The sequence below is a fragment of the Pseudomonas sp. CFBP 8758 genome (genome assembly GCF_014841725.1).
Taxonomy (GTDB): domain Bacteria; phylum Pseudomonadota; class Gammaproteobacteria; order Pseudomonadales; family Pseudomonadaceae; genus Aquipseudomonas; species Aquipseudomonas baltica.
Genome location: NZ_JACYUK010000003.1, coordinates 346,030 through 458,774, shown reverse-complemented (window position 1 = coordinate 458,774; position 112,745 = coordinate 346,030). Strand labels below are relative to the sequence as shown.

The 112,745-nt window shown below is 63.9% G+C and carries 107 protein-coding genes and 1 pseudogene (2 of these 108 only partly in view); 76 read left to right on the top strand and 32 right to left on the bottom strand.

The features are described 5' to 3' along the window. Positions 1 to 222, top strand: partial view of a DUF1543 domain-containing protein gene (locus tag IFT75_RS08960; RefSeq protein WP_192054387.1) — the end only. 273 nt of this gene lie to the left of the window's left edge; 222 of the gene's 495 nt are visible here — the last part of the coding sequence; its start codon lies off the left edge, out of view; its stop codon occupies positions 220 to 222. Between the two features lie 115 nt (positions 223 to 337). Here the strand turns inward: IFT75_RS08960 and IFT75_RS08955 are convergent, their stop codons facing one another. The 4 genes from IFT75_RS08955 to IFT75_RS08940 all read right to left on the bottom strand — a co-directional run bounded on the left by IFT75_RS08955 (position 338) and on the right by IFT75_RS08940 (position 5,042). Further along, positions 338 to 655: an isochorismate lyase gene (locus IFT75_RS08955; protein WP_197975687.1), complete on the bottom strand. Its 318-nt coding sequence runs from the start codon at positions 653 to 655 to the stop codon at positions 338 to 340. A gap of 58 nt (positions 656 to 713) precedes the next feature. Further along, complete coding sequence (locus IFT75_RS08950) at positions 714 to 1,940, bottom strand: histidine decarboxylase (RefSeq protein ID WP_192054385.1); 1,227 nt, start codon at positions 1,938 to 1,940, stop codon at positions 714 to 716. 62 nt (positions 1,941 to 2,002) lie between these two features. Next, positions 2,003 to 3,838 carry a (2,3-dihydroxybenzoyl)adenylate synthase gene (locus IFT75_RS08945; protein ID WP_192054384.1) on the bottom strand — a complete coding sequence of 612 codons (1,836 nt, stop codon included), beginning with the start codon at positions 3,836 to 3,838 and terminating at the stop codon, positions 2,003 to 2,005. Between the two features lie 28 nt (positions 3,839 to 3,866). Further along, entirely contained in the window at positions 3,867 to 5,042 is a 1,176-nt protein-coding gene (locus IFT75_RS08940) for an isochorismate synthase (protein ID WP_192054382.1), read from the bottom strand. Positions 5,043 to 5,159: 117 nt separating this feature from the next. Between IFT75_RS08940 and IFT75_RS08935 the strand changes: the two genes are divergently transcribed. Together IFT75_RS08935 and basC are read left to right on the top strand one after the other, a co-directional pair. Further along, on the top strand, positions 5,160 to 9,518 hold the full coding sequence (locus IFT75_RS08935; protein ID WP_192054380.1) for an amino acid adenylation domain-containing protein: 4,359 nt from the start codon (positions 5,160 to 5,162) through the stop codon (positions 9,516 to 9,518). A gap of 61 nt (positions 9,519 to 9,579) precedes the next feature. Next, the gene (gene basC / locus IFT75_RS08930) at positions 9,580 to 10,899 is read left to right on the top strand and encodes a putative histamine N-monooxygenase (protein ID WP_185793572.1); all 1,320 of its coding nucleotides are present in this window, start codon (positions 9,580 to 9,582) and stop codon (positions 10,897 to 10,899) included. 437 nt (positions 10,900 to 11,336) lie between these two features. Here basC and IFT75_RS08925 read toward each other — a convergent pair whose 3' ends face one another. Next, a complete protein-coding gene (locus IFT75_RS08925; protein ID WP_192054378.1) occupies positions 11,337 to 13,505 on the bottom strand; it encodes a condensation domain-containing protein in 2,169 nt (722 codons plus the stop codon). Between the two features lie 182 nt (positions 13,506 to 13,687). Between IFT75_RS08925 and IFT75_RS08920 the strand changes: the two genes are divergently transcribed. The 14 genes from IFT75_RS08920 to IFT75_RS08855 all read left to right on the top strand — a co-directional run bounded on the left by IFT75_RS08920 (position 13,688) and on the right by IFT75_RS08855 (position 32,664). Continuing rightward, a complete protein-coding gene (locus tag IFT75_RS08920; RefSeq protein WP_192054377.1) occupies positions 13,688 to 14,209 on the top strand; it encodes a sigma-70 family RNA polymerase sigma factor in 522 nt (173 codons plus the stop codon). Positions 14,210 to 14,314: 105 nt separating this feature from the next. Beyond that, positions 14,315 to 16,117 carry an ABC transporter ATP-binding protein gene (locus tag IFT75_RS08915; RefSeq protein WP_192054375.1) on the top strand — a complete coding sequence of 601 codons (1,803 nt, stop codon included), beginning with the start codon at positions 14,315 to 14,317 and terminating at the stop codon, positions 16,115 to 16,117. After that, positions 16,111 to 17,883 carry an ABC transporter ATP-binding protein gene (locus IFT75_RS08910; protein WP_192054373.1) on the top strand — a complete coding sequence of 591 codons (1,773 nt, stop codon included), beginning with the start codon at positions 16,111 to 16,113 and terminating at the stop codon, positions 17,881 to 17,883. Before IFT75_RS08915 ends, IFT75_RS08910 begins: the two co-directional genes overlap by 7 nt. Next, complete coding sequence (locus tag IFT75_RS08905; RefSeq protein WP_192054371.1) at positions 17,880 to 18,824, top strand: iron chelate uptake ABC transporter family permease subunit; 945 nt, start codon at positions 17,880 to 17,882, stop codon at positions 18,822 to 18,824. The genes IFT75_RS08910 and IFT75_RS08905 overlap by 4 nt, the downstream gene beginning before the upstream one ends. Continuing rightward, positions 18,821 to 19,771 (top strand): iron chelate uptake ABC transporter family permease subunit, encoded by a 951-nt coding sequence (locus IFT75_RS08900; RefSeq protein ID WP_192054369.1) that lies wholly within the window; start codon positions 18,821 to 18,823, stop codon positions 19,769 to 19,771. Before IFT75_RS08905 ends, IFT75_RS08900 begins: the two co-directional genes overlap by 4 nt. Then, the gene (locus IFT75_RS08895) at positions 19,768 to 20,550 is read left to right on the top strand and encodes an iron ABC transporter ATP-binding protein (RefSeq protein ID WP_192054366.1); all 783 of its coding nucleotides are present in this window, start codon (positions 19,768 to 19,770) and stop codon (positions 20,548 to 20,550) included. Before IFT75_RS08900 ends, IFT75_RS08895 begins: the two co-directional genes overlap by 4 nt. Further along, positions 20,547 to 21,539, top strand: coding sequence for a siderophore ABC transporter substrate-binding protein (locus tag IFT75_RS08890; RefSeq protein WP_192054364.1), 993 nt, complete (start codon positions 20,547 to 20,549; stop codon positions 21,537 to 21,539). The genes IFT75_RS08895 and IFT75_RS08890 overlap by 4 nt, the downstream gene beginning before the upstream one ends. 149 nt (positions 21,540 to 21,688) lie before the next feature. Beyond that, on the top strand, positions 21,689 to 23,932 hold the full coding sequence (locus IFT75_RS08885) for a TonB-dependent receptor (RefSeq protein WP_244652725.1): 2,244 nt from the start codon (positions 21,689 to 21,691) through the stop codon (positions 23,930 to 23,932). Between the two features lie 211 nt (positions 23,933 to 24,143). Next, positions 24,144 to 24,758: a TetR/AcrR family transcriptional regulator gene (locus IFT75_RS08880; RefSeq protein ID WP_192054362.1), complete on the top strand. Its 615-nt coding sequence runs from the start codon at positions 24,144 to 24,146 to the stop codon at positions 24,756 to 24,758. Positions 24,759 to 24,830: 72 nt separating this feature from the next. Beyond that, entirely contained in the window at positions 24,831 to 25,937 is a 1,107-nt protein-coding gene (locus IFT75_RS08875; protein ID WP_192054360.1) for an efflux RND transporter periplasmic adaptor subunit, read from the top strand. Further along, a complete protein-coding gene (locus IFT75_RS08870) occupies positions 25,934 to 29,035 on the top strand; it encodes an efflux RND transporter permease subunit (RefSeq protein WP_192054358.1) in 3,102 nt (1,033 codons plus the stop codon). Before IFT75_RS08875 ends, IFT75_RS08870 begins: the two co-directional genes overlap by 4 nt. Further along, positions 29,032 to 30,321 (top strand): beta-ketoacyl-ACP synthase II, encoded by a 1,290-nt coding sequence (fabF, locus tag IFT75_RS08865; RefSeq protein WP_192054356.1) that lies wholly within the window; start codon positions 29,032 to 29,034, stop codon positions 30,319 to 30,321. Before IFT75_RS08870 ends, fabF begins: the two co-directional genes overlap by 4 nt. A 703-nt stretch (positions 30,322 to 31,024) precedes the next feature. Beyond that, positions 31,025 to 32,251: an MFS transporter gene (locus IFT75_RS08860; protein ID WP_122478575.1), complete on the top strand. Its 1,227-nt coding sequence runs from the start codon at positions 31,025 to 31,027 to the stop codon at positions 32,249 to 32,251. Between the two features lie 149 nt (positions 32,252 to 32,400). After that, entirely contained in the window at positions 32,401 to 32,664 is a 264-nt protein-coding gene (locus IFT75_RS08855) for a hypothetical protein (RefSeq protein ID WP_163007615.1), read from the top strand. A 105-nt stretch (positions 32,665 to 32,769) separates the two neighbouring features. Here IFT75_RS08855 and IFT75_RS08850 read toward each other — a convergent pair whose 3' ends face one another. Then, entirely contained in the window at positions 32,770 to 33,723 is a 954-nt protein-coding gene (locus tag IFT75_RS08850) for a FecR family protein (RefSeq protein WP_185793585.1), read from the bottom strand. Between the two features lie 48 nt (positions 33,724 to 33,771). Continuing rightward, the gene (locus tag IFT75_RS08845) at positions 33,772 to 34,320 is read right to left on the bottom strand and encodes a sigma-70 family RNA polymerase sigma factor (protein WP_244652724.1); all 549 of its coding nucleotides are present in this window, start codon (positions 34,318 to 34,320) and stop codon (positions 33,772 to 33,774) included. A gap of 154 nt (positions 34,321 to 34,474) precedes the next feature. Between IFT75_RS08845 and IFT75_RS08840 the strand changes: the two genes are divergently transcribed. The 15 genes from IFT75_RS08840 (at position 34,475) to abaF (ending at position 51,132) form a co-directional block, all read left to right on the top strand. After that, a complete protein-coding gene (locus IFT75_RS08840; RefSeq protein ID WP_244652723.1) occupies positions 34,475 to 36,931 on the top strand; it encodes a TonB-dependent siderophore receptor in 2,457 nt (818 codons plus the stop codon). Next, positions 36,924 to 38,537 (top strand): PepSY-associated TM helix domain-containing protein, encoded by a 1,614-nt coding sequence (locus IFT75_RS08835; RefSeq protein WP_342214374.1) that lies wholly within the window; start codon positions 36,924 to 36,926, stop codon positions 38,535 to 38,537. Before IFT75_RS08840 ends, IFT75_RS08835 begins: the two co-directional genes overlap by 8 nt. 74 nt (positions 38,538 to 38,611) lie before the next feature. Further along, a complete protein-coding gene (locus IFT75_RS08830) occupies positions 38,612 to 39,283 on the top strand; it encodes a GntR family transcriptional regulator (protein WP_122478581.1) in 672 nt (223 codons plus the stop codon). Positions 39,284 to 39,392: 109 nt separating this feature from the next. Further along, positions 39,393 to 40,337 (top strand): 4-hydroxyproline epimerase, encoded by a 945-nt coding sequence (locus IFT75_RS08825; protein WP_192054354.1) that lies wholly within the window; start codon positions 39,393 to 39,395, stop codon positions 40,335 to 40,337. Continuing rightward, the gene (locus tag IFT75_RS08820; protein ID WP_192054352.1) at positions 40,334 to 41,449 is read left to right on the top strand and encodes an FAD-dependent oxidoreductase; all 1,116 of its coding nucleotides are present in this window, start codon (positions 40,334 to 40,336) and stop codon (positions 41,447 to 41,449) included. The genes IFT75_RS08825 and IFT75_RS08820 overlap by 4 nt, the downstream gene beginning before the upstream one ends. Continuing rightward, positions 41,442 to 41,678: a (2Fe-2S)-binding protein gene (locus IFT75_RS08815; protein WP_185793589.1), complete on the top strand. Its 237-nt coding sequence runs from the start codon at positions 41,442 to 41,444 to the stop codon at positions 41,676 to 41,678. Before IFT75_RS08820 ends, IFT75_RS08815 begins: the two co-directional genes overlap by 8 nt. Further along, entirely contained in the window at positions 41,675 to 42,931 is a 1,257-nt protein-coding gene (locus tag IFT75_RS08810) for an NAD(P)/FAD-dependent oxidoreductase (protein WP_192054350.1), read from the top strand. Before IFT75_RS08815 ends, IFT75_RS08810 begins: the two co-directional genes overlap by 4 nt. Positions 42,932 to 43,018: 87 nt before the next feature. Next, entirely contained in the window at positions 43,019 to 43,768 is a 750-nt protein-coding gene (locus IFT75_RS08805) for an AraC family transcriptional regulator (protein WP_192054348.1), read from the top strand. Between the two features lie 226 nt (positions 43,769 to 43,994). Next, entirely contained in the window at positions 43,995 to 44,813 is an 819-nt protein-coding gene (locus IFT75_RS08800) for an ABC transporter substrate-binding protein (RefSeq protein ID WP_122478592.1), read from the top strand. Positions 44,814 to 44,823: 10 nt separating this feature from the next. Next, positions 44,824 to 46,593: a cis-3-hydroxy-L-proline dehydratase gene (gene lhpI, locus IFT75_RS08795; RefSeq protein ID WP_192054346.1), complete on the top strand. Its 1,770-nt coding sequence runs from the start codon at positions 44,824 to 44,826 to the stop codon at positions 46,591 to 46,593. After that, positions 46,586 to 47,266, top strand: coding sequence for an amino acid ABC transporter permease (locus IFT75_RS08790; RefSeq protein ID WP_122712866.1), 681 nt, complete (start codon positions 46,586 to 46,588; stop codon positions 47,264 to 47,266). The genes lhpI and IFT75_RS08790 overlap by 8 nt, the downstream gene beginning before the upstream one ends. Positions 47,267 to 47,276: 10 nt before the next feature. Beyond that, positions 47,277 to 47,927 carry an amino acid ABC transporter permease gene (locus IFT75_RS08785; protein ID WP_122478598.1) on the top strand — a complete coding sequence of 217 codons (651 nt, stop codon included), beginning with the start codon at positions 47,277 to 47,279 and terminating at the stop codon, positions 47,925 to 47,927. Continuing rightward, on the top strand, positions 47,920 to 48,642 hold the full coding sequence (locus IFT75_RS08780; RefSeq protein WP_122478600.1) for an amino acid ABC transporter ATP-binding protein: 723 nt from the start codon (positions 47,920 to 47,922) through the stop codon (positions 48,640 to 48,642). The genes IFT75_RS08785 and IFT75_RS08780 overlap by 8 nt, the downstream gene beginning before the upstream one ends. Positions 48,643 to 48,769: 127 nt before the next feature. After that, a complete protein-coding gene (locus tag IFT75_RS08775; RefSeq protein WP_192054344.1) occupies positions 48,770 to 49,687 on the top strand; it encodes a dihydrodipicolinate synthase family protein in 918 nt (305 codons plus the stop codon). Positions 49,688 to 49,755: 68 nt separating this feature from the next. Then, positions 49,756 to 51,132, top strand: coding sequence for a fosfomycin efflux MFS transporter AbaF (abaF, locus tag IFT75_RS08770; protein ID WP_192054342.1), 1,377 nt, complete (start codon positions 49,756 to 49,758; stop codon positions 51,130 to 51,132). Positions 51,133 to 51,166: 34 nt separating this feature from the next. Here the strand turns inward: abaF and IFT75_RS08765 are convergent, their stop codons facing one another. Continuing rightward, the gene (locus IFT75_RS08765; protein WP_122478606.1) at positions 51,167 to 51,640 is read right to left on the bottom strand and encodes a nuclear transport factor 2 family protein; all 474 of its coding nucleotides are present in this window, start codon (positions 51,638 to 51,640) and stop codon (positions 51,167 to 51,169) included. Positions 51,641 to 51,650: 10 nt separating this feature from the next. After that, complete coding sequence (cynS, locus tag IFT75_RS08760) at positions 51,651 to 52,118, bottom strand: cyanase (RefSeq protein WP_122478607.1); 468 nt, start codon at positions 52,116 to 52,118, stop codon at positions 51,651 to 51,653. Positions 52,119 to 52,403: 285 nt separating this feature from the next. Between cynS and tspO the strand changes: the two genes are divergently transcribed. Next, the gene (gene tspO / locus IFT75_RS08755) at positions 52,404 to 52,844 is read left to right on the top strand and encodes a tryptophan-rich sensory protein TspO (protein WP_122712873.1); all 441 of its coding nucleotides are present in this window, start codon (positions 52,404 to 52,406) and stop codon (positions 52,842 to 52,844) included. A gap of 33 nt (positions 52,845 to 52,877) precedes the next feature. Here the strand turns inward: tspO and IFT75_RS21630 are convergent, their stop codons facing one another. The 3 genes and pseudogenes from IFT75_RS21630 to IFT75_RS08745 form a co-directional block, all read right to left on the bottom strand. Beyond that, a complete protein-coding gene (locus IFT75_RS21630; protein ID WP_446730937.1) occupies positions 52,878 to 53,666 on the bottom strand; it encodes a methyl-accepting chemotaxis protein in 789 nt (262 codons plus the stop codon). 66 nt (positions 53,667 to 53,732) lie between these two features. Continuing rightward, positions 53,733 to 54,503, bottom strand: a pseudogene (locus IFT75_RS21625) (MCP four helix bundle domain-containing protein); the annotation flags it as partial. 140 nt (positions 54,504 to 54,643) lie between these two features. Then, positions 54,644 to 55,279: a LysE family translocator gene (locus tag IFT75_RS08745; RefSeq protein WP_122478612.1), complete on the bottom strand. Its 636-nt coding sequence runs from the start codon at positions 55,277 to 55,279 to the stop codon at positions 54,644 to 54,646. A gap of 109 nt (positions 55,280 to 55,388) precedes the next feature. On the opposite strand from IFT75_RS08745, the gene IFT75_RS08740 reads away from it, so the two are divergent. Continuing rightward, positions 55,389 to 56,279, top strand: a complete 891-nt coding sequence (locus IFT75_RS08740) for a dihydrodipicolinate synthase family protein (protein WP_192054338.1) — start codon at positions 55,389 to 55,391, stop codon at positions 56,277 to 56,279. A gap of 28 nt (positions 56,280 to 56,307) precedes the next feature. Here the strand turns inward: IFT75_RS08740 and IFT75_RS08735 are convergent, their stop codons facing one another. Both IFT75_RS08735 and IFT75_RS08730 read right to left on the bottom strand, forming a co-directional pair. Then, positions 56,308 to 57,009, bottom strand: coding sequence for a response regulator transcription factor (locus IFT75_RS08735; protein ID WP_192054336.1), 702 nt, complete (start codon positions 57,007 to 57,009; stop codon positions 56,308 to 56,310). A 48-nt stretch (positions 57,010 to 57,057) separates the two neighbouring features. Continuing rightward, a complete protein-coding gene (locus IFT75_RS08730; protein WP_192054334.1) occupies positions 57,058 to 58,725 on the bottom strand; it encodes a phosphoethanolamine transferase in 1,668 nt (555 codons plus the stop codon). Positions 58,726 to 59,073: 348 nt separating this feature from the next. Between IFT75_RS08730 and IFT75_RS08725 the strand changes: the two genes are divergently transcribed. The 7 genes from IFT75_RS08725 (at position 59,074) to IFT75_RS08695 (ending at position 63,800) form a co-directional block, all read left to right on the top strand. After that, positions 59,074 to 59,826, top strand: coding sequence for a phosphatase PAP2 family protein (locus IFT75_RS08725; RefSeq protein WP_192054332.1), 753 nt, complete (start codon positions 59,074 to 59,076; stop codon positions 59,824 to 59,826). Beyond that, positions 59,823 to 60,197, top strand: coding sequence for a hypothetical protein (locus IFT75_RS08720; RefSeq protein ID WP_244646846.1), 375 nt, complete (start codon positions 59,823 to 59,825; stop codon positions 60,195 to 60,197). Before IFT75_RS08725 ends, IFT75_RS08720 begins: the two co-directional genes overlap by 4 nt. Before the next feature lie 141 nt (positions 60,198 to 60,338). Beyond that, on the top strand, positions 60,339 to 60,797 hold the full coding sequence (locus IFT75_RS08715) for a thiol-disulfide oxidoreductase DCC family protein (protein ID WP_185793600.1): 459 nt from the start codon (positions 60,339 to 60,341) through the stop codon (positions 60,795 to 60,797). Positions 60,798 to 60,942: 145 nt separating this feature from the next. Further along, positions 60,943 to 61,275 (top strand): type II toxin-antitoxin system HigB family toxin, encoded by a 333-nt coding sequence (locus IFT75_RS08710; RefSeq protein WP_192054330.1) that lies wholly within the window; start codon positions 60,943 to 60,945, stop codon positions 61,273 to 61,275. Continuing rightward, positions 61,272 to 61,751, top strand: coding sequence for a helix-turn-helix domain-containing protein (locus IFT75_RS08705; RefSeq protein ID WP_122478625.1), 480 nt, complete (start codon positions 61,272 to 61,274; stop codon positions 61,749 to 61,751). Before IFT75_RS08710 ends, IFT75_RS08705 begins: the two co-directional genes overlap by 4 nt. 173 nt (positions 61,752 to 61,924) lie before the next feature. Then, on the top strand, positions 61,925 to 63,109 hold the full coding sequence (locus tag IFT75_RS08700; RefSeq protein WP_122478626.1) for a DUF2252 domain-containing protein: 1,185 nt from the start codon (positions 61,925 to 61,927) through the stop codon (positions 63,107 to 63,109). A 67-nt stretch (positions 63,110 to 63,176) separates the two neighbouring features. Further along, on the top strand, positions 63,177 to 63,800 hold the full coding sequence (locus IFT75_RS08695; protein WP_122712882.1) for an FMN-dependent NADH-azoreductase: 624 nt from the start codon (positions 63,177 to 63,179) through the stop codon (positions 63,798 to 63,800). Between the two features lie 80 nt (positions 63,801 to 63,880). On the opposite strand, the gene IFT75_RS08690 is transcribed toward IFT75_RS08695, so the two are convergent. After that, positions 63,881 to 65,905 (bottom strand): methyl-accepting chemotaxis protein, encoded by a 2,025-nt coding sequence (locus IFT75_RS08690; RefSeq protein ID WP_192054328.1) that lies wholly within the window; start codon positions 65,903 to 65,905, stop codon positions 63,881 to 63,883. Positions 65,906 to 66,262: 357 nt separating this feature from the next. Here IFT75_RS08690 and IFT75_RS08685 point away from each other — a divergent pair, with 357 nt between their 5' ends. Then, a complete protein-coding gene (locus IFT75_RS08685) occupies positions 66,263 to 67,231 on the top strand; it encodes a TIGR03571 family LLM class oxidoreductase (RefSeq protein WP_192054326.1) in 969 nt (322 codons plus the stop codon). A 20-nt stretch (positions 67,232 to 67,251) separates the two neighbouring features. Here the strand turns inward: IFT75_RS08685 and IFT75_RS08680 are convergent, their stop codons facing one another. Beyond that, positions 67,252 to 68,313 carry a diguanylate cyclase gene (locus tag IFT75_RS08680; RefSeq protein WP_192054324.1) on the bottom strand — a complete coding sequence of 354 codons (1,062 nt, stop codon included), beginning with the start codon at positions 68,311 to 68,313 and terminating at the stop codon, positions 67,252 to 67,254. Between the two features lie 183 nt (positions 68,314 to 68,496). Next, entirely contained in the window at positions 68,497 to 68,991 is a 495-nt protein-coding gene (locus IFT75_RS08675; RefSeq protein ID WP_446731060.1) for a (R)-mandelonitrile lyase, read from the bottom strand. A gap of 102 nt (positions 68,992 to 69,093) precedes the next feature. On the opposite strand from IFT75_RS08675, the gene IFT75_RS08670 reads away from it, so the two are divergent. The 5 genes from IFT75_RS08670 to IFT75_RS08650 all read left to right on the top strand — a co-directional run bounded on the left by IFT75_RS08670 (position 69,094) and on the right by IFT75_RS08650 (position 73,940). Continuing rightward, positions 69,094 to 69,990, top strand: a complete 897-nt coding sequence (locus IFT75_RS08670; protein WP_192054320.1) for a LysR family transcriptional regulator — start codon at positions 69,094 to 69,096, stop codon at positions 69,988 to 69,990. A 164-nt stretch (positions 69,991 to 70,154) separates the two neighbouring features. Further along, positions 70,155 to 71,270, top strand: a complete 1,116-nt coding sequence (locus tag IFT75_RS08665; RefSeq protein WP_192054318.1) for an SMP-30/gluconolactonase/LRE family protein — start codon at positions 70,155 to 70,157, stop codon at positions 71,268 to 71,270. Positions 71,271 to 71,377: 107 nt separating this feature from the next. Then, positions 71,378 to 72,340 (top strand): DMT family transporter, encoded by a 963-nt coding sequence (locus tag IFT75_RS08660; protein ID WP_192054316.1) that lies wholly within the window; start codon positions 71,378 to 71,380, stop codon positions 72,338 to 72,340. Between the two features lie 90 nt (positions 72,341 to 72,430). Continuing rightward, positions 72,431 to 73,555 carry an alkene reductase gene (locus IFT75_RS08655; RefSeq protein ID WP_192054314.1) on the top strand — a complete coding sequence of 375 codons (1,125 nt, stop codon included), beginning with the start codon at positions 72,431 to 72,433 and terminating at the stop codon, positions 73,553 to 73,555. A gap of 55 nt (positions 73,556 to 73,610) precedes the next feature. Further along, positions 73,611 to 73,940, top strand: a complete 330-nt coding sequence (locus IFT75_RS08650) for an ArsR/SmtB family transcription factor (protein WP_192054312.1) — start codon at positions 73,611 to 73,613, stop codon at positions 73,938 to 73,940. Positions 73,941 to 73,953: 13 nt separating this feature from the next. On the opposite strand, the gene IFT75_RS08645 is transcribed toward IFT75_RS08650, so the two are convergent. Further along, on the bottom strand, positions 73,954 to 74,367 hold the full coding sequence (locus IFT75_RS08645) for a winged helix-turn-helix transcriptional regulator (RefSeq protein WP_122796772.1): 414 nt from the start codon (positions 74,365 to 74,367) through the stop codon (positions 73,954 to 73,956). Between the two features lie 85 nt (positions 74,368 to 74,452). Here IFT75_RS08645 and IFT75_RS08640 point away from each other — a divergent pair, with 85 nt between their 5' ends. Further along, positions 74,453 to 75,307, top strand: a complete 855-nt coding sequence (locus IFT75_RS08640) for an SDR family oxidoreductase (protein WP_192054310.1) — start codon at positions 74,453 to 74,455, stop codon at positions 75,305 to 75,307. Between the two features lie 64 nt (positions 75,308 to 75,371). Here the strand turns inward: IFT75_RS08640 and IFT75_RS08635 are convergent, their stop codons facing one another. Then, on the bottom strand, positions 75,372 to 76,577 hold the full coding sequence (locus IFT75_RS08635) for an MFS transporter (RefSeq protein WP_192054308.1): 1,206 nt from the start codon (positions 76,575 to 76,577) through the stop codon (positions 75,372 to 75,374). A 113-nt stretch (positions 76,578 to 76,690) separates the two neighbouring features. Here IFT75_RS08635 and IFT75_RS08630 point away from each other — a divergent pair, with 113 nt between their 5' ends. Next, positions 76,691 to 77,359 (top strand): TetR/AcrR family transcriptional regulator, encoded by a 669-nt coding sequence (locus IFT75_RS08630; RefSeq protein WP_122796775.1) that lies wholly within the window; start codon positions 76,691 to 76,693, stop codon positions 77,357 to 77,359. Between the two features lie 176 nt (positions 77,360 to 77,535). Continuing rightward, a complete protein-coding gene (locus tag IFT75_RS08625) occupies positions 77,536 to 77,955 on the top strand; it encodes an organic hydroperoxide resistance protein (protein WP_192054306.1) in 420 nt (139 codons plus the stop codon). Positions 77,956 to 78,002: 47 nt separating this feature from the next. Here the strand turns inward: IFT75_RS08625 and IFT75_RS08620 are convergent, their stop codons facing one another. The 3 genes from IFT75_RS08620 to IFT75_RS21405 all read right to left on the bottom strand — a co-directional run bounded on the left by IFT75_RS08620 (position 78,003) and on the right by IFT75_RS21405 (position 80,888). After that, the gene (locus IFT75_RS08620) at positions 78,003 to 79,697 is read right to left on the bottom strand and encodes a GMC family oxidoreductase (RefSeq protein WP_192054304.1); all 1,695 of its coding nucleotides are present in this window, start codon (positions 79,695 to 79,697) and stop codon (positions 78,003 to 78,005) included. Positions 79,698 to 79,937: 240 nt separating this feature from the next. Next, positions 79,938 to 80,510, bottom strand: coding sequence for a helix-turn-helix domain-containing protein (locus IFT75_RS21410; RefSeq protein ID WP_244652722.1), 573 nt, complete (start codon positions 80,508 to 80,510; stop codon positions 79,938 to 79,940). Between the two features lie 24 nt (positions 80,511 to 80,534). Continuing rightward, positions 80,535 to 80,888, bottom strand: coding sequence for a hypothetical protein (locus IFT75_RS21405; protein WP_244652721.1), 354 nt, complete (start codon positions 80,886 to 80,888; stop codon positions 80,535 to 80,537). 270 nt (positions 80,889 to 81,158) lie between these two features. On the opposite strand from IFT75_RS21405, the gene gcvA reads away from it, so the two are divergent. Further along, complete coding sequence (gene gcvA / locus IFT75_RS08610) at positions 81,159 to 82,076, top strand: transcriptional regulator GcvA (RefSeq protein WP_192054302.1); 918 nt, start codon at positions 81,159 to 81,161, stop codon at positions 82,074 to 82,076. Between the two features lie 68 nt (positions 82,077 to 82,144). Beyond that, a complete protein-coding gene (locus IFT75_RS08605) occupies positions 82,145 to 82,972 on the top strand; it encodes an EamA family transporter (RefSeq protein ID WP_192054300.1) in 828 nt (275 codons plus the stop codon). On the opposite strand, the gene IFT75_RS08600 is transcribed toward IFT75_RS08605, so the two are convergent. Then, positions 82,962 to 83,900 carry a LysR family transcriptional regulator gene (locus tag IFT75_RS08600; RefSeq protein ID WP_192054504.1) on the bottom strand — a complete coding sequence of 313 codons (939 nt, stop codon included), beginning with the start codon at positions 83,898 to 83,900 and terminating at the stop codon, positions 82,962 to 82,964. The genes IFT75_RS08605 and IFT75_RS08600 overlap by 11 nt on opposite strands. 142 nt (positions 83,901 to 84,042) lie before the next feature. On the opposite strand from IFT75_RS08600, the gene IFT75_RS08595 reads away from it, so the two are divergent. Both IFT75_RS08595 and IFT75_RS08590 read left to right on the top strand, forming a co-directional pair. Beyond that, the gene (locus IFT75_RS08595; protein WP_192054298.1) at positions 84,043 to 84,441 is read left to right on the top strand and encodes a RidA family protein; all 399 of its coding nucleotides are present in this window, start codon (positions 84,043 to 84,045) and stop codon (positions 84,439 to 84,441) included. A gap of 156 nt (positions 84,442 to 84,597) precedes the next feature. Beyond that, positions 84,598 to 85,479, top strand: a complete 882-nt coding sequence (locus IFT75_RS08590; protein WP_192054296.1) for a serine hydrolase domain-containing protein — start codon at positions 84,598 to 84,600, stop codon at positions 85,477 to 85,479. A 37-nt stretch (positions 85,480 to 85,516) separates the two neighbouring features. Here the strand turns inward: IFT75_RS08590 and IFT75_RS08585 are convergent, their stop codons facing one another. The 4 genes from IFT75_RS08585 to IFT75_RS08570 form a co-directional block, all read right to left on the bottom strand. Then, positions 85,517 to 87,025 carry a tripartite tricarboxylate transporter permease gene (locus IFT75_RS08585; protein ID WP_192054294.1) on the bottom strand — a complete coding sequence of 503 codons (1,509 nt, stop codon included), beginning with the start codon at positions 87,023 to 87,025 and terminating at the stop codon, positions 85,517 to 85,519. Further along, positions 87,025 to 87,486 (bottom strand): tripartite tricarboxylate transporter TctB family protein, encoded by a 462-nt coding sequence (locus IFT75_RS08580; protein WP_192054292.1) that lies wholly within the window; start codon positions 87,484 to 87,486, stop codon positions 87,025 to 87,027. The genes IFT75_RS08585 and IFT75_RS08580 overlap by 1 nt, the downstream gene beginning before the upstream one ends. After that, a complete protein-coding gene (locus IFT75_RS08575) occupies positions 87,474 to 88,427 on the bottom strand; it encodes a tripartite tricarboxylate transporter substrate binding protein (protein WP_192047365.1) in 954 nt (317 codons plus the stop codon). Before IFT75_RS08575 ends, IFT75_RS08580 begins: the two co-directional genes overlap by 13 nt. A 174-nt stretch (positions 88,428 to 88,601) precedes the next feature. Then, positions 88,602 to 89,285 carry an RraA family protein gene (locus IFT75_RS08570; protein ID WP_185793632.1) on the bottom strand — a complete coding sequence of 228 codons (684 nt, stop codon included), beginning with the start codon at positions 89,283 to 89,285 and terminating at the stop codon, positions 88,602 to 88,604. A 236-nt stretch (positions 89,286 to 89,521) separates the two neighbouring features. On the opposite strand from IFT75_RS08570, the gene IFT75_RS08565 reads away from it, so the two are divergent. Further along, positions 89,522 to 90,499, top strand: coding sequence for a hydroxyacid dehydrogenase (locus tag IFT75_RS08565; protein WP_192054290.1), 978 nt, complete (start codon positions 89,522 to 89,524; stop codon positions 90,497 to 90,499). A 44-nt stretch (positions 90,500 to 90,543) separates the two neighbouring features. Here the strand turns inward: IFT75_RS08565 and IFT75_RS08560 are convergent, their stop codons facing one another. Further along, the gene (locus IFT75_RS08560) at positions 90,544 to 91,275 is read right to left on the bottom strand and encodes an IclR family transcriptional regulator (protein WP_185793634.1); all 732 of its coding nucleotides are present in this window, start codon (positions 91,273 to 91,275) and stop codon (positions 90,544 to 90,546) included. 249 nt (positions 91,276 to 91,524) lie between these two features. Here IFT75_RS08560 and IFT75_RS08555 point away from each other — a divergent pair, with 249 nt between their 5' ends. The 7 genes from IFT75_RS08555 (at position 91,525) to IFT75_RS08525 (ending at position 97,343) form a co-directional block, all read left to right on the top strand. Beyond that, complete coding sequence (locus IFT75_RS08555) at positions 91,525 to 91,689, top strand: hypothetical protein (RefSeq protein WP_167335519.1); 165 nt, start codon at positions 91,525 to 91,527, stop codon at positions 91,687 to 91,689. Positions 91,690 to 91,747: 58 nt separating this feature from the next. Next, positions 91,748 to 92,650 carry a SctD/MshK family protein gene (locus IFT75_RS08550; protein WP_192054288.1) on the top strand — a complete coding sequence of 301 codons (903 nt, stop codon included), beginning with the start codon at positions 91,748 to 91,750 and terminating at the stop codon, positions 92,648 to 92,650. Positions 92,651 to 92,678: 28 nt separating this feature from the next. Then, positions 92,679 to 93,056: a hypothetical protein gene (locus tag IFT75_RS08545; RefSeq protein ID WP_192054286.1), complete on the top strand. Its 378-nt coding sequence runs from the start codon at positions 92,679 to 92,681 to the stop codon at positions 93,054 to 93,056. Continuing rightward, positions 93,046 to 93,438: a tetratricopeptide repeat protein gene (locus tag IFT75_RS08540; protein ID WP_244652720.1), complete on the top strand. Its 393-nt coding sequence runs from the start codon at positions 93,046 to 93,048 to the stop codon at positions 93,436 to 93,438. The genes IFT75_RS08545 and IFT75_RS08540 overlap by 11 nt, the downstream gene beginning before the upstream one ends. Beyond that, a complete protein-coding gene (gene sctV, locus IFT75_RS08535) occupies positions 93,435 to 95,570 on the top strand; it encodes a type III secretion system export apparatus subunit SctV (RefSeq protein ID WP_192054284.1) in 2,136 nt (711 codons plus the stop codon). Before IFT75_RS08540 ends, sctV begins: the two co-directional genes overlap by 4 nt. Before the next feature lie 101 nt (positions 95,571 to 95,671). Next, positions 95,672 to 96,916 (top strand): type II and III secretion system protein family protein, encoded by a 1,245-nt coding sequence (locus IFT75_RS08530; protein ID WP_192054501.1) that lies wholly within the window; start codon positions 95,672 to 95,674, stop codon positions 96,914 to 96,916. Positions 96,917 to 97,043: 127 nt separating this feature from the next. Next, on the top strand, positions 97,044 to 97,343 hold the full coding sequence (locus IFT75_RS08525) for a hypothetical protein (RefSeq protein ID WP_192054282.1): 300 nt from the start codon (positions 97,044 to 97,046) through the stop codon (positions 97,341 to 97,343). A gap of 3 nt (positions 97,344 to 97,346) precedes the next feature. On the opposite strand, the gene IFT75_RS08520 is transcribed toward IFT75_RS08525, so the two are convergent. Further along, positions 97,347 to 98,147, bottom strand: coding sequence for a tetratricopeptide repeat protein (locus tag IFT75_RS08520; RefSeq protein WP_192054280.1), 801 nt, complete (start codon positions 98,145 to 98,147; stop codon positions 97,347 to 97,349). A gap of 188 nt (positions 98,148 to 98,335) precedes the next feature. Here IFT75_RS08520 and IFT75_RS08515 point away from each other — a divergent pair, with 188 nt between their 5' ends. From IFT75_RS08515 to IFT75_RS08450, 14 genes are all read left to right on the top strand, one after another. Then, positions 98,336 to 98,989, top strand: a complete 654-nt coding sequence (locus IFT75_RS08515) for a hypothetical protein (protein WP_192054278.1) — start codon at positions 98,336 to 98,338, stop codon at positions 98,987 to 98,989. Positions 98,990 to 99,029: 40 nt separating this feature from the next. Then, on the top strand, positions 99,030 to 99,239 hold the full coding sequence (locus IFT75_RS08510; protein ID WP_122796789.1) for a hypothetical protein: 210 nt from the start codon (positions 99,030 to 99,032) through the stop codon (positions 99,237 to 99,239). A gap of 44 nt (positions 99,240 to 99,283) precedes the next feature. Further along, on the top strand, positions 99,284 to 99,691 hold the full coding sequence (locus IFT75_RS08505) for a hypothetical protein (protein ID WP_244646851.1): 408 nt from the start codon (positions 99,284 to 99,286) through the stop codon (positions 99,689 to 99,691). 104 nt (positions 99,692 to 99,795) lie between these two features. Continuing rightward, complete coding sequence (gene sctJ, locus IFT75_RS08500; RefSeq protein ID WP_244652732.1) at positions 99,796 to 100,515, top strand: type III secretion system inner membrane ring lipoprotein SctJ; 720 nt, start codon at positions 99,796 to 99,798, stop codon at positions 100,513 to 100,515. Next, entirely contained in the window at positions 100,512 to 101,186 is a 675-nt protein-coding gene (locus IFT75_RS08495) for a type III secretion protein (protein ID WP_192054274.1), read from the top strand. Before sctJ ends, IFT75_RS08495 begins: the two co-directional genes overlap by 4 nt. Next, the gene (locus IFT75_RS08490; protein WP_192054272.1) at positions 101,179 to 101,793 is read left to right on the top strand and encodes a FliH/SctL family protein; all 615 of its coding nucleotides are present in this window, start codon (positions 101,179 to 101,181) and stop codon (positions 101,791 to 101,793) included. The genes IFT75_RS08495 and IFT75_RS08490 overlap by 8 nt, the downstream gene beginning before the upstream one ends. Further along, positions 101,790 to 103,121, top strand: a complete 1,332-nt coding sequence (locus tag IFT75_RS08485; protein ID WP_446731059.1) for a FliI/YscN family ATPase — start codon at positions 101,790 to 101,792, stop codon at positions 103,119 to 103,121. The genes IFT75_RS08490 and IFT75_RS08485 overlap by 4 nt, the downstream gene beginning before the upstream one ends. After that, complete coding sequence (locus IFT75_RS08480; protein WP_192054270.1) at positions 103,118 to 103,597, top strand: hypothetical protein; 480 nt, start codon at positions 103,118 to 103,120, stop codon at positions 103,595 to 103,597. Before IFT75_RS08485 ends, IFT75_RS08480 begins: the two co-directional genes overlap by 4 nt. Beyond that, the gene (gene sctQ, locus IFT75_RS08475) at positions 103,590 to 104,645 is read left to right on the top strand and encodes a type III secretion system cytoplasmic ring protein SctQ (RefSeq protein WP_192054268.1); all 1,056 of its coding nucleotides are present in this window, start codon (positions 103,590 to 103,592) and stop codon (positions 104,643 to 104,645) included. Before IFT75_RS08480 ends, sctQ begins: the two co-directional genes overlap by 8 nt. Further along, on the top strand, positions 104,638 to 105,294 hold the full coding sequence (gene sctR, locus IFT75_RS08470; RefSeq protein ID WP_122796795.1) for a type III secretion system export apparatus subunit SctR: 657 nt from the start codon (positions 104,638 to 104,640) through the stop codon (positions 105,292 to 105,294). Before sctQ ends, sctR begins: the two co-directional genes overlap by 8 nt. Positions 105,295 to 105,328: 34 nt before the next feature. Beyond that, positions 105,329 to 105,598, top strand: a complete 270-nt coding sequence (locus tag IFT75_RS08465) for an EscS/YscS/HrcS family type III secretion system export apparatus protein (RefSeq protein ID WP_122741901.1) — start codon at positions 105,329 to 105,331, stop codon at positions 105,596 to 105,598. Positions 105,599 to 105,607: 9 nt separating this feature from the next. Beyond that, positions 105,608 to 106,438 (top strand): type III secretion system export apparatus subunit SctT, encoded by an 831-nt coding sequence (gene sctT, locus IFT75_RS08460; protein ID WP_192054266.1) that lies wholly within the window; start codon positions 105,608 to 105,610, stop codon positions 106,436 to 106,438. Further along, on the top strand, positions 106,435 to 107,481 hold the full coding sequence (locus IFT75_RS08455; RefSeq protein WP_192054264.1) for an EscU/YscU/HrcU family type III secretion system export apparatus switch protein: 1,047 nt from the start codon (positions 106,435 to 106,437) through the stop codon (positions 107,479 to 107,481). Before sctT ends, IFT75_RS08455 begins: the two co-directional genes overlap by 4 nt. 99 nt (positions 107,482 to 107,580) lie before the next feature. Further along, the gene (locus IFT75_RS08450; protein WP_192054262.1) at positions 107,581 to 110,217 is read left to right on the top strand and encodes a hypothetical protein; all 2,637 of its coding nucleotides are present in this window, start codon (positions 107,581 to 107,583) and stop codon (positions 110,215 to 110,217) included. Positions 110,218 to 110,532: 315 nt separating this feature from the next. On the opposite strand, the gene IFT75_RS08445 is transcribed toward IFT75_RS08450, so the two are convergent. From IFT75_RS08445 to IFT75_RS08435, 3 genes are all read right to left on the bottom strand, one after another. Beyond that, positions 110,533 to 111,468 carry a hydroxymethylglutaryl-CoA lyase gene (locus tag IFT75_RS08445; protein ID WP_192054260.1) on the bottom strand — a complete coding sequence of 312 codons (936 nt, stop codon included), beginning with the start codon at positions 111,466 to 111,468 and terminating at the stop codon, positions 110,533 to 110,535. Continuing rightward, positions 111,465 to 112,655: a CaiB/BaiF CoA transferase family protein gene (locus tag IFT75_RS08440; protein WP_192054258.1), complete on the bottom strand. Its 1,191-nt coding sequence runs from the start codon at positions 112,653 to 112,655 to the stop codon at positions 111,465 to 111,467. Before IFT75_RS08440 ends, IFT75_RS08445 begins: the two co-directional genes overlap by 4 nt. A gap of 68 nt (positions 112,656 to 112,723) precedes the next feature. Beyond that, positions 112,724 to 112,745 carry the final stretch of an ABC transporter ATP-binding protein gene (locus tag IFT75_RS08435; protein WP_192054256.1) on the bottom strand. It continues 1,838 nt past the right edge of the window, so the window shows 22 of its 1,860 coding nt (coding positions 1,839–1,860); the start codon falls outside the window, past its right edge; its stop codon occupies positions 112,724 to 112,726.

Below are 112,745 nucleotides of genomic sequence, written 5' to 3'. Positions count from 1 at the left end.
GAAGCACACCACTACCTGCTGGTGGTGGCGCACACGGCGCGCGATGCCAAGAGCTGCGCCCGTCGCCAGTGCCTCGAACACTGGCGCCAGCCTCACACCGACGCCGTCTTGGACGTGGACGATTGCGTGCCGATCGACCAGGTCGGCGGTCGTTACGTGCACCTGGTCGAGGGGCCCCACCAAGGCATTCAACAGCGCAACGAATACATCGTGCTGCCATAGAACATCAGGCGGACCGCAGCGCCTTCTTCGCGGGCAGAGCCCGCTCCCACAGAACATCGAACCCCGCCCCCCTTGTGGGAGCGGGCTCTGCCCGCGAAGAGGGCGCCGCGGTGGATCAGGCGCTGGACGCTCGGGTCGTGCGCCAGTGGGCGATCTGCTGCTGGATGTTCCAGTGGATGATCCGTTCGAACAGTGCCTCGGTGAACGCCGGGTCGAAGCTTGCCAAAGCGGCCCATTCCAGGCGCTGTTCGAGCATGGCAGCAACTCGCTCGGGTGCCGGAATCGATTGCTCGCTGGGTTTGAACTGCGCTGCGGCCTTGACGTACTGCAAACGCTGCACCAGGGCGTCGAAGATCTGCCGGTCGTGCCAGTCGATGCCGCAACGGATGTCTTCCAGGTTGGCACAGTCCTGGGGTGTGGGTGGCTGATTCAAGATGGTCTCCCTCGTTCTTCAGGTGGAATGGGCAACGTGTCACGCCATGAGCCGGTCATCACCGCCCGTCGAGCCTGGCTCCGCCGCCCCAGGACGTGCTGCGTGGCGGCAGTTGGGTGTTCGCGTGCCAGCTTCGCTGCAAGGTGGCGCGCCAGGCCTCCGGACGCGCCTCGGCGATCACCTCGTCGATCAGCGCATCGATGACCCGGGTGTCGCTGTGATGCGGCGTGGTGATCAGGTGCGCGGTATCACCCGAGGTGGCCAGGCCGTACTTGCGGGCAATGCCCGGCGAGGGGCAGGGAAACACCACAGTGATGGAGTTCGGGTTGCGCCACGCGTCGATTCCGCCGGCACGCAACCGATTGACCGCGTATTGGGCGCTCTTCAGGCTGTGCGCGACCCGGCGGCGCCACTGGGCTGGCGAATGGGTGCGCAGCGCCGCCCACATGATCATCGGCGTGTGGCCGTTGCGCGAACCGCTGATGGTCTTGTCGCTCGCCGAAATGTAGTCCACCTCCACCGAGATGCGCTCGACGTTCCTGCGTTTGGCCACGACGATGCCGCAGGGAATCGGCGAGCCGATCATCTTGTGCCCGGATACGCAGATCGAATCGATACCAGCGGCAAAGGTGAACGGCTGCGGCGTATCCACGAACGGCAGAATCATCCCGCTCAGCGCGGCATCGGCGTGCAGGTAGTAGTCGCGCCGCGCAATACCGGCCTGTTGCAGACGCGCCTGGATGATGGCGATATCGTCGACGGCGCCGCGCATGGTCGTGCCGATGTTGGCGAAGATGATCGGGTGCCTTTCCCCGTCCGCTGCGATCTTCGCCAGCAAGTCGTCATAGTCGATCTCACCATTGGGCAGCGCGTCCACGGCGCGGCATTTGATGCGCAGCAGCTTGACGATCTTGGCCACCGAATAGTGGGTGTCCCGCGAATAGTACAAGGTGCCATCGGGAAACAGCTCCCGTGCCAGGTAGCAACCGAACATGTTGCCCTCGGTGCCGCCGTTGGTGACATAGCCCCAGCTGTCCTCGCGGCGAATGTCGAACAGGTCGGCGAAGTACGCCATGACGTCTTTTTCGAAGTCGAAGGAGTTGAGCACGTAGTTGCTGTGTTCGCCCCAGTCGCCGCAATTGTTGATGGAAAAGCGCAGGAAGCGCTCCAGCGTGCTGTAGTCGAAATCGGCATTTTCCGGGTAGCCAATATTGAAGAATTGATGCTCCAGGCAGTGTCGCCAGAAATCATCGAGTCGAGCGGTGTCGGCAGTAGACAATGTCATCGTGGATCCTTTCTGGAATGACCAGGCGAGCCGCACTGCGCCGGCACGGCTCGCCGTTTGAATCAGGCAGCTTTCTGACGGCTCTCGACCAGTGCCCACCAGTTGGCCAGGGTCGGTTCGGTGGCCAGTTCCTCGAAGCTCACGGCCACGCCGCGCTCCTTGAGCTCGGCCGCCAGGCGCATCACCTGGAGGGAATCCAGCCCGTAGAAAATCAGATTCTCCTGAGGGTCGAGGGCGTCACCGTCCTCGATCAGTTGCAGCAGACGTGTCTGCAGCCAGCTGCGGTTGTCTTCCACCGCCAGCAGCTGGCGCAGCCGCTTCTTGTCGATCTTGCCCACGGCCGTCAACGGCATGCTCGGGATCATCCGAATGCGATCGGGCAACTTGTATTCGGCGATGCCCAGCGCCAGCAGGTGACGGCGCAGCGCGGGCGCCTTGAGCGTCGGATCGCGGCTGACCACGAACGCGCAGCTCTTCTCGCCCAGGGCCTGGTCCGGCATTGCCACCAGCCCGGCATGGGTCACGTCCGGGTGCAGCACGATGAGGTTTTCGATCTCTTCGGAAGCGATCTTCTCGCCACCACGATTGACCTGATCCTTGATACGGCCGACCACGCGCAGATCACCGCTGGGCAGGCGCTGCACCAGGTCGCCGGAATAGTAATAGCCCTGTTCGTCGAACGCCTGGGCGTTCTGCTCCGGGCTGTTGTAATAGCCGCAGAAGGTATACGGGCCTCGGGTGGCGAGCATTCCCGTCTCGCCGGTGGGCACCTCGGCGCCCTGCTCGTCGACGATCCGGATTTCATCGCCGAGGCTGACCGGACGCCCCTGGGTGGTGAACACCTGCTCGTCGCTGTCGTCCAGCCGGGTGTAGTTGATCAACCCTTCGGCCATGCCGAATACCTGCTGCAACTGGCAGCCCAGCACCGCCGGCACCTGGCGCGCCAACGAGTCGGCGAACACCGCGCCGCCCACTTGCAGGTAGCGCAGCGATTGCAGCTGCGGGCGGTGCTGAGGCGCGGCCTGCAGCCACAGGGCCACGGCACTGGGCACCAGGGCCACGGTGTTGACCGTGTGCCGCTGGATGAGCGCGAAGCACGCGGCCGGCTCGGGGTTGTCGGCCATGATCACGCAGCCACCGGCGTGAAACACGCCCAGCGCGCCTGGCGAGCTGAGCAGGAAATTGTGCGCGGCCGGCAGGGCACACAGAAAGCGTGTCTGTGTCGTAAGGGAGCAGACTTCGGCGCAGGCGCGCGCGTTGTAGTGGTAGTCGTTGTGGGTACGCGGGATCAATTTGGGCGTGCCGGTGCTGCCCCCGGACAACTGGAACAGGGCCACTTCATCGGCGGCTGTGGGCGCGTAGGCGACCTGCTCGGTGGCCGGCGTCTCGAGCCATTGGGCGAGGCTGTGCTGGTTACGCGAATCGCCCAGAAACAGAGCGACCCGAGGCTGGGCCGTCGCTTGTTCGAACAGGCTTTCATAGCTGTCATCGCGAAACACTTCGTGCTCGCGCGAGGCGATCAACAATTGCGGCGACAGCTGCTTGACGTACGCCCCCAGCTCCAGCTTGCGGTGGCTGAACAACGCGTTGAGCGGCACGATGCCGGCCTTGAACAAGGCAAACAATACAATGTAGAACTCGGCAATGTTGGGCAGCTGGACCAGCGCCGCATCGCCGCGGCCCAGGCCGCGCGCAGCCAGGCGCGAGGCCAGGTTGGACGAAAGGCGGTCAAGCTCGGCGTAGGTGAAGCTGCGCTCGCCACAGATGATTGCCGGTGCGTCGGGTTGTGCCTTGCAGCGCTCTTCGAGGATCCGCGTCAGTGGCCGGTCGAGCCAGTAGCCGAGGTCGCGGTAGGCCTGGGCACGGTCCTGTGGCCAGCGGGTGAATTCGATAGTCATGGTTTCACTCGTCATGAGGAAGGGGAAATCACGCGTGCAGTCCGCACGCCTGGAGCATGGTGCGCAGCTTGGTCTGGACCTCGGCCCATTCCGCCGCCGGTTGCGAGGCTTCGACGATGCCGGCGCCGGCGAACAGCCTGACCCGCGGGCCTGAAACCGTGCCGCAGCGAATGGTCACGACCCATTCGCCGTTGCCCTGGGCGTCGCACCAGCCGACCATTCCGGTGAACAGGCCGCGCTCGGTGGGTTCGACGAAACGAATCAGACGCCGCGCCAATTCGGTGGGGAAACCGCACACGGCAGGCGTGGGATGCAGGCGACAGGCCAGTTGCAGGGCCGACACCGAGGGGTCGGCAAGGGTGCCTTCGATGCGCGTCGACAGGTGCCAGAGGGTCGGGGTGCTGATCAGCGAAGGCCGCGGCGGTACGTCCAGCCGGGTGCACAGCTCGCTGACCCGCGCGGCGATGTCTGCGGTGACGAAGCCATGCTCGTAGTGGTCCTTGTCCGATTCGGACAACCACTGGGCATTGCGTCGATCGGCGTCGGCATCGGTCAGTCGCTTGGCCGAACCGGCCAGCGGATTGGAAACGAACGAGGCGCCGTGCTTGCGCACCAGCAACTCGGGGCTCACGCCCAGCAGGGTGGCGCCGTCGGCCATGGGCACGCGAAAGTGATAACCGCTCGGGTTCTGCACCCGCAGGTTATGGGCCAGGGCATTCACGTCGATGGCCTGGCTGAACACCAGTTCGCGCTGCACCGACAGCACCGCCTTGCGCACGTCGCTGTAGCCGAAGTTGGCCACGGCGTGCTCGACCGAGCGCATGAACGCGTGCTGGTCGGGCAGGTTGCGCTGCTCCAGCAACGACGGCATGGGGCTCGGCGTACCCGCCCCGCCCGGCTCCAAGTCGTGCCACTGCGCCTGCTCCGGAACGTAGAGGCACGACGCTTCGGACGGGTCGAAGGGAATCGCACCGACCACCATCGGCACGGCCTGCCCGGCCTTTCGCGCCTGCTCGAAAGCGCGCTGGATGGCTTGCTGGAAGCGACCCTGCGCGTCCTGCCCGCCCACCGCCGGAGTCTCGATGCGCTGTGCCAGCCCGCGGGCACGCAACTCGCGCTGACCCGACATGAACGAAAAATTGTCATCTTGCACAACGTGTTGCACGTCTTGCGGCGCAGTCGCCCTGACGATGGCTGATCTCATCTGAGGTGTCGCCTCCCTGCCCTGGAATGTAAGTTTTAATTGCGAATGTGAATGATTATTGTTTCTAATGGTGACGACATAAACGGAACGTTGTCAATCATGTGAGACGAGTGAGCCATGCGAGAGTTAACTTCGATGCAAGCCGCCTGCTGGATCGGGCGTACTGCTCATGCGGCCTTGGGGAGCGTGTCAGCTCACCTGTACGCCGAGTTCGATGGCGCTGGAATCGACCTCGAACGCCTGCGCTCGGCGCTGCAAGATGCCTGTAGCCGTCACCCCATGCTGCGCCTGCGGGTCAGCCCCGAGGGCTTGCAACACACCCCGCCAACGGCGCGCGGGCCGGCGCTTGAAGTCGACGACTTGAGCGATCTGCCGGCCGTGCAATTGCAACAGGCGCTACAGCGCAAACGCGAAGCCTGGACCCATCAGCAGCTGGATCTGGTAGACGTCGGCGGGCTGCGCGTGGGCGTCAGCCTGCTGCCCGAGAATCGCTTCCGCCTGCACGTCGACAGCGACATGATCGCCATCGACCCGTCCAGTTTTCCCACGCTGATGGAAGACCTGGCCGTCGGTTACGAAGCACCCGAGCAGCCGGCTTCGACGCCGCCGACGTTTTTCCAGTGGCTGGACACCTTGCGGGCAGACCCTGCGGTGAAGGCTGCCCGCGACCGCGATCGCCACTGGTGGCGCCAGCGCCTGGACCACATCGCGCCCGCCCCAACCCTGCCCCTGCTCGAATCAAGCGCAGCGCAGCCGCACAGCCAGCGCCTGCATACCTGGCTCGACGCCGGGCACTACCAGGCCCTGCAGAAGCTGGCGCGGGAGCGCCGACTGACCCTGTCCAGCCTGATGCTGGGGCTGTTCGCGTCGGTGCTGGGCGAGCGCACCGGCGATCCACGCTTTCGCCTCAATGTCCCCAGCTTCTGGCGCGCGCCGGTGCAGCCCCAGGTGCAGGGCATCATCGGCGAATTCGCCAACGTGCTGATCGTCGACGTGGAGATGGCCGACGCCAGCAGTCCCGCGACTCTGTGCCGACAGCTGGGTGACAGCCTGATCCAGGCCCTGGAGCACTGCGCCTATTCCGGCGTCGACCTGATGCGCGACCTGTCGCGGCATACGGGCTCGGCGCAACTGGCGCCGGTGGTCTTCACCGCTGCGTTGGAGCGCAGCAAGGGCGAGCTGTTCTCCGAACGTGTGCGGCGGGCGTTCGGCCCGATGAACTGGGTGATCTCCCAAGGTCCGCAGGTGGCCCTGGACGTTCAGGTCGCTCACATCGACGAAGGGCTTTCGATCAACTGGGATATCCGTGTCGATGCCCTGCCGCTGGCCTGGGTGTCCCCTCTGTTCGAGCGCTTCGTCGCGCGGGTGCAAGCGGTTGCCGCCGATCCGACCCGCCTGGATCAACCCCTGTCGTCGCCGCCGGCCCGACGCCCGTTGAACGCTTTGCAGCAGGCCTACCTGCTGGGGCGCGGCGCGCACATGCCGCTGGGCGGCGTGGCCATGCAGGAATTTCGCGAATACCGCGGGCACATCGACACAGCCGTGCTGCGTGCCCGCCTGGCCGACATGGTCCGGCGCCACCCGAGCCTGCGTACCCACATCGATGCCCAGCGCTGCGTGCAGTACGTCAGCGATGTGGCCGAGCCCCATCTGGATGAAATCGACCTGCGCCACTTGCCCCTGAGCGATGGCCTGCGCGAGGTGGAAGAGCGCCGCGAAGCTTACGCACATGCCGTGTTCGGCCTGCACGCGGCGCCGTGGAACGTCACGCTGTTCGAACTGGCGCAGGACCAGCACGTCGTGTTCGTGCGCATGGACGCCCTGATTGTGGACGGCCACTCCATCGCAGCGTTGCTGGTGGAGTTGTTCACCGGCACGCCCGAGCAGCCCTCGGCAGCAGCGGCCCCGCTGCCAGCACCGGCCGCGAACGAGCAACGCAAGGCAGACATGGCCTACTGGCGCGAGAAGCTTGCGGCGGTCAGCGGGCCGCCCTGCCTGCCGTGGAAACGACCGCTTGCCCAGGCTGGTCCGTCTCGCTACCAACGGCAGAGTCTGCAGGTGCCCCAATCGCGCTTTGCAGCGCTGAGCCGACGGGCCGCACAACAGCGCCTGTTCAAGAATTCCGCACTGATGGCGGTGGTTCTGGAAGTGCTCTCGCACTGGCTCGACGAGGGCGATCTGTGCGTCGCCCTGCCGGTCGCGCCAACCCGCAGCGCCGACCTGGCCAACCACTCGAGCTTTATCGCCATCAACTGGATTGCCGATCGGCGCCCGTTCACCGAACGTGCCAAGGCGCTGCAGGTGGATGTGCTGGAGGGACTGCAGCACCTGGCGTATTCCGGGGTCGACCTGACTCGTTTGCTGTTCGAGCGCCACGGCCCGGGGCCGGTGTTGCCGGTGGTGATCACCAGCGGCCTGTCGTGGCCGGTGACGCCAGCCGACAGCGCCATGGGCCTGCACGGCGGGCTGACCCAGACGCCGCAGGTGGCCATGGACATTCGCCTGTCGACCGACGCCCAAGGCTCGCTGCGGGTCGATATCGACTATGCCCACGAGGTCATGGATTCGGCGCAAGTCAGCGACATTCTGCGCATGCTGGACGACGCCATCAGCCAGATCGCCGCCCACGACAGCTTCACCCTGGAAACGGCGCCGCTGCTCGACACCGCCCACTATCGCCGCAACAGCCCCGAGCGCGATGCCTGCCAGGCACCTTTCCTGGCCCACATCGCCGAGCAGGTTTTCGATGCCGACAACACCCGCACTGCACTCATCTGCGGATCCCGGCGGCTGAGCTACGCCGAACTGGGCAACGGCGTGGCGCGGGTGATCGCCGCCTTGCAGGCCCGAGGCCTCACGCGCGGTCACGTGGTCGCGATCTGTCTGCCCCGCAGCCCGGAGCACACGATGCTGACGCTGGCCTGCGCGCTGACAGGTGTGATCTGGGTGCCCATCGATGCTCAAGCACCCGAGCAACGCCGCCGCTACCTGCTGGACAACTGCCAACCTGATCTGGTCGTACTGGCCGATCTCGAACCCATCGAACAGCCAATGGCCATCATGGCCGAGCTGCTCGCCAAGCACGCGCCCTTCCCCGTGTCGTTGCCCGATTTTTCCCTGAGTGAAGCGCCCGCCTATTATCTGTACACCTCGGGGACCACGGGCCAACCCAAATGCGTGGTGCTGAACAACCGCGCGACCGCCAACGTCATCGGCAGCACGCTGGCGCGGTGGCAAGTCAGCCAGAACGACGTGCTCATGTCAGTGACGCCGCTGCACCACGACATGTCGCTGTTCGACGTCTTCGGCAGCCTCAGCGCCGGAGCCACGCTGGTGCTGCCGGCGGTGAACGAGGACAAGGACGCGGTGCGTTGGAACCAGTTGATCGCCGAGCATCGGGTCAGCCTCTGGTGTTCGGTACCAGCGATCGTGGAAATGCTCCTGGCCGGTCGCGGCGAGCATGACCTGCGCAGCCTGCGCCTGATCGCCCAGGGTGGCGACTACATCAAGCCGGTGGTGATCGCCCAGTTGCGCGAATGCCTGCCGCACGCCCGCCTGATCTCCCTGGGCGGGCCCACCGAAACCACCATCTGGAGCATCTGGCACGAGATCGGCAACGACGACCGCACGCTGATTCCCTACGGCGAGCCGTTGCCGGGCAACCGTTATCTGCTGCTCGATGACCACGGCCGGCATTGCCCGCCGGGCGTTGTGGGGCGTATCCACACCGCGGGCGTGAACCTGGCGCTCGGTTATCTGGAAGGCGGCGAATACACGCAGACCGATTTCATCACGGTCGGCGATGAACAGGGCCACCCGATCAGGGCCTTTCGCAGCGGCGACCGCGGACGCTACCGGAGCGATGGCACCCTGCTCTTCGACAGCCGGGTCAACGGCTATGTGAAAGTGCGCGGCGTGCGCGTCTCGCTGCCCGATGTCGAGAAGGTCCTGAGCAACCATCCTGCGCTGTGCCAGGTGCTGGTAGTGGATTACCAGGACTCCAGCCAGGGCGAAACCAACCTCGGCGTGCTGTACGTGAGCGCTGCCGGCATGCCGCCAGTCAGCGTCGTCCAAGTGCGCAATTACGCCCGCGAACACCTGCAGCCTTCGCACCTGCCAACGCGCCTGCTGGCCGTCAACCAGCTGCCGCTGTCGCAGAACGGCAAGGTCGACCGCCGGCAGGCACGCGCGCTGCTCGCCGTACCGGCCACCGAGTCGTCGCCGGCTGCCGACACGCTGGCGCTGTCCGTGCTGCAGGTCTACCTGAGCGTGTTGGGCCGCCCGGCGCAGCATGCCGACGACGTTACCACCCACTTCATCAGCCTGGGCTTGCGACCACAGCACCTGAAAGCCATTGCGGCCGGGCTACGCGAGCGTTTCGCAGTGACGTTGTCGCCCGGCCAGCTACTGCAGTGCCGCAATGCCCACGACGTGCAGCGCCTGCTCGCCAAGAGCGCAGCCACGTTGACCGACTGAATCGAATGCGGCGCCCTGCAACGGCGTCGCGCCCACCCGACAATGCTCATGGAGAGACGGGATGACGGATGTAACGACGATAGACATTGCAGGCATAGGCATCGGCCCGTTCAATCTGGGCCTGGCCGCGCTGCTCGATGGCCACCCCGAGGTGAGTCATCTGTTCCTGGAACGCAAGAGCGAGTTTCGCTGGCACGAAGGCCTGCTCCTTCCCGGCACCACCTTGCAGGTGCCCTTTCTGGCGGACCTGGTGACCATGGCCGATCCAACCCACCCTTTGAGCTACCTCAATTACCTGCATCACCACGATCGGCTGCACGCGTTCTATTACTACGACAACTTCCAGGTACCTCGGCTGGAATACGACCACTACTGCCGCTGGGCAGCCCAGCGCCTGGGTGCCTGCCGTTTCGACGAGGAAGTCTGCGAGGTGACCCATGACGCCGACACCCAGCGTTTCCTGATCCAGAGCCAGTCGATCTCGGGGTTCAAGCGTCAATACCGCAGCCGACACCTGGCCGTAGGCATCGGCACCCAGCCCCTGCTGCCCCAGTGGGCACAGGTCAGGAGCACTGCGCCGATCATGCACTCGGCGCAATTCGGCAAACGTCAGGCGGAACTGGCCGAGTGCCGGCAGGTTACCGTCATCGGTTCCGGGCAAAGCGCAGCGGAATGTGTACTGGCACTGTTCAGCGAACTGACGCCGGCGCGGGTCGCGGCAGGCGCCTCGATCCGCTGGATCACGCGCTCGCCGGGCTTTCATCCGATGGAGTACTCAAAGCTGGGCCAGGAATGCTTCACCCCTGCCTATATGGACTACTTCCATAGTCTGGCGCCCGAGCGACGGCGCGAAGTGGTTGCCGGGCAAGGGTTGCTGTACAAGGGCATCAGTTTTTCGACCATCGGCGCCTTGTACGACCTGATCTACGAGCGCTCCATCGGCGGGCGTGACCCAGGGCTGACCTTGCTGTCGAACTGCGAGGTGCAGCGTGTGGAGGATGTTCACGGCGCACTGCGTATCGCCTACCGGCACCGTGAACTGGACCAGACCGGCACGCTCGAAGCGGACGCCATCGTTGCGGCGACCGGTTACCGGCACACCTGGCCGCAGTGGTTCGAACGGCTCAAGGACACACTGCTGGACACCGACAGCTATGGTGACTGCGTGGTGCAGGCGGATTTCACCGCGCGCCGCCGTGACGACGGCGCCGGCAAGATCTTCATCCAGAACGCGGAAATCTTTCAGCACGGCGTCGGCTCACCCGACCTGGGCATCGCCCCGACGCGCAACGCCACCATCGTCAACCAACTGCTGGGGCGCGCCCGCTACCGACTGCCAAAACGCTCGTCGTTCCAGCGCTACGGCATGCATCAGGACTGAACCGCGCCATCGCGCCCCTCCGTAGGAGCGGTCCGTGGCCGCGAAAAGGACACCGCGGTCAGCCTGACACACCGCAGTGAACCCTTCGCGGCCGATGACCGCTCCTACAGGGAGTCGCGCTACATCCGTAGGAGCGGTCCGTGGCCCCGAAAAGGACACCGCGGTCAGCCTGACACACCGCGGTGAACCCTTCGCGGCCGATGACCGCTCCCACAGGGAATCGCACTACATCCGTAGGAACGGTCAGTGGCCGCGAAAAGGACACCGCGGTCCGCCTGACACACCGGAGTGAACCCTTCGCGGCCGGTGACCGCTCCCACAGGGAATCGCACAACATCCGTAGGAGCGGTCAGTGGCCGCGAAAAGGACACCGCGGTTAGCCTGATACACCGCGGTGAACCCTTCGCGGCCGATGACCGCTCCTACAAGGGACGGCGCTAGACGCTCAACTGCCCCACTGATGCTTTTGCTCCTTCCCTGTCAGTGAACGCGGTCAACACCTGCTCGATCGCGCGGCTGACCCGGTCCATCTGCATGGCGCTGTAGCGCGCGGTTTGATAGGTGACGACCAGTCGCAACGAGCGCTGGCCCTCAAACATGTTTTCCATGATTTCGAACTGCATGCCGAACATCGACTGGCTCTTTTCCGGGTCGACCTGCCGGTAGCGGATCGCTTCGCCGTCGGCCCCACGCAGCGCGCCATTCAAGGCGTTGCTGGCGTGAATCTGGATGTAGACGTCGAACAGCAGGCCGTCCGCAGGCGTCATTCCCAACGCCTGCTGGATCTGCTCCAGCGGCACGTCGGCGTAGGCCATGGAATCATTGATCAGGCTGCTGACTGCCTCGACCATAGACCCCAGTGCCTGCTGCGCATCGAAGCGCACGCGATGGGCGACCATGGTGGTGAAGTAGCCGACCGTGTTGTAGTAGGCCGGATCGGTGCGCCCGGAAGCCGAGGTACCGATCACCAGTTCCTCGAGGCCGCCGACCTTGTGCAAGGCCAAGGCAATGGCGGTGTACAGCACGCCGAACAGGGAAGCATTGTTGTGCCTGGCAAACCGCTGCAGGCCATCGGTCAGCGCCTGGCTCGGGGTGATCTCGAACCATTGTGCCTGGATGCCGGGTTCGCTCGCACGCGCGCCAGCCGCACCGGCTTGGTCAGGCAACTGCAGGCCGCGCGTGGCATCGCCCAGCATGTCGGTCCAGTAGGCCAGGTGCCGTGGGTCGATGCCGGCGATGCGAGCGCGCGTGGCGTACTCGTGAAAGGCCGGCGCCGGCTCGTGCCAGAACGGCACCCGGTCGGCGGCGCGCGCGGCGTAGGCCTGGCTCAGGTCCTGCATCAGCACGTTGAGCGACCACTCGTCGATGGCCATGTGGTGGACGAGTAGCGAAAGCGTTTGCCCCGCCTGTTGCCCGTCACGCAGGAAGCGCACGCGCATCGGCAGCTCGCGGGACAGGTCGAAAACATGCCCCGCTTCGCTGGCCAGGCTGGCGCCCTCGCTGTGCTGGCTGGACCAGAACCAGCGGTACTGGCTCAGCCGCTCCAGGGGTACCTGCCGCTGGTAGGGTTCGCCTTCATCGAAATGAAAGGTCGTGCGCAGGCTGGCATGGCGCTCGACCAGATCGTGGAAGGCCTGCTCGAAAACGGCCTCGTCGACCGGTTCGCGAAACGCCACGGCGAACGGCAGGTTGAAGATCGTGCCGAAATCGAAGGCGGCGTACGCACGCCCGAGCGACGCCTGCGCCGGTGCGAAAGGGGCGGTTCGCACAGGTGTCGACGAGGCCACTGCAGCGGCCAATGCACGCTGTTCGCGGCGACGTGCCCGTTGTGCCAGCGCGCCCGCCGTGGACGCGCTGAAGAAGTCGTTGAAGTCCACCTCCACGCCGTGGCTGTCTGCAAGTTTGCCGATGATTCGCGTCGCCAGCAGGGAATGGCCACCAAATTCGAAGAAGTCGTCTTCCAGCGTCATGCCCGGCTCCGCCAGCGTGTTGCGGAACTCGCCGAGGATCAGCGCGGCCATGGCGTCGGCATCGGTCGACACCTGGGGGTCGGCCGATGGCGAGGCCAGCGGTGGGCTGTCGGTGGCCTGGCGCATCAGCCACGGCAGGTGCGGCACGCCCACGGGACGACCGTCGTAGGCATCCATGACCAGTCGATACAGGTCGTCTTCGCGACAGGTCTGGTCCAGCACCTCATGCAGCACGAACCCGAGGATCACGCCCTGCCCGGTCTGGATCACCAGGGCAGCGAGCGGCGCCTGGGTTTCGGCGTCCCAGGGCGACGCCTGACGGGCCAGCAGCAGGTCGCCTGCCTGCGCCTGAGTATCGACGTGCAGCACGGCGACACAGGCTTGCCAATCCTCGGCCGTGACCTTGCGCAACTCGCCTTCATCGTCGAACAGATAACGGGCATTGAGCGCCGGCAGTGCATCGATCACTGCCCTCAGGGCGGACTCCAGGCGCTGGGTATCGAATGCGCAGCCCAGCGACCAGGCGCAGAAATGCTTGCGGATCTGCTCGGGATACTGCTGCTGGAGCAGCCACGCCTGCTCTTCATGGGGCGTGAGCGGCGTCTGCAATACGTTGTCAGGACGGGTTTCCATCATGGAAATAAGCACCTTGGTTGGCAGGAAAAACAAGGCCGCGGCCGATGCATGAACGCGGCAGGACGGCGAGGAAGAGCGGTGCGTTTGCACTCGCGAAACAAACACCGTATCGTGCAAATGATAATCATACTTATTAGCATTCGTCAAAATCGCAGCGTCGACATGGGGTGGGGAAAGGCATCGTGGACAACGGATCGTTCGCGCTCAGACAACAAGTGGAGCGGCTCTACAAAGATCATCACGGCTGGCTCAGCGGCCTTTTGCGACGCAAGCTGGGCAACTCGACGGACGCCGCGGACCTGGCGCACGACATCTACCTCAACCTCATCCGCAAGGGCGCCGTGCCAGCGCCCGAGCACTGTCGCTGCTACCTCACGCAGATCGCCAAGGGCATGCTCATCGACCTCTACCGTCGTCGCAGCCTGGAAGCCGGGCACCTGGAACGCCTGAGGCAACAGGACGTGCCACTGGGGCCATCCGAAGAGAGTCGCGCCCTGGCGTTCGAAGCACTGACCCAGGTCGACGCCGTCATCAACCAGCAGCCGGCCAAGGCCCGCCAGGCCCTGCTCCTGCATCGCCTGAGCGGAATGGGCCATCGCGAAATCGCCAGTCAGATCAATGTGTCGGTGTCGTCCGTGGAGAAGTACATCGCCAGCGCCATGCGCGCCTGCCAGCCCTTCGCCAGCGATCGCTGCAGCCATTGAGGAATATTCGCCGTCGCTCGTAATACACGGTAAGCACCGTGCATCCACGACCTGTGCCGAGCCTGCACACCTTGCCGAGGGCCCTGCCCTCTTTACGGAGATTCAATGAGCGCCGCACCCGCTACCGACCACCCTGTCGCCGAAGGCGCGATATCCCAGCTGCTCAGGCCCATTCGTGGCCGCTTGATCGTGGCGGCCATCCTCGCCGGCCTGGGTACCGCCCTGACCTTGCTGCCACTGGCCGCAATCGCCTACCTCGCCGGCCTGGCGCTGGACCCTGCCGACGGCGGGGTCTGGGCGCTGGAGTCGACTGCGCACGTGTGGCCCGTCATCGCCGGCAGCCTGGCCTGCCTGATGCTGGGCATGATCCTGCTCTCGCTGGGCGAAATGCTCGCCCATCTGCTCGACAACCAGATCACTTCACACCTGCGCCTGGCCATTACCCGCAGGCTGGGCAAGGTACCGTTGGGCTGGTTCACCGCGCGGGCCTCGGGCGAGGTCAAGCAGGCAATGCAGGATGACGTCGATACCCTGCACAGCCTGACCGCGCACTTCTACACCACGGTCGGTCGCTCGCTGGGGGCGGTGTCGTTCGCCACGGTGTACCTGTTCGCCACGGACTGGCGCATGGCAGTCATCTCGCTGCTGCCCTTTCCGCTGTTTTTCCTGTTCGTTTCCAGGGCAACCCGGGCAAGCAGCGCCAACATGCAGGCGTTCGGCGCCGGGATGGCGCGCATCAACAACGCCGTGGTGGAATTCGTCAACGGCATCACCGTGGTCAAGTCCTTCGGTATCGAGGGCAAGGCCCAGGCCAACTACCGTGAGGCCGTGGACGGCTTCGCGCTGGCGTTCGAGGATTTCGCCCGCCCCCTGGTCAGTGCCATGGCCAATGCCCATGCGCTGATCACCCCGGTGGTGGTGCTCGGCATCGTGCTGGCGTTCGGCACGCTGTTCACCTGGCTGGGCTGGATCGAAGCCATCGACCTGCTGCCCTTCGTCCTGGTGGCGCCCAGCCTGTGCGCGCCCTTGCTGCTGCTCAGCTACATCACCCATGACCTGCACAACGCAACGGGCGCGGCCCTGCGCATTCAGCAATTGCTGGCCACCCCGGAACTGGCCAGCCCAACGGCTGCAGCCATCGACCTGCCGGCACGAACCGAACTGCAGGTGCAGAACCTGAGCTACAGCTACGACGGCGAAACGCCGGCGTTGAGCAACATCGATCTAACCCTCAGGCCCGGCACGGTCACGGCCGTGGTGGGGCCGTCCGGCGCTGGCAAGTCGACCCTGGCGCGCCTGTTGTTGCGCTTCTTCGACCCGGATACCGGGCGCATTACCCTGGGTGGCGTCGACCTGCGCCAGATCGACAGCACGCAGTTGTATCGGCATATCGGCTTCGTACTGCAGGACGTGCGCCTGATCCACGCCAGCCTGCGCGACAACATCGCCCTGGGCCGCGCCTCGGCCAGCCTCGACGAGATCGAGCAGGCAGCGCGCCTGGCCAACGTGCACGAGCGGATCATCGCCCTGCCCCGTGGCTACGATTCGGTGGTGGGCGAAGACGCGCAACTGTCCGGAGGCGAACTGCAGCGAGTCAGCATTGCCCGCGCCATGCTGCTCGACCCGGCCGTGCTGGTCCTCGACGAAGCCACCGCCGCCGCCGACGCCGAGAACGAGGTGCACATCCAGCAGGCCCTTTCACGCTTCGCCCAGGGCCGCACCGTGCTGGTGATCGCCCACCGTCTGGATACGGTGATGCACGCCGACCACATCATCCTGATCGACCACGGCAGCATTCAGGAGCAAGGCACCCACGCGCAATTGCTCGCCACTGGCGGCCGGTACGCCCGGCTGTGGCAAGCGGGCGACTACCCGAACACCGAGCTTGCGGAGCACGGCCCATGCTGAACACTTTCCTGCGGCTGCTGGGCAACGACGCCGACGTGCTCTATCGCTACCTGGGGCTGACCCTGCTGTACGGGCTGCTCAACGGGCTGACCATCGTCGCCGTGATACCCGTGCTCACCGGGTTGCTGGGCCACGACATCACGGCCGCCACGCGCGGGCTGGTCCCGATGCTGGTCGGCGCAGGGTTGTGCTGGGCGCTGCGTCGGGTGGTCGAGAAAGCCGGCGTACGCTTCGGCATGGCCGTGCTGCAAACCGGCCGCCATCGCTTGAGCGAGCACGTCGCGCGACTGCCGGTCGGCTGGTTCGACCCAGACAACACCGCTCGTCTGAGCCATGTCTCGACCCAGGGCATGATGGCCTTGGCACAACTGCCCGCCCACGTCCTGACGCCCCTGATCACCAGCGTCATCACCCCGCTGGCAGTAGTGGCCGGGCTGTTCTGGTTGAATCTGCAGATGGCCCTGATCGCCTCGGTGACCCTGCCGCTGTTGCTTGCCGTGTTCACCCTGACGGCCCGGATGGGGCAACGCAGCGACGCCCGATTCCATGCCAGCAGCGCCCGAGCCAGTCGGCGCATGGTGGAGTTCGCCCAGGCCCAGTCGGTCCTGCGCGCATTCAACGGCGAAGACGGTGGCGCACGGTTTGTGCAGCAGGCGATTGCCGGCCAGCAGCAGTCGGCCCGGCGCCTGATTCACGTCTCGGCCATGTCGGTGGTACTCAACAGCTGGGCCGTCCAGGCCAGCTTCGCAGCACTGCTGGCAGCTGCCGGGTGGGCGTTGCACTCGTCTGCCGGCAGCGCGACACCCGCTTCGATGGCAGCGCTGGTGGTGGCGCTGGTGCTGGCCAGTCGGTTCATCGACCCGCTGCTGGAGGTCGCCAGCTACAGCGAAGTGTTGCGCGGCGCGCGCGGACAACTGGCCGTGGTCGATGAGCTGTTCGCCGTGCAGCCGCTGCCGATGCCGATGCCGCAGACAGCGGCGGAGCCTGCCGACAACAGCGTGGCGTTCGACGACGTGAGCTTCGGCTACACCGCCGACCAGGCGCCGATCCTGCAGGGGATCAACCTGCACATCGCGGCGGGAAGCATGACCGCCGTGGTCGGCGCCTCAGGATCGGGCAAGACCACTCTGGTGCGATTGATCGCGCGCTTCTTCGACGTTGGCCAGGGCAGCGTACAGATCGGCGGTGTGGACGTTCGGCAGCTGTCCAGCGCCTGGCTGGCGGCGCAGACCAGTCAGATATTCCAGGACGCCTACCTGTTCCAGGGCAGCATCGCCGCCAACATCGGCGTCGGCAGGGCCGATGCCAGTCGCGAGCAGATCCTGCAGGCTGCCGAGCAGGCCGGCGTGCTGGAGATCGTCGCACGTTTGCCGCACGGGCTCGACACCCAGGTCGGCGAAGGCGGCGCACGGCTTTCCGGCGGCGAGCGCCAGCGCATCGCGATTGCCCGGGCACTGCTCAAGGATGCGCCGATCCTGCTGATCGACGAAGCCACCTCGGCCCTCGATGCCGAAAACCAGGCAGCCATCGCGCGAACCCTGGCCCGGTTGCGCGGCAAGCGCACGCTGGTGGTGATCGCGCACCAGCTGTCGACGGTGGAAATGGCCGACCAGATCGTGGTGCTGGAGAGTGGGCGCATCGCCGAACGGGGCAGCCATGCCCAGCTCAGCCGCCAGGCCGGGCCCTACGCGCGCTTCCTGGCGCAGCGACGCGCCGCCAAGGGTTGGCGGCTGGCCGCGGCAGCGGCGGACGAGGACGCTACGTGAGGGCGGCGAGCTGGCCGGTTGCATTCCTGCTGCTGTGCGGGCTGTCCTTGACGCTGGGGGTCAAGGAGGTGTCCTGGAGCGAGCTGTGGAATTTCTCCGGCGATGCCTGGCTGACCCTCACCGCCAGCCGTCTGCCGCGCCTCGCGGCACTGGTGTTGACCGGTGCCGGGCTGGCCATGTGCGGGGTGATCCTGCAGCAGATCGTGCGCAACCGCTTCGTCGAGCCGGCCACCTGCGGTGGCCTGGATGCGGCCAAGCTGGGAATCCTGGTCGCGCTGACCATCGCCCCGGCCTCGAGCAGCACGGTCAGAATGCTGTTCGCCCTGGGCTTCTGCTTTCTTGCCAGCGTGCTCTTCGTGGCGATCATTCGCCGCATCCAGTTCAAGAGCGTGGTGCTGGTACCCGTGGTTGGCCTGATGTACGGCAGCGTGCTCAGCGCACTCGCCGAATTCCACGCCTATCGCCACAACCTTCTGCAGAGCATGCAGGGCTGGATGCTCGGCGACTTCTCCAAGATCGTGCAGGGCAACTACGAAATCATCTATCTGATCCTGCCGATCGTGCTGCTCACCTACCTGTTCGCCCAGCGCTTCACCATTCTGGGCATGGGCGAAGGCATGGCCAGCAGCCTGGGGGTGAACTACGCCGCCAACGCCGCCGTGGGCCTGATGATGGTGGCCGTGTGCGTATCGGCGACGGTGATCACCGTGGGGGCGATACCCTTCGTGGGCCTGGTGGTGCCCAACCTGGTGGCGCTCTACCACGGCGAAAACCTGCAGCGCACGCTGCCCATCGTGGCGCTGTGCGGGGCGGCGCTGCTGCTGGTCTGCGACATCATCGGGCGCCTGCTGATCTACCCCTTCGAGGTGCCGATCGGCTTGACCGCAGGCAGCATCGGCGGCGTGGTGTTCCTGATCGTGCTCCTGAGAAAGTACACATGAGCCCGAACGCGACCCGCTACGGACTCTGGCTCTCGGTACTGACGTTGGCCGTGGCTTTCGTGCTGCTGGGCTCGGGAATGGATTTCGCCTACGTGATCCCGCGACGCCTGATTCGTCTGGCCGCCATGGTCATCGCCGGTGTCTGCATCGGCTACTCCTCGGTGATGTTCCAGACGATCGTCGGCAACCGCATCCTGACTCCAGCGGTCATGGGTTACGAGTCCATCTACCTGCTGTTCCAGGCCCTGTTGATCCTCTGCCTGGGCACGCACAGCCTGGTACTGCTCGGCCGGGGCGGCAACGCGCTGCTGTCGATCGTGCTGATGCTCGGCTATTCGTGGCTGATCCACCATTGGCTGTTCCGCGATGGGCGCGGCAACGTCTACCTGCTGTTGCTGCTGGGGCTGGTGTTGAGCATGGTGATGGCTACCTTCACCCAGTTCATCCAGTTGAAGATCAGCCCAGGCGAGTTCTCGATCCTGCAGGGCTTCAGCTATGCCTCGTTCAACCGGGCCCGGCTGGACCAGGTAATCTACGGCGGCGTGCTGGTCGTCGGCGCATGCCTGCTGGTGCACCGTACCTTGCCGGTACTCGATGTACTGGCGCTGGGCCGCGACCAGGCCGTCTCGCTGGGCGTCGACTACGCGCCCAGCGTGCGCCTGCAACTGGCGCTGATCGCCGTGCTGGTGGCCGTGTCCACCAGCCTGGTCGGCCCCACCGCCTTCATGGGGGTGATCGTCGCCAACATCAGCTACGCCCTGGCCCGCACCGCGCGCCACCACGCCACCCTGCCGACCGCCTGCGGTGTTGCCATCGGCGTGTTCATCGTTGCCCAGTACCTGGTCGAGCAGCTGTTCAACTACAACACCTCCGTCAGCATTCTCATCAACCTAGTGTGTGGCGTGTACTTCCTCACGCTGATGATCCGCACCCGAGGCAGCCCATGATCGCCCTCAGCCACGTCCACAAATCCTACGGCAGCACCCCGGTGCTGAACGACGTCAGCGTGCGGTTTCCGTCCGGCAAGGTGACCTCGTTGATAGGTCCCAACGGCGCCGGCAAGACTACCCTGCTGATGCTCATTGCCCGCCTGCAGAAGCCGTCGCAGGGCACCTTGACCCTGAACGGCCGCGACAGCGCCCGCATTGCCGTGCGCGATTACGCAAGGCAAGTCGCTACCCTGCGCCAGACCCAGGCATTCAGCCTGCGCCTGACGGTCGAAGAACTGGTCGCCTTCGGTCGCTTCCCCTACAGCCATGGCAACCTCACCGACGCCGACCACGCGGCAATCGACCAGGCCATCGGTTTTCTGTCCCTGCAAGCACTGCGCAGCTGCTACATCGACGAACTGAGCGGTGGACAACGGCAGCTGGCGTTCCTGGCCATGACCATCGCCCAGCAGACCGACTATCTGCTGCTGGACGAGCCGCTCAACAACCTCGACATGAAACACGCCGTGATGATCATGGGCGCCCTGCGCAGGCTGTGCGACGAACAGGGGCGCACGGTAATCCTGGTCGTGCACGACATCAATTTTGCCGCCAATTATTCCGACCACATCGTTGCCATCAAGAACGGCACCGTGCACAGCCAGGGCCCGGTCGCGCAGGTGGTCAACGAAGCGTGCCTGCGCGATCTCTACGAACTGGATTTCGAAATCCTGCGCAGCGAACGCGGGTTCGTCTGCAACTATTTCAACCCCTCGACATCAAGGCAACCGATATGAACACCCCACACCACAAGGTCGCCGGTGGCCTGCTGGCATTGGCCATCAGCACGCTCTACGGCTGCGACCAACCCACGGCCGGGGTCACCCCACCCGCCGCCGTGCAAGCCGCGCCTGCCACCACCGCCTACACGCCGATCACCGTGAAGCATGCCTTGGGTACGACCACTATCGACAAGCTGCCGCAACGTGTCGTGGCCTTCGACATGAGCGAGCTGGACAGCCTCGACCAACTCGGCGCGCCGGTGGTGGGCATCGCCAAAGACTATGTCGCCGACTTTCTGCTCAAGTACCGCGATGACCCGAACATCGCCGATGTCGGTACCACCATCGACCCCAACCTCGAGCGCCTGCACGCGCTCAAGCCCGATCTGATCCTGATCTCGCCGTTGCAGGCGCGCAGCTATGACGAGCTCAGCCAGATCGCACCGACGGTCTACGACGACATCGACCTGACCAACAAACAGGGCAATTTCATCGAAACCGCAAAGCGTCACCTGACCCTGCTTGGCCGCATCCTGAACAAACCGGCATTGGCCGAGGAAAAGGTCGCGCTGATGGATGCCAAGGTCGAGCAGACGCGCAAGGTCACCAAGGGGCGTCCCGAGAAAGCGCTGATCGTGCTGCACAACAATGGCGCCTTCACCTCATACGGCGTGAAATCGCGCTACGGCTTCATTTTCGACACTTTGGGCGTGAAGCCCGCCAGCAGCGACATCGAAGCCGGACTGCACGGCCAGCCGATCTCCAACGAGTTCATTCAGCAGGCCGACCCGGACATCCTCTATGTCATCGACCGCACCGCCGTCATGGAACGACGCCCGGCGCTGAACCTGGACAGCCTGGACAACCCTCTGCTGCGCAAGACCAAGGCATGGACCCAGGGCCGGGTGATCTTCGTCGAAGCCCGCACCTGGTACCTGTGCACCGCCAGCGTGACGTGTCTTTCACGCATGGCTGATGAGGTGATGGAGGGCTACGCACACTGATCCGAAGCGGCAAATGTGGCTGCTTGGCAACGGTCGGTCACGGCGACGAGAATTATTATCGAATGTTAATCATTTCCATTGAGGACATTTCGTTTTGTTTCGGAACCCTAGTGAGCCTTCAATCATTACCGAACCGAAAGGAATCCAGCATGTTGCCACACCGTCACCCGCGACCCGCGAATCCAGCCTCGACAGCACCGACATTTGCCCTGAGCCGTACCTGCACCGCCGTGCACATGGCTTTGCTGTTTGGCCTGAGCGGCGTTGCGATGGGCGCCCTCGCCGAGACGCAGGAGCAGGCTGAGAAAGCTCGCACAGCGCCCGACAAAGGCAGCCTGGTGCTGTCCGAGACCACAATCGAAGGCACCCAGGACACGCTTGGCACCCTGATGCCCGAGTACGCCGGCGGACAAGTGGCAACCGGTGGGCGGGTCGGCCTGCTCGGCAACAAAGACATCATGGAGACGCCCTTCAGCACCATCAGCTACACCGACAAATACATTCGGGACAGGCAGGCCAAGGACATCACCGACGTGATCGCCGCCACCGACCCGTCCGTGTTCAACAACGGTATCAAGGGCACCTACGGCGAGAACTATTCGATCCGCGGTTTCGGCGTGAGCGTCAGCGACATGACCGTCGACGGCCTTTACGGCATGGCACCCTTCTACCGGGCATCGCCGGAAATGTACGAGCGTATCGAAGTGCTCAAGGGTCCCTCGGCGCTGCTCAATGGCATGCCACCGGGCGGCTCGGTGGGCGGGATCGTCAACCTGATTCCAAAACGCGCTGGCGATACCCCGCTGACGCGTCTGACCGGCACCTACCAATCGGATGCGCAGTTCGGTGGGCATCTGGACATCGGTCGACGCTTCGGCGAAGGCAACCAGTTCGGTGTGCGTTTCAACGGTGTCTACCGTGACGGCGACACCGCCACCGATGACCAGTCGTCGCGCAACGTGCTGTCGTCGCTGGCGCTGGACTGGCGCGGCGAGCGCGCCCGGCTGTCCGTCGACCTCTTCGACGCCGACGATCGTGTCAACGGTCAGAACCGCGGCATTGGCCTGGCTGCCGGCGTCGGCATTCCCAAGCCGCCGAAAGCGGGAACGCTGCTCAACCCTGACTGGGCCTACGTCGAAACCAAGGACAAAGGCGTCATCCTGCGCGGCGAGTACGACCTCAGCGACGCCGTGATGGCCTACGGTGCGGTGGGCACCAGCAAAACCCATTACCAGTACAGCGGAGCCATATCCTCGGCCGTGATCAATGCGGCGGGTGATTTCAGAACGACCATGGGGCTGCTGAAAACCGAAATCGAGAAAACCTCGGCCGAGGTCGGCCTGCGTGGTCATTTCGATACGTTCGGCATCAATCACCAGTGGTCGGTGAACGCTACCCAATACAGTGACAAGGAAAAAAACTTCGGTCTTCGTGCGGTCCCCAATTCAATCGTGACCACCAACATCTACCACCCTGTCTGGGGAGCAAAATCGCCCGAGTCCTGGCCGCCGGTTTCGCACACCGAAAACGACCTGAAGAGCTACGGCATAGCCGACACCCTGTCGATGTTCGACAATCGCCTACAGGTCACTGCGGGTGTGCGCCGTCAGGAAGTGGTCACCGATACGTTCAGCGTCGTCACCGGCGCGCGCAACCGACCCAATTATGATACCCATGCCACCTCCCCTGCAGGCGCCATCCTGTTCAAGCTCACCGACAACCTGTCGCTGTATGCCAACTACATCGAGGGCCTGAGCAAGGGTGCCTCGGCGCCTGCGAGCGCCGCCAACGCCGGTGATGTGTTCGCGCCGTTCAAGTCCAAGCAGAAGGAAGTCGGCCTCAAGCTCGACCTGGGCACCTTCACCCACACCCTGGCGGTGTTCGAGATCAAGCGCCCGAACGCCTACACCGACCCGGCCACCAATATCTATTCGTTCGGCGGTGAACAGCGCAACCGCGGCGTGGAGTGGGGTTTCTTCGGCTCGCCGATGATGGATGTGCGGCTGATGGGCGGTGTTGCCTACGTCGACCCGGAAGTGACCAAGAGCGCCGGTGGCGCCACGGACGGCAAGAAGGCCACCGGTTATCCCAAACTGCAGGGCAAGCTCGGCATGGAATGGGACACGCCCCTGCTTGAAGGCCTGACGCTGACCGCCAATGCCACGGCGGTCTCCGAGCAATACATCAACGCCGACAACAGCCTGTCCGTCCCCGGCTACACCCTTTTCGATGCCGGTGCGCGTTACACCACGCACGTCTCCAACAAACCCGTGACCTTGCGTGCCAACGTGCGCAACCTGACCGACAAGGATTACTGGGGCATGCCGCTCACTCAGAGCCTGGGCCTGGGCGCTCCGCGCACTTATGAGCTGTCGGCCAGCGTAGACTTCTAGAACCAGCCCGGCCCGTCGGCACTCGCTTCCCTTGGCCAGGTCAACGTACCGGCCCAGGGCCTTTTCGCGGCCACCGGCCGCTTCTACGAGGGCGCTGCTCGTTGGGTGGGAGCGCCCGTTCGCAGGCTCGACGCATCGCAAATGAACTTGTGACCAGACGCGGTTACAGTCACTCTCTGTAGATCCCCGTCTACCGAGCCCTACCACCGCCATGACCCGCCAGCCCCCCGCTTTCCCCTCACGGGGCCCATCCGATCACAGCGTTCGCGATCAGATCGTCGAGGCCGCCATGGCCCACTTCGGCCATTACGGCTATGACAAGACCACGGTATCGGACCTTGCCAAGGCCATCGGCTTTTCCAAGGCCTACATCTACAAGTTCTTCGAATCCAAGCAGGCGATCGGCGAAATGATCTGCGCCAGCCGGCTGGCCATGATCATGGCCGTGGTCGATCGGGCCATGGGCGAAGCCAGCAGCCCGTCCGACAAGCTGACGCGTCTGTTCAAGGCCGTGGTGGAAGCCGGCAGCGAGCTGTTTTTCCATGATCGCAAGCTCTACGACATCGCCGCTGTCGCGGCGCGGGACAACTGGCCCTCGGCGGCGGCACACGGCCAACGCCTGCGTGGGCTGATCGAGCAGATCCTGCGCGAAGGCAGAGAAACCGGCGAGTTCGAACATCAGACACCTTTGGACGAAGCGAGCCATGGGATCTTTCTGGTGATGCGGCCCTACATCAGTCCAGTGCAGCTGCAATACAACCTCGAGAGCGCCTCGCTCGCCGCCGCGCAACTGCCCGCCTTGATACTGAGGAGCCTGGCACCCTGATATGTGACCATTGACTGATTTGGTCACTAGTATCAGAATCGGATTTCTTCTACCGCTTGCGTAAGGAATCCCATGTCTCGGCTTCGCGCTCCTGTGCTTGGCATTTGCCTGCTGCCTGTGCTTCTGACCGCCTGCGACGGCCAGCCCAGCACTGTCGACCCGCGCACGCAGCCACCTTTGGTGAGGGTGATCGAGGCTGGCCATGCAACGGATGTCGACCGCGCGTTTACCGGTGTGGTGGCAGCGCGCGTGCAAAGCGACCTGGGCTTTCGAGTGGGGGGCAAGGTCGTGGAGCGTTTCGTCGATGCTGGCCAGTCGGTCAGCCGCGGACAGCGGTTGATGCGACTCGACCCCGCCGACCTGGCACTGCAGTCCAACGCCCGCGAGCAAGCCGTGGCCGCCGCCCAGGCGCTGGCCACGCAGACTGCGAACGATGAGCGGCGCAATCGCCAACTGGTTGCCAGCGGCGCCATTTCCGCTGCCAACTACGACCGCTTCAAGTCAGCGGCCGACACTGCCCGAGCCGATCTGGTAGCACTGCAGGCGCAGGCAGCGGTGGGCCGCAACGAAGCGGGCTACGCTACCCTGACGGCGGATTCCGACGGTGTGGTCGTGGCCACCCTGGCCGAACCAGGCCAGGTCGTGAGCGCCGGACAACCTGTGGTGAAGCTGGCCAAGGCAGGCCTGCGAGAAGCGGTCGTGCAACTGCCCGAAACCCTGCGGCCGGCGCCGGGCAGCACCGCCCAGGCCAGGCTGTTCGGCAGTTCCGGCAACAGCGTCAGCGCCACGCTGCGACAGCTGGCCGACGCTGCCGACCCGCTGACCCGCACCTTCGAAGCGCGCTATGTGCTGAACGGCGAACAGGCCAATGCGCCGCTGGGCTCGACCGTGACCCTTGCCATTGCCCCGACGCCTTCGCTAGCCGACGCCCTGAGCGTGCCCATGGCCGCCATTCACGATCCAGGCAACGGGCCAGGTGTGTGGATCGTCGCGGGCACGCCGGCGGTGATCGCATGGCGGGCAATCCAGGTCGTCGGCCTGGGAGATGACACAGCCACGGTGCGCGGCGTGCTTCCAGGTGAGCGGTTGGTTGCCCTGGGCCCGCACCTGCTTCATGAGGGCGAGGAAGTGCTGCTGGCGCCGCAGGACCTGCGCGTCCAGGCCGGGGCTCAGCCATGAGCGGCAGTCGCTTCAACCTGTCCGCCCTCGCCGTGCGCGAGCGGTCGGTGACGCTGTTCCTGATTTTCCTGATCGCCATCGTCGGCACCCTGTCGTTCTTCAAGCTGGGCCGCGCCGAGGATCCGCCGTTCACGGTAAAGCAGATGACCGTGGTCACGGCCTGGCCCGGCGCGACCGCGCAGCAGATGCAGAACCTGGTGGCCGAGCCTCTGGAGAAGCGTCTGCAGGAGTTGAAATGGTACGAGCGCAGCGAAACCTACACCCGACCGGGCCTGGCCTTCACCCTCCTGTTTCTGCAGGACAAGACCCCGCCTGCTCAGGTCGAGGACGAGTTCTACCAGGCACGCAAAAAGCTCAGCGATGCGGCCAGTAGCCTGCCGGCCGGGGTGGTCGGACCCATGGTCAACGATGAGTTCGCCGACGTCACCTTCGCCCTGTTCGCGCTCAAGGCGCAAGGCGAGCCGCAACGCCTGCTGGTGCGTGAAGCCGAATCACTGCGTCAGCGCCTGCTGCACGTACCCGGGGTGAAGAAGGTCAATATCATTGGCGAGCAGTCCGAGCGGATCTTCGTGTCCTTTTCCCATGAGCGCCTGGCGACGCTGGGCGTTTCGCCGCAGGATATCTTCGCCAGCCTGAACGGACAGAACAGGCTGACCGCCGCAGGCGCCATGGAAACCCAAGGCCCTCAAGTCGTGGTACGACTCGACGGTGCCTTCGGCACGTTGGACGCCATTCGCGACACGCCTGTCATCGCCGGCCAGCGCACGCTCAAGCTGGGCGATGTGGCCACGGTTGCGCGCGGCTACGAAGACCCGGCCACGTTCATGGTGCGCCATCAGGGTGAACCGGCGCTGCTTCTCGGCGTGGTCATGCGTGATGGCTGGAACGGTCTGGAGCTGGGCAAGGCGCTGGCCGGCGAGACGGCGCGGATCAGCTCCGGGATGCCACTGGGCATGACCTTCGCGCAGGTCACCGATCAGTCGGTGAACATCGGTTCGGCAGTGAACGAGTTCATGATCAAGTTCTTCGTCGCGCTGCTGGTGGTCATGGTGGTGTGCTTCGTGAGCATGGGCTGGCGCGTCGGCGTGGTGGTTGCGGCGGCGGTGCCGCTGACCCTGGCGATCGTCTTCGTGGTCATGGAAGCCACCGGCAAGCATTTCGACCGCATCACCCTGGGCTCGCTGATCCTGGCACTGGGGCTGCTGGTGGACGACGCAATCATCGCCATCGAGATGATGGTGGTGAAAATGGAGGAAGGCTACGACCGCATCGAGGCGTCAGCCTATGCCTGGAGCCACACCGCGGCGCCCATGCTGGCCGGCACCCTGGTGACCGCCGTCGGCTTCATGCCCAACGGCTTCGCCCAGTCCACGGCCGGCGAGTACACCAGCAACATGTTCTGGATCGTCGGCATCGCGCTGATCGCATCCTGGGTAGTGGCAGTGGTGTTCACCCCCTATCTGGGGGTGAAGCTGCTGCCGGCGATCAAGGCCGTCGAAGGCGGTCATGGGGCGATCTACGACACCCCTCACTACAACCGTTTTCGCCGGTTTCTGAATCAGGTCATTCGCTGGAAATGGCCGGTGGCAGGCTTGGTGCTCCTGTCTTTCGCCCTGGCGATCGTGGGCATGGCACAGGTCAAGAAGCAGTTCTTCCCCACCTCGGATCGGCCGGAAGTACTGATCGAAGTGCAGATGCCCTATGGCACGGCCATCGAGCAGACCAGCGCAGCCACCGCCAAGATCGAGGCCTGGCTGCGCCAGCAGGACGCGGCAAAGGTCGTGACTGCCTACATCGGCCAGGGCCCGCCGCGGTTCTATCTGGCGATGGCGCCCGAACTGCCGGACCCTTCGTTCGCCAAGATCGTCGTGCTGGCCGACAGCCCGGCGGCGCGCGAGGCCCTCAAGCTGAAGATCCGCGAGGCCGTGGCTCGGGGTCTGGCCCCCGAAGCGCGGGTGCGGGTGACCCAGCTGGTGTTCGGGCCCTACTCGCCCTACCCGGTGGCCTACCGCGTCATGGGGCCGGATCCGCAAGTGCTGCGTGAAATCGCCGGCAGGGTGCAGACGGTCATGCAGGGCAGCACGATGATGCGCACCGTCAACCTCGACTGGGGGCCGCGGGTGCCCTCCCTGCATTTCGTCCTGGACCAGGATCGCCTGCAGGCTATGGGCCTGAGTTCCGCTGCGGTTGCCGAGCAGCTGCAGTTCCTGTTGTCCGGGATACCGATCACTGCCGTGCGCGAGGACATTCGTTCGGTACAGGTGGTCGGCCGGGCAGCCGGGGGGATCCGCCTCGACCCGGCGAAAATCGGCGGCTTCACCCTCGTCGGCGGCAATGGCCAGCGCATCCCGCTGTCGCAGATAGGCGCTGTCGAGGTCCGCATGGAAGATCCGCTTCTGCGCCGCCGCGATCGGGTGCCTACCTTGACCGTACGCGGCGACATCGCGGAACACCTGCAGCCGCCGGATGTCTCCAGCCAACTGACGAAAGCCCTGCAACCGATCATCGCCACGCTTCCCGACGGCTACCGCATCGAACAGGCAGGCTCCATCGAAGAATCGGCCAAGGCCACCGCGGCACTGGCGCCGCTGTTTCCGATCATGATCGCCATCACCCTGCTGATCATCATCCTGCAGACCCGCTCGATGTCAGCCATGACCATGGTGTTCCTCACCGCCCCATTGGGGCTGATCGGCGTGGTGCCTACACTGCTGCTGTTCAACCAGCCGTTCGGCATCAATGCCCTGGTCGGCCTGATCGCGCTGTCTGGCATTCTGATGCGCAACACGCTGATTCTGATCGGGCAGATCGACCTCAATGAGAAGAACGGCCTGGAGCCTTTCCACGCCGTGGTCGAAGCCACCGTGCAGCGCGCCCGGCCGGTGCTGCTGACGGCGCTGGCGGCGATCCTGGCGTTCATTCCACTGACCCATTCGGTGTTCTGGGGCACCTTGGCCTACACCCTCATAGGGGGCACGTTCGGCGGGACGGTCATGACCCTGATATTCCTCCCCGCGATGTATTCAATCTGGTACCGCATTCGTCCGGATACCCGTTCAACACGTCATCCAATGACAGGCTTGGAGAAACACCCATGAACAATCGACAGGGTCAGAAACGCATCGTCGTCACCGGTACCGGGCTGGTGACGCCGCTGGGATGCGGCGTCTACGAGGTCTGGCGGCGGCTGTTGGCGGGTGCGTCGGGCATCAGCCCTCTGCCTGCGCACATCGGTGAAGGTACCGGGGTCGCCGTGGCCGGGCAGGTTCCCACGCTGGAGGCCGACCCGGTGGCGGGCTACGATGCGCAGGCGCTGATACCGGCCAAGGAGCGCAAGAAGATGGACCGCTTCATCGAGTTCGCCCTGGTCGCCGCGCATGAGGCGCTGTCCCAGGCCAGATGGCACCCCACCAGCGAAGCCCAGCAGCAGCGCACGGCAACCGTCATCGGCTCGGGCGTCGGCGGCTTCGGCGCGCTCGCCGGGGCCGTGCGCACGACCGACGAGCGCGGACCGCGACGGTTGTCACCGTTCACCGCGCCATCGTTCCTGGCCAACATGGCGGCCGGGCACGTGTCCATCAGCAATGGATTCAAAGGCCCCCTGGGTGCTCCGGTCACCGCGTGCGCCGCGGGCGTGCAGGCGATCGGCGATGCCGCACGACTGATCCGCAGCGGTGAAGCCGACATTGCCATCTGTGGCGGAACCGAGGCGGCCATCGACCGCGTCACCCTGGGCTGTTTCGCGGCCGCGCGTGCGCTGTCCACGGGTTTCAACGACCGGCCGAGCGAGGCATCGCGGCCGTTCGACCAGGATCGCGACGGGTTCGTGATGTCCGAGGGTGCGGGCCTGCTGGTGATCGAATCGCTCGAACACGCGTTGGCCCGAGGCGCAACGCCGCTGGCGGAACTGGTTGGGTATGGCACCAGTGCCGACGCCTACCACCTGACGGCCGGCCCGGAAGATGGCAGCGGAGCCCGCCGGGCCATGGAACAGGCCCTGCGCCAGGGCGGCATCGACGCCCAGGATGTGCAGCACATCAATGCCCACGCGACGTCCACGCCAGTCGGCGACAAGGGTGAGCTGGCGGCCATTCGCGCCTTGTTCGGCACTCGGGCCGGCCTTGCCATCACCTCGACCAAGTCGGCCACCGGCCACCTGCTGGGCGCCGCTGGTGGGATCGAGGCCATCTTTACCGTGTTGGCCTTGCGCGATCAAATTGCACCGCCGACGCTGAACCTGCACACGCCGGACGAGGCGGCAGCCGGGCTCGATCTGGTCGGTCCGACTGCACGCAAGACAGCGATAACCTACGCCCTGTCCAACGGCTTCGGCTTCGGCGGCGTCAACGCCAGTGCATTGTTCCGGCGCTGGGAGGGCCGCTAGCCGTCTGCCTACCCAATCCCCTGTGGGAGCGGGCTCTGCCCGCGAAAAGGACGCCGCGGTGAATCAGGCAGACCGCAGTGCGTCCTTCGCGGCCGATGACCGCTCCTACGGGGGAAGAAATACGTCAACCCATCGTAGGAGCGGTCCGTGGCCGCGAAAAGGACGCTGCGGTGAATCAGGCAGACCGCAGTGCGCCCTTCGCGGCCGATGACCGCTCCTACGGGGGAAGAAATACGCCAACCCATCGTAGGAGCGGTCCGTGGCCGCGAAAAGGCGCTGCGGTGAATCAGGCAGACCGCAGTGCACCCTTCGCGGCCGATGACCGCTCCTACGGGGGGAGAAATACGCCAAGCCATCGTAGGAGCGGTCCGTGGCCGCGAAAAGGACGCTGCGGTGAATCAGGCAGACCGCAGTGCGCCCTTCGCGGTCGATGACCGCTCCTACAGGGGAAGAAATACACCAACCCATCGTAGGAGCGGTCCGTGGCCGCGAAAAGGCGCTGCGGTGAATCAGGCAGACCGCGGTGCGTCCTTCGCGGGCAGAGACCCGCTCCCACAAGGGCGAGCGGCGCATTGATCTCACTGATGATCACTATCAAGCGCCGCGCCTCCCAGGCTGCGGCAACCCTCCCCTATAATCGCCGCCAATTCCCCCGCTCTTCACGCCTGCCCGCAGGCGCCACGCCCCTTTGGAACCGATGCCCATGCCCACCCCTCACTCGGCCGCCCCCGGCCTTTCCGAACGTACCCCGCAAAGCGTCAAGCAACAGTGGCTGGCGATCCTCTCGGTCGCCGTCGGCGCCTTCGCTCTGGTGACCAGCGAATTTCTGCCCGTGGGTGTGCTCAACGATGTTGCCAGCGACCTGGGCATCAGTGCCGGTCGCGCCGGCCTGATGGTCACCCTGCCAGGGATCATGGCTGCGCTTGCTGCGCCCTTGCTGTCGGTGGGCATCGGTGCGATGGACCGTCGCTACCTGCTGACCGGCCTGACGCTGATCATGATCATCGCCAACACCATCGTGGCCTTCGCCAGCGATTTCAACGTCCTGCTGATCGGCCGCGTGTTGCTGGGCGTCAGCATCGGCGGCTTCTGGGCCACGGCCATCGCCTTGAGCGGTCGACTGGCGCCCAAGGGCGTCGGCGTGGCCAAGGCAACGTCGATCATCATGATGGGCGTGACCCTGGCCACGGTACTGGGCGTGCCCGTAGGCACCTGGCTCAGTGGCCTGATGGGCTGGCGCATGACCTTCCTGGTCACCGCGCTGGTGGGCGTGCCGGTACTGCTGGCGCAGATCTTCCTGCTGCCGCCGCTGTATCCGGACCGGGCCATTCGGGTCAGGGACCTGCCTGCACTGTTCACCAATGCACAGGCGCGGGTCGGCTTGATCGCCGTATTGCTGATCGGCCTGGCGCACTTCGCCGCGTACACCTACGTGGCACCGTTCTTCAAGCAGAGCGCCGGCTTCGATGGGTCCACCATCGGCTCGCTGTTGCTGCTCTACGGCATGGCCGGCGTGCTGGGCAATGTATTCGCCGGCTTCGCCGCCAACCGCAGCGTGCGCAATACGTTGTTGCTGGTGGCCCTGATGATCGGCACCAGCACCGCCCTGTTCCCCCATTTCGCCACTGGTATCACCGGGGCCGCCATGCTGATAGCCCTCTGGGGCTTCGCTTTCGGGGCTTTCCCGGCCTGCGCCAGCATCTGGATGTTCGTGGTCGCGCCCAAGGATGTGGAGCGCGGGATGCCCCTGTTCGTTGCGCTGTTTCAGGTGATCATTGCCCTGGGGTCGTTCTTCGGCGGGCAGATCGTCGATCGGTTGGGCAGCTCGGTGCTGTTGAGCCTGGCCACGGCACTGGTTGGCGCGGGGTTCGCCACGGTGTTGGTGTTGGGCCGCAATGTCAGCAACAACGTGGTGGCTCAACCCGCCTGAGCCCGACTGCGCCGAACGTTGCCGGCAGGTCGTCGGCGCAGCAGCGCGCTTCGCAAAAAAAGTTGAACTGCTTTTCCAGCCGTTCGCCTAATGATCAGCTTGTGAATATTCCCACAGGCACTGTGTCAATATCGGCACTTTCTCCAGAGGTGGTCAACGTGGCTAAAGACGAGAAGAAAACCAAAAGCGATGCTTCGAAAGCCAGCAAGGAAATGAAGGACAAAAAGTCGTCACCGGAAAAGAAATCCGCCGCAGCCTCAGCGCTTTCGAAGTCCTCCGACAAGGACAAGAAAGACAAGAAGAAAGACGCCGAGCCGAAGAAAACTGCCAAGAAAGCCGACAGCAAGCCTGAAAAGGCCAAGAAGTCTGACAAGGTCGAAAAAGCAGAAAAGCCTGCGAAGAAGAAAAAATGATATCCGTTGTCTGCTAGGGCCTTGCGCCCTAGCGTCCCACCCCTCGATAGCCCTGTTCCCCCGCCAAACCTCTTTTGCCTCGACGGCCAAGGCTTTATGCCAGGCTCATGCGCGCGTCTGATTCACCACCACTACGGTCAGCCAGGGCATTCGATAGATCTTCACCGGCTGGGTGCGGGCGAGCATTTCGAGCATGCCGGGAATGTCGTCGAGGTTGAACACGCCACTCACTGCCGTGGTCGGCAGGCTGCCCGCGATCACCAGCGAGCCAGGCAGATAGCGTTCAATGTCCGCGAACACCTCGGCCAACGGCTGGCGGTTGAAGATCAACTTGCCGCGCTGCCAGGCCGACGCGCTGCCCAGGTCCAGAGCGCCGGTCGGCGACGGCGCCGTTCCCGCAACGTATTCAAGACGCTGGGCGGCCCTCAGGGGAACCACCGCCCCGCCAGACGAAACCTTCACTTCACCCTCCGTCACCCCGACACGCACCTGTTCACCCTGCCGATCGACATCGAAGCGGGTGCCCACGGCCTGTACGCTGCCGCCCGACGCCTGCACCACGAAAGGACGCGAGGCGTCCTTGCTCACCTGGAACAGCGCTTCGCCCTTGATCAGGCTGATCTCGCGCCGCGACGAGGAATAGCGAACCGATAAAGCCGAGCCGCTGTTCAACCACACCTGGCTGCCATCTTCGAGGGTCAGCGCCCGTCGCTCGCCGACCGCCGTGGCATAGTCGGCGAAATACACCTTGGCCGGCTCGCTCAACCCGGTCAGGGCCAGGGCGCCCACCCCGGCTGCCAGCGCCGCCCAGCGCAGCGGCCTGCGCGTGACCTTGGTGGGCACAACGAAGCGCTGCGCGGCGCAAGTCTGGGGAAGTGCCTGCCAGATCCGCTCGGCCAGGCGTGCCGCTGCCTCGTGGTCCGCGCTCTGTCCGCGCCAGCGGGCAAAGGCGCTGCGATCCGCCTCGCTGGCGCGGCCCGATGTCAGGTGCACCCACTGCTCGATGGCCTGGTCCTCCAGGTCGACGGCAGAAGCACTCGGATGGGTGGGCTCGGTCATGATAATGGGCTCGCGGTCGTTGCCGCATAGACGTCAGTACCGTGCATTCTAAGGGCACTCCGACTGACGAAGCCAATCGCGACAATGACGCATGGCGTGCACCATGTACTTGCCTACCGAGCTTTCCGACACCCCGAGGCGTGTGGCGATCTCTGCGTGAGTAAGGCCTTCGAGGCGACTGAGCAGCAACGCCAGACGGGCATTGCTGGGCAGGCGCTGCAGGGCCTTGTCGAGTTGCTCGATGGCTTCGGCGGCAAGAAAGGAGCGTTCCGGCGAGGCCATGGGATCACAAGGTTCCTCGTCGGGTTCATCGACCTGCAGCGCGCAATAGCGCCGTTCCTGGCGCAGGCGGTCGATGGCCAGGTTGCCGGCCACGCGGAAGACGAAAGCGCGGGGCTCGAGGATCTGCGCCGTGTCGGCCAGGCCAGCCAGGCGCACGTAGGTGTCCTGCGCCACGTCGGCAGCCTTTTCCACATTCCCCAAGCGCCGTGCCAGAAAGGCCAACAGGTCGGCATAGTGCTCCTGAAAGACCATCAGCAAATGGTTGGAGTTGGGTGACACGGACATGCGCACGGCCCAGGCGATCGAGGCGCGCATCCTATCCCACTTGAGAACGGTTATCATCAGATTGGCAGATGATAATGAAAATATTTTCAATCTGGATGGCAAGGTCGGGTCACCTCGTTCGTCGTTGGAGTGAGAAGCATGATTCTCGGGCATTCCGCCTCCATTGGCTTACGGACGTTTACAGATGCAGGCACGTTTCCCTTCGTTCACTCCCGCTACCGGTCGCACCCTGAGCCTGGCATTGATGCTGGCCATGACGGCGGGCCTGCCACTGCTTGCGCCTTCGGCACAGGGGGCAGAAGCGACCACCGTCCTGAACCTGCAATCGGCAGAACAGTCGCTGGATCAGGCGCTGACCCGACTGGCAGACCAGGCCAACGTGCGCCTGATCTTCAACTCCTCGGATGTGGCCAACCTGCGCGCACCGGCCTTGAAAGGCCGATACACCCTCGACCAGGCCCTGCAGACGCTGCTGCGCGGCAGCGGCTTCGGCTGGCAGATGCTCGATGCACGCACCCTGGTGCTGCAGAAGCTGCCCGCGCGCGACGATCCCGCCATGGCTCTGGGCGCCACCACCGTCAATGCCATGAACGATCTGGGCAGCAGCACCGACGGCACGGGCTCGTATACCACTGGTAGCAGCAGCACCGCCGCGAAACTCAACCTGAGCCTCAAGGACACCCCGCAGACCGTCAGCGTGGTGACCCGGCAACTGATGGACGACAAGAAGCTCACCAGTCTGGACAAGGTGCTGGAACAAACCCCGGGCATCACGTTCCAGTACCGAAACTTCGGCGGGCATGTGTACACCTCCCGCGGTTTCTCGCTGCTGGCGGAAAGCTTTCTGGTGGACGGTGTGCCTGGCCAGGGCTATCAGATCACCGGGTGGATGAAGCCCGACACTGCCATCTACGACCGGGTCGAAGTGCTGCGCGGCGCGGCGGGCCTGCTGGTGGGCGCAGGCGAGCCGGGCGGCGCGGTGAACCTGGTGCGCAAGCGACCGACCGCCGAACCGCGACTGACGGTACAGGCCAGCGCCGGTTCCTGGGACCGCTACCGCATGGAGCTGGACGCCAGCGGCAAGCTCAACGAAACCGGCACCGTGCGCGGCCGACTGGTCACGGCCTACGAAGACAACGGTTCCTACCTCGATGAACGCAACACCCGCACGCCGCTGGTGTATGGCATCGTCGAAGCCGATATCGACCCGGACACCACCGTGAGCCTGAGCCTGCGCCACCAGGAAAACGTCATTAACGGCTATTCGATCTACGGCCTGCCGCGCTACAGCAACGGCAACGCTCTGGACATCTCCCGCTCCACTTCGCTGGTGCAGGATTGGAACCGTCACCAGAGCGAGATGAGCGAAGCATTCGCGGAAATCGAGCACCGCTTCAACGAGCGCTGGTCGAGCACCACCTCGGTGACCGTTTCCGAAGGCAGCTTCGATCAACAGATTGCCTATGCGCGACGGACCATCAGCCCGGTGACCAATACCGGTTCGGTGTTTCAGGCCGCACTGTTTCGCCAGGACAAGGTCACCAGCACCGGGGTGGACAGCCATGTCAGCGGCAATTTCGATGCCTTCGGCCTGACCCATGACGTCACCGTGGGCGGCACCTGGTCGCGCCAGGAGGCCAACACCCAGCAAGCCACCGCCAGCCTGGGCAACCGGCCACTGAACATTTTCAATGTCGACCACCATGCCATCGCCAAGCCTGCCAGGCCGGCATGGAGCACCGATATCGACATGACCGAGGAGCGGGCGGGCCTGTACGCCAACTCGCGGCTGCGCCTGAGCGAACCGCTGAGCCTGGTACTGGGTGGTCGCACCAGCTGGTACGACTACACCTACGACATCAAGCGCGGCGCCGCCCTGCCCTACGAATCCAAGGTGACACGCAAGGTCACCCCCTACGCCGGCGTGATCTACGACATCAGCGACGACTGGGCGTGGTATGCCAGCTATGCGGAAATCTTCAATGCCCAAGGCAACTACGTCGATACCAGCGGTACGCCGCTTTCACCCTCCGAAGGCGACAACTACGAAACCGGCATCAAGGGCGCGCTGTTCGATGACCGCCTGAACCTGTCGATGGCGCTGTTCTACATCAAGCAGACCAACGTCGCTCTGGTCGACCTGGCCAATACCAACTGCACCAGCAACGACTCCGAGGGCACCTGCTACGTCAACGGCACCATCAAGCGCAGCAAGGGCGTCGACCTGGAAGCCAGCGGCGAGATCCTGCCGGGCTGGCAGGTGTTCGGTGGCTACACCTTCAACCTGCTGCGCAACAATACCGAAGACGTCGAGGTGGCCTACGAGACGCCCAAGCACATGCTGCGCCTGCAGACCAGCTACAACCCGCCCGGTGCCTGGGACCGGCTGACCGTCGGGGGTGGCGTGTCGGCGCAGTCCTACTACAAGGCCTCGTCGACCACCGGGCTGGACTTTGGCAGTCAGGGGTATGCGATCTGGGATGCGCGCGTGGCCTGGAAGCTGGACGAGCACTGGAAGGTGCAGCTCAACGCCGAGAACCTGTTCGACAAGCGTTACTACACCACTGCGGTAGCGGTCGACCGCTCGAACGTGTTCGGCGAGCCACGCAGCTACATGCTGACCCTGCGAGGCGATTTCTGATCGCGTCGACCTCGGGATCAGGGCGCTGAACGGCTCCCTGCGCCGCTCCCTGGGCTGGCTGCACACCTGGTGCGGCCTGGTCTGCGGCTGGCTGCTGTGCGTGATCTTCCTGACCGGCTCGTTGAGCGTGTTCCGCGAACCCATCACCCGCTGGATGGAGGCGCAGCCGATCGCCCCGGTCGACGCCGGGGAGCCGCTGGATCAAAGCTCTGCTGCCTGGCAAGCGCAGCGCTACCTGGCTGCACACGGCGCCGGTGCGCGGCTGTGGCGGGTGCAGCTGCCGACCTCTGCGGGCGAGGCCGTGCACCTGCTGTGGCGCGACGCAAGCGGCACCCGGCAGATCGCTCTCGACCCTGCGAGCGGTACACCGGTGATGTCGCAAGCACTGCGCAAGACCGAAGGCGGCCGGCATTTCATGTCGTTCCACTACATGCTGCAACTGCCGGTGCTGGGCTTCTGGATCGTCGGCGCGCTGACCGTCGGTTTTCTGGTTGCACTGGTATCGGGGGTCGTGATTCACCGACGCATCTTCGCCGACTTCTTCATCTTCCGACCCGGCCGCGGGCCGCGTGCCTGGCTCGATGCACACAACGCCGCGGCCGTGCTGACCTTGCCGTTCCAGTTGATGATCGCCTACACAGGCCTGTGCATCTTCGCCAGCAGCTACATGCCGTGGCCGGTGTACGCCGTGTACGGCTCGAATGACGGTGCCCATGCACGCTTCAGCGCCGACCTGGCGCCACAGGCTCCGGCTGTGCGCAACACTGCGCCGCTCGACACTCGGGCTCCTGCGTGGGAGCACCTGCTTGGACAGGCCCGCGGACTGACCGGGCAGCCCGCGCAGATGCTGTTGGTGGACAAGCCCGGTAGCGCGAGCGCCAGCGTACGCGTCATCGGTCGTGCCGACCCCGGTCAGCCGTCGTCCCATCTGTTCACGCCCCAGGCCAGCGTGCTGTTCGACGCGGCCAGCGGCGACGTGCTGCAAGTCAGGCTGCCTGACCCGGACAGCGTGTCCATGGGCGCACGCATCGAAGGCGTGATGCGTTCCCTGCATTTTGCCGATTTCGGCAGTTGGGCATTGAGATGGGTGTACTTCGCCAGCGGCCTGCTGGGCACGCTGATGATGGTCGCAGGCACGCTGCTGTTCTCGATCAAGCGGCGGATCAAGGGGCAGCACGAATTCGGTGCTGCGACCCAACGCTTCTATCACTGTGTCGAAGCGCTCAACGTGGCGTGCAGTGCGGGCATTGGCGTGGCGTGCTGTGCCTACCTCTATGCCAACCGGCTGCTGCCACTGCAGATGCAGGATCGGGCCAACTGGGAAATACGCTGTTTCCTGCTGATCTGGCTGGCGACCCTGCTGCACGCATTGTGTCGGCCGCGCAACCGCGCATGGGCCGAACAGCTCGGCTTGGGGGCGCTGCTGTGCCTGTGCCTGCCGCTGCTCAATCACTGGACCACGGGGCAGAACCTGTGGCGCTACGCTGTCGCCGGCGACTGGCAGCGCGCAAGCGTGGAAGCGGTAGCGCTGGGTTGCGGCGCGCTGCTGGCAGGGGTGCTGATGAAGCTGCGACGGCGTCATCAGCGGCAGCGCCTGATGTCTTAGCCGGATCAAAGCCGGTTCAGCCCGCCTAAAAACTGTATACCATATGCGCTCAATCCCTCGAATGACCCAGCACCGTGGCCCAGACCAAACTCAACGCGCCGGACCTCGGCAATTCTCCCTCGACCTCGGAGATCATCACCCGGCACCTGCGCGACGCGATCGTTGCCGGGCATTTTGCCGAGGACGAACCGATCCGTCAGGACGACATCGCCCGCCAGTTCAATGTCAGCAAGATCCCTGTTCGCGAAGCGCTCAAGCGCCTCGAAGCCGAGGGTCTGGTCATGTTCCAGCGCAATCGCGGGGCGATGGTCACGCGCCTGTCGGAGTCGGAGCTGGCGCAGATGTTCGAAGTGCGCATGCTGCTCGAAGACAAGGTGCTGCGCCTGGCCATTCCGAACATGACCGAGGCCACTTTTACCCGCGCCGAGAGCATCTGCCGCGAGTTCATCGGTGAAACCGACGTGGGCCGCTGGGCCGAGCTGAACTGGGCGCTGCACGCCTGCCTCTACGAGCCCGCGCAACGGCCGTTCCTGGTGGGGATGATTCGTTCGGTCAACGACAAGCTGGAGCGTTACCTGCGCATGCAGATGAGCCTGTCGGCCGGCAAGGATCGCGCCGACCACGAACACCGGGAGATTCTCCAGGCCTGCCGCGAGCGCAACGTGGAGCTGGCCGTGCGCCTGCTCGACGAACACATCGCCGGCGTCTGCCAGACCCTGTTCGAGCATCTGCCAAGCGCCCGCTGAACCTTGGCACTGTGCCGAATTCGTCATTGTCACGGGCTAAATAGCTCAAGCCGCAGTGGGCTATCTGGGCCATTCTAAGGGTCACTTAACCGACCCGACGAGTGGCCCCATGACCCGCATCCAAGTGATCGACTCGCACACCGGTGGTGAACCCACCCGCCTGGTGATCGACGGTTTTCCCGAGCTGGGCACCGGCAGCATGGCCGAGCGCAAGCAATTGCTCGCCGAGCGGCATGATGCCTGGCGCGCCGCCTGCGTACTGGAGCCGCGGGGCAGCGATGTGCTGGTAGGCGCACTGCTGTGCACGCCGGTAGACCCGAACGCCTGCGCCGGGGTGATCTTCTTCAACAACACCGGCTACCTGGGCATGTGTGGCCACGGCACCATCGGCTTGATCGCCTCGCTGGCCCACCTGGGCCGAATCGGGCCGGGCGTGCACGCCGTCGAGACGCCGGTCGGCACCGTCCAGGCCACGCTGCACGAGGACGGTTCGGTGAGCGTGCGCAATGTGCCGGCCTATCGTTACCGCAAGGACGTCGCCCTGCAGGTGCCGGGCATCGGTTCGGTCACCGGCGACATCGCCTGGGGCGGCAACTGGTTTTTCCTGGTCGCCGAGCATGGCCTGGCGGTCAGCGGCGACAACCTCGACGCCCTGACGGCCTACACCGTCGCCGTGCAGCACGCGCTGGAGGATCAAGGCATACGCGGCGAGGACGGCGGGCTGATCGACCACATCGAGTTGTTCGCCGACGACCAACGGGCCGACAGCCGCAACTTCGTGCTGTGCCCCGGCAAAGCCTACGATCGCTCGCCTTGCGGAACCGGGACCAGCGCCAAGCTGGCGTGCCTGGCCGCCGACGGCAAACTGCAGCCCGGGCAGATCTGGCGTCAGGCCAGCGTCATCGGCAGCGAGTTCGAGGGTTCATATGAAGCCATGGAACACGGCAGCGACGGGCCCGTTGTGCCGACCATTCGCGGCCGGGCCTACATCAGCGCCGAAGCCACACTGATCCTGCAGGCCGACGATCCCTTCGCCTGGGGTATCCGCTTGTGAACCCCACGGCCGTGGCCGACGCCATCGTCATCGGCGCAGGCATCGTCGGCGCTGCCTGCGCCCAGGCCCTGGCCAAGCGCGGGCTGAGCGTACGGGTGCTGGACGCCGGCACGCCGGGTGCCACGGCTGCCGGCATGGGCCACCTGCTGGTGCTGGACGACAACGCGGCGGAACTGGCCTTGAGCCAATATTCGCTGCAGCGCTGGCGCGACATCGCCGGGTCGCTGCCCAACGGTTGCGCCTACCGCAGCAACGGCACCCTGTGGCTGGCCGCCAACGATGAGGAAATGGCCGTTGCCGAGCACAAGTTCGAGGTGTTGCGCGAGCATGGCGAGGCCTGCGAAATCCTCGCTGGCAACGCCCTGCGCGAGCGCGAACCGTTGCTTCGCGAAGGGCTGGAGGGTGGTCTGTTGATCAAGGGGGACGGCATTGTGTATGCGCCGGCGGCCGCCCAGTGGATGCTTGATCATCCGTTGATCCGCCAGCAACGCGCCACGGTCACCGAGGTAGACGGCAACCGTGTGCGTCTGGCCGACGGCCAATGGCTCAGTGCTGGCATGGTGCTGTTAGCCAACGGCATCCAGGCCACCGAGCTGTGCCCCGAGCTGCCGATCCAGGCCAAGAAAGGCCATCTGGCGATCACCGACCGCTACCCCGCGCAGATCACTCACACGCTGGTGGAACTGGGCTATGTCACCAGCGCCCACAACGCCAGTGGGCCGTCCACGGCCTGCAACATCCAGCCGCGCCCGACCGGACAACTGTTCATCGGCGCCTCACGGCAATTCAACACCACGGATCCCGAGGTCGAGGGCTGGATGCTCGCCAAGATGCTCAGGCGCGCGGCAGAGTACGTGCCTGCGCTGAACACGCTGAACGTGATTCGTGCCTGGACCGGTTTTCGCGCCGCCAGCCCGGATGGCTTGCCCCTGGTGGGCGAGCATCCCCAGCGTCCGGGCCTGTGGCTGGCAGTGGGTCATGAAGGCCTGGGGGTGACCACCGCGCCGGCGACCGCCGATTTGCTGGTGGCGCAACTGTTCGACGAATCACTGCCGCTGGCGGCAACGCCTTACCTGCCGCAACGTTTTCTCGGAGGGTCCAGCCATGCTTGAGTTGACGGTCGATGGACGCACGCTGCTGGTGGCGGTCGGCACCAGCGTCGCTGCGGCACTGGCGATGGCCGGTGATGGCTGCACGCGCACCTCGGTCAGCGGCCAACGGCGCGCGCCGCTATGCGGCATGGGTATCTGCCAGGAATGCCGTGTGACCATCGACGGCGCGCGGCGCCTGGCGTGCCAGACGTCCTGCCGCGACGGCATGCAGGTACGGAGCCTGCCATGATCGAGCACGTCGATATTCTCATCATCGGTGCCGGGCCGGCGGGCATCCATGCGGCGCTGGCAGCGGCACCCAGCGGCCTGCGCATCGTGTTGCTGGACGACAATCCGTTGCCCGGCGGGCAGATCTGGCGCGATGGCCCGCAGGCCTCGCTGCCCACCCAGGCCACACGGCTGCGCGAGCGCCTGCAGGCGTGTGCCAACGTGCAGATCCAGGGTTCCACTCGAGTGATCGCCCGGCCGGCGCCCCATCAGTTACTGGTGGAGAACGACCAGCGCGGCTGGATCATCGGCTATGCAAAGCTGATTCTGTGCACCGGTGCCCGCGAGTTGCTGCTGCCCTTCCCCGGCTGGACGCTGCCTGGCGTGACCGGTGCCGGTGGCCTGCAAGCGTTGATCAAGGGCGGCCTGCCCGTTGCGGGCGAACGCGTGGTGGTTGCCGGCAGCGGCCCGCTGCTGCTGGCCAGCGCGCACAGTGCAGCGAAGAACGGCGCACGGATCCTGCGCATCGCCGAGCAGGCCAGCACCCGCGCCGTGGCAGGATTTGCCACGCAGCTGCCACGCTGGCCACATAAATGGCTGCAGTCGTTGCAACTGTTTTCGCCCGCCTATCGCACCCGCAGCCATGTGCTGGCCGCTCTGGGTGACGACCGCCTGGAAGGCGTACGACTGATGCAACAGGGCCGAATCAGGGAACTGCCCTGTGACCGGCTGGCCTGCGGCTTCGGCCTGGTGCCCAACACGCAGCTGGGCGAGGCCTTGGGCTGTGCGCTGCAGGACCGGGCCATAGCCGTCGATGCCTGGCAGGCGAGCAGCCTGGCGGACCACTTTGCCGCAGGCGAATGCACCGGCTTCGGCGGCAGCGAGCTGGCTTCGGTGGAAGGCAGCATCGCCGGACACGCCGCCGCTGGCGACCAGGCGGCGGCGCAGCGGCTTTGGCCGCAGCGGGCCCGTTGGCAAGGCTTCGCCGCCGTGCTGAACCGGGCATTTGCCCTCGATCCTGCGCTCGCTGCCCTGTGCGCGCCGGACACCCTGATCTGCCGCTGCGAAGACGTGCCGTTTGCAGCGCTTGCCGCCCATTGCGATTGGCGCGAGGCCAAACTCGCCACCCGCTGCGGCATGGGCGCTTGCCAGGGGCGGGTATGCGGCGCCGCCGCCGCGCACCTGTTCGGCTGGCAACCCTCGGCACCGCGACCGCCCTTCAGCCCGGCACGGATCGAGACCCTGCTGCGCCTCGACGGCCAACCGCCCTCCTGAACCCCGCCCTGCTAAACACAGTGTCCGGGCTTTGCGCAGCAGCCCGGCAGCACTATCCTGCACGAGTCACTTCCGGACCTCGACCCCATGCTCGCCGCATTCCTCAGCGCCAGCACGTGCCAACTACCGAACCTGCTGGGCAGCCTGCAACCCCTGGCCCCCTTGCTCGACGCCTTGGCCGACGTGGTGTTTTTCATCAAGGACGACGCCGCCCGCTATGCCTTCGTCAATGCCACCCTGGCCAAGCGTTGCGGCTTCAAGGCCAGTGAGCAACTGCTGGGCTTGACCTCCGAGCAAGTGTTCCCGGCACGCTTTGGCACGCTGTACACCGAACAGGACCGCAAGGTCCTTGGCAGCGGCCGCGAATTGGCCAATCAGCTGGAGCTGCACCTCTATTATGGCAACCAGCCCGTGTGGTGCCTGACCCACAAGATCGCCTTGCACGATGAACAGGGTCGGATCATCGGCCTGGCCGGCATTTCCCGCGACCTGCAGTTGCCTCAGTCGAGCCACCCGGCCTTCGCGAAACTGGCGGCGGTCGACGCGCACATCCGCACCCATTTTCATCGTCCGATCAGCCTCGCGGAGCTGACCGCCATTGCCGGGCTGTCGGTTGCCCAACTGGAGCGTCACTGCAAGCGGATCTTCCACCTGACCCCGCGCCAGCTGATTCACAAGGCCCGCCTCGAGGAGGCCTCACGTCTGCTGCGCGACGAAGACCTGCCCATCACCGATGTCGCCCTGCGCTGTGGCTACACCGACCACAGTGCGTTCAGCCGGCAGTTCCGCGCGCTGACGCACCTTTCGCCAAGCCTGTACCGCGAAAGCCATCGCTGATGTTCCGTTAGCGGGCAATCATTGGGGCGGTGCTCCCTTATGTAACACCCCACGGCGTCATACCCGACTCTTCCACCCTCGCCGATCCATGATGAATACGCCCTGATTCAGAGGCTTACGACGACAGCGCGAGCACGAACGAAAACAGGCACGTCTGTTGCATTTGAAATATCGTATACGAAATTCTCAATGGCAGTTCCAGTGCTCACCCAACTCCGAGGCCTCCATGAAAACTCCCGCCTTCGCCGTAGCCCTAACCGCTGTGCTCAGTACTACTTTCATGGCGACCGCCCAGGCCGACAAGCTGGACGACATCATTGGTTCCGGCAAGCTGCGCTGTGCGGTGACCCTGGACTTCCCGCCCATGGGCATGCGCGACAGCGCCAACAAGCCTGCGGGGTTCGACGTCGACTACTGCAACGACCTGGCGAAGGTGCTGGGCGTCGATGCCGAAGTCATCGAGACGCCGTTTCCAGACCGGATTCCGGCACTCATCTCGGGCCGTGCCGACGTGATCGTGGCCTCCACCTCCGACACCCTGGAACGGGCCAAGACCGTCGGCCTCAGCGTGCCCTACTTCGCCTTCCAGATGGTCGTGCTGACCCGCGACGACACCGGCGTCAACAGCTTCGACGACCTCAAGGGCAAGGCAGTGGGCAACACCAGCGGCACCTACGAGGCCATCGCGCTGGAAAAGGACGTGAAGGGCTGGGGCAGCGGCAGCTTCCGCGCGTATCAGTCGCAGAACGACACTATTCTGGCCGTCGCCCAAGGCCATATCCAGGCCACCGTGGTCACCAATACCGTGGCCGCCGCCACTCTGAAATCCGGCAAATACAAGAACCTCAAGGTCGCCGGCAATGCGCCCTACGTGATCGACTACGTTTCCCTGGGCGCCAAGCGCACCGAATACGGTCTGCTCAACTACCTCAACCTGTTCGTCAACCAGCAGGTGCGCAGCGGTCGCTACAACGAGTTGTTCGTCAAATGGGTCGGCACCGAAATTGCGCCCGCCAACCTCACCGTACCCAACGTCTACTACTGAGGTGACGACCATGCCACGCAGCGTCGGTGGACGCAGCCTGATAGACGGCAGCGCTCAAGGCGCCCTGTTGTTTGCCGACACCGGCCTGAGTTTCTGGGGCGGGGTCGACCCCAGCAGTGGCGAGGTGATCGACCGCCATCACCCGCTCAGCGGTCAGCGGGTGGCGGGCCGGGTCCTGGCGATTCCCGGCAGTCGCGGGTCCTGCACGGGCAGCAGCGTCATGATGGAGCTGATCAGCAACGGCCACGCGCCGGCAGCGCTGGTACTGGCCGAAGCCGATGAAATCCTCAGCTTGGGCGTGCTGGTGGCACAGCACTTCTTCGACCGCTCGCTGCCGGTGCTGTGTATCGGCCAGGAAGCCTTCGATACGCTGCGCGGCGTGGCATGGGCTCGGTTGGATGGGGCAGCGCTCGGCCTCTACAGCCAGGCGCCAACGGACGACTGGCAGCCGCAGCCAGGCGTCGGCCAGCCGGAGCCGTTCGATGACGGCTTTGCACTCGACAGCCGTGACCATGAGTTGCTCGCAGGCAGCCACGGCAAGGCGGCGCAGGTGGCGATGCAGATCGTCCTGCGCATGGCCCGTCTCCAGGGCGCGCGGGAACTGGTCGATATCACTCAGGCGCACATCGACGGCTGCATCTACACCGGCCCTGCCAGCCTGCGGTTTGCCGAACAACTGGTGCAATGGGGCGCGCGGGTGCGGGTGCCCACTACCCTGAACGCCATCTCGGTGGACCAGCGGCGCTGGCGAGCACTGGGCATCGATCCGGCCCTCGGCGAGCCTGCCAGCGCGTTGGGCGACGCGTACACGGCCATGGGTGCGCGCGCAAGTTTCACCTGCGCGCCCTATCTGCTCGACAGTGCACCGGCGCTCGGCGAGCAAGTGGTGTGGGCCGAGTCCAACGCGGTGGTATACGCCAACAGCGTGCTCGGTGCGCGCACGCTCAAGTACCCGGACTACCTGGACATCTGCATTGCATTGACTGGCCGCGCGCCCCTGATCGGCTGCCATCTCCAGGAGCAACGTCGGGCCCAACTGCTGATCGACGTACCGGCGTTGAAAGAACTGGATGACAGCTTCTACCCGCTGCTCGGCTATCACGTCGGGACCCGGTGCGGCAGCCGCATTCCATTGATCAGCGGCCTGCAGCACCTCAGGCCCAGCCTGGACGACCTCAAGGCATTCGGCGCCGCGTTCGCCACCACCAGCGCTGCACCCATGTTTCATATCGCCGGCGTCACTCCGGAAGCCCTGAACCCGGCGCACTCGAGTGACTCACCGGAGACGCTGCCGCGCGTCTCGATTTCCCTGCAAGACCTGTACGCCAGCTGGATGGAACTCAACAGCGCCCGGGACACGCAGGTAAGGTTGGTATCCCTGGGCAACCCGCACTTCTCCCTGACCGAATTCGCCCGCCTGGCCGAGCTCTGCCGCGGCCTGCACAGGCACCCGGACGTGGTACTGGCCATCACCTGCGGCAGGGCGGTGCTGGAACAGGCACGGGCAGCGGGTCATGTGGCCGTGCTCGAAGCCTTCGGCGCCACGCTGATCACCGACACCTGTTGGTGCATGCTGGGCGAACCGGTCATTCCCGTGGGTGTGCGCAGCCTGATGACCAACTCGGGCAAGTACGCCCACTACGCGCCCGGCCTGGTCGGGCGCAGCGTTCATTTCGCCAGCCTCGGCACCTGTGTCGACAGCGCGTGCAGCGGCGTCACCAGCGCTCGACCGCCCGCCTGGCTGGCCACCTGTGCAGCGGAGGGCGCGGAGCATGTTTGACTACACCTTCCAATGGCGGGCTGCGTGGCGCGCCCTGCCCGACATGCTGCAAGGCGCGTGGGTGACGTTCGAAACCGCGGCGCTGTCGATGATTTTCGGTGTGCTCATCGCCCTGCTTCTGACCGTGATGCGTGCAGGCTCCGAACGGACGTTCCGCGGCCGGGCGCTGCGCGGCATCGGCGACGGCTGGGTGTCGATTGCGCGCAATACCCCGTCGCTGTTCCAGATCTACATCCTGTACTTCGGCCTCGGCTCGCTGGGCCTGCACGTCAGCTCCTGGCTGGCACTGCTGGCCGGCATCACCTTCAACAACGCCGGCTACCTGGCGGAAAATTTCCGCGGCGGTCTCAAAGCGGTGCCGGACACGCAGATGCGCGCCGCGCGCTCGCTGGGCATGAGTGCCTTCCAGGCCTACCGCATGATCATCGTTCCGCAACTGTTGCGCGTGGTGTTCTACCCGCTGAGCAACCAGATGGTCTGGGCGGTGCTGATGACATCCCTGGGCGTGGTGGTCGGGCTCAACGACGACCTCACCGGGGTCACCCAGGACTACAACGTGAAGACCTTCCGCACCTTCGAGTATTTCGCGATGGCCGCGGTGCTCTATTACCTGATCGCCAAGCTGATCGTCGGCCTCGCCCGGCTGTTGAGCTGGCGTCTGTTTCGCTACTGAGGAGCGGCGCATGTTTTCCACCAGCCTCACCGCGACAGACCTCCTGTACATGCTCGATGGCGCCTGGGTCACCCTGCAACTGACGTTCTGGGCAATCCTGGCGGGCTCCTTCGGCGGTTTGTTGTGCGGCCTGTTGCGGGCCCTTGCACCGCGCGCCAGCCTGCCGCTGGCGTGGGTGCTGGACGTGTTCCGCAGCGTGCCGTTGCTGATCCAGTTCGTGCTGCTCAATTCGCTCAAGAGCATCGTCGGATTGAACATCAGCGCGTTCAGCGTCGGCTGCATCGTGCTGGGCGTCTACGCGGCGGCGTACTTCACCGAGATCGTCCGCAGCGGGGTGCTTGCCGTGTCGCCATCGGTGCGCCGGGCCAGCCGCTCGCTCGGCCTGAGCTATTGGCAAGACCTGCGCTACATCGTCCTGCCGATGGCCACCCGGGTCGCCTTCCCCGGCTGGCTCAACCTGGTGCTCGGCGTCATGAAAGACACCGCACTGGTGATGTGGATCGGTATCGTCGAACTGCTGCGCGCCTCGCAGACCATCGTCACGCGCATACAGGAGCCGCTGCTGGTGCTGTGCATCGCCGGGCTCATCTACTACGTCATGAGCCTGGTGGTCGCTCGCCTGGGCGCTCGTCTGGAAAGAAGGTGGCAGGAAAATGATTGAGATCGACAACGTACACAAATCCTTCGGCGAACTGGAGGTCATCAAGGGCGTCAGCCTGACGGTGAGCAAGGGCGAGGTGGTGTCGATCATCGGCGGCTCGGGTTCGGGAAAATCCACCTTGCTGATGTGCATCAACGGCCTGGAGCCGATCCAGAAAGGCAGTATTCGAGTCGACGGGGTCGAGGTCCACGGCAGCAGCACAAACCTCAACCAGCTGCGCCAGCGAATCGGCATCGTGTTCCAGCAATGGAACGCCTTTCCTCACCTCACCGTGCTGGAAAACGTCATGCTGGCGCCACGCAAGGTACTGGGCAAAAGCAAGGAGCAGGCCGAGGCGCTGGCCGTGCAGCAGTTGACCCATGTCGGCCTGAGCGACAAATTCAATACCTTTCCCGGCAAGCTCTCGGGCGGCCAGCAGCAGCGCATGGCGATTGCCCGAGCGCTGGCCATGTCACCGGACTACATGCTGTTCGACGAAGCCACCTCGGCGCTCGATCCGCAACTGGTGGGCGAAGTGCTCGACACCATGCGCATGCTCGCCGAAGACGGCATGACCATGGTGCTGGTGACCCACGAGATTCGTTTCGCCCGCGATGTGTCCGATCGCGTGGCGTTTTTCCGCAACGGCCTGGTACATGAAATCGGCAGCCCGGACCAGGTCATCGGCAACCCCTTGCAGCCGGAAACGGCCGCGTTCCTGAAGTCGGTCAAATAGGCGCTACCGATGCACGAGCAGGCACATCGCCTACTCGCGGCAACATGGCTGGAACCGCATCACCCTTTGCAAACAACGTACGAATCGAAGCGTATACGAAATACCATTAATCAGCGGAGCAAATCGAATGAGCAAGCGCATAAACTGGAGTGGCGTATTCCCGGCTGTTACCACTCAATTCAACGATGACTTTTCCATCAACCTGGAAAAGACTCATCAGGTGATTTCCAATGTGATTCGCGACGGCGTGTCAGGCCTGGTGGTCTGCGGCTCGGTAGGTGAAAACACCTCGTTGACCTCAGAAGAGAAGATCGCTGTCACCGAAGTGGCCGTCGACGCCTCCGGTGGGCGCGTGCCGGTCATCTGCGGCGTGGCGGAATTCACCAGTGTCGCTGCCGCGAAAACCGCCAATGCCGTACGCAAGGCTGGGGTGGACGGCGTCATGCTGATGCCGGCACTGGTCTACGGTTCCAAGCCTTTCGAGACCGCCGAGCACTTCCGTTACGTGGCCAAGCACGCCGACGTGCCGTTGATGGTCTACAACAACCCGCCCATCTACAAGAACGATGTCACCGCCGAGATCCTCATTTCCCTGGCCGACTGCGACAACGTGGTGTGCTTCAAGGACTCCTCCGGCGACACCCGGCGCTTCATCGACGTGCGCAACGAAGTGGGCGACCGCTTCGTGCTGTTCGCCGGCCTCGACGACGTCGTTCTGGAAAGCATCGCGGTGGGCGCCGAGGGCTGGGTGTCGGGCATGTCCAACGTTTTCCCGCAGGAAGGCGAAACCATCTTCCGCCTGGCCAAGGCCGGACGCTTTGCCGAAGCCATGGAAATCTACCGGTGGCTGATGCCGATCCTCCACCTGGACGCCCGTGCGGACCTGGTGCAGTGCATCAAGCTGTGCGAAGCGATCATGGGCCGCGGCAGCGCCCTCACCCGCCCACCGCGCCTGGCCCTGCCGGATGAAGACCGTCTGTTCGTCGAACGCATCATGGCCAAGGCCCTGGCCAACCGCCCCACCCTGCCCGACGTCGGTCTTTGAATCACGACCGGGCCAGGCGCATCCGCCAGGCCCGGGTACCTGTCATTGCCACTCCAGGAAGCCTGATCATGTCCACTTCTTCCAACGCGACCACCCCAGCGGGACTCAAACGCGTCGTGGCGGCCGCCATGGCCGGAACCGTCGCCGAATGGTACGAATTCTTCCTGTACGGAACGGCCTCCGCGCTGGTGTTCGGCCAGCTGTTCTTTCGCCAGACCGATAGCCCCATCGACGGCATCATTGCTGCCTTCGCGCTCTACGCAGTGGGCTTTCTGGCCCGACCACTGGGCGGGTTGGTGTTCGGCCACTACGGCGACAAGTTCGGCCGCAAGCGCCTGCTGCAACTGAGCCTGGTAGTGGTGGGCATCACCACCTTCCTGATGGGCTGCCTGCCAGGTTTCGCCACCATCGGCTACGCTGCGCCCGTGCTGCTGGTGCTGTTGCGGCTGATCCAGGGCTTCGCGTTCGGCGGCGAATGGGGCGGTGCCATCCTGCTGGTGTCCGAGCACTGCCCAGACAACCGTCGCGGCTTCTGGGCCAGCTGGCCACAAGCAGGCGTGCCGGCGGGCAACCTGATCGCTACCGTCGCCTTGCTGGGGCTGTCCACCGGGCTTTCCGAGGAGCAGTTCCTGGCCTGGGGCTGGCGCGTGGCGTTCTGGCTGTCGGCCATTGTGGTGCTGATCGGCTACTGGATCCGCAGCAGCGTCGACGATGCGCCTATCTTCAAGGAAGCCCAGGCGCGCCAGGCATCGATTCAATCCGAACAGCTGGGTGTGGTCGAAGTACTGCGCCATCACTGGCGTTCAGTGTTGGTGGGAATCGGCGCGCGGTTTGCCGAGAACATTCTGTATTACACGGTGGTGACCTTTTCCATCACCTACCTCAAGCTGGTGGTTCACAAGGACACCTCGCAGATTCTGCTGCTGATGTTCGGCGCGCACTTCCTGCACTTCTTCATGATTCCGCTGATGGGCTACCTGTCCGACCTAATCGGCCGCAAACCGGTGTACCTGACCGGCGCGGTACTGACGGCATTCTGGGGTTTCGTCGGCTTCCCGATGATGGACACCGGCAACAACTGGCTGATCATGGCGGCCATCACTCTGGGCCTGGCCATCGAATCCATGACCTATGCGCCCTACTCGGCACTCATGGCCGAGATGTTCCCGACCCACGTGCGCTACACAGCGCTGTCGCTGTGTTATCAGGTGGCGCCGATCTTCGCCGGCTCGCTGGCGCCGCTGATCGCAATCACCCTGCTGAACAAATACAACAGCTCCACGCCCATCGCCTGGTACCTGGTCGGGGCTGCGGTAATCTCCATCGTCGCCGTCAGCCTGACCCGTGAAACCCGTGGCAAGTCGTTGCGCACGGTCGATGCCGAAGCCGCCGCACGCGTGGCGGCCTCGGAACAAACGGGCGTGTCGCGCGGCAAACTGGCCTGAGCACGTTGCGCTGACGATGACCGTCAGCGCGCCCTCAAAGCCCCAGATCACTCAACCCTGGGTGATCGTCGGGGCGCCGCCCCAAGGGCCAGTGGTACTTGCGTTCGGACTCGGCAATCGGCAGGTCGTTGATGCAGGCGAAGCGCCGGTGCATGAGTCCGTTGGCGGCGAACTCCCAGTTCTCGTTGCCGTAGGAGCGAAACCAGTTGCCCGAATCGTCATGCCACTCGTAGGCGTAACGCACGGCAATGCGGTTGTCGGCGAAGGCCCACAGCTCCTTGATCAGGCGGTAGTCCAACTCCTTGCGCCACTTGCGCTCGAGAAACGCCTGGGCCTGGGCACGACCTTCGATGAACTCGCTGCGGTTGCGCCAGCAGGTGTCGTGGGTATAGGCCAGCGCCACTTTGGCGGCGTCCCGGGTGTTCCAGCCATCTTCGGCGCCACGCACTTTCCGAATGGCGGTTTCGACGGTGAAAGGTGGCAACGGTGGGCGGTTTTCCTGGTTCATGGCGAGGATCCTAGAAAGGCTTGTAGGGCAGGAACTTGCCGTCCAGGGTGATCACAGCACGCGATCCGCCTTCGGGATCTTCGACTTTCTTGATGTCGAGTTTGAAGTTGATCGCACTGATGATGCCGTCGCCGAATTGCTCATGCACCAGAGCCTTCAAGGTAGTGCCGTAGACCTGGACCATTTCGTGAAAGCGATAGATGGTCGGGTCGTTGGACACGTCTTCGGCGTTGCCGCGCAACGGTATGGTCTGCAACTGCACGACCGCTTGCGCGTCGAGGCCCAGACGCTCGGCCACCACTTCGGCAACCGCCTGCGGCAGCGGATGTTGGCCCAGCAGCGCGGCCGTCACATACACCGTACTCAGGCCGGTCCCCTCGGACAGCGCCGCCCAGGTCAGATTGTGCGTGGCCTTGGCCTGCAGGACTTGTTCGGTCAAGGTCTGACGCGGCACCTTGGAAACGTTGCTCTGGGACATGGTGATTCTCCGGACTGAAACGCAGGGTCGATTGAACAGCTTGGCAGCAGGGAATCATCGAAACCTACCACAATGATCAGGGCTGTCTTGCACAATTTCAGCTGGGGTTCGATTCGTGCCACTACGTCCCATTGGTCACCTGAGCGCTGCGGTTGGCCAGGCAGGACAGCGGGAGGAAGGCTGAACGCGCTGCACGCTCGCGCAAACTTTTCCGTGGTTCAGGCGTCAGCTTGATAGCACATCTCGCTATTGCAGCGCCCCCCTGCCCCTGCACAAGGACTCACCATGGTTTTCTTCATCTTTCTGCTGGCCTGCGCCGCCGCAGCCAGCACCGGCGTCATCTTCAAGCCCGGCGAATGGTACGCCTCGCTGGTCAAGCCGCGTTTCACCCCACCCAACTGGGCATTTCCCGTGGCCTGGACGGTCATCTATCTGCTGCTGGCGTGGGCGGGCTATCGGCTGACGCAACTGCCGGGCAGCGAGACGGTGCTGGCGCTGTGGGCCGCGCAGATCGCCCTGAATACCCTGTGGACGCCGGTATTCTTCGGCGCCCATCGCCTGCTCGCCGGGATGGTGATCATCGTGGTCTTGTGGCTGGTGACCGCCGCCATGGTTGCCCTGGCAATGCGCCTGGACGTCATCACCGGGCTGATCCTGTTCCCCTACCTGGCCTGGCTCTGCGTGGCCGCGGCGCTGAACTTCTCGATTCTGCGCAACAATCGCTGACGCTACGGTTGCGCCGCTCCCACTCGGCCACGGTCAGATCGCGAACGCCCCGACCAATGCGGTCAGCCCGACCGCCAGCCTCGACACTTCTCCGCTGGCGGTGGCCGTTTGCGTGGCGCCGGCTGCGCTCTGGATCGAAAGGTCGCGGATGCTGGTGATGTTGCGGTCGATTTCCCGCGCCACCTGTGCCTGCTCCTCGGCTGCCGTGGCGATCACGGTGTTGCGCTCGCTGATGAGGTTGATCGATGCCGATATCTGACTGAGCGATGCGCTGGCGTGTTGCGCCACGGCCGACGAATCGCTGGCCATCTGCTGACTCTGCTCCATGGCTTGCACAGCCTGCACCGAATCGGTCTGCATGGAGCCGATCATCTTTTCGATTTCCTGGGTCGACTGCTGCGTGCGGTGAGCCAGGGCGCGCACTTCATCCGCCACCACGGCGAAGCCTCGACCCTGCTCTCCGGCGCGGGCCGCTTCGATGGCCGCGTTCAATGCCAGCAGGTTGGTCTGTTCGGCGATGGCGCGAATCACCTCGACCACCGTATTGATCTCCCGCGCCCGTGACGACAGCTGCTTGACCTGGGTGCTGGTGCTGCCCACGTTGGTGGCCAGTGCCTGAATGGCGGTGAGGGTCTGCTCGACCTTGCCCAGCCCATCCCTGGCCAGGGACTGGGTGGTTGCCGACGCGTCGGCGGCCTCTGCCGCATTGCGTGCCACCTCATCAACGGCCGAGCTCATCTGGGTGACGGCGCTGGCAGCCTGATTGACCTCGTCGTTCTGGCGCGCCAGACCGCGGCTGGATTCCTCGGTCACGGCGCTCATCTCTTCCGAGGCGGCAGCCAACTGGCTGGAACTGTCGGAAATGTGCGCGATGGTCTGGCGCAGGTTGGCCTGCATCTGGGCCAACGCGGTGAGCATGCTGGCGGCCTCGTCCTGCCCGACCACGACGATCGTTTCGGTCAGGTCCTTGCGCGCGATGCGCTGGGCGATCTGCACGGCCTCCTTGATCGGCTGGGTGATGCTGCGGATCAATAGCGCAGCGAGCAGGATGGTAGCCAGCACGGCCGCAGCCATCAGCCCTATGACCCAGTTGCGTCCCGACTCGAACGTCGCCAGCGCCGCATCGCCGGCATCCGTGGCACCGCGGTCGTTCAGCGCCATGAGCTGGTTGACCTTGCCTTCGAGGGTATTGGTCAACGGGCGAATGGCCGTGTTGATCAGGGCAGTTGCCGCAGTGGTGTCGGCAGCACGCAGCATAGGTTCCAGCTGACCCAGCACTTGGTCATACGTTGCCGCATCGGTGCGTATGGAATCGTAAAGTTTACGGTCATCGTCGCTCGCAACGGTGCTCTCGTAGTGCTTGATGGTTTCCTGAAAAGTACGGCGATAGCCCGGAAACGCAGCAATCGTCTGTTCACGAAGCGCGGCATCGGTGGTGGTGGCACCGCGCATGCTTTCGAGCCGCAACCTGAGCAGTCCGCTGTTCATCTGACCCGCATCGCGAATGCCGAGCATCCAGTTGGTTTCCACGTCCTGCTCGGCCTGGTAGAGCTTGTTCATCTGAACGATGGAGATACTGCCCAGAAGGATCACGACCGCGACTACGGCCGAGAAGAAAGCGATCGCCCGAGGGGCGAGATTGAGGCGTCGGATGATCATGCAGGATTCCATTGCGATCGGGGGTTGATGACAACCATCATCGGCCCGCCGACAGGAATCTTGAGCATGGGGCAGGTCGGCAGCTATCGGATATGGCTCACGACGATAGCGAAACGAGCGCGATCAGGGCCTGCAGCGGATCACGGCCTGGCGAACAGGAGTTTCAAGCCGGCTGCGGCAAAGACCATCGCCAAGGTGCCCTCGATCCAACGGCGCGCCTTTCCATAGGCACGCACCATTGGGGCCGTAGAGAAGACCAGTGCATAACCGCCAAAAATGGTCACGCTAAGTATGGCGCAACCCGCCAGGATGATCGCCACGGTCGAGCTCGTCGCGCCTGGGCCCAAGCCCAGGGTCATCGTAGCGATCCAGCTCAGCAGGGCTTTCGGATTGGTAAGGTGCATCAGCAAGCCCCGACGATACAGACTCGGCCAGGATGCCTTCGGTGAAGATGCCAACTCATCGGCAAAGCGTTGATTGGACGTCAGCGCGGAACGGCAGGCCTTGCTGGCCAGAAAAAGCAGATAGGCGCCGCCTGCCATCTTCAGAATGAACAGCGCGCCGGCGTATTGCACGAGCACTGCCGAGACACCCGTAGCAGCCATTGAACCCCAGAAGAACGAACCACTGATGACGCCTGCGGCCAGCACCAACGCGGGGCGTCTGCCTTGGTGCATCGCGACGCTCATGATTCGCATGTTGCTGGGCCCCGGGCTGGCTGCGCCGACAATGTAGGTGACGAACACCAGAAGCAGATGGTGAATATCGAACGACATAAAGGGGCCCCACTCTGTTGCGTCGCTGGCAATGTACTCAGGTACCCTATAGCAACGCCGGTCGCCGATGCAAACCCACGTATTCCGTCCGAAAATGAGGAGTTCTTTCATGTTCACAGGTTTGAGCGCATTCCCTTTGACCCCGCTGCGTGACGGTGTCGTCGACGAAACGGCCTTCGCCGGGTTGATTGAAAACCTGTCGTCGGCAAAGGTCGATTCCATCGGCGTTCTAGGCTCGACGGGAAGCTACGCGTACCTGAACCGGGAAGAACGACGCCTCGCGACGCGGCTTGCCGTCAGCGTGGCCGGTGAGGTGCCCGTTATCGTCGGGATCGGCTCGGTCGCCACGCGAGATGTGCTGCTGCTGGCGGATGATGCGCAGGCCGCTGGGGCCTGCGCGCTGTTGCTGCCACCGGTGAGTTACCAGAAGCTTGGTGCCGATGAAGTATTCGAGTTCTACGAAACCCTCGCCCACCACGTTTCGGTGCCGTTGGTGGTCTACGACAACCCCGGCACCACGCACTTCGAGTTCACGGACGAGCTGCACGGGCGCATTGCAGCTCTGCCGAATGTCGCCTCGATCAAGATCCCCGGCATGAACCTGGATCCAGCGCAAGCCTCGGCCCGGGTGGCGCGCCTGCGGGCGAGCATCCCTGCCCACGTCAGTATAGGCATCAGTGGCGATGCCTTTGCAGTGACCGGCCTCAATGCAGGGTGCGAGCTGTGGTACTCCGTGCTGGGCGGACTGTTTCCGCGAACTGCGCTGGCGCTCATCGAGGCAACGAAGGGTGCACACTCGGGCCGCGCCGTCGAACTGTCGGCAGGGCTTGAACCGCTGTGGGCAATGTTCCGTGAATATGGCAGTGTCCGGGTCATCGCTGCCGCAGCCGAGATCATGGGCCAGGCAGCAGCCAATTGCCTGCCTCTTCCCCTCAAGGGGCTCGACCGGCAGTCCAAAGAGCGCCTGGTGCAGATGCTGAAGGCGCTAGAACTCGCCTGAGCCTGGAGCCGCGAGGCCTGGGCCGGGGTCAGTGCCGTTTGATCGACACCTCGCCACCGGACGGGCCCTGCAGCTTGTAGCCCATGCTGTGCACGGTATGCAGCAGGGGTACATCGAAGGTTTTGTCGATGGTTCTGCGCAACATGTAGATGCCCGTTCGCAGGCTGTCGGAGTCGTGCGTTTCCTGGCCCCACAGTGCCAGTTCGAACTCGCGACGCTTCACTATCGCGGGGCTTTTGCGCATCAGCAGCTCCAGCAGCACGAGGGTGGTGGGGTTGAGTTTGAGCAGCCTGCCCGCCCGCTTCACCTCAAGCGAATCCAGGTCGAAGGTCAGGTCATGGACCTGGAGCACGTTCTTCCGAACGCCTGTCGACCGTCGACTCACCGTCTCGACGCGAGCAAACAGCTCGGACAACGCGAAGGGTTTGATGATGTAGTCGTCGGCCCCGACGCTGAAGCCAGTCAAGCGGTCTTCCAATTCGTCACGGGCAGTGAGCATCAGGATGGGCGTGTTCTGCCTGGAGACCGAGCGCAGCTTGTGACAGACCCGATTGCCGTCCATGCCGGGCAGCATCACATCGAGAATGATGGCGTCGAAGTTGCCGGTCATCGCCAGGTGCAGCCCAGTGACGCCATCCAGCGCCCCGGTGACTTCACAGCCCTTGAGCGTGAAGTACTCGGAGATGTTGGCGAGGATATCGGCGTGATCTTCGATAACCAGTATGCGCATGGAACCCTCTTTGTGATGTCAGGCGGAACAACGGAAAAGGTCACCCGCTCAGCGGCCGGCCGCCAGTTGTTTCGCCGCGTCAGCCGCATGCCCGTTGATCCCCCTGCAACTGGCGAACATATCCAACCCGGTGTCGTAGACACGCGTCTGCACATGCAGCAAGCCTAGCACCGAGTGAAACAGATTGTCCTGACTCAGCGGTTCATGACGCGTCTGCTGCAGGCAGCGGCTGTCGACCGTGAGCGCGCGCTGATAACTTTCGGAAAGCCATACCAGCAGCGGCACGTGTTTCTGCTGATCGGGGGCAAGCATGTAAGGCGTGCCATGCAGGAACAGGTTGTACTCGCCCAGCGACTCGCCATGATCCGACAGATAGATCATTGCGGTGGCCAGATGATCCTGGTTGCTGCGCAGTACATCGATGAGCCGAGCCAGCACGTGATCGGTGTACAGCAAGGTGTTGTCATAGCCGTTGACGATACTCTCTCTGCTGCACGCATCCAGCGCATTGCTTTTGCACACTGGCGTGAATTTCTCGAACGCCTTGGGGTAACGCTTGAAATATTCGGGCCCGTGGCTGCCCATCTGGTGCAATACCAGAACGGTATCTTTGCTCAAATGGTCAATGAAGGCCTGCAGACCTTGCAGCAGAATTTCGTCCCCGCACTCGTTGTCCGCGCACAATGCGGGATCTCTGTCATGGCTGACGTCCAGCAAAGTGACCCGGTCGCACGTCCCCTTGCAGCCAGACTGGTTGTCCCACCACATCACATCCAGCCCCGCGCGTTTGAGCACGTCCAGCAAGCCTTCCTGGTTTTTCGCGATGTCCGCCTTGTACTGCTTGCGGCCCATGTTGGAGAACATGCAGGGGACGGACACCGCGGTTTCGGTGCCGCAGGAATGCACGTCGGTAAAGGCCACCAGCCCTTGTTCCTGGGCAAGTTGCGGCGTGGTCTCGCGCTCGTAACCCAGGATGCCGAAGTTCTCGGCGCGCGCACTTTCCCCTACCACCAGTACCGTCAGTGACTTGGGCGCATTGCTGGCCACGTTGACGGCTCGCACGGCGTCTTCGCCGATGGCCCGGAATGGCTGTCGTGCCGTGGACACTTGTTCGCGTACATAGGCGATCGAGGCACCAATGTAATTGCTCGGCACCACCATCAGGCGCAACTCGTGATGATTGCGCAACAGTGACGACAGCCCCTGATAGTCCACCAGCGCGACCACGGCAATGACCGCCGCAGAGCCCGCGCCGACCAGTGCCTTGCTGACCAACTGGCGATGCACTTTGCGGTAGGCGATGGGCGTTTTCCACAACAGCACCGAAGGCAATACGCCCAACAGCAAAACATAGACCCAGAGCATCGGAGACAGCAAGCCTTGTACTTCGGTGATATTGGTTTCCACCAGATTGCGAAGCATGCCAACGTCCATGAGCACACCGTAGTGACTCATGAAGTAGGTGACACTAGCACTGGTAAGAAACAGCACCGTCAATACCGGTTTGAATATGATTGGAAACGCCACTATCGTCAGGACGATATTGAACACGCCCAACAGCATGATGGCAAACGCAAGAGCAAGTTGTGTTCCAGCGCCACCCTCCCCGGTAATTGCAGCCAGATGCTGCCAGAGGGGCACATTGAACACCACCAGCAGAAAGACACTGGCAAGCACCGTCGCGGTTTCCGGGCGTACAGGTTTGAGTTTGAACATGGGAGTCTGCCGTCGGGCAAAGAAGCGAGCCGTGCGCCGTGCTACGGTTGTCGATGGCGCGGACTCTAGACGCGGATAATTCAAATTTTCGTGAAAGATTCGCGAGGAAAAGCTCGTTGCGAGTCCGTTTCGAGGCATGCGCTGGAACACAGCAATGCGATCGCTTAATTCAACCGAAGCAAGTACTACTTTCCACATATTTTTCACAGTTCATTCACGTCGTTCTGAACGGCGCAAACTTATCGTCGCTCGTAACGCAAGCGGCCAATGGATCATTGATGACAGGCCGCCGTCGTTACTTTCCCACGTAACTTTCACCTGTTCTTCATCATTGGATCGGAGCCTGTCATGGCTATCGCATTACCTGTTGCTGCGTCCCGGCATTTTGACTTTCGATTGGCGCTGGGCATTCCGCTCGTGCTGATGGCAACGATGCTGTGGCTGTATCCGCCCGCCCTCGACTTCGCCCTGGCGCAGATCTTCTACGTGCCGGGGGTTGGCTTCATCGGACGCCAGAGCTACTGGCTGGAAAACATTCTGCATGATCGCGCCAAGCAGGCGGTGATCGCCTTTGCCGTACTTGCACTTGCAGGTTTCGTGGCAAGTCTGTGGGCCACGCGCCTGCGCCAATGGCGTCGACCATTGGGGTATGTGGTGCTGGCGATGGCGCTGACGACGTCGGTGGTGACGCCGCTCAAGGTGCTGACCGCAGTCCATTGCCCCTGGAGCCTGAAGGAGTTCGGCGGCCAGGAAACCTATACACCGTTGCTCAGCCCCCGTGCCGCAACGGAAAAGCCTGGTCTGTGCTGGCCCGGCGGCCATGCGTCGAGCGGCTTCTCACTGCTCGCCCTGTTCTTTTTCTGGCGCGATCGTCGCCCACGCACTGCGCGCATCGCACTGGCGGTGGCGCTGATACTGGGATCGGTCTTTTCGCTGGGGCGAATGGCGCAAGGTGCGCACTTCCTTTCGCACAACATCTGGACGCTGCTGATCGATTGGGTCATTTGCGTGCTGTGTTATCGCTGGATTCTCTACCGCCCCTCGACACAGCCTTCACCTGTGCCGACTGCGGCCCTGGTGCCCGACGGGTACCGGCGATGAACGCCCTGTGGAGACCTGGTAGACGAACTGGGGTGCTGCTGAGCCTAGCCTTATCGGCAGTAGTGTTGAGCGCCTGCCAAACGACCCGGGAGCGGCTATTGGCCGAGGGCTACCCTGCCCCCTTCGCCAGCGGCTTCGAGGACGGCTGCGGCAGTGGTCGGCACGCCGCGCAAGCCTTGGGCGAATTTCGCAAGAACGTGCCTGTCTACCTTTCGGATCGTCAATACGCCACCGGCTGGGACGACGGCTTCCGGCAATGCCAAGCCAGCGCCATCGCTGACTTCCAACGGCATGTGGGCATCGACAGCAAGGAAGACCGCGATTGGCGCCACGCAAAGGATCAGGGGTGGGGCAAGGCGCTTGGGCGCTGATCGAACGCGCTTTTGCGCGAAACAATCTGCGCGCTAACGAAAAAAAACGAGTGAAAGGGAGAACCGGGTGTCTATTCCAATCAAGCACACCTCGCTCGATTTCAGACATTTCATTCGCACACCCACCCAGGACACTCATCGATGCACGACAGCATAAAGTGGCCGCTGACCCTCTACTTCGACGGTGACTGCCCCCTCTGCGCCCACGAGATCAAGGTTCTGAGGGCGCGTGCCTTGCCCGAACGCCTGCATTTCATCGATATCAGCGATCCGGCGTTCGACGCTCAATCCTTGGGCTTCACCCATGCGCACATGGAGTCGTTGCTTCATGCCCGCTTCAGCGATGGAACATGGGTCACCGGCCTGGACGCGACCCTCTGGAGCTGGCGCGCCGCGGGCCTTGGCCTATGGGCCGCGCCATTGTCCTGGCGCTGGGCCAGGCCGCTGTTCAACGTTGGCTATCGGCTGTTCTGCCGCTGGCGTCCGCATCTGGCCTGGTTGCCCCACCCGGACGGCAGTGCTCGCTGCAGGAACGGCAGTTGTGCAGTTCCCGAAGCGGATAGTACCGGGCAAAAGCCGCCACCGTCCGGGCCGCGTTGAGAGCAGTTCCGACTTGGCTCGTCATAGGGTTGATGGCTGACATGCAAATGCTTGGGGCCCTAGCTTGCACATCACTGCTACGGCCGGCTTGAAGTTGCCAAAAATGACAACTGGCGTATCATGATGATAAACGCCAGGAAAACATATGGATGTCCTGAAGAAGGATCGATTTGACGACGCATGCCGTAGGCACCCTACCTGCGCCACTGCCCTCAAAGCCTGCTATCGAATTCTGTGTGCATTGGAACCCAGCTGTTACAACGATCTGGCAGACCTGTTTGTGAGCCGGTTGGATCTATTCAAGCCCCGGGCACAGGTGGGGTGGGTTGTGATCGATATCGGCGGCAACCAATTGAGATTGATCGCAGGCGTCAATTACAAGCGGCAAAAGCTCTACGTCAAACACATCTATACCCATGCTGAATATGACGCTGCAAATAACTGGTATGCCAGAAACAACCAAGGGGCGAAACCATGACCACCGTACTTCAAGATCCTCAAAGCATCCGTGCTGCCTTGGAAAGCCTTCAAGTATTGGTTGAGCAGCTACGTGAGTCGTTCGTTGGCGGCATCCATAGCCCCGCTGAATACGCGCGTGCGTCTGCGTTGCTCGACGAGCTGACTGATGGCCACACCCTGAACAAGTATGAAGAGCAGGTACTGGTCGAGCTCGAGGATGCGCTTCTGAATTACGAGCGTGATTCGCAGCAGTTCGAGGCCATCAACGCCCATTTGAAACCCACCAGCACTGCCGTGCAGCTGTTGCGTGACTTCATGGAGATGCTGGGGCTTACCGGTTCGGATTTGCCCGAAATTGGCGATAAGCATGTGGTGTCAAAGGTGCTGGCCGGGACGCGCCCCATCAGCCACAAGATGGCCTATGCGCTGGCACAGCGCTTCCATACCAAGCCAGATGTATTCATCGAGGAATCCAAGCCCACGCGTATTGGATGAACCCTGCACCCATCTGCGCCGGTGGCCCGCTACCTGCCGGCATAGAACGGCTCAGCGTCTGCCAAAGCCATATGCTCCTCTCGTCGTGTTTTTGCCCGGATAAAAAACTAGAAACATTTTGAAACATGCACCTCGGATAACCACTCCATAGTCTTTCCCCCAAAGACTATTCCATGAAAACGCCCCGTCCTGCCGCACGCCTGGAACCCCTCGAGCAACTGCGCAATTTGAAGATGGCCCGATCCGCGCATGCCTATGTGCGCGGCAGCACCGTGCAATTCTATGAATGGCTGCAGTCCCAGTCCGGTCGGCGCTTGCCCAGTGGGCCGCCGGTGTGGATCTGTGGCGACTGTCACGCCGGCAACCTCGGGCCGACCGGCGATTTGAAGGGTCGCATCGACATCCATATCCGCGACCTGGACCAGACGGTGATCGGCAACCCTGTCCACGACCTGGTCCGGCTCGGCTTGTCGCTGGCGACCGCCGCTCGCGGCTCGGACCTGCCCGGCGTGGCCACCGCGCGCATGCTCGAAGAGATGATGGTGGGCTACGAGCAAGCCTTCGAGAACAACCAGGAAGAACAGCCGCAGCGTCCCGCGCAGGTCAAGGCTGGCATGCGCAGCGCTGTGCAGCGTACGTGGAAGCATCTGGCGCAGGAACGCATCGAAGACATGCGTCCGACGATTCCGTTGGGCAAGCATTTCTGGGCGCTCTCCAAAACCGAGCGCAGCGCCATCAAGACCTTGTGCGCCACCGACGAGATCCATGCCCTGGTCACGTCCCTCAAGGGCCGCTCGGGGAGTGACAGTGTCGAGTTGCTGGATTCGGCTTATTGGGTCAAGGGTTGCAGCTCCCTGGGCCTCAAGCGCTATGCCGTGCTGCTCGGCGTGGGCGACGACGATGACCAGGAACTGTGTCTCCTGGACGTCAAGGAAGCGGTCGCTGCCGCAGCACCGCGCACGGTTCGCGCAGGCATGCCGCGCGATAACGGCCGGCGCGTGGTCGAAGGCGCCCGGCATCTGTCTCCGGGCCTAGGCAATCGGATGCTGGCCACGCGGATGCTCGACCATGGCTTCTTCATTCGTGAACTGCTGCCTCAGGACATGAAGCTTGAGCTCGACCAGTTGAGCGAAACCGAGGCCATGCGCGCGGCGAGTTACCTGGCCAGGGTCGTGGGCGCCGCTCACGCCCGGCAGATGGACCTTTCGACCAGGGCTGACTGGATGCGCGAGCTACAGACCAATCGCTCGAACACGCTGGACGCGCCGTCCTGGCTGTGGTCCAGCGTGGTTCATCTGGTGGGCAGTCATGAGCAAGGGTACCTGGAGCACTGCCGACGGTACGCTTTGCAGAATTGAACATCGGCGCTCGCGCACAGGACTAAATCGAAACCCCGCGCAGCTGCGCCACATAGGAAACCCCTGTATGCATATTCTTCACATTGCCAGCTCTCCGCGTGGCGAGCGTTCCGCCTCGCTGAAACTGGCCGCACGCTACCTGGAAACCGTCGCCTCCCATCAGCCTGACGCCACCGTCGACGTGCTGGATGTGTGGACCACCGATCTGCTGCCTTTCGACGGCCCTGCGTTGAATGCCAAGTACGCCGACCTCGAAGGCGTGGAAATGACTGCCGAACAGGCAGCCGTGTGGAAACAGATCCACGCGTTGGGCGAGCGCTTCCATCGCGCCGATGTAATTGTCTTCAGTGTGCCGATGTGGAATTTCGGTGTGCCCTACCGTCTCAAGCACCTGATCGACTCGGTGTCACAGCGCGGCGTGCTGTTCGATTTCGATGAACAGGGCATGTGCGGCCTGCTCAAGGGCAAGAAGGTGGTGGTACTCGCCACCCGCGGAGTGGTGCTGGGCGAGGACTATCCCACCGAGGATTACGACCATCAGGTTGCATTCCTCAGGACCTGGGCACGGATGGTCGGCATTCCAGCCATCGACACGGTGGAGTCGGAAGCGACGCTGGGCGATGCCGCAACGGCCGAGGCCAGCTTTAATGCCGCTCTGGATGCGGCCACCAAGCTGGCTGCATCCCTGTAGCGCTGCGACCGTCAGCGCTGATAGACCACAGCGCGCCGATCTGCCCCTGGGCACTGATCGGCGCTCCCCGGCGCGCCTTCCTATAGCTTGAACCGCGCCACCACGGTGCGCAGCTCCGTCGCCAGCAACGAGAGCTCTTCTGCGGTCACGGCGTTGTCTTCGATACCTTCCATCAACGCTAGGCTGCCATTGCGAATCTCGGTCACGTTGCGATTGATGTCCTCCGACACGGCATGCTGCTGGACGGCCGCGCTGGCGATCTGGGTGTTCATGCCGACGATCTGCTCGACGCCATCGCTGATGGCATCCAGGCTGGTCGAGGCCGCATCCGCGGACTGCAGGCATTCCTGGGCGCGCTGCTTGCCAGCCTTCATTTGCTCGACGGCAGCCGCGGTGGCCAATTGCAGTTCCTGGATGATGCGGCGGATCTCTTCGGTGGAGTTTTGCGTACGCGATGCCAAGGTCCGCACCTCGTCGGCGACCACCGCGAAGCCGCGGCCCTGCTCACCCGCACGGGCGGCTTCGATGGCGGCGTTCAAGGCCAGCAGGTTGGTCTGGTCGGCAATGTTGCGGATCACTTCGATGACCCCACCGATCTGCTGGCTGTGCTGGGCAAGCGCCGAGACCTTCTGCGCGCTGCGCGCCACTTCGTCGGCCAAGGCCTCGATGGTGACCTTGGTTTCGTGCATCTGCGCCAACCCGGCATGGGAAGACTGGCTGGCCTGTTCGGCCGCGTGGGCAGCACCTTCGGTGTTCTGCGCGACATCGGCAACGCTGGTGGTCATTTCGTTGATGGCCGTGGCCACCTGTTCGGTTTCGCTCTGCTGGGTATTCATCGAGCGTTTGGCGCGGTCGATGGACACACCCATGCGCGTGGCGGCCTCGGAAACCGACTGCGAACTGCGCTCGACCTGAGCCAGCGAAGCACTGAAAGCCTGCACCATATGATTCAGGCTGTTGCCTACGTCGGCCATTTCATCCTTGCCGCGGACCTGCACGCGCGTGCTCAGGTCGCCCTGGGCAATGAGCCGGGTGGCCAACAGAACATCCTGAATGGTGCGGCGCATGGCGCTGTAGATGCCGCAGAATACGTACACCAGCAGCAAGCCGACGAGCGCGAACATGCCAATGATGAACTGGCGTTGGGCATTCTTCTCCTCGACACGGTGTTGCAGCCGATTGAGCAACTCCACCTGCAGGGTGTCCTGGGCCTTGTACAACTCAGCCACCACTGCATTGCCCTTGGCGGGTACGTTCTGCACGTTGCCCAGTGTATCGCTGGTAGAGGACGTCACTGCCTCGAGGTCCGCACGGAAGCCCTCAAGGCTTGCGAAAGCGCTGCTGATGGGTGCCTGGATCCGATCGGCGAGCGCAGGCTCACGGCGACGCAGCAAGGCCAGGCTTTGCTGCAGTTCCTTGTGGATCAGCAGTTCGTTCTTGAGCATCGACTTGATCACGCCGCGCGTAGCCGGGCTCAACACCTGCCCTTCACGCAGGCCGCTGGCGAGCCCACGCAGTTGCCCGACGATGTTGATCTGGCGGGGCAGGCGCAAGGTGCTCTGGTCGATCATGAACAGCGATGCGTAATCCTCATCCAGCACCATCCCCGACGTGGCCGACACGTAGTAGACAAAATTCAACGTCTCGGTGAGTTGGTCGTTCCACGCGTCGAACACGCCGCTCTGGTCGGCGCCCGGCTTGGCCTGCGCCATCAGCCGCGTGGCTGCTGCGTGCAGATCCTGCACGCGGTCACCGGTTTCCAGTGGCTCGTTGAACTCGCGGTCCGTGGCGGCCAGCTTCGAGAATGCGTCCTCCAGCTTCGCCTGGTTGGCCAGTACATCGGCTTGCGCAGTCGAATCGCCGCTGAGCAGACGATTGCTCAAGGCGCGCTGGAGCATGGACAAGCGCAAGACGGGCGTGACGTCCAGCAGGTAACGCTGGCCTGCTTGCTCCGAACGGATGACCGCGAGGCTGTCGTTGATTTGAATGATGAAACGGGTGCCCAGCAGCGCCAGGGGAATCAGGACGATGATGGCCAGTACTGCAAATTTCGTCGGAAAGCGTAATCGGTTGGCCAGTGCTACGGCAGGAGCAAGGATGTTCATGAGGTTCTCACAGCCCGAAATGGGACGGTTCGTAATGGGTCTTGGGGTGAGAACGGTCCATTTCTCCGACGCCTGGGCTCTGTTCGGCCCATGTGGCTGCGCACAATTGTTCTGTGGTCAAACGTGCGTATCGGTAGCGATCCAAAGAACTTTACAGAAAGTTGTACATATATTTATTTCTGTAAAGGTTTTGAACTTTACAGAGCAGGTGATGTCTCTTTGGCATCAGTGTATCTCGGGTCGATTTTCAGCGCCGATTGAGGAAAGTTATTCATCAGTGTCGATCCAAAAGGTCGGAAACAGGCATCAGGCCGAGCGTTAGACTGGTGTCATCTCTTGGATCTTGGGGCAGGCACTGTGAATCAGGACAATCAATCGCACGACCTGGCTGGCCACGACGCGTTCAGCCGCACCTTCCAACACGGTCAATTGACCATTGGTTTCATTTCCCCGGCCAGTGGCTACCCCGACAGCCCCTTTCCGGATTTGTCCGATCAGGCCGAGATCGTACAAAGCCTCGACCGCAGTGACGCTGCAGCCTTGTGGCTGCGCGATGTGCCGTTCTACGACCCGTCGTTCGGCGACACCGGCCAGGTGCTCGACCCACTGGTGTACGCCGGCTGGCTGGCCGCGCTCACTAAACGGATCGCAATCAGCACGGCCGGGTTCGTTACGCCCCTGCGCGAGCCGGTCATCACCGCCAAGCAGATCACCACCGCCGACCAACTGTTGGGCGGCCGTTTTCTGGCCGGCATGGCTTCCGGTGACCGGCCAACCGAGTACCCGGCCTTCGGGGTCGACTTCGCCACGCGCGTGGAGCGCTATCGCGAAGCGGTGGCCTTGATCAAGACCCTGACCTCGGTGTCCTTCCCGCGCTTGAAAACCGAACACTTCGGCCATCTGCGCGGCGATATCGACCTGGTGCCCAAGCCTGCGGCGTCACGCATCCCCATCATCGCCATTGGCCGTGCCGGCCAGAGCCTGGAGTGGCTGGGCGAACACGTCGACGCCTGGATCTGGCATGGCGATGCCCAGCGTATGTCGGAGGTGGTGCCGCACTGGCGTGAAGTGACCGCGTCGCGTGGTTTCGTACCGTTCGGCTATGGCGCGATGTTCGACCTGGATACCGATGCCAACGCACCGTTGCAGACCGGTCGAGTGCTGCGCGGCGGCCGTCATGCCCTCAAGGCCTTCTTCGCGCGCCAACGCGATGCCGGCGTCAACCATGTTGCCTTGAACCTCAAGCCAACACGGCGCCCGGCGCTGGAGGTGATTGCGGAACTGCAGGAGTATGTGCTTCCCGAGTTTGCGGTGGGGGCCGAGTAGGTACGACCCCGCTGCAGCCATCAGCCCTCAACGCTGGCCGGCCACGGCTGCACACAAAGCCGATTCTTGCCACTGCGCTTGGCTCGGTATAGTGCTTCGTCCGTGGCCTTTATCCAATCTCGTTCGCTGGCATATTCATGGGAGTAAGGCACCAGGCCAATGCTCAGGGTCACTTTTACGGGCACGGTCAGGTCAGCCCAGTCGGCGAATCGTTGGCGAATGTCGTCCAACTGCCGGGTCGCTTCCGCGACGCTGACATCGAACAGCAGCAAACAGAACTCGTCGCCGCCGTAGCGTCCCGGCACTGCAGAGGTCCCCAGCCCTGAACGCAGCAGGTTGGCCAGGCGGCCGATGATGGCATCGCCCACCAGATGACCGTGCTCATCGTTGATGCGCTTGAAGTTGTCGATGTCGATCAAGGCCAGCATCGCCATTACCTCGCCCCTCCTGCAGCGAGGAAAGATTTCGTCCAGCTTTTCCCTCCACGAAGCGTGATGGAGCAGGCGGGTCATGCCGTCCAGTTTACTGATGAGCTTGAAGGCCTTCTTGTGCACTGCCAGTTGCACCGAAACGCCGTAGCTGGCGCGGGCCACGATCAGCGGGTAGATGATCAGCATCGGCAGACAGGCCAGTTGCTGCAGCGCCGTGGTCGCCATCGACAACTCGAACCTATTCAGGCTCAGCGCCATAAGCACACCCACAACCTGCAGCGCAACGCTGGCCCGTAACAGGCGCCAACCGCCTGCGGCCATCGCGTTCATGGCTACCATGGCAAGCAGCAGCACCGACGGCAGCAGGTTGAACGCCATCAGCCCTGCCCAGCCGCCGGCGAACAGGGCGTCCAGCATGAGGTTGCGCTGTTCGGCAGCGAAGGGATCCGAGGCATTGCGTGCGAGCAGGTACGCACCGGTGGGCCAGGCCACGAGGTTGGCCAACATCGCTGCCCATACCCACGTGAGCGTGCCGGGCTGATCCAGCAACACTGCACCGATGAAGAGCGCACTGAGCAGGCACCCTATCGAGCGCGGCCCGTAGATACGGCGCGCGAAACTTCTCCCCAACTCCTGGCGACTGAGCGGCATACCAAGGCTCCCCGCCTTTGCTATCGATGTGCCCTGTCAGAGCAAAGACGTGCCGCTGTCCGGTGGTCGACTGAGCGTCGAACGGCATGGCACTTTGGCATCGATTTTATAGCAAGTCGGGTTTGCAGTCAGCAGCCGTTCGGTGCACGGGCGATTGTTGCCAATGCACGCTGGACATTGGCCTCACTGCGCCTGGCCGTACTCCGCATCGCTGACCTGCTCCAGCCAATCCACCACCTTGCCGTCCAGTGCCTCGGCAATGGCGATATGGCTCATGCCAGTATCGGGCCGTGCGCCGTGCCAGTGTTTCACCTGGGGAGGAATCCACACGGTATCACCGGGGCGAATCAGCTGGCGGCCCTGGCCCTCCTGCTGAACGTAGCCGGCACCTGCGGTCACGATCAGCGTCTGGCCCAGCGGGTGGGTGTGCCAGGCGGTACGCGGGCCGGGCTCGAAAGTGACCGTGGCGCCGCCGATGCGAGCGCCGTCGGTGCCTTTGAATGGGGCATCGACCCGAACCTTGCCGGTAAAGTACTCGGCGGGCCCGACCGCGGACGGCTGCGAGCCTGCGGGCGTTACGGTGACATTGAGGGAGTGAGTGCCATTCATGGGCTGGGCTCCTTTGCTTTCAAACGTTAACAAGGACAATGAGAGCGCGGCGGCTGCGAGTGATTTCACCAAGAATCTTCCTGTGCTTTGCCGAAGAACTCCAATCTACCCGTTAGATGTCCGTCTGATTAGCCACTATAATCAGCATGGATAAATGAACTGGACTCATGAATGCTTCGCGACAATGCCAACGATCTTCTTGCCTTCCTCGCGGTTGCCAAGGAGCGCAGCTTTACCAAGGCCGCCGGCAAGCTTGGCGTTTCGCAGTCTGCGCTCAGCCACACGGTGCGAGCCCTGGAAGCGCGCCTGGGCTTGCGACTGCTGACGCGCACGACCCGCAGCGTATCCCCCACCGAGGCTGGCCAGCGATTGATCAGCACGGTTGGCCCCAGTTTCGCCGATATCGAAGTTGCGCTGGCGGCACTCAGCGAACTGCGCGACCGTCCCGCCGGTAACATCCGCATCAACGCCGTGGACCATGCTCTGGAACTGGTTTTGCGCCCGGTGCTGAAAACCTTCCTGCCCAGGTACCCCGACATTTCGATAGAAGTGTGTTGCGAGTACAACTTCGTCGACATCGCGGCCCAGGGCTTCGACGCCGGCGTGAGACTGGGCGAGGCCGTCGCCGATGGCATGATCGCCACGCGCATCGGTCCCGACATGCGCATGCTCGTGGTGGGTTCACCGGCCTACTTCGCCGGACGCGAGCGCCCGGTCACACCGCGCTGCCTGCCCAACCATCTGTGCAACAACCTGCGCCTGCCCACTCACGGCGGACTGTATGCGTGGGAGTTCGAAAAGGACGATGAAACCCTCAACGTGCGGGTGTCTGGACAGGTCATCTACAACGGCGCGTACCAACTGCTCGACGCCGCCCTGGACGGGTTCGGCTTGAGCTTCATTCCAGACGACATGGCTGCGCCCTACATTGCCAGCGGGCAACTGCAGGTCGTACTCGAAGACTGGTGCCCCTGGCACCCGGGGTACCACTTGTATTACCCAAGCCGCAGGCAAGCGTCGCCGGCGTTTGCGTTGCTGGTCGAGGCGTTGCGGTATCGGGCGGATTGATGCTGCAGGTTGCGGGTATTCGTGGATTTTTTGCTTGCTCAGCATCGGATGTGAGGCGAGGCTGCACCGGCGCACTACCGGCATAGCTCATACAAACTTGTACGATGTCTTATCACGCGGTATTACTGCATCTCCAAAAAAAACAAGATCACGGAGATCGCTACATGGACTCGACCTTGTCCGCCTTGCCTGAACGCACTGCTCAAGGCAACACCCGCCGCAGCTTCCTGCATAAGTCCCTCGCCGTCTCTGCCTCGCTGGCGACAATGGGCGCCGCCGCCCTGCCCCAACTGTCGGATGCCGCCGAACCACTGAGCTCGCGCTACCCCGACCCGTTGGTTCACGCCCTCGACGATAGCTTCATGGCGTTGCGTGTGTTCAACGCCAGCGTGGAAAAGCTCGCCACCGGCATGCGGTGGGCAGAAGGCCCGGTCTGGGTGGGCGATGGCCGCTACTTGCTGGTCAGTGACATTCCCAATAATCGCATCATGCGCTGGGACGAAGTCACCGAGGGCTTCTCCGTGTACCGCGAGCACGCCAACTTTTCCAATGGCATGTGCCGCGATCGCCAAGGGCGTTTGCTGGTCTGCGAAGGGTCGACCACCACTGCCGAGGGTCGCCGGGTCACGCGCACCGAATACAACGGAACGCTCACCGTGCTGGCCGACAGCTACGATGGCAAGCCCTTCAACTCGCCCAACGATATCGTCTGTAGAAGCGACGGCTCGATCTGGTTCACCGACCCGCCTTTTCAGACCCACAACAACTACGAAGGCCACAAGGTCACGCCGGTTCAACCCCATGGCGTTTACCGCATCGACGGCGACAGTGGCAAGGTCACTCGGGTCATCGACAACCTCGATGGCCCCAACGGCCTGTGCTTCTCCCCCGATGAAAAAACCCTGTACGTCGTCGAAGGCCGGGCCAAACCCAACCGCCTGGTCTGGGCCATTGCGGTCAAGGACGACGGCACCCTGGGCGAGCGCCGCAAGCATATCGAGGGGCTCGACTACGCCGCCATCGACGGAATCGAATGTGATGAAGAAGGCAACCTGTGGTGCGGCTGGGGCGGCAATGGCGATCCCAAGGCCGACCTGGAAAAACTGGACGGCGTGCGCGTGTTCAACCCCCAAGGCAAGGCGATCGGACACATTTCGCTGCCAGAACGCTGCGCAAACCTGTGCTTTGGCGGACGGGAAGGCAACCGACTGTTCATGGCCAGCAGTCATTCGATCTACTCGCTGTTCGTGAACACGCGTGGAACGACTTTCACCTCGTAGCAACCGGGCTGGTCTCGCTACAGGCTCCCCAGTAGCCAAACCCTACCCAGCCGCACAGACAGGCATGTGCGGCGACGCCCTTCCTTCTACCCTATGACGAGCCACCCATGAACGCATCCGCCACGCGTCCCGTGTCGCAGTTTCTTTCCGACCCCAGAACCGTATTGCTTTTGGCTACCCTGTGTTGCGCCCTTTGGGGCAGCTCCTACCCGGCGATCAAGAACGGCTACGAGTTGCTGCAGATTGCCCCGAACGACGTGCCATCCAAGCTGATTTTCGCAGGTTATCGTTTCCTCCTGGCCGGCCTGTGCCTGTTGCTGCTGGCGGTCATGATGGGCAAACCTGTCTTGCGCCTGAGCCCACGCACATTTGGCCAGGTGGCCCTGCTGGGCCTGGTGCAAACGGGGCTGCAATACGTGTTCTTCTACATTGGCCTGGCCTACACGACGGGCGTCCGCGCGTCGATTCTGAATGCCACCACCACCTTCTTCAGCGTGCTGCTGGCGCACTTCGTCTACCACAACGACAAACTGTCCACGCGCAAGAGCGTGGGCTGCCTGCTCGGATTTGCCGGCGTATTGACGGTGAACGCCGGCGCGGGTCCGCTCGATGCCTTGCCGTCCGTGCACGGGGAGGGCTTCATCGTGATCGCCGCTTTCGTGCTGTCGGCGGCGTCCATCTATGGCAAATATGTCTCCCACCGTATGGATGCGATGGTGATGACGGGTTGGCAGCTGGCCATTGGTGGCCTGGCATTGCTTGTGGGCGGGTACACGACCGGCGGAACCCTGGGTCACATGACAGCCACATCGACCCTGCTACTCATCTACCTGGCCCTGCTGTCAGCGGTGGCGTTCACGCTGTGGAGCCTGCTCCTCAAATACAACCCCGTCGGCAGGGTCAGTGTGTTCGCGTTCCTGGTGCCGGTGTTCGGGGCCGCGCTGTCGGCGGTGTTCCTCGGCGAGAGCATTTTCGAATGGAAGAATTTGGCAGCCCTGGTGCTGGTGTGTGTCGGTATCGCGCTGGTCACGCGCGCGCAGGTGCCTGGGGTTGCATCCAAGGCGAGCTAGCGCGTGCTTCTCATGGATATCGATACGCATCACATAAACACATTCGAATGTGTTAATGTGAAGCTACTCTCGTTGTCCTACGGAACTGAAATGATCGACTCCAGCCTGTTCACCTCCCTCACACTCGGTGGCCTGACCCTCAAGAACCGGATTGCCCTGCCCCCGCTCACGCGGTCCAGAAGTACCCAGCCCGGGGACGTGCCCAATGCCTTGATGACTGACTATTACCGGCAGCGCGCCAGTGCCGGGTTCATGATTACCGAGGGCACTCAGATAGAGCCGCGTGGCCAGGGCTATGCCTGGACACCAGGCATCTACAGCCAGGAACAGATCGCTGGCTGGCAGCAGGTCACCCAGGCCGTCCATGAACAAGGCGGAGTGATTTTCTGTCAGCTGTGGCATGTCGGGCGCGTGTCTCATGACAGCCTGCAACCTGACAACCAGCCCCCCGTCGCCCCCTCCGCCATTCGCGCAACGGCCGTGAAGGTCTTCATCGAAACCGGTCCTGACGCCGGTGCGCTGGCCGACCCGAGCATGCCCAGGGCCCTGGAAACTGCGGAGGTCCAGGCGCTGGTCGAGTTGTATCGCGTCGCGGCAGTCAACGCCAGGGAAGCGGGGTTCGACGGCGTCGAACTGCATTCGGCCAATGGCTACCTGCTCAATCAGTTCATCTCGGAACATACCAACCTTCGCACCGATGAATACGGAGGTTCGCTGGACAATCGCCTGCGCTTCTTGCGCGAGGTCACCGAAGCGGTGATCTCGGTGTTCGGCAGCGAGCGTGTCGGCGTACGTTTTGCGCCGCTGTTCGAGACAACCGCTGAGGAACGCGTCTACCTGGGCCTGGTAGAAAGCGACCCGCAGGCTACCTACATCCAGGCAGCGGCCATGTTGAATGAGCTGGGTATCGGTTACCTGTCCATTGCCGAGGCCGACTGGGACAACGCCCCGGAACTGCCCGAGTCGTTTCGCAAGGCGCTGCGCGAGACGTTCACCCGGCCGATCATGTACTCGGGTTGCTACACTCAGGAAAAGGCCGAGCGCGTGCTTGCCGACGGCCATGGCGACCTGTTCGGTTTCGGTCGCACGTTCATCGCCAACCCAGATCTGCCGAAGCGATTCGAACAGGGCCTGCCGCTCAATCCCGTCGACTACGCCACGCTTTACGGCGGCGGTGAGACAGGTTACGTCGACTATCCCTTCGCGACGCCCTAAAATAGCCACTCCTCGGCGGGATCACTCCCGCCGGTCAAAAGGGTCAGGCAGCGAAATGACGGCATTGAACGAGGCACTCAAGGTTCTATCCAGCCCTACGCGACGGGCCGTTCTGACCTGGCTCAAGGACCCCCATCGCTCGTTCGAAGGCTACAGCCAGCTGTACGATTTCAGTGTGCATGGCGTCTGTGCCAGCCTGATTCAGGACAAGGCCGGCCTCTCGCAGCCGGCCACCTCGATCTGCCTCAAGGCCTTGCTCGACCAAGGGTTCGTCGAGGCCAGCAAGGTTGGCAAGTGGACCTACTACCGGCGCAATGAAGAACGACTCAGGGAGGCGATGTCAGGCTTGCTGACCGAGCTTGAGGTCGACACCCAGAGCTCATAGGGCCTGCCCGAAGTCATGCCTGGCCTTCATCACCCGGTTCGTGCGCTCGCCTGAACGCCAGGATCGCAGACAGATTGTCCTCGATCCAATCAACGACGATCTCCAGTTTCGCAGCCGCCGCCGTCCCCAGTGGCGTCAGGCTGTACTCGACATACGGTGGCACCACTGGCCGGGCCACGCGCAGCACCAGTCCATCCCCTTCCAGCCGTTGCAGCGTATGGGCGAGCATCTTCTCGCTGACGCCGCCGATCTTGCGCCGCAGTTCGCTGAATCGATGCGTGCCTCCCAACAAGACCACCATTACCAGAACGCCCCATCGACTGGTCATGTGCTGGAGGATTTCCCGAGACGGACAATCGGCCTGCAGCACTTCACCGCGGCGGACTTTCTCGGAGAACGTATGGGAAGCGGATTCGAGATCAACCATTGCACTTACCTTTATGTATGTACTTACTTTTCGTAAGCTTATATTCTAGCATCGGTCGGTCTCTAACCCGAACGAAGGTGCTTCCATGATTGCTATTACCGGTGCAAATGGCCAACTGGGCCGCCTGGTCCTCGACTCGCTGCTGAAAACCGTCAATCCCGCCGAGCTGATCGCGCTGGTACGCGACCCGGCAAAGGCAGCCGATCTGCGCGCCAAAGGCATCGAGATCCGAGCGGCGGATTACAACAAGCCTGAAACCCTGGCCAGCGCGTTGAGAGGTGTTGACCGCCTGTTGCTGATCTCCTCCAGCGAGGTTGGACAGCGCCGTGCACAACACCGCGCCGTTATCGCCGCCGCGCAGGCAGAAGGCGTGGCATTGTTGGCCTACACCAGCTTGCTGCACGCAGACACATCGACATTGGGATTGGCAGCGGAGCATCGCGATACCGAACAGGCACTGGCCGAATCCGTTTTGAGCCATGTGCTTTTGCGAAATGGCTGGTACAACGAAAACTACACCGCCAGCGTTGCATCGGCTGTCGAGCATGGCGTGATCCTGGGCAGCGCAAAGGAAGGTCGAATCTCCTCGGCGGCTCGGGCGGACTACGCCGAGGCCGCCGCGAGTGTGCTGACCCAAGACGGCCAGGCCGGCAAGATCTACGAACTGGCCGGCGACGACAGCTACACCTTGACTGAGTTGGCCGCAGAAGTGGCGCAGCAATCGGGTAAGGCGGTTGCCTATAACGACTTGCCGCAGGCGCAGTATAAAGAGGCCCTCGTCAGCATTGGATTACCCGATGAATTGGCGGCGATGCTGGCTGACTCGGATGCAGCGGCAGCCAAAGGCGATCTGTACGACGGCAACCGGCAGTTGAGCCAACTGTTGGGGCGCCCCACGACACCGATTGCACAGTCCGTCAGCGCTGCCTTGAAGCCCTGAGCTCGGAGCGCCAGGTCACAGGGGCGTTCAAGGCGCGGCGCCCCCTGCTCGCCCAGCCCGTGCATCAGTGACCACTGACCATCTGGCCAGACGCCCTGGTTCCTCCAACGAAGCCATGCACCCGAGCCTGCGCGGCGATGCCCAGACTGATCAATACCAGCACCAGCAACACCCAGGGAAAGGAACTCACGCCCCAGTGGCCCAGCAACACGCCACCCAGTAACCCGCCGCCCGCTATCGCACTGTTCCACACCACGACATTCATCGACAGCGCGACGTCAGCGCCTCTGCCTGCCGAGTCGGCCAGCGCTGTTTGCAACAGCGTCGCGGCACCACCGAACGTCAGCCCCCAGATCGCAACGCCGACATAGATGGCCAACGCCGACGCCGAGAACACGCCGAGAAAGACCGCGACCGCCGCAAAGGTGGCCAAACTGACCAGGACTGTTCTTCGTAGATGATCTTCGACCAGCCGTCCCGTGGCCCAGATGCCCACCAGCGCTGCCACACCAAAGGACAGCAAGACCAGATCCACGTCATTCGCCAGCCCGGCCTTGGAAACAAAAGGTGCGACATAGGTATAGAGAATGTTGTGCGCCAGCATCCAGGTGAACACCACGCCCAGCACCGGGCGCACGCCCGGTGTGGAAAAGACCTCGCGCAACGCCATCCGCTGCGAGGACGAATGCCCCGGGTAGTCGGGCACTTTAATCAGCACCCAGACGATCAATACCAAGGTCATCCCGGACATCAATCCAAAGGCCATGCGCCAACCCATGAAACCGCCCAGCCAGGTCCCCAGGGGCACGCCCAGCGACAAGGCAATCGGCGTTCCGATCATCGCCACCGCCAGCGCACGGCCCTGCAGTCGCGGTACCACCATGCGTCGAGCGTAGCCAGCGATCAAACTCCAGGCCAGCCCCGCGGAGACGCCCGCGAAAAATCTGGCCACCAGGGTCAGCTCATAGTTGGAAGACCATGCAGTGATGGAATTGAACAACAGAAACCCTACGATCGTCATCAACAGCACCGTTCTGCGTCGCCAGCTTTGGGTGGCGATGGTCAGCGGAATGGCCGCCAGCAGCGAACCCAATGCATAGACGGTGACCATCTGCCCTGCCAGTGATGGCGAGACGTCCAGGCCGCTGCTGATCTGCGGCAGCAATCCGGCCGGCAATGTCTCGGTGACGATGCAGATGAAACCGGTCATCGCCAAAGCCAGCAATGCGCCAAGCGGAAGCTTTTCGCTGTGTCGCTCATATGTGGTCATGCCTTCCTCCCTTCGATTTATATACTGATCGGTATAAATATAAGGCGATAGCGTGAAGTGGTCAACGACTTATGTATCGGTTAGTATTTAAGTCTTGCAGAAGGAGACTCGACATGGCACAGATGGGACGCCCGCGTACGTTCGACCGTGATGCCGCAATCACCCAAGCGATGCATCTGTTCTGGGAGCATGGCTACGACGCCACCTCGTTGAGCCAGCTCAAGGCCAGAATCGGAGGCGGCATCAGTGCGCCCAGTTTCTACGCCGCTTTCGGCTCCAAGCAGGCGCTGTTCCATGAGGTGATCGAGCGTTATCTCGACACCCATGGTCGAGTCACCGAAAGCCTGTTCGATACGACCCTCCCGCCGCGTAAGGCGATCGAGCTCACCCTGCGCCGCTCGGCGAAAATGCAATGCGAGCCCGGTCATCCCAGAGGGTGCCTGGTCGCGTTGGGCCTCATGAGCGCATGTTCCGAGGAAAGCAAGGCGATATCCGAGCCATTGGCGCGTACGAGAAACGTGAACCGGGCCGGTCTGGTGGCGTGTGTCGAGCGAGCCGTCAGCACTGGCGAACTAACGAAGACGGTGATCCCCGAAGTGCTCGCCACCACGTTCGACAGTTTCATGCTTGGCTTGTCGACCCTGGCGCGCGACGGTGTGCCGGCTGCAAGGCTGGACACCGCGGTCGATCAGATAATGGCGCTGTGGGATAGCCTGAATGCGAGCATTGGCCGTGAGTGCGGCGATATCGCTGACGAGCCTGGCGAACGGAAATCCGACTGAACGGCGACATGCCGAGTTTCGGGCATGGCACCTGGCAGCCAGCGTCACAACGCAAACGACATCATCACGAAATATATCTTGCGCACTAAATATTAGCGCGATAGATTGAGCCCAGCCAGTCAGCGTGCGAATGCATGGCTGACGGCACCTCCTCCAGCCATCGATGGGAAAAAGCCATGAACGTTCTCTATACCGCAACCGCAACTGCCACCGGTGGCCGTGATGGCCGTGCCGTTTCCAGCGACAAGATTCTCGACGTGGCGCTGGCCACGCCGAAAGAACTGGGCGGCGCCGGTGGCGAAGCCACCAACCCCGAGCAACTGTTCGCTGCCGGCTACTCAGCCTGCTTCATCGGTGCACTGAAATTCGTCGCCGGCCAGAACAAACGCAGCATCCCGGCCGACACGTCGATCACTGCCCAGGTGGGCATCGGCCAGATTCCGGGCGGGTTCGGCCTGGACATCGACCTGAACATCAACCTGCCAGGTCTGGAGCAGGCCGATGCCCAGGCGTTGGTCGAAGCTGCCCACCAGGTGTGCCCGTACTCCAATGCCACGCGCGGCAATATCGAGGTTCGCCTGCACGTTACCGTTTGAATCACTCGCCTGACTGAAGTGCTGCCTCGGCTAGGCCGCACAGGCCGTCAATCGACGGCTCTCTCCCTCTGAACGGCAAACGCCCGACCCATGGGTCGGGCGCTTGCCGTCTCGCGCTCGGCTTCCGCGGTCTGGGTCAGCAAACTGCCCAAGCGTTCTCCGATGATCACGCAAGGCGCCATGGTGTTTCCCGTGGTCACCCGCGGCATGATCGAGGCGTCTGCCACCCTCAGGCCGCTGATGCCGTAGACCCGCAACTGTGAATCCACTACGGACATGGCATCCCTGCCCATCTTCGCCGTACAGGACTGGTGCCAGACGGTCGAGGCCGTATTGCGCACGAATGACTCCAGCGCCTTGCGGCTCATGGCCCCCGGCATGACTTCGCGCCGTACAAACGGTGCCATTGCCGAACTGTTGCCGAGTTCGCGACAAAACTCGACTGCCCGTACCAGGGCCTGCAGGTCTTCGGGATCCGACAGCGCGGCACTGTCGATGAGCGGCGCATCCATGGGATTGGCACTCGCCAGGGTGATCGCGCCCCGGCTTTTGGGCCGCACCAGCCCAGGTAGCAGCGACCACGCAGCCGCAGGTGGCTGGAACATGGCCTGGGCCTCGGGCGTGGCTATGGGGATTTGAGCGAGAAAGGTCTGGATGTCCGGGACATCCAGGGATGGATCGCTTTTCCAGAAGAACGTCGACTCGCCGGCATTGTTACGCGGTGGCTGGGGGTGCTGATATTCCCAGATGCATCCGGAAACCATGATGTGGTCCTGATAGTTCTGACCGACACCCGGAAGGTTCTGAACTACATCGATACCTTGCGCGTTCAACTGCCGCGTGTCGCCGATTCCGGAGAGCATCAGGACCTTGGGTGTATTGATGGCGCCCAGAGACAGCACGACCTCATGTCGAGCCCCCAACCTGATGACTTTGCCCTCGTGAAGCACCTCCACCCCCACCGCCCGCTTACCGTCCAGCAACACCCGCAGCACATGAGTATGAGTCAGCACGGTCAGGTTGGGCTGAGCCATCAAGGGGTACACATAGCTGCGAAAGATCGAACGGCGACGGCCGTCGTCCAGGCACAGATTGGCCAACGCGGCGCCTCCGGGCCCCTCCATCATGGCGCCGTTCTGATCGTCGTAGACCGGCAGGCCAAGCGATGCGGCGGCGCGCAGCATGGCCGGTGCAACCGGATTGGGGTCTGGCGCAGGCTGGACGAAAACCGGCCCTCCCGTGCCGCGCCTCAGCGGATCCGGTGCGCCTTGCCAGTCTTCGATACGTCGAAAGGTTGCCAGAGCCGAAGCGTAGTTCCAGGCTGGATCATCAGCCTCCCTGGCAAAATAGTCCCAGTCGCTGCTGTGACCGCGCGACCAGACCATGACGTTGATCGATGCACCCCCGCCGAGCACCTTGCCCATGGACAGGGGAATGGCTCGATCATGGAGATGCGGGTTCGGTTGTGCCTGAAACTGCCAATCGCGTTCGCCGCCCAGGTTGACGAACCACTGGCTGGCATCGGTGACACTGGGCACCTCGTCCGTGCCACCGGCCTCGATCAGCAATACTCTGATGTCGAGGTTCTCCGCCAGGCGGCGGGCAACCACCGATCCGGACGTACCCGAGCCACAGACGATGTAGTCATAGGTCTCAGCCAGCCTGGCCTTCAACTGACGTTGATTGTGTTCGACACGACGCGAGAAGTCTGCGGTGTGCATAGCGCTTGTATAGCTGTTCATGTAGGTGCCTTTGAACACCCCTCAAGCGGGTGACAACGAACGACATTGCCAGCCATTGCAAGGAGGTGCAGGTGTACAACCAAGGACGCTGACATAGCCGCCGGGAAACAATCTGTCTGCGAAGACACGACCGATTCTAGGGCGTGAAGAACCCCGACCCGTTACCCAAGAGGCGCTTGCTGCTTGTCCGTGAGGCGCTTTTCAATGCGTTTGAAGAATGCAGGCCGAAGGTAAAGGCGTTCAGCGAGTACTGGCTCGGACCTGCGAGGGGCAAATGCCGAACTCGGCGCGGTAGGCGCGGCTGAAGTGGGCGGCGGTCGCGAATCCGCATTGCCAGGCGACTTCCTGAGCGCTGGGGGTGAGCGTCTGTCTGGCGCTCAGCAAGCGCTGCGCGTGCTGCAGGCGAACGTGCCAGACATGACCCATGACGGTAGTGCCCTGGCTTCTGAACACGTGTTGCAGGTGCTTGACCGATACGTGCGCGGCGGCGGCGATCGCCGAAGTATCCAGCCCAGTGTGCGCCAGGCATGTGTGGATGTAGCGGCGGGCCCGCAGCAGTACGACTTCCGCACTGCGCGAAGTGGCCTTGTCCCCCGGAGCACCTAGTAACGCGTCGATCAACTCCAGCAGTTGTCGACCCATCAGATCGCGAATCACGGGGCTGGGCGCTACTTGTTGCTGTGCGATGCAGTGAATGAGGGCGCGGGCGGCGCGCGTGTCGGCCGAGCTCGAATCGGTAATCACCGGCCTGGGCAGGGAATGCCTGAGCCCGCGTTCGCGCAGATTGCTCTTGGGAATACGCAGCACCGTCATCTGGGCGCGTTCAGTGAAAGACTCTTAAAAAGACCGTTCGGGGTCGATGAAAAACATGCTCCCGGCATCGAATCGGTGCTGCTGCCCGGCTTCCTCGATGTCGACATGCCCTTGCGTCATCAGCTTCAAGTACAGCCAATCGCCCTGCCACGAGGATCGCTCCTCGCCCACCGGCGCCAGCACGACGCACGCCAGGTCGGCCTGGGTCAGGCCTATGTGGCCCAGCATCCAACTTTTCGATGTGGAAGCCTGCACGCGTGAGTCGTCGAACCGGCAGTACAGGCCGTGGTGCTCGAGCATGACGTCAGACCAATTGGCTGCGGCATCGGGGCCAAGATCGAAGTCCATGTCGTGAGCGGCGAAGCGTCTTGGCGGCATGGAAACGTTCTCGGGTCAGGTTTCACGCTCTGTATCTCGGCCCACCTCGTGGGCAACGAGACGGGGATCTGAGGCAGGTTACGCTCTTTGTCCAACTGCAGGTCCATCTTCTTGGAAACCGCTTAGAGACGGCCCGTCGTACTGTGTTTTACCAACGCGCGCGGTATCCCTGCCCAACAGTCCCAGACCGTGCATTGATGCGTTTCCGCCAGACGCCTATCATGAGCATTCACTCATATTGCCCACCTGTGCATCAGTCATGAGCCTGCCATGAAAGACTTGCCACCAACCGCCAGCCTGCGCGCCTTCGAGGTGGCAACGCGGCATGCCACCTTCACCTCGGCCTCCGAAGAACTGCATGTAACCCAAAGCGCCGTCAGCCATCAGCTCAGGCACTTGGAGGATCTGTGGGGGTTGAAGCTGTTCGAACGGGGCAAGTCGCTCACCCTGACACCCGCCGGAGCGGCTCTGGCGCCCATCGTCCGTGGTTTTTTCGCGGACCTGGAGGCGATGCTCGCCGAACTGAGGGAGCATAAGGGAAGAGTGCGGCTCAAGGTCAGTACCACCTACTCTTACGCACTGAAGTGGCTGCTGCCGCGATTGCCGAGTCTGGCCCAGCAGCACCCGGACATATTGGTGACGCTGGACACCACCGATACGGCAATCAAGTTCTCCGGCACCGACCCTGACGTTGCGATCCGCCTGGGCACCGGTAACTACCCCGGCCTTTACTCCGAGTTTCTGTTCCGCGAACATATCTTCCCCGTCGCCAGCCCCGCCTTGCTCGCGCGCTTCGGGCTGCCGCAGCACCCTGGCGAGTTGCTGCGCTACCCGCTGCTGACCCGTGACGGGAACGATCTGGTACCACGGTGGGAAGTGTGGTTCCAGCACGTCGGCCTGAGCATTTCCACGCTCAAGGAAAATGTGCGGTTCGCCGACACCAACATGACCGTTGACGCTGCCCTGCTGGGACAAGGCATTGCTCTGGTTCGCAGCGGCCACGTCGAGTCACAGATCGCCGATGGCAGCCTCGTCAGGCTCTTCGAGGTGCCATTCCCCTCGCCGGTGGCGTACTACTTCGTCTGCCCGAAAGGTATCGAAACCCAACCCCACGTGGTTTCATTCCGGAAGTGGTTGAGCGAGCAGTCCACGCAAGCACAACTGGCCTACGATCGTGATGTCCCATGAGGTTTCGCTCATGACGCAATGAGCAGACTTCTCTGTTACATCCACTGATGGGCGGCCTAACATGGCGCATGCCTATCTCCATCATCTCCCTCGTACTGTTCGCCGCCCTGCTGCATGCCGGCTGGAACGCGCTGTTGCGCGGCGGCCAAGACCGCCTGTGGTCCATGACCGTCATGTGCCTGGCCGTGGCGGTCACCTGCATCACTCTGGCTTTGTTCATGGTCGCGCCAGCCCAGGCGAGTTGGCCGTATGCGGTGCTGTCGGGCGTGCTGCACGTTGGCTACAACCTGTTCCTGGTGCGCAGCTACCGGGTGGGCGATCTTGGCCAGACCTATCCGGTAGCACGCGGCTCGTCGCCGATTCTGATCACCCTTGGCGCAGCCCTGTTCGCCGGGGAACAGATCCAGGCCAGTGCCCTGTTGGGCATTTTTCTGGTCTCGGGCGGGATCATCCTGCTGGCGTTCAGCAAGGGCAAACTCGCTGTGCCTAGCCTGCCCTACGCCTTGGGCACAGGCGCCTTCATCGCGGCCTACAGCGTCACCGATGGCATCGGCGCGCGCCTGTCCGGCGCGCCCATGGCCTATACCGTCTGGATGTGTGCATTGTGGGGTGTGCTGATGCCAGCGGTGTACATCGCACGTCGTGGCGCGCGCAGCCTGTTCGCCTGGCGCCCTGGAATGGCGACCGCAGCCGCCGGTGGGCTGGTCTCGCTGCTGGCCTACGGTATCGTCATTTATGCCATGACCGACGCTCCGATGGGCATGGTCTCGGCGCTGCGTGAAACCAGCGTGCTGTTTGCAGCCTTGATCGGTTATTTTTTCCTCGGTGAAAGCCTTACCGTGCGCAAGGTGCTGGCCTGTACGGTGATCGCGGTGGGTACGGTGATCATCGGCTGAGCGCGCTCGCCTGGGGCACGGGCGCAGGCCCCTCGAACGGCAACAACTCCACCACCCAATCGATGAACACCCGCAACTTCAAACTGATATGCCGGTTGGGTGGATAGGCGATGTACATCGGCATGGTGTCCAGCTGCCACTCCTGAAAAAGAGGCACGAGCTCGCCGCGGGCCCGCGGAGCCCTGGCCATGTATTCGGGTAGCCACAGCACACCCATGCCAGCCAGACCGGCTGCCAGGTAGGCGTTGCCGTCGTCGACCGAAAGCACCGGCTGGCCACGTACAGTGACGCTTTGATTGTCGCGGCGCAGCGTGTAGGCCAACGCCCGGCCCGTGCGCGCCCAGAGGAAGCCGATCACGCGGTGCTGCGTGGCGTCGAGCTCGCTGGGATGTTGCGGCGTGCCGAGTCGCTGCAGGTAGCCGGGTGAGGCATAGACCCCCAACTGAAGGTCGCCCAAGCGACGCGCCATCAGCGATTGATCGGTCAGTTCACCGCCACGCACAACGCAGTCGACATTCTCGCCGATGATATCGACCATGCGGTCGCTGACGCCCATGTCGATCTGGATATCCGGATAGCGCCGATGAAAGTCGGGCATGGCCGGCATCAGCACATGGCTGGCGAACGGGCTCGGTACGTCTACCCGCAGCCTGCCGCGCGGCGCGATCGCGGCGCTGGAAAGGCCGGTTTCGGCATCGTCCAGATCGGCCAGCAGGCGTATCGCCCGCTCGTAGTAGACGGCACCGTCGGCGGTGACGTTGACCCTGCGCGTGGTGCGGTTCAGCAGCTTCACCCTCAGGCGCGCTTCGAGCTGCTGCACCAACTGGGTCACGGTGGTCTTGCTCATGCGCAAGGTCTGCGCCGCGCGGGTGAAGCTACCCGTCTCCACCACTCGCGCGAAGGCCTGCATGGCATCGAAACGGTCCATCGGCACCTCGTCTTGACTGGCCATTGTTTGGAAAACCCAAACAGTCCTGGTCAGACTTGCCCGTTTATGCAGCCCTGACAAGCCTCTACTGTGGCTGCACGATAGATGACGGGTCACCCGGCCCGCCCCAGGAGGCAATCCCATGACCCAGCGTGACGTCGTTTTTCCAGCCGGCCGCCAGGCGCTTTATGAGCGCAACCGCTACTCCCCCGCCGTTCGCAGCAATGGCCTGCTGTTCGTGTCTGGCCAGGTCGGCAGCCGCGAGGACGGCTCGCCCGAGCCCGACTTGCGGGACCAGGTGCGCCTGGCATTCAAAAATCTCAACGCCGTGCTGCTGGCAGCCGACTGCACATTCGATGACGTGGTGGACGTCACGGTGTTCATCGTCGATCCGCATTCCCGATTCGAGACCATCTGGGAAGTGGTGCCCGAATACTGGGGACAAGCCCCCTTCCCCAACATCACCTGCGTGGGCGTTACCTGGTTGTATGGGTTCGATTTCGAGATCAAGGTGATAGCGAAGCTGCCGTCGCAAAGCTAAGTCGCTCGAAAACTCCACACGATTTCCACGACATGCTCGCAGATGACCAGACAGTTCAGGCACAGTGCGGTCGGGTCTGGTCTACCATAGGACGGGCGCAGGCAATGCGCCAGTCGCAAAGCCGCATCCCTCCAATCATTCACCCAAGAGCCCAGCATGCTGATTTCCGCAGTCCTCAACGGCCAGCCCTTGCTGCTGGCAGAGCACCCCGAGCCGATGCTGCCGTGGTGGAGCTTCACCAAAACGGTGCTTGCCGCCACCGCGCTGACCCTGGTCCGTGACGGGAGGCTGGACCTGGACGAGCCGTTGACGGGCCACGACTACACGTTGCGCCAGTTGCTGCGGCATGAGGCGGGATTGGCGGACTATGCCGAGCTGACTGAATACCATACCGCCGTCGCCAACCATGAGCCGGCCTGGTCGGCGCAAGAGATGCTGCAGCGCTTGCAGGCCGATCGGCTTCGCTACAGCCCTGGCGCGGGCTGGCGTTATTCCAACGTCGGCTACCTGCTGGTAGCCAGGCTGATCGAGCGCTTCACCGACCTGCCGCTGGCCGATGCAGTGCACACGCGCGTGCTGTTGCCATTGGGCATCGCCAACGTGCGTTTCGCCACCGATCGAGCCGATCTGCAGCAAGCCTGCACCGGCCTCGCCACCTACGACCCAGGCTGGGTGTATCACGGCTTGCTGATCGGCCCGCTGTCACAGGCCGTGCTGCTGCTTGACCGTCTGTTCAGCGAACACCTGCTGCCTGGCGACTTGCTGCAGGCGATGCAGGAAACGCACACCCTGGGCGGCCCGATTGCCGGCAGACCCTGGCGGGCACCGGGCTATGCGTTGGGGCTGATGCGCGGTCCGGTGGACGGCGGTGTGGTGTTGGCAGGGCATACCGGGTCCGGGCCCCGCAGCGTCGTCGCGGTGTACCGAGGCTGCCTGGGTGACGTCTGCGCCAGTTATGCAGCGTTCGCCCAGGACACCAGCGAAGGCGCTGTCGAGGCCTGCGTCGTCGAGCACATCTGCCGCCATCTCAACGGCTGAAGCGTGCTCGGTCGACGCTCGGCGGCCCCTCAGCGCTTCAGACCTCTTCGTCCTGAAAGGCCTCTTCGCGCTTCTTGCGAAACGCTGGCAGCACCATCATCACCAGCAGAATGGCGGACGCGGCGAAGAGCACGGCACTGATGGGTCGCTCGATCAACACGACAGGGTCACCCTGAGAGATCAACAGCGCGCGGCGCAGGTTGGTCTCCAGCAACGGCCCCAGTACGAAGCCGAGCAACAGCGGCCCGGGCTCGCACTTGGCCTTGCGAAACAGATACCCCAGCAGACCGAAGATGATCACCAGAGCCACGTCGAAACCGCGGTTATTCACGCTGTACACGCCGACGCAGCAGAACAGCAGGATGGCCGGAAACAACAGACGGTACGGTACCCGCAGCAAACGCACCCAAAGGCCGATCAATGGCAGGTTGATGACCAACAGCATGACGTTGCCGATCCACATGCTCGCGATCAGCCCCCAGAACAGTGCCGGTTGGTTGGTGATGACCGACGGGCCGGGGGTGATGCCGTGGATCATCATGGCCCCGAGCATCATTGCCATGATCGAGTTGGACGGAATGCCCAGGGTCAGCAGCGGAATGAACGAAGACTGCGCGCCGGCGTTGTTGGCGGCTTCCGGTGCAGCCACCCCTTCGACCAGGCCTGTGCCGAACTTCCCCGGGGTCTTCGACATCTTCTTTTCCAGGGAATAGGCACTGAAGGCGCTCAACGTTGCACCGCCGCCCGGCAGTACACCGAGAAACGTCCCCAGCGCCGTGCCCCGCAACGTGGCCGGCCAGGCCCGGCGGAAATCCTCACGGGTGGGCCACAGGCGCGTGATCTTGCCGGCCAGTGAGGTCTTGGCCTCGCCGGACTCCAGGTTGACTGCGATCTCGGCGATGCCGAACAGGCCGACCGCGATAACCACGAAATCGATACCGTCGTACAGGTCGGTGCTGCCGAACGTCAGCCGGGTCGAACCGCTGCTCACGTCGATGCCGATCATGCCCAGCAGCAGGCCGATGCAGACCATGCCGACGGCCTTGATCACCGAGCCGCTGGCCAGGATGGTCGCAGCCAATAACCCGAACACGGTCAACGCTACATATTCGGCAGGGCCGAACGACAGCGCGAACTTCGACAGCAGCGGCCCTGCAACGGCCAGGGCCACGGTCGCCACGGTCCCGGCGAAGAACGACGCCAGCGCTGCGGTGGCCAGTGCCGCCCCAGCCCTTCCCTGCTTGGCCATGGCATGGCCGTCCAGCGCCGTGACGACCGCCGAGGCTTCACCCGGCAAGTTGACCAGAATGGCTGTGGTCGATCCCCCGTATTGAGCGCCGTAGAAAATCCCTGCCAGCATGATCAGCGCGGCCAGCGGCGGCAGGAAGTAGGTGATCGGCAGCAGGATCGCCACGGTCGCTGACGGGCCGATGCCCGGCAGGACGCCGATCAAGGTACCGAGCAGCGCACCGATCAGGCAGAACGCCAGGTTGGTCGGGCTCAACGCTTCGGAAAAGCCCAGGTACAGCGCGTCGAACATGTCCATCAGAAGGGCCCCACCGGCATTTGGACGTCGAGTCCGTAGATGAATACGAGCAGCCCGAACAGGGTCAGCACGGTACTGGAGATGAGTACCTCGCGGACCCGCCACGCCTTGTCGGCCATGCTGCCGAAGATGATCAACCCTGCCGCGGCGATGACGAACCCGGCCAGCTCGGCGGCCAGGGCGAACCCACCCACCGCTGCCAGCAGGATCAACAGCGGTCGCAGCTTGACCGGGTCGATCGACTCCACCTGTTTGAACAATCCCATGAGCCCCACGATCAAGCCGAGGATGATGATCAGCGAGCCGATCATCAGCGGCATGAACCCGGGCCCCATCATGGCAGCGCTGCCAGCCGGCAGGTCGCGCGTGGACCACAGCACCAGCCCGCCGAGGCCGATGAAGATCGCGCTGGCCAGCAGATCGGGGCGGTTGCCCCGTGCGGTCAAGCTCATTTCACCCATGGCGACGCGCTCCAGAGCTGCTGGAAACGCTCCGTCTGCGCAGGCATCTGGGCCGCCCAGTCCTCACCGGACAGGTAGGCGATCGGCAACGACAAGTCCTTGGCCTGCTTGAGAAAGGCCGGATCCTCAAGCACCTCCTTGACGGCCACGGACATGCGCGCGGCGATCTCCACCGGGACTTTGGCAGGCGCGGCAATGCCGCGCTCCGAGGTCATCACCAGGTCGACGCCCTGCTCCCTGGCCGTGGGCAGGTCGGGTTCCTGGGGCATGCGTTCGGCGGAAAACTGCGCCAGCACGCGGTACTTGGTGTCATCGCTCAGCTCGCTGATGTTCTGGCCGGCCGCGCTGATGTGTCCGCCCATCAAGGCGGTGCTGGACTCCGATGCGCCACCGAAGGGAACGTGGGTCAGCTCGATGCCTGCGAGCTGGTCCAGTTGCACCATCATCAGGTGATCGTCGGTGCCCACGCCGGAGGTACCTACCGACAGCTTGCCGGGTGCAGCCTTGGCAGCCTGGATGAAATCGTTGAGGGTTTTGTAGGGCGAATCGTTGGGCACGGCGAGCACGGTGGGGTCGTCGACGATACGTGCCACCGGGCGAATGGAGTCGGCCGCATAGCCCACCTTGCGCTGCACTCGGGTGCTGAGAAAACCGGGGGTGTTGATGAACGCGAAGGTGTAGCCATCGGGCCGTGCCTTGCTCAATGCGGTGTAGGCGATTTCGCCAGCAGCACCGGGCCGATTGACGATGACGACTTTCGCCCCGAGACGTTTTTCCAGGTACGGCTGCATGGTGCGCGCCATCACGTCGGTGCTGCCACCGGGCGCATAGGCCACGAGAAATTCGATTGGACGGTCTTCCGGCCAGGCCGCGTGAGCACTGAACGAGCTCAGGGCCAAACCCACAAGCGTTGCGGACAAAACGGATTTGCAGTGATTCATGAAGTGTTCCTCTGTTGTTTTTATGTGAGGCAACAAGCGTGTTCGGGGCGTATCTGTCAGCTTTTTCAGGTGAGGCAAGTAGGCAGGATTTCGAATCTAGCAGAATAGAACGTCATTTTAAAAGCGATTAATGACTGGCGGACAGCCAGTGCTTAGCGCAGGTGAACGCATGCATCATGCCTGACCCGGCAGCACGCAACCCTTGGCCTTGAGCGCCGCGATCACCCACGTGCGGTCATTGCTACCCTGCGCGATCTGCTCCATCTGCTTGTGCTCGGCGGCGTACTTGGCAGCCGCCCGCGCGTACACCTGCTCGACATGCTCGAAGGGCACACACAGCAAGCCGTCCTCATCGCCGATCACCAGATCGCCGGGCTCCACCACCATGCCGTCGATGGCGATCGGAACGTTGACCTCACCGGGGCCATCCTTGTACGGCCCGCGGTGGGACACACCGGCGGCGAACAATGGAAAGTCGCCTGAGGCGATGTTGGCGGCATCACGAATGGCGCCATTGATGACGATCCCCGCCACGCCGCGCTTGATGGCGTAGGCGACCATCATTTCGCCGATCAGCGCATTGGTCAGGTCGCCACCGGCGTCGACCACGATCACGTCGCCCGGCTCGGCGATGTCCAGTGCGTAGTGCAGCATCAGGTTATCGCCAGGCCGCGCCTTGACCGTCAGCGCCGGTCCGGCCAGCACGCCTTGACGGTGCATGGGCCGCAGGCGGGCGCCAGCGGCGGTCATGCGATTCATCGAATCGCTGACGTTGGCCACGGGAAGCTCACGGAAGCGCTCGACCCATTGCGGGCTCACGCGGCGTGAACGTTGCACAACCTGAAAACCGATGCTCATGTGACATACCTCTGCTTGGTGTTATTCGATGTCATGGATAGGTGGCTTTTTTTAGAATTGCATTTCATAAATGCCAAATCAACACCCAATTCAATCTATCCTGCAGAGGAGAAAGACTTTATTTTCAGGATTATCGCAACGTCGTTTCATTATGGTAGATTCGAGTGTACGTCGATACCAGGTCGCAGACCGCGTCCCGACTGGAACCACTCACACATAAAAACAAGGTATTCACGATGCCCCGCACCGTCTTGCTGACCGGTCCCGAACTTGCCCCCGAGGCCATGCGCCTGGCCGCCGCCGAGGGCCTCAGGATCATCGCCACCATGCCCTATCTGCCCGAGACCGAGCTGCTGGCGACCATCGCGAGCGAACAGCCCGACGCAATCATCGTCCGCCAGGGCCAACTGACTCGGGCAATGATCGACGCTGCGCACTCGCTGAAAATCATCGCCAAGCACGGCGTGGGCTATAACACCATCGACATCCAGGCGGCTGCCGAGCGAGGCATTCCCGTCACCATTGCCGCAGGGGCCAACGCGCAGTCGGTGGCCGAACATGCATTTGCCCTGATGTTCAGCGTCGCGCGGCAGACCGCCTGGCTGGACGCACGCCTGCGCGCCGGCCATTGGGACAAGTCATCGGCCAACGGCATCGAATTGTTCGGCAAAACCCTGGGGCTGATCGGCCTGGGCGCTATCGGCAGCATTCTGATGGACCTGGTGGCGCCGCTACGGATGCGCGTCAAGGTCTACGACCCCTACCTGCGCGAGCTGCCGCAGCGGACCCATGTCGAGCGCGAAGAAAACCTCGACCAGCTGTTGGCCGACAGCGATGTGATCAGCCTTCATTGCCCGCTTACCGACAGCAACCACCACCTGATCGGTGCGGTGCAACTGGCGCGCATGCGCCCGGGCAGCGTGCTGATCAACACCGCGCGCGGCGAGCTGGTGGATACCCAGGCGTTGGTGGAGGCATTGAAACAAGGGCGGATCGCCGGTGCCGGGCTGGACACGTTCAGCCCCGAGCCGCCGCCTGCGGACAGCGCGCTATGGGACCTGCCGACGCTGGTCGCCACGCCCCACGTCGGCGCCAACACCAGCGAAGCACGCGACCGGGTGGGCCTGGTGGCGCTGCAGCAGATTCTGGCCGTCTGGAACGGTGCGCAGCTGGACCCACGCTGCGTGGTCAACCGCCACCTGCTGGGCCATTGATCGTCGTCGGGCGCTGCCGATGAAGCGCGGCCCTGCGAGGAACGCTATTGGGCGGCGGTTGGCTCAGCGCTGGATGCCTGCTCGTCCGCCGGCTTGAAACCCAGACTGCGCATGAGGTCGCGCGCGGTGTCGAACAGCAGCGCCCAGTGGCTTTCGGCCGCTTCTTCGGTCAGCCGGCTGGCAGGTCCGGAGATCACCAGCGCGCCCATCAGCTCGCGCTGCGCGCCATACACCGGCAAAGCAATCGACGCGGCGTGTGGGTCGGTAGCGCCCTTGGAGAAATAGGGTTTGTCCAGCGACGTGCCGATCTGTACCGGCACGCGCAATGCCTGTGCCCCCGCCGCTTCGTCCATCGGGCGCATGTCGCCGGGCTGCAGGTTGAGCCTGAGCCGATGCGCCGAGTTCACCCGGAACTGGCACATTCGGTAGGCGCCGTGGCGCACGTAGAACGAGGCGGTCTCGCCGGTTTGTTCAGCCAACAGGTGCAGCCGGGGCATCACGTGGCGCTCCAGGTCCAGCGCCTCTTGATACACCGCGTTCAGCCGCATGACTTCGCTGGCGAGCTGATAGCGTCCGTCGGCCATGCGGGTGATGTAGCCATGGTCTTCCAGCGAAACCATCAGCCGCATGATGGTGCTTTTGATCAGCCCGGTACGGTTCACCAACTCGACCAGACTCAGCGCCGTGTCGCCGATGGCGAACGCGGAAAGCACCGTGAGCACCCGATCGGCCGAAGCGACTCCATTTACCGCCGGACGCGGGCGCGCTTTTACCATCAGACAATCCTCAGTGGCGATCCCCCGACCAAGCTGGCGGGGCTGCGCGTCATTATCCGACAACCACCGTATGGCGGCTACAACTGAGCGCTGCGCATTTCGCCGCTGACACAATTCCTTAACCGCCTTGCCTGTAGGGTACCCCTGCAGCCACCGGGACTCACCTCAAGGTGGCTGTGGTGACATGCCGTCTGCATCTGTGCAGTAGCAGCGAATCAGACATTAATCCCCTCAACAAGGAGAGACACCATGAGCACCACTACCCCAGCAGCAAGCACCAGCAGCGCCGACGCAGCGATCGAGAAAATGACCGCTGCCTTCGACTCGGCCATCGAGAAATCGGCCAAGGTGACTGAGATCACCACCGAGAAGAAGTCCGAGCTCGACGCCGCCAAGCAGCGTCCGCAGAACTGATTCGCTGGCGGGTGGCGTGCTGCGCCATCCGCCCGTTCTTGTCGACGCCGAGTGATGAATGCCTGTGATTGCTGCACACCGCTCCCTGCCACTGACTGCCCACCCCCTTCTTCCCGAGCTCAACGTGCTGAGCGGCCCCCATGCCGGTGCGGTCGTCGCGCTCGAAAGCAGTGTCTGTCGCATCGGCGCCCATGAAGACTGCGACATCGTCCTGCGCGACCCCCAGATCCATGCAACCCATCTCACCGTGCACGTACACCGGCGCTTCCTGGCGATCGAGGCCACCGGCGGCGATGTCATGGTTGGCGACGTGCGCGTTGCCCAGGGCCACGGCTACCGCTGCAGCCTGCCGGTGCAACTGAGCGTTGGCCACACCGCCCTGCGCCTCTCGCATCCACCCGGCAGCGAACCACCGCGCTCGGCAGCAACCGCTCGCTGGACGCTGCTCGCCATGGCGTGCCTGCTGATCGTTGTCGGCTACCTGTGGCGGCCATGGACCGAAGCAGCCCCAGCGCTGGCCGTCGACGGCGCTGCGCCGACTGCCGATGCCCGGCCTGCAATCGCCAGCGCACAGCCTCAGGCACTGGCTGCGCTGCGCGAGCGTCTGGATCAAGCCGGCCTGCAACCGTTATCCATCGACACCCAGGGCAACACGCTGCGGGTCAGTGGCCTGGTCGACAGTGATCAGCGCACCCGCTGGATCGAGGTACAGAGTTGGTATGACCGGACCTGGGGCAATGCGCCGGTGCTGCGCAACGACGTGCTGCCAGCACCGCCGCTGGTGCCGCCGCGGGTGCATTTCCAGGCGGTCTGGCTGGGCCCGCAACCCTATGTGCTAGGCGAGCGCGGCGAACGCCTCCACCCCGGTGCGGCGCTGGCCGATGGCTGGGTTCTGCAGCGTATCGAACACGATCGGCTGATTCTTGCCCGCCAGGGCAAGGAATTCGAGTTGACCCTATGAATCTGCGGGCCAGGCGGGAGCCAGCGGCATGAAAGTCGAGGCGCGCAAAGGGCCCGAGCCCACGGCCGGCAGCCTGCGCAGCGAGCCGGTGCAACCAGCCGCCGCCAGTGCCGCGACGGCCACCCGCGAGGCCTTCGAGAAAGCCATTCGCAACCGGCGCGCCGATATCGGCAAGTCGCTGCGCGGACGGCTCGAGCAGCTGACTCAGGTTCAGGTTCAGGACCCGACGATATTCAGCCCGCACCGCACCGCGCAGATTCTCCAGCACCTGATCGACGTCATCGTGCCGCACTTGGGCGCCGATGCGGAAACCGAAGCGGTGGCGCTGGCGTTGCTGCACGAAGAGATGCAACTGCAGCGCGACATCGAGGCTCACCTGGAAGCCGGCGCTGACCATGACGGCTGAACGCGAACTGCCAGGCGAGATGGACATGAGCCCCGCGGCGCCGTCGCCGCGTGACTGCGCCCAGTGGCTGCAGAGCCGCGGGCAGTCGTATGCACGCAGCGGCCAAGAGCGACGTGGCCTGACCTACCTGTTGATGGCCTATCGCATCTGCCCGGACGACATCCATATCCTGCGCAGCCTGATCGCCTTGTTCACCCAATCGGGTGACGGGCGCCGGGCGCTCAATGCACTCGACTACCTGATCGGCCTGGAAGGCGAGCACCCGTGCCATGCGCTGCTGCGCAGCCGCGCCCTGTGGGTCAGCGGCGATCATGCCGGCGCACGCGAGTGTTTTTCCCGTCACCTGCTGGGGCCTGCCCCGCCAAGGACTTCGACCCCATGAACCTCGCCCCACTCAACCGCCTGGCGCTGTTGGCATCGCAGCGCAGTGACGTGGTCATTGCCGCCTTCATGATGCTGGCCGTGGTGATGATGATCATTCCGTTGCCGACGATCATGGTCGACGCGCTGATTGCGGTGAACATCGCCTTCAGCCTGCTGGTGCTGGTAGTGGCTTTCTACGTTTCGCGTTCGGTGGATTTTTCCGCCTTGCCGCCGATCATCCTGCTCAGCACCCTGTTGCGCCTGTCGCTGTCGATCACCACAACGCGCCTGATCCTGTTGCAGGGCGACGCCGGCGAGATCGTCGCGGCCTTTGGCGAGTTCGTGATTGCCGGAGAGGTGGTGATCGGCCTGGTGGTGTTCCTGATCATTACCGTGGCCCAGTTTCTGGTGATCACCAAGGGCGCCGAGCGGGTCGCCGAGGTGGCCGCACGCTTCACCCTGGACGCCATGCCCGGCAAGCAGATGAGCATCGATAACGATCTGCGCAACGGCGATATAGAACCGGCGCAGGCCAAACAGCGGCGCTCCCTGCTGGAGCGCGAGAGTCAGCTGTACGGAGCCATGGACGGGGCCATGAAGTTCGTCAAGGGTGACGCGATCGCCAGCCTGGTGATCCTGTTCGTCAATCTGCTCGGCGGCATGGCCATCGGCATGGCCAAACGCGGGCTTTCGTTCAGCGAAGCCAGCCATACCTATTCGCTGTTGACCGTCGGCGATGGTTTGATCGCGCAGATCCCGGCACTGCTGATCGCGGTCGCCGCCGGCATCGTGGTGACCCGCGTTGACAGCGATGACGACCAGGACCTGGGCAGCGAGATCATCGGCCAGCTGGGCTCGAACCAACGCGCATTGACCCTGACCGCCGTTATCCTGCTGGCAGTGGCGTTCATTCCCGGTTTCCCTGCGCTGGTCTTCGTGTTCATCTCGGCGATTCTGGGTGCCGCCGCATGGGCCTTGCACCGGCGCCAGGCGCGCTATGCCATGACCCAGAGCGTGCCCGCCACGGCAATCGATCAGTCAGGTGCAGCCGGTGCAACCGCTTCGGTGGAGCGCTTGCCGGAGCCGGTGGAGCCCGAGCGGCGCATCATGCTGCGGGTCGGCCAGACCCTGGCCCTGCACCTTACTGCGGACGAACTGCGCGAGCATGCCGAGGACGCGCGCCAGGCGGTGATGCAGCAACTGGGCATCGAGCTGCCCGAGGTGGGAACGCGGATCGATCCCGGTATGGCCGCCGATCAGTTCGCGGTCCTGCTCGAAGGCATTCCGATCAGCGCCGGTCCGTTGCCTGCCGCCCACCTGTGGGTGCGCGACGATCCGCTGCACGTGCAGTTGCTCGACGTGGAGCCGCAGTCCGCCATGGCCTTGGTGGGGCGCAGTGACACGCTGTGGGTCGACCAGGTTCACCGCGAGGCGCTGGAACAGGCCGGCATCGGCTTTCATGGGCTGGAACAGGCGCTGGGGGCGCACCTGCAGACCGTGTTGACGCGCTACGCTGCGGACTTCATCGGCATCCAGGAAACCCGCCGCCTGCTCGACCGTATCGAAACCGACTATCCGGAGCTGGTACGCGAAGCCCTGCGGCACACTTCGCTCCAGCGTCTGGCGGACATCCTGCGCCGCCTGCTCGACGAGGGTATCGCCTTGCGCAACCTGCGTGGCCTGCTCGAGGCCTTGGTGGAGTGGGGCCCGCGCGATCTCGAACTGCATGTACTGAGCGAACACGCCCGCGGCGCGCTGGCACGCCAGATCTGTCATCGCTACGCCGACGAGCACCGGGTCATCGCCGCCTTCGTCCTCGCCCGACCTGCCGAGGACGCGATTCGCCAGGCGCTGCGGCGCACCGAAGCAAGCCGCAGCGCCGGCCTGCCGGACGCGCTCGGCCAGGCGCTGCTGGAGCAATTGCGTCAAGCGTTCAACCGCACGGACGACGACTTTCAAGTGGTGTTGATGGTGTCGGCCGATCTGCGCCGCTATCTGCGCCAGTGGCTGGTGCGCCACGACCTGGAAATCCCCGTGCTGTCCTATCAAGACCTGACCCGAGAATTCACCTTGCATACATTGCGCTCCATCGCCCTGCCCGGCAGCCCTGCGGCTGCGCTTGCTGCTCCCGATGCAGGAGTCCTGGCATGAACCAGCTGTCGATGCCCACCCGCCGGCTGCGTGGTCTGCTGCGCCGAGTGCCATGCGCCGGCGCATGGCTGGCGCTTGCGCTGGCCGGGCCGGCACAGGGGATGAACTTCGATCCGGCGCCCAGCGAAACGGTGCAATTGAGCGTGGGTGAAGGCCGCATCCTGCGCTTTGCCGCGCCCGTGGAATCGGTGTTCATCGCCGACAACGCAATAGCCGACATTCGCATCGTTTCGCCCGGCGTAGCCTATGTGTTCGGCAAGACGGACGGCCAGACCAACCTGATTGCCCTGGATGCCCAGCAAGCCTCACAGGGTAGCGTGGGCGTGAGCGTCCGCCCGCCGATCGGCACAGCGCTGCAGCAGCACAACCCGGACAATCAGGTGCAGGTGCGCAGCCAGGGCAAGCGCTTGCTGGCCGACGGTGCGGTGGCCGACATCGACAGCGCCATCGAACTCAACGCTTTGCTGGTCAGCAGCGCAGCGGCAGGCGTGCCGCCGATCAACGCCGCGACCTACAACGGCTCGCCCCAGGTCAATATCCGTGTGCGCTTTGCCGAGGTCTCCCGCGAGCAGTTGCTGCGCTACGGGGTCAACTGGAATGCCCTGATCAACAGCGGCTCGTTTTCCTTCGGCCTGATCACTGGCGGCCCGCTGGCCAGTTCGGCAGTGGCCGGCGCTACCAACCTGTTGTCGGCCGGGTTCAACTCCAGCAGCGCCAGCGTCGATGTACTCCTCGACGCCTTGCAGAGCAACGGCTTCCTGGAAATCCTCGCGGAACCGAACATCACCGCTCTGAGCGGGCAGACCGCCAGCTTCCTGGCCGGTGGAGAGATTCCCGTGCCCGTCCCGGTCGGCAACCAGTTGATCGGCATCGACTACAAGTCGTTCGGCGTTTCCTTGCAGTTCACCCCGACCTTGCTGCCCAACAAACGCATCGGCCTGCAGGTCCGACCGGAAGTCAGCAGCCTGTCGACCACCAGCCAGGTACAGATCAGCGGGTTCAGCGTCCCCAGCTTCCAGGTCCGCCGGGCCGACACCCGGGTCGAAGTCGGCAGCGGGCAAACCTTCGCCATCGCCGGGCTGTTCCAGCGCAGCAGTTCGCAGGACATCGACAAGCTGCCGCTGCTGGGCGACGTGCCGGTGCTGGGCAATCTGTTCAGGTCCAAACGCTTCCAGCGCAGTGAAACCGAACTGGTCATCCTGATCACCCCCTACATCGTCGAGCCGGTGGCCGATCGCAGCCTGGCCACACCGCTTGACCCTGCCGGCGACAACCCGGCCTGGCGGCTGGCGGGAGGCAACGTTGCGCTCACTGCCCATACGGAGTTCGGCTTCTATGTGGACTGAACCGGTGTGGAGTAAACCTGCGTGGGCTCATCGTCGATGGATGGCCTGCTGCAGAACATTGGCCTGTGTCGCGTCCCTGCTGATGCTTGGCGGGTGCGCCACCGAGCTGGACACCGCGGACGACTCCGTGGATTACTTGCAGCTGCGCGACGATCCGTCGACGGGCGCTGCGCGCACCGTGCCGGCAGCGTGCACGGGTGCCGATAACATCGCAGGCCGCGCGCGCTTGCCGCTGGGCTGTGCCAATGCCGTGAACCTGCAGCGCATGGTGCAAGACACCCGCGACCTGCACCAGGGGCAAGCCATGGGACCGACCCTGGCGGCGCCCGTGGGTCGCGCCGCGCAACAGTACCTGCTTGGGGAAACGGCCGATCTGGAGCGCAGGCGCGAGCTGGAGCGTGAACGTCTGGCCGCGCCGGCGCCCTGATATTCAGCGCGCCTGGCGCGCGAGAATGCCGAGGGCGCGAGCGCGGTCGGCCGGATCCTGCAGCACCTTGATGGCCCGTGCCTTGCCGATCAACGCCATCCGCTCGCTTTCGCTCAGGTCGGGCAGTTCGGCAGCAATGCGCTGCTCCCGACCGGCCAGGGTCAGCACCAGGAGTTGCTGACGCAGGTGACTGGGACGTGCCAGTGGCGAGCGGACCACCTGTGCCATGCGTTCGACGGCCTCGTTCGGCTGACTACCAAGTGCATGAGCCAAGGCCAGGTTGGTACTGATATCCAGGTTCTGCGGGTCCAGCTCATGGGCCTGGCGCAGCGCGGCGATGCCCTGCGCCTGCCGGCCCGCGAGCATCGCGGCAGTACCCAGGCGATTGTAGGCAGTGGCCGTGCCGATCAGCGGTGCTGCCTGTGCAAGGGTGTCACTGGCGCGACTGACTTCGCCGCTCTGCAGCAACGCGGTGCCCAGGCCCAGCAGCGCCCGCGGCTCCTTGCTCTGGTTGACCAGCACGCCACGGAAAGCCCGCGCCGCGCCTTGAGGATCGCCGCTGGCCAAACGCGCTTCACCCAACTGCAACATGACCTCGGGCGCCTCCTGGGACAGTACGGCGGCACGCTCATAGAGCGCCACTGCCGAAGAAGGATCGCCGCGACGATCGACCTCGGCCGCCAGTTGCATCAATCGCGCGCCGTCATCGCTGGGCGGTGCCTGCGTGGCGCAGCCGCCCAACAGCACGCAGGCCGCCGCCAGTGCCGTGATCGGCAGAGACTTTCCAGGTCTTGAAAAACCCACTACACCCCTCCCCTGAATGCTGACAAAGGGCTGAGTGAACCCTACCCAGATGACAGTCCGGTGACAACACGCACTTGCATGGGGTGCAAGGCTTGCAGTGCGTGGCGCGTTTGCCGACCGTCACAAAAACGCAAAGTGCGCGCGGCTACACTCGGCCCGTTCAAACAATCGGCAGGAACGCACAGCGCATGAGCCAGCACGGCCCAGACATCATTGCCAGATCCAGCCAGCGCTCGCCCGGCACGCCGGGGCTGCTCAGCGTATTGGTGATCTTGGGCATGCTGGCCGGGCCCAGCGCCTGGGCCGCAACCGATGCTGCGCCGGCCTGGGCCGCGCAACCCTATCCGTACCTCATCATCGACCAGGATGTACGGGGCGTGCTGCAGGAGATGGGCAGCAACCTCGGTATCGCGGTGGTCATCGCCGACGCCGTCAAGGGCAAGGTTCGCGGCAAGGTGCGTGGCGACAGCGCCGCCGATTTTCTCGCCGCGTTGAGCACCGCCAACGGGCTTGGCTGGTACTTCGATGGCAGCACGCTGTTCGTCGACAGCGCCAACGACACTGCGGCGCGCACCTTCGACACCGGCACGCTGTCGGCCGCTGCGGTTCAGGGCGCGCTGGCCCCGCTGCTTGCCGGAGGCCCGCGCGCCCGGCTGAGCGTCGATGCCAGCGCGAGCACGGTGCGCGCGGCCGGCTCGCCAGGCTACCTGAGCCTGATCGACGGGCAACTCGCCGCCCTGCGACCGCCTCTGCGCCGCACGGCCGCTGCCCAACCTGCGGCCGGCAGTGTGCGGATCTTTCGTGGCGGCGCCGAGACCCAGGTGGTCTCGGGCCTCAACTGAGTTCACCCCGCCCTCGGGCTCACATGCAAGGAGAACGACCATGGCTACAAACGCTATCGATCCGAACCTCGACCCCTCTGCCGGCACGGACGGCGAAGCGCAATTCAACGCCGCGCTGGACAGCTCCACGGAACTGAGCGACGCCGAGTTCACCGATCAGTTGGTCAGCGGCGCGGTCACCGTGGCCGGCCAGATGATCATCATGCCCAAGGCCAACGAAATGCTGAACGAAGCGATGTCCGACGAGTGATTGCGTCGCGCTGAACCTTCCCATCGTCGAACAGGAGCCTGACCATGCTGCCCATTGCCGCCACCGCCGTACCGGCACAGCCACCCATCGCCGATGCAGTGGGCACCGGCCAGGTATCGCAGAACCTTTTCGAGCACATGGCCCGGCAACCCGCCGTCGCCCCCACCGGCACCAGCCCCGCGCAGTTGGGGGCCGGTGTTCTGGACAACCTCGACGGCTTCTTCAATCGCACCCAGCGCTTCTCCGAGCGCGCCGCCGACCTCGGCGCCAGACAGACCGACCCTGCGGCGGCCGGTCACCCGACCCCGGCGCAGGCCGCTGCCGACCCGCAACTGCAAAAAGTCGTGGAGTCGTTGAGCCTGATGTTCGATCACTCCATCGAGACGCAGATGGTGGTGCGCGGTGCCACCCAGGTGTCCGGCGCCGCCAACACCTTGCTCAAGGGTCAATGATGAACCTTACCCCTTTCTCGATACTGCCTGTCTCGATACTGCCTCTGCCGATACTGCAGCGCACGACACGCCGCCTGCTGGCCATCGTCCTGCTCGCCTGCCTGATGCAGGGCTGCAAGACCCAGCTGTACACCAATCTCAGCGAGCGCGAGGCCAACACCATGGTCGCTGCGCTGTTGCACGAAGGCATCCCCGCCGACCGCATGGTGCAGAAGGACGGGCGCTTGACCGTCAACGTGGCGCAGGAGCGCTTTGCACAAGCCATGGCGATCCTGGAACAGGCCGGCCTGCCGGAGCAGACCTTCGCCAGCATGGGCGAGGTGTTCAAGAGCAACGGCCTGGTTTCGTCGCCCACCCAGGAGCGCGCCCAGCTGATCTACGCGTTGAGCGAGGAACTGGCGCACACCGTATCGCAGGTCGACGGCGTGGTCTCGGCCCGAGTCCACGTGGTGCTGCCGGACAACGATCTGCTCAAGCGCAACATCACCCCCTCTTCGGCCTCGGTGTTCGTACGCTACGAAGCCGGGCTGGACATCAATGCACTGATACCGCAGATCAAGACGTTGGTCGCCAATGGCATTTCCGGGTTGGGCTACGACGGCGTCTCGGTCATTCCCGTGCAGGCCGCCGCCCGCGAGCGCGCACGCCAGGCACCCGCGTTTTCCTCGGTCATGGGTATCTGGGTGCTGGACAGCAGCCAGCCCCGCGCTGCAACCCTGTTCGGCGTGATGTTGCTGGCCATCGTGGCGCTGGCCGGGGTGCTGGGTTATGTGCTGTGGCAGGCACGTCAGCCGCGCAGCTACGCCTTGGTGGACGCCACATGAACGCAGCGGAACGCACTATCGCCGCAGCCGAGCATGAACGCCGCTGGCAAACCTTTACCGCCCGCCCCCTGCACAACGTGCACCGGGCACGTCTGCAGGCCTGCTTCGACAACCTCGACCTGCCCGCCGCCACCCTGGACGCGATGCTGGCCCAGCCACGCCTGCGCGAGCGGCTGACGCGCATGCTGGAGCGACGCTTTGCCTTGCAACCCCTCGAGGCGCTGCACGCCCCGCCGGCCGAGGATGTCCCGGTGGCCACCCTGGACAGCGCGCAACTCAGGCAACTGGCGCGTCGCTGCGGGGTGGTGTTCTGGGCCGAGGCGCTGGTTCGGGAAATTCGCGCACCGGCAGTACGTGCGCTGCGCGAGCACTTCGGTGATGCGCTGTTCGAATTGGCCCTGGCCGAACATGCCTTGGCTTGCCCGCTGGCCAGCCACGAGCTGCCGGCTTCTCTCGAGGAACTGGACGCTGTGGTCGAACGAGATGGCCAGGCCTGCGTCAACGCCTGGCTGGCCGAACAACCTCGCGCACTGGCCGCCTGGTACCGATTGAAAATCGATGACCCGGCCGCCGCCACGCCGATTACTCCGCGCATCGAACAGTACGGGCCAATGATCGTGCGGCGGGTAGTGCGCAGCGATCCGCCGACCCAGGGGGGCATGCATGAGTGAAGCCAGCCCATTGCCAACCCCTGGCAGGCGCATCGTGCGCGCCGACGAAGCTGCGCACTGGATCGACGGCCAACGGTATTTGCAGAACGCCCGCGAGCAGGCCCGACACCTGCTCGAGCTGGCCGAGCGGCAGGCCCAGGACCTGCGCACTGCCGCCCGCGCCGAAGGACTTGCCGAGGGCCAGGCGGCGGCGGGTCGACAGCTGGTCGAGACCGCTGCAGGCGTGGAGCGCTATCTGGCCACGGTGCAGGAGCAACTGGCCGAGCTGAGCCTGACATTGGTTCGCCAGGTACTCGACGACCTCGACGCCGCCCCCCTGATCGCGCAGTTGTGCCAGCGCGCCCTGCACGACTTCCGCGACCAGCAGCAACTGACCCTGCGCGTGCCGCCGGCTCAATTGGCGCCGGTCACGAGTTTGCTGGACGGGCTGCTCGGAGTGGTGCAGGTGCAGATTCAGGTTCAGGGCGATGCCAGCCTGGGGCCGCGACAGGCCACGCTGTCGAGCCCGGCCGCGCTGGTCGACCTGGACGTCGACGAGCAGTTGCGCGGCCTGCGCTTCGCCCTGGGTCTGCCAGCCGCCCCTGCCAGCAGCGGATCTGCCCGGTGAGCGCGGTACTCGACAACGTGCTGCCAGAATTGCTCGCGCGGGCCACGACTGCCATACCAAGACCGATGCGCGGCAAAGTCCGGCGGATTCGCGGAATCATGGTCTACGCCAGCCTGCCAATGGCCCGCATCGGTGAGCTGTGTTACCTGCGCGATCCCCTCGACCAGCGTCTGGTCGCGGCCCAGGTCATCGGTTTCGAAGGCGACGAAGCTTTGCTCACGCCGATCGGCGAGCTGCAAGGCATGTCCACCCGCTGCGAAGTGATCCCCACCGGCGCGCCCCTGAAGGTCAGCGTGGGTGAGCATCTGCTGGGACGGGTCATCGACCCGCTGGGCCACTTTCTCGACGGCCCGGCCCCGCCTCTGGCGCCAGGGCCGGCACGTCACTACCCGGTGCATGGCGAGCCGCCGGCGGCGTTCTCGCGCAGCCTGATCGAGCAGCCGCTGGCCCTGGGTATCCGCGCCATAGACGGCCTGCTGACTGTCGCCCGTGGCCAGCGGGTGGGCATATTCGGCGAGCCGGGGGTGGGCAAATCGTCGCTGCTGACCAGCATCGTGCGCGGCACCGCCGCCGACGTCATCGTGCTGGGATTGATCGGCGAACGTGGACGTGAAGTACGCGAATTGCTCGACGTCCAGCTCGGCGCGCAGGCCCGCGCACGCACCGTCGCCGTGGTCGCTACCTCCGACCGTCCAGCCATGGAGCGGGTCCAGGCGGCCCACGTGGCAACCAGCATCGCCGAATACTTCCGGGACCAGGGCCTGCATGTGCTGCTGTTGATGGACAGCATCACACGCTTCGCCCGCGCGCAGCGCGAGGTCGGCCTGGCAGCGGGCGAACCGCCGACCCGGCGCGGCTTTCCACCTTCGTTGTTCGCCGCCCTGCCGCGCCTGCTGGAGCGCGCGGGACCGGCAGCGCGCGGCAGCATCACCGGCCTGTACACGGTCCTTACCGAAGGCGACGGCAGCCAGGATCCGGTGGCCGAAGAAGTCACCTCGATCCTGGACGGGCACATCGTGCTCAGCGCCGCCCTGGCGCAGAAGAACCACTTCCCGGCCATCGACATACTGCGCAGTCGCAGCCGCCTGATGGACGCCGTGGTGCGGCCGCTGCAACGCCAGAGCGCGGCGCAGATTCGTCAGTCCATGGCGCTGTACGCCGATGTCCAGCTGTTGTTGCAGGTGGGCGAGTACAGCGCTGGCAGCGATCCGCAGACCGATGCGGCCATCGCGCGGCAGGGGGCTATCGAGCGATTCCTGTGCCAGCAGGCCGACAGTTGCAGCGACTATGAACAAACCGTGCGTGCGCTGTTCGAGTTGCTCGAGTGACCGGCGCCGAGCGCTTGCAGGCGCTGCTGCGACTGCGCGAGTTGCGCGAACGCAAGGCACGGATGGCTGCCGCCCGACAGGCGCGCAGCCGCGACGAGTTGGAGCAGCGGATAGACACCCTGACCCAGGCGCACTGCCTGCACAGCGAAGCCCTGGCCCGCCGCGACGCACGCAACGGCGCGGCGCTGCTGGGTGAAGTCGTCGATCATTGGCAGGTCCAGCGCTACCAGCAGCAGGCATCCGAGCGGGTTCACCTGGATCAGCAGTTCGCACAGCAGCTGCAAGCCCTCAGCGAGGAACGGACCCAGGCGCACGCTCAGCTGGAAGCCCTGCGGCAGCAGCGTCAACAGCACCAGCGACAGTGTGAGGCCATGGCCCAACTGCTGGCACAGGAAGTTCGCCAGGTCCGCCTGCGCGCGCAGGGGCACGCCGAAGCGGAAGCAGAAGATCGGCCCGGGCGCGTGCCCCATGGGTGACGTCCGCCCGATCCGCCCCGCGCAGGCGTCGCCAGCGCCGGTGTTGCCACAACAGGTGCTTGCGCATTTCCCCCGGGTCGATGCCACTGCCTGGGAACTGATCAATCAATGGTTGCACCCGCGCGCCGTCATCGAGTTCGCGCTGGGCGGTCACGCCTGCCAACTGGCCGTGCGCGCCTGGCCCGAGGCGCTCGACGACCGCCTCGACGTCGCCTTCAGCCTCGGTCAGGACGCGGGCGCCCTGTACCTGCCCATGGGCTTGCTGGACAGTGCGTTTGGTACCGAAACGAGCACCAGCCTGCAACAGGCCTCCCCGGAACAGCGTTGCCTGCTGCTCGAGTACCTGCTGCTCGACCTCGTCGAAGCCTTGGAAAAACTGACCACCCAGCCCCTGCAGTGCGTCCCTGAACCGACCGCGGAGAATACGTTGCCGGTGCGCCTGGGATTGGCCGTCAGCCAAGGAGCGTGGCACGCCACCCTGGGTCTGGCGCTCGACCCGGGCGCCGCCCAACGTCTGTTGGCTCTGCTCGATACCCAGGTACCACGCGTGCCGGAGCACCCTGGCTGGCTACCCCTGCCGGTGTCGGTCGCCTGCGGCTGGCAGCGGCTGTCCCTGGACGAACTGCACAGCCTGGCGCCGGGCGATGTGGTCATGCTCGATCGACCTTGCGAAGGCGTGCTGGTAAGCATCGCCGAGCGCCTGCACGCGTTTGCCACGCTCATCCCCGGCGGCCTGCGCCTGGACGATTCACCGTCGCCGGCTTCCTTTCCGTTCCTTTCGCCTTCCTCAGGAGAATCCACCATGGCGCAATCCCCCGAACACCTTGCAGCGCATTTGCCCGTCACCCTGGTCTGCGAAGTCGGGCACCTCGAGGTGACGGTGCAGACCCTTGGCGCACTGGTGTGCGGCAGCGTGTTGCCCCTGCCGGACCGAGAGGGTCAGCAGGTCATGCTGCATGCCAACGGCAAAGCCTTCGGCCAAGGCGAACTGATCACCCTGGGCGAAGGCCTGGGGGTGCGCTTGACGAGCCGTGCAGCCCATGAATGAGCTGCAACCCAACCTGATCGAAATCATCATCGTGGTCTCCACCATCGGCCTGGTGCCGTTGGTGGTGGTCACCATGACCGGCTTCCTGAAGATCTCCGTGGTGCTGTTTCTCATCCGCAACGCTTTGGGCGTGCAGCAGACGCCGCCCAACCTGGTGCTGTACGGCATCGCGCTGATTCTCACCGTCTACATCACCACGCCGCTGGTGGGGGAAATGCTCCACCGCCTCGAAGCCCAGCCCATCAGCCTGCAGAGCGTGGACGGCATTCGCGAAGCCGGCGACGTGCTGCGCGCACCGTTGCAGGCGCACCTGTCGCGCTACGCCAATCCGGATGAGCGCGCGTTCTTTCTGCAGGCGACCGAGAGCATCTGGTCGGAGGAAGCCCGCGCCGATCTTCGCGAAGACGATCTGGTGGTATTGATCCCGGCGTTCGTCAGCTCCGAGCTGACCCGTGCCTTCGAGATCGGCTTTCTGCTCTACATCCCGTTCCTGGTGATCGACCTGATCGTCTCCAACATCCTCATGGCGATGGGCATGATGATGGTATCGCCGACGCTGATCTCGATCCCGTTGAAGATCTTTCTGTTCGTGGCCGTCAGCGGTTGGTCGCGCCTCATGCACGGACTGATCATGAGCTACGGCGCATGAACGTCGACCACCCACCCCTCGCGAGGTAGCAGTCATGGGCCAGGACATCTTCCTGACAGTGATGAAAGACGCGCTGATGACCGTATTGCTGCTGTCGGCGCCAGCGTTGCTGGTCGCGATTGTGGTCGGCTTCGGCGTCGGCCTGGTCCAGGCGCTGACCCAGATCCAGGACCAGACCCTGCCGCAGGCGATCAAGCTGGTCGCGGTCATGCTGGTGCTGCTGGTGCTCGGTCCACTGCTGGCGAGCCAGGTGGTCAACCTGGCCGGGCAGATGCTCGACAACTTTCCCGCGTGGACACGCTGACGGTGGCCCATGCTCGGTGAGCAACTGACAGGTTTCTTCGACCTCGCCTACCCCCTGCTCAGCGCCTTCGGCATGGCCGTGGCCCGCGCCCTGGGCATGATCATCATCACCCCGGCGTTCAATCGGCTGGGCCTGACCGGCATGATCCGCAGCGCGGTCGCGGTGGTGGTGTCGATTCCGATTGCCCCGGACATCTTCATGGCCCTGGCAGGCGAGCAGGCGCCGTCGACCCTGATGTTGATGGCGCTGCTGATCAAGGAAATGGTGATCGGCGTGGTCATCGGGTTGATCTTCGGTATCCCGTTCTGGGCCGCCGAAGTCGCTGGCGAGCTGATCGACCTGCAACGTGGCTCGACCATGGCGCAGCTGCTCGATCCGCTGAGCTCGGGCGAATCGAGCGTCACCTCGACCCTGCTGAGCATCACTTTGATCACGCTGTTCTTCATGTCCGGGGGCTTCACCCTGATGCTCGACGGGCTGTACCGCAGCTACCAGTTGTGGCCGGCACTGGCAGCGGCGCCGGCACTGGGCGTGAACAGTGTCATGGAGATCGTGGGCGTGCTGGACAAGGTCATGCAGACCGGCGTGCTGATGATCGCCCCGGTGGTGATCGCCATCCTCACCGCCGACCTGCTGCTGGCCTACCTGGCCCGCATGGCGCCGCAGTTGCACGTGTTCGACCTGTCACTGTCGGTGAAGAACCTGCTGTTCTCGTTCCTGATGGTCGTCTATGTCAGCTTCATGATTCCCTACATGCTCAGCCAGCTGGGCGCGATGCGCGGCTGGTTCGACGTGGTCGAGTCGACGGTGCAGGCCGGCCTGCAGACAGGTGCGCCGTGAGCGAGCAACCCAGCGAAGAGAAGTCACTGCCCGCCTCGCAGAAGAAACTGCGCGATGCGCGCAACAAAGGCCAACTGCCGAAGAGCCAGGACATGGTTACCGCCATGGTCATCCTGACCTGCAGCCTGTACCTGATCAGCGTCGCCGAAGGCCTGCAGCAACGTTGCATGGCCTTCGTCGAGCTGGTTGCCCAGGTCTGGAGCGAACCGTTCGCCAGCCTCTGGCCGCGGGTGCAAAGCACTGCGGTGGACCTGCTGCTGAGCGTCACCCTGCCGCTGCTGGCGGTGACGGTGGTGACCGTGGTGCTGAGCAACCTGGTGACCATGGGCGGCCCGGTGTTCAGCGCCGACCCGATCAAGCCCGAGTTCGAGCGCATCAGCCCGGTCGCGGGGTTCAAGCGCATTTTTTCGCTGCGCAGCCTCATCGAGTTGCTCAAGGGGCTGTTCAAGCTCGGCGCGTTGACCGTCGCCTTCGTCCTGGTGTATCGCGGCGGCATGCAGAGCCTGATGCAGTCCTCCGGCTGCGGCGCCGAATGCGTACGGGCCTCGTTTCTGCAGATGTTCCAGCCGCTGCTGGCCACCCTGATCATCGCCTTCCTGTTGGTGGGCGGGCTGGACGTGCTCATGCAGCGGTGGCTGTTCGGCCGGGAGATGCGCATGACCAAGAGCGACCGCAAGCGCGAGACCAAGGACAGCGACGGCGACCCACTGATCCGCCAGGCACGCCAGCGCCAGCGCAAGCAGATGCATGCGCTGGCCACCAAGCGCGGTGTGCACAACGCCACGCTGGTGATCGGCGAAGCGGGCCAATGGGCGGTGGGCCTGCGCTACATCCGCGGCCAGACACCGGTGCCGGTGATCGTCAGCCGCGCCGGCCCGGAGGAATCGACAGCGATGCTGGAACAGGCACGCGCGCTGGGCATCGCCCATGCCGTGAACGCGCTGCTGGCGCGTCGCATTGCCGTGCGCGCGGCCGGCGACGCGGTACCCGATGCAACCTTCCAGGAAGTGGCCGACATCCTGGTCGGTGCACGGTTGATCTAGGCGGTGACCCAAAAGTTAAACACTCGGGCTGTACGGTGGACATTCGGCGGCTGTCTCGCTGTCGCGCCGCGCTCATTCACCTCACAAGGAAGCAAGCCGATGACCGATACCCTTCAGCCTGCCACGTCGACCGATCCGGTCGCACCGCAAACCAGTCCCGAGCTGACCTTCGATGCCTTGATCGCGATCGCCAAGAGCATCGCCCAGCAGCAGCCCAAGCCCCTGCCCATCGAGAACCCCGCAACCCGGGAGATGATCGAGCTGCAGGAAAAACTGCATGACGCCAGCGTGCTGCGCACCGAAGAGGCGCCGAGCCTGGATCAGGTGCGCACCATCGAACGTGACCCCAGCAACCCGGACGTGCTGATGGTGTACAAGCATGACGACAGCGTGGTGGTGGTTACCCGCGAGTTGACTCCAGAGGCGTTCGATACCCTGGACGACATGGGCAAGACCCTGGACGGCATCAAGACCAGCGAAGACGAAGGTTACCAGCAGGTCAAGGACAACCCGTTCACCGACGCCGACATCGACGGCGCGACCATCGGGGTCAAGGACGAGGTCGGTCCGGGCCTGGTTCGCGCCGAGGTGTTCGATGCCGACGGCGGCAGTCGCAAGGTCATCGTTTCCAAGGAGAGCAATCCGCAGCTGTATGAACGCTTCGTGGCCGTGGATGAAGGCCGCCGCAACGATGACGGCAAGATAGACGATGCGCGCAAGGAAGCCGACCTGCCGGCCATGACCGAACTGGATGTGGGCAATCTGGAGACCGGCACGGTCGACCCCAACGATGCGAACCGCAAGCTCACCGTCAGTGAGCAGACCTGGCAGAACCTGATCGCGCAATGGAAAACCGGCGTGGAGAACGGCAGCATCGGCAAGGATGACGACCGCGCCAAACTCTACACGGCGTTGCGCGCGCAGGCCGCCAGTGACGGCGGGCTGGACATGGTGGTGCTGGACATGTCCATGGGCCAGAGTACCGCCAAGGTCAGCGGCGACGATCTGTCGTCGATCATCGACCGGGTCAAGGTCGACGAACGCACGGCCGAACTGTTCGGCGCCGAAAGCGTGCAGAAGGATTTCCAGGCGCAGCAGGCCAAGTCCCTCGACGCCCTGCCGGACAAGACTGCGGTGCGTGAAAAGCTTGAAAGCATGGCGTTCTCCGAAGACTACTCGCGCTACATCGCTGACCTGAAGAACAGCGGCAAGGAAGGCCTGGCCGAAGCCGACATCAGCAAGACCTACGCCGCCCTGGCCGCCTTCGATCCAGAAAAGGCCGCGCAGTTTTCCCAGCACATGATGATCGACGCGACCACCATGGACCTGGACAAGCTGCTGGCCGATCCGTCGGGAATCAACGACCAGAACACGGCGCTGGCCACCCAGGATACGATCAAGACGCTGCTGACGGCCTTGAAGAAAGGCGGCGTGGACATCCCTCGACGTACCGTGGAAACCGAACGTTTCGTCCAGGAATTTCTCGGCAACAAGCAAACCGCCAAAACCTTTGCCAGTGCCTTGAAGGAACTGGGTGCCACGTTCAGCCAGAACGGCACGGTGACCCAGACCGATATCGAGAAGGTCATGGGCAAGGACGTCTACAAGACCCTCGGCGAAGGCGCCCATGGCAGCATGCTGCGCACCCTGAGCGAGCTCAACGGCAACGGCGTGCTGGGATCGGCCGGCGGACTGATCTCGCTGGCCTCGGGTATCTATCAGTTGGTCGGCAAGGGCGGCAGCCTGGCCGATACCCCGGAAGAGCGGCTGGCCATCGCCAAGGACATGGTCAGTGTGCTCGGCGCCGGCCAGCACTTCGTCAATCTGGGTTCCAATATCGTCGACAGCGTGCGTGGCACTCAGGTCAACCAGATGCTGGGCCTGGACAAGTCGCTGCCGCAGATCTTCGGCAAGGACCAGCCCCAGGGCGGCGGGCGGCCGTTCAGTGTGGTGGAAGGCGACCTGAAGAAGCTGTTCGAGGACTTCAATGCAGCCGTCGATGCAGCGCCGATCGACGACAAGAAGAAGCTGGCGGAAAAGCTCAACCTTTCCGAAGACAACATGAAGACCTTGACCGAGGGCTTCCACGACGGCTTCGCCAAGAATCCCGGGCTCAATGGCAGCACGCCCAGCACCCGCGCGGTTTCCGCGTTCCTGCGGATCATGGACGCCGGCGCCAATACCTTCACCGGTGTGGCCGATCTGGTGCTGGGCGGCCTGAAGATCAAGAGCGGGCTCAACAGCAACGACCAGACGGTCGTCGCACAGGGCGCGATCACCGTGGCCGCCGGGGCCTTCAACGTAGCCGGCGGGGGTGCGCAGATGGCCGCGCTGGTGGGTTCCAACGTCGCCAGGGCGTTGACCGGGCCACTGTTGTGGGCCGGTGCTGCCCTTACCCTGGCGCTGACGCCGTTCCTGATCGTCGAAGACATCAAGCACAACAACCGCATGGATGACCACCGCGATGACCTGCAAGGGTTGTTTGCCGACCTGTCCGAGCAGGGCTTGCTGACCGAAGACGGCGACAAGCGCTTCGAATTCCTCGACACCTACATGTACAACTACGGCCAGCGCGACGCGCCCGACGATAAAAGCATCTTCGAGTATCGCGACGGTGAGTACGAGTTCTACGCCGAGGAAGGTCATCTGCCGGAAGATGGCTTCGACGACGTCAAGCATGACGACTACAAGGGCGACGGCGAAAACCTCGACACCCGCCTGGACCGCGTAGGCTGATTGCGCACCGACCGCCCCTGCGCAACCCGTAGGAGCGGTCACCGGCCGCGAAGGGCACGACGTGGTATGTCCGATGCACCGCAGCGCCACCTTCGCGGCCACGGACCGCTCCTACGTTCGATCGCGTCCCCACTGTAGGAGCGGTCATCGGCCGCGAAAGCCGTGACGCGGTATGCCTGATGCAACGCGGTGTGCCTTTCGCGGCCACGGACCGCTCCTACGTTCGATCGCGGTCTGTTTTTCTCCAGGCGAACCCCTGAGCGGGATGCTTTTTCGTTGTTGTCTGGGTAACGAACGACGATGCTGCGGTGCTGCTCAGCCAAGTCCCGGCGGCAGCGGATGAAGGTCTGCGTTGCGCCCCGCCTTCGCCACCTGCCCCGGCATTTCATGCCCCAGCAGCGCTGGCAACGTGCGGGAAAGGTCGAGCAGACGGGGCAGATCGATGCCGGTGGGAATGCCCATCTCCTCACACAGGTTCACCAGATCTTCGGTGCAGATGTTGCCCGAGGCGCCCGGCGCGAACGGGCATCCGCCCAACCCCCCGAGCGACGCATCGAAGCGCCGCGCACCGGCTTCGTAGGCAGCCAGGACGTTGCTCAATCCCAGCCCGCGGGTATTGTGGAAATGCAGGGTCAGCGCTTCGGCGGGCAACTGTTCCAGCACCCGCCGGACCAATGCGTAGACCTGGCGCGGGTTGGCCATGCCCGTGGTGTCGGCCAGGGTCACGCCCTGCATGCCGAGCCGCTGATAGGCATCGACCAGGTCCATCACCACGCGTTCATCGATGGCGCCTTCGAACGGGCAGCCGAAGGTCGTGGCGATGGTGCCATTAAGGCTGACCGACGTACCGCGGGCCAGCTCGAGCACTTCGGTGAAGCCTGCCAGGGATTGTTCACGGGTCATGCGCATGTTGGCGCGGTTGTGGCTTTGGCTGGCCGACAACACCAAGTTGAGTTCATCCGCCTTGGCGGCGAGCGCGCGCTGCGCCCCCTTGAGATTGGGAATCAGCGCCACGTAGGTCACACCCGGCTGGCGGGCGATGCCATGGAACACCTGTTCGCCATCGCGCAGGGCTGGAATGGCCTTGGGCGAAACGAAAGAACCGGCCTCGATACGAGTGAAGCCTGCCAGCGAAAGCTGGTCGATCAAGGCAATCTTGTCTGCGGTGGCAACCCAGATCGGCTCGATCTGCAGACCATCACGGGGCGCCACTTCCTGAACGACGAGACGTTGCGAGTAGTCATTTATCACTGCACGATCCCCTCATCCTTCAGGCGCTGGATAGCGCTCTCGCTCAGGCCCAGCTCGGTCAGCACGGCCTGGGTATGCTGCCCCAGGCTCGGCCCCTGCCAATTGACCACACCCGGCGTGGCGGAGAGCTTGGGCACGATGCCGGGCATTTTCGTTGCCACGCCACCGGGTAGCTGCGCATCGAGAATCATGCCGCGGGCCTGATAGTGCGGGTCGGCGACGATATCGGCGACCGAGTAGATGCGCCCGGCAGGCACCTCGGCGCTTTCCAGTGCTTGTAACACATCCTCGATAGGGCGCTGGGCGCTCCAGGCACTGATGGCGCCATCGAGCAGGTCGCTCTGCGCAGCTCGGCCGTCGTTGTGAGCGAACGCCGGGTCATCGCCCAGATCGGCTCGACCGATGGCGTTCATCAGGCGCTTGAAAATGGGATCGCTGTTGCCCGCGATCACCACATAACCGCCATCGACAGTGGGATAGGTATTGGATGGGGCGATACCGGGCAAAGCACCGCCGCTGCGCTCGCGCACATGACCGAGCATGGCATACTCGGGCACTAGGCTTTCCATCACGTTGAAGACGCTTTCGGCCAGGGAGACATCGACCACCTGACCGTCACCCTGACCGGTCTTGACCCGCAGCAACGACATCAGCGCGCCCATCACCGCATGCATGGACGCCAGCGAATCACCCAGGCTGACCCCCACCCGTGCCGGCGGTGAGTCCGGGTGGCCGGTGGTGTAGCGAATGCCGCCCATGGCCTCGCCGATCGCGCCGAAACCTGGCCGGTCGCGATAAGGGCCAGACTGGCCATAGCCGGAGATGCGCACCAGCGTTAGCTTGGGGTTCAGCGCATGCAAGACGTCCCAGCCCAGGCCGAGTTTCTCCAAGGCGCCGGGACGCAGGTTCTCGATCAGTACGTCGGCGCTTTCGGCCAGTTGCTTGACGATCTCGATGCCTTCGGCGGACTTGAGGTTCAGCGCCAGGGATTTCTTGTTGCGCGATTGCAGGTACCACCACAACGAAGTGCCTTCGTGGAGTTTTCGCCACTTGCGAAGGGGGTCGCCCTGCCCCAGGGTTTCGATCTTGATCACCTCGGCACCGAACTCGCCCATCATGCGCGCAGCGAACGGCGCAGCGATGAGGGTTCCGATCTCGATGACACGGATTCCGCTAAGAGCAGTCATGGGGCAGCCTCGATGTCTGTTGAAAAAAGGATGATCTGCGATGCGGCGCAGGGGACATGGCGCGCCACTCAGTCCTGATTGACGCCCTCG

What these genes read in the sequence shown, in the direction of transcription:
- gcvA (WP_192054302.1), top strand. Translation starts at nt 81,159, where the DNA reads ATGAAAGACTTGCCACCAACCGCCAGCCTGCGCGCCTTCGAGGTGGCA.
- IFT75_RS08600 (WP_192054504.1), bottom strand. Translation starts at nt 83,900, where the DNA reads ATGGACCGTTTCGATGCCATGCAGGCCTTCGCGCGAGTGGTGGAGACG.
- IFT75_RS08495 (WP_192054274.1), top strand. Translation starts at nt 100,512, where the DNA reads ATGAACGCAGCGGAACGCACTATCGCCGCAGCCGAGCATGAACGCCGC.
- IFT75_RS08570 (WP_185793632.1), bottom strand. Translation starts at nt 89,285, where the DNA reads ATGAGCATCGGTTTTCAGGTTGTGCAACGTTCACGCCGCGTGAGCCCG.
- IFT75_RS08680 (WP_192054324.1), bottom strand. Translation starts at nt 68,313, where the DNA reads ATGCCGCTCAGTCGCCAGGAGTTGGGGAGAAGTTTCGCGCGCCGTATC.
- IFT75_RS08695 (WP_122712882.1), top strand. Translation starts at nt 63,177, where the DNA reads ATGCATATTCTTCACATTGCCAGCTCTCCGCGTGGCGAGCGTTCCGCC.
- IFT75_RS08465 (WP_122741901.1), top strand. Translation starts at nt 105,329, where the DNA reads ATGGGCCAGGACATCTTCCTGACAGTGATGAAAGACGCGCTGATGACC.
- IFT75_RS08840 (WP_244652723.1), top strand. Translation starts at nt 34,475, where the DNA reads ATGCAGGCACGTTTCCCTTCGTTCACTCCCGCTACCGGTCGCACCCTG.
- sctQ (WP_192054268.1), top strand. Translation starts at nt 103,590, where the DNA reads ATGGGTGACGTCCGCCCGATCCGCCCCGCGCAGGCGTCGCCAGCGCCG.
- IFT75_RS08910 (WP_192054373.1), top strand. Translation starts at nt 16,111, where the DNA reads ATGCTGAACACTTTCCTGCGGCTGCTGGGCAACGACGCCGACGTGCTC.
- IFT75_RS08540 (WP_244652720.1), top strand. Translation starts at nt 93,046, where the DNA reads ATGACGGCTGAACGCGAACTGCCAGGCGAGATGGACATGAGCCCCGCG.
- IFT75_RS08870 (WP_192054358.1), top strand. Translation starts at nt 25,934, where the DNA reads ATGAGCGGCAGTCGCTTCAACCTGTCCGCCCTCGCCGTGCGCGAGCGG.
- IFT75_RS08605 (WP_192054300.1), top strand. Translation starts at nt 82,145, where the DNA reads ATGCCTATCTCCATCATCTCCCTCGTACTGTTCGCCGCCCTGCTGCAT.
- IFT75_RS08530 (WP_192054501.1), top strand. Translation starts at nt 95,672, where the DNA reads ATGAACTTCGATCCGGCGCCCAGCGAAACGGTGCAATTGAGCGTGGGT.
- fabF (WP_192054356.1), top strand. Translation starts at nt 29,032, where the DNA reads ATGAACAATCGACAGGGTCAGAAACGCATCGTCGTCACCGGTACCGGG.
- IFT75_RS08825 (WP_192054354.1), top strand. Translation starts at nt 39,393, where the DNA reads ATGACCCGCATCCAAGTGATCGACTCGCACACCGGTGGTGAACCCACC.
- IFT75_RS08505 (WP_244646851.1), top strand. Translation starts at nt 99,284, where the DNA reads ATGCTGCCCATTGCCGCCACCGCCGTACCGGCACAGCCACCCATCGCC.
- IFT75_RS08660 (WP_192054316.1), top strand. Translation starts at nt 71,378, where the DNA reads ATGAACGCATCCGCCACGCGTCCCGTGTCGCAGTTTCTTTCCGACCCC.
- IFT75_RS08665 (WP_192054318.1), top strand. Translation starts at nt 70,155, where the DNA reads ATGGACTCGACCTTGTCCGCCTTGCCTGAACGCACTGCTCAAGGCAAC.
- IFT75_RS08705 (WP_122478625.1), top strand. Translation starts at nt 61,272, where the DNA reads ATGACCACCGTACTTCAAGATCCTCAAAGCATCCGTGCTGCCTTGGAA.
- sctR (WP_122796795.1), top strand. Translation starts at nt 104,638, where the DNA reads ATGAATGAGCTGCAACCCAACCTGATCGAAATCATCATCGTGGTCTCC.
- IFT75_RS08515 (WP_192054278.1), top strand. Translation starts at nt 98,336, where the DNA reads ATGAGCCAGCACGGCCCAGACATCATTGCCAGATCCAGCCAGCGCTCG.
- IFT75_RS08645 (WP_122796772.1), bottom strand. Translation starts at nt 74,367, where the DNA reads ATGGTTGATCTCGAATCCGCTTCCCATACGTTCTCCGAGAAAGTCCGC.
- IFT75_RS08550 (WP_192054288.1), top strand. Translation starts at nt 91,748, where the DNA reads ATGCCTGTGATTGCTGCACACCGCTCCCTGCCACTGACTGCCCACCCC.
- IFT75_RS08800 (WP_122478592.1), top strand. Translation starts at nt 43,995, where the DNA reads ATGAAAACTCCCGCCTTCGCCGTAGCCCTAACCGCTGTGCTCAGTACT.
- IFT75_RS08845 (WP_244652724.1), bottom strand. Translation starts at nt 34,320, where the DNA reads ATGCGCGCCTCGATCGCCTGGGCCGTGCGCATGTCCGTGTCACCCAAC.
- IFT75_RS08630 (WP_122796775.1), top strand. Translation starts at nt 76,691, where the DNA reads ATGGCACAGATGGGACGCCCGCGTACGTTCGACCGTGATGCCGCAATC.
- lhpI (WP_192054346.1), top strand. Translation starts at nt 44,824, where the DNA reads ATGCCACGCAGCGTCGGTGGACGCAGCCTGATAGACGGCAGCGCTCAA.
- IFT75_RS08895 (WP_192054366.1), top strand. Translation starts at nt 19,768, where the DNA reads ATGATCGCCCTCAGCCACGTCCACAAATCCTACGGCAGCACCCCGGTG.
- IFT75_RS08565 (WP_192054290.1), top strand. Translation starts at nt 89,522, where the DNA reads ATGCCCCGCACCGTCTTGCTGACCGGTCCCGAACTTGCCCCCGAGGCC.
- IFT75_RS21410 (WP_244652722.1), bottom strand. Translation starts at nt 80,510, where the DNA reads ATGACGGTGCTGCGTATTCCCAAGAGCAATCTGCGCGAACGCGGGCTC.
- IFT75_RS08635 (WP_192054308.1), bottom strand. Translation starts at nt 76,577, where the DNA reads ATGACCACATATGAGCGACACAGCGAAAAGCTTCCGCTTGGCGCATTG.
- IFT75_RS08940 (WP_192054382.1), bottom strand. Translation starts at nt 5,042, where the DNA reads ATGAGATCAGCCATCGTCAGGGCGACTGCGCCGCAAGACGTGCAACAC.
- IFT75_RS08950 (WP_192054385.1), bottom strand. Translation starts at nt 1,940, where the DNA reads ATGACATTGTCTACTGCCGACACCGCTCGACTCGATGATTTCTGGCGA.
- IFT75_RS08780 (WP_122478600.1), top strand. Translation starts at nt 47,920, where the DNA reads ATGATTGAGATCGACAACGTACACAAATCCTTCGGCGAACTGGAGGTC.
- IFT75_RS08735 (WP_192054336.1), bottom strand. Translation starts at nt 57,009, where the DNA reads ATGCGCATACTGGTTATCGAAGATCACGCCGATATCCTCGCCAACATC.
- IFT75_RS08490 (WP_192054272.1), top strand. Translation starts at nt 101,179, where the DNA reads ATGAGTGAAGCCAGCCCATTGCCAACCCCTGGCAGGCGCATCGTGCGC.
- IFT75_RS08850 (WP_185793585.1), bottom strand. Translation starts at nt 33,723, where the DNA reads ATGACCGAGCCCACCCATCCGAGTGCTTCTGCCGTCGACCTGGAGGAC.
- IFT75_RS08880 (WP_192054362.1), top strand. Translation starts at nt 24,144, where the DNA reads ATGACCCGCCAGCCCCCCGCTTTCCCCTCACGGGGCCCATCCGATCAC.
- IFT75_RS08670 (WP_192054320.1), top strand. Translation starts at nt 69,094, where the DNA reads ATGCTTCGCGACAATGCCAACGATCTTCTTGCCTTCCTCGCGGTTGCC.
- IFT75_RS08575 (WP_192047365.1), bottom strand. Translation starts at nt 88,427, where the DNA reads ATGAATCACTGCAAATCCGTTTTGTCCGCAACGCTTGTGGGTTTGGCC.
- basC (WP_185793572.1), top strand. Translation starts at nt 9,580, where the DNA reads ATGACGGATGTAACGACGATAGACATTGCAGGCATAGGCATCGGCCCG.
- IFT75_RS08945 (WP_192054384.1), bottom strand. Translation starts at nt 3,838, where the DNA reads ATGACTATCGAATTCACCCGCTGGCCACAGGACCGTGCCCAGGCCTAC.
- IFT75_RS08710 (WP_192054330.1), top strand. Translation starts at nt 60,943, where the DNA reads ATGGATGTCCTGAAGAAGGATCGATTTGACGACGCATGCCGTAGGCAC.
- IFT75_RS21630 (WP_446730937.1), bottom strand. Translation starts at nt 53,666, where the DNA reads ATGAGCGCCGTGACCGAGGAATCCAGCCGCGGTCTGGCGCGCCAGAAC.
- IFT75_RS08915 (WP_192054375.1), top strand. Translation starts at nt 14,315, where the DNA reads ATGAGCGCCGCACCCGCTACCGACCACCCTGTCGCCGAAGGCGCGATA.
- IFT75_RS08580 (WP_192054292.1), bottom strand. Translation starts at nt 87,486, where the DNA reads ATGGGTGAAATGAGCTTGACCGCACGGGGCAACCGCCCCGATCTGCTG.
- IFT75_RS08740 (WP_192054338.1), top strand. Translation starts at nt 55,389, where the DNA reads ATGTTCACAGGTTTGAGCGCATTCCCTTTGACCCCGCTGCGTGACGGT.
- IFT75_RS08720 (WP_244646846.1), top strand. Translation starts at nt 59,823, where the DNA reads ATGAACGCCCTGTGGAGACCTGGTAGACGAACTGGGGTGCTGCTGAGC.
- IFT75_RS08805 (WP_192054348.1), top strand. Translation starts at nt 43,019, where the DNA reads ATGCTCGCCGCATTCCTCAGCGCCAGCACGTGCCAACTACCGAACCTG.
- IFT75_RS08745 (WP_122478612.1), bottom strand. Translation starts at nt 55,279, where the DNA reads ATGTCGTTCGATATTCACCATCTGCTTCTGGTGTTCGTCACCTACATT.
- IFT75_RS08650 (WP_192054312.1), top strand. Translation starts at nt 73,611, where the DNA reads ATGACGGCATTGAACGAGGCACTCAAGGTTCTATCCAGCCCTACGCGA.
- IFT75_RS08730 (WP_192054334.1), bottom strand. Translation starts at nt 58,725, where the DNA reads ATGTTCAAACTCAAACCTGTACGCCCGGAAACCGCGACGGTGCTTGCC.
- IFT75_RS08590 (WP_192054296.1), top strand. Translation starts at nt 84,598, where the DNA reads ATGCTGATTTCCGCAGTCCTCAACGGCCAGCCCTTGCTGCTGGCAGAG.
- IFT75_RS08620 (WP_192054304.1), bottom strand. Translation starts at nt 79,697, where the DNA reads ATGAACAGCTATACAAGCGCTATGCACACCGCAGACTTCTCGCGTCGT.
- IFT75_RS08875 (WP_192054360.1), top strand. Translation starts at nt 24,831, where the DNA reads ATGTCTCGGCTTCGCGCTCCTGTGCTTGGCATTTGCCTGCTGCCTGTG.
- tspO (WP_122712873.1), top strand. Translation starts at nt 52,404, where the DNA reads ATGGTTTTCTTCATCTTTCTGCTGGCCTGCGCCGCCGCAGCCAGCACC.
- IFT75_RS08440 (WP_192054258.1), bottom strand. Translation starts at nt 112,655, where the DNA reads ATGACTGCTCTTAGCGGAATCCGTGTCATCGAGATCGGAACCCTCATC.
- IFT75_RS08765 (WP_122478606.1), bottom strand. Translation starts at nt 51,640, where the DNA reads ATGAACCAGGAAAACCGCCCACCGTTGCCACCTTTCACCGTCGAAACC.
- IFT75_RS08925 (WP_192054378.1), bottom strand. Translation starts at nt 13,505, where the DNA reads ATGATGGAAACCCGTCCTGACAACGTATTGCAGACGCCGCTCACGCCC.
- IFT75_RS08690 (WP_192054328.1), bottom strand. Translation starts at nt 65,905, where the DNA reads ATGAACATCCTTGCTCCTGCCGTAGCACTGGCCAACCGATTACGCTTT.
- IFT75_RS08900 (WP_192054369.1), top strand. Translation starts at nt 18,821, where the DNA reads ATGAGCCCGAACGCGACCCGCTACGGACTCTGGCTCTCGGTACTGACG.
- IFT75_RS08555 (WP_167335519.1), top strand. Translation starts at nt 91,525, where the DNA reads ATGAGCACCACTACCCCAGCAGCAAGCACCAGCAGCGCCGACGCAGCG.
- cynS (WP_122478607.1), bottom strand. Translation starts at nt 52,118, where the DNA reads ATGTCCCAGAGCAACGTTTCCAAGGTGCCGCGTCAGACCTTGACCGAA.
- IFT75_RS08585 (WP_192054294.1), bottom strand. Translation starts at nt 87,025, where the DNA reads ATGGACATGTTCGACGCGCTGTACCTGGGCTTTTCCGAAGCGTTGAGC.
- IFT75_RS08725 (WP_192054332.1), top strand. Translation starts at nt 59,074, where the DNA reads ATGGCTATCGCATTACCTGTTGCTGCGTCCCGGCATTTTGACTTTCGA.
- IFT75_RS08810 (WP_192054350.1), top strand. Translation starts at nt 41,675, where the DNA reads ATGATCGAGCACGTCGATATTCTCATCATCGGTGCCGGGCCGGCGGGC.
- IFT75_RS08935 (WP_192054380.1), top strand. Translation starts at nt 5,160, where the DNA reads ATGCGAGAGTTAACTTCGATGCAAGCCGCCTGCTGGATCGGGCGTACT.
- abaF (WP_192054342.1), top strand. Translation starts at nt 49,756, where the DNA reads ATGTCCACTTCTTCCAACGCGACCACCCCAGCGGGACTCAAACGCGTC.
- IFT75_RS08545 (WP_192054286.1), top strand. Translation starts at nt 92,679, where the DNA reads ATGAAAGTCGAGGCGCGCAAAGGGCCCGAGCCCACGGCCGGCAGCCTG.
- IFT75_RS08655 (WP_192054314.1), top strand. Translation starts at nt 72,431, where the DNA reads ATGATCGACTCCAGCCTGTTCACCTCCCTCACACTCGGTGGCCTGACC.
- sctT (WP_192054266.1), top strand. Translation starts at nt 105,608, where the DNA reads ATGCTCGGTGAGCAACTGACAGGTTTCTTCGACCTCGCCTACCCCCTG.
- IFT75_RS08860 (WP_122478575.1), top strand. Translation starts at nt 31,025, where the DNA reads ATGCCCACCCCTCACTCGGCCGCCCCCGGCCTTTCCGAACGTACCCCG.
- IFT75_RS08715 (WP_185793600.1), top strand. Translation starts at nt 60,339, where the DNA reads ATGCACGACAGCATAAAGTGGCCGCTGACCCTCTACTTCGACGGTGAC.
- IFT75_RS08450 (WP_192054262.1), top strand. Translation starts at nt 107,581, where the DNA reads ATGACCGATACCCTTCAGCCTGCCACGTCGACCGATCCGGTCGCACCG.
- IFT75_RS08790 (WP_122712866.1), top strand. Translation starts at nt 46,586, where the DNA reads ATGTTTGACTACACCTTCCAATGGCGGGCTGCGTGGCGCGCCCTGCCC.
- IFT75_RS08625 (WP_192054306.1), top strand. Translation starts at nt 77,536, where the DNA reads ATGAACGTTCTCTATACCGCAACCGCAACTGCCACCGGTGGCCGTGAT.
- IFT75_RS08815 (WP_185793589.1), top strand. Translation starts at nt 41,442, where the DNA reads ATGCTTGAGTTGACGGTCGATGGACGCACGCTGCTGGTGGCGGTCGGC.
- sctV (WP_192054284.1), top strand. Translation starts at nt 93,435, where the DNA reads ATGAACCTCGCCCCACTCAACCGCCTGGCGCTGTTGGCATCGCAGCGC.
- IFT75_RS08700 (WP_122478626.1), top strand. Translation starts at nt 61,925, where the DNA reads ATGAAAACGCCCCGTCCTGCCGCACGCCTGGAACCCCTCGAGCAACTG.
- sctJ (WP_244652732.1), top strand. Translation starts at nt 99,796, where the DNA reads ATGCAGGGCTGCAAGACCCAGCTGTACACCAATCTCAGCGAGCGCGAG.
- IFT75_RS08890 (WP_192054364.1), top strand. Translation starts at nt 20,547, where the DNA reads ATGAACACCCCACACCACAAGGTCGCCGGTGGCCTGCTGGCATTGGCC.
- IFT75_RS08595 (WP_192054298.1), top strand. Translation starts at nt 84,043, where the DNA reads ATGACCCAGCGTGACGTCGTTTTTCCAGCCGGCCGCCAGGCGCTTTAT.
- IFT75_RS08775 (WP_192054344.1), top strand. Translation starts at nt 48,770, where the DNA reads ATGAGCAAGCGCATAAACTGGAGTGGCGTATTCCCGGCTGTTACCACT.
- IFT75_RS08560 (WP_185793634.1), bottom strand. Translation starts at nt 91,275, where the DNA reads ATGGTAAAAGCGCGCCCGCGTCCGGCGGTAAATGGAGTCGCTTCGGCC.
- IFT75_RS08510 (WP_122796789.1), top strand. Translation starts at nt 99,030, where the DNA reads ATGGCTACAAACGCTATCGATCCGAACCTCGACCCCTCTGCCGGCACG.
- IFT75_RS21405 (WP_244652721.1), bottom strand. Translation starts at nt 80,888, where the DNA reads ATGCCGCCAAGACGCTTCGCCGCTCACGACATGGACTTCGATCTTGGC.
- IFT75_RS08885 (WP_244652725.1), top strand. Translation starts at nt 21,689, where the DNA reads ATGTTGCCACACCGTCACCCGCGACCCGCGAATCCAGCCTCGACAGCA.
- IFT75_RS08785 (WP_122478598.1), top strand. Translation starts at nt 47,277, where the DNA reads ATGTTTTCCACCAGCCTCACCGCGACAGACCTCCTGTACATGCTCGAT.
- IFT75_RS08640 (WP_192054310.1), top strand. Translation starts at nt 74,453, where the DNA reads ATGATTGCTATTACCGGTGCAAATGGCCAACTGGGCCGCCTGGTCCTC.